Source organism: Arthrobacter sp. Edens01, assembly GCF_001307035.1.
Classification (GTDB): domain Bacteria; phylum Actinomycetota; class Actinomycetes; order Actinomycetales; family Micrococcaceae; genus Arthrobacter_B.
This window is the reverse complement of record NZ_LKIU01000005.1, coordinates 1,025,660-1,138,375: the sequence shown is the minus strand read 5'-3', so window position 1 is coordinate 1,138,375 and position 112,716 is coordinate 1,025,660. Positions and strand designations below refer to the sequence as shown.

108 protein-coding genes and 2 tRNA genes (2 of these 110 only partly in view) are annotated in these 112,716 nt (G+C 65.2%); 34 read left to right on the top strand and 76 right to left on the bottom strand.

Going from position 1 to position 112,716, the window contains the following annotated elements:
- The 3 genes in view from AO716_RS11465 to AO716_RS11455 are tightly spaced (at most 36 nt apart) and all read right to left on the bottom strand, a layout consistent with a single transcriptional unit that may run on beyond the window.
- On the bottom strand, positions 1-732 hold the 5' portion of the coding sequence (locus AO716_RS11465; protein ID WP_055240964.1) for a TIGR03842 family LLM class F420-dependent oxidoreductase. The gene continues 285 nt to the left of window position 1, outside the view; the window shows 732 of its 1,017 coding nt (coding positions 1-732); its start codon is at positions 730-732; its stop codon lies off the left edge, out of view.
- Positions 733-740: 8 nt separating this feature from the next.
- Positions 741-2,162, bottom strand: coding sequence for a dihydropyrimidinase (gene hydA / locus AO716_RS11460; RefSeq protein ID WP_055240963.1), 1,422 nt, complete (start codon positions 2,160-2,162; stop codon positions 741-743).
- A gap of 36 nt (positions 2,163-2,198) precedes the next feature.
- Positions 2,199-3,047, bottom strand: a complete 849-nt coding sequence (locus AO716_RS11455) for a nitrilase-related carbon-nitrogen hydrolase (RefSeq protein ID WP_055240962.1) — start codon at positions 3,045-3,047, stop codon at positions 2,199-2,201.
- 339 nt (positions 3,048-3,386) lie between these two features.
- Here AO716_RS11455 and AO716_RS11450 point away from each other — a divergent pair, with 339 nt between their 5' ends.
- From AO716_RS11450 to AO716_RS11440, 3 genes are read left to right on the top strand one after another with little or no spacing between them, the layout of a single operon-like run.
- Positions 3,387-4,406, top strand: coding sequence for a putative F420-0 ABC transporter substrate-binding protein (locus AO716_RS11450; RefSeq protein ID WP_055240961.1), 1,020 nt, complete (start codon positions 3,387-3,389; stop codon positions 4,404-4,406).
- Complete coding sequence (locus tag AO716_RS11445) at positions 4,399-5,457, top strand: putative F420-0 ABC transporter permease subunit (RefSeq protein WP_154579506.1); 1,059 nt, start codon at positions 4,399-4,401, stop codon at positions 5,455-5,457. The genes AO716_RS11450 and AO716_RS11445 overlap by 8 nt, the downstream gene beginning before the upstream one ends.
- Entirely contained in the window at positions 5,454-6,263 is an 810-nt protein-coding gene (locus AO716_RS11440; RefSeq protein WP_055240960.1) for an ABC transporter ATP-binding protein, read from the top strand. The genes AO716_RS11445 and AO716_RS11440 overlap by 4 nt, the downstream gene beginning before the upstream one ends.
- Before the next feature lie 160 nt (positions 6,264-6,423).
- Here the strand turns inward: AO716_RS11440 and AO716_RS11435 are convergent, their stop codons facing one another.
- The 3 genes from AO716_RS11435 to hisS form a co-directional block, all read right to left on the bottom strand.
- Positions 6,424-7,359 (bottom strand): coenzyme F420-0:L-glutamate ligase, encoded by a 936-nt coding sequence (locus AO716_RS11435; protein WP_055240959.1) that lies wholly within the window; start codon positions 7,357-7,359, stop codon positions 6,424-6,426.
- Positions 7,356-8,360, bottom strand: a complete 1,005-nt coding sequence (locus tag AO716_RS11430; protein ID WP_055240958.1) for a TIGR03557 family F420-dependent LLM class oxidoreductase — start codon at positions 8,358-8,360, stop codon at positions 7,356-7,358. Before AO716_RS11430 ends, AO716_RS11435 begins: the two co-directional genes overlap by 4 nt.
- Before the next feature lie 63 nt (positions 8,361-8,423).
- Entirely contained in the window at positions 8,424-9,767 is a 1,344-nt protein-coding gene (gene hisS / locus AO716_RS11425) for a histidine--tRNA ligase (RefSeq protein ID WP_055240957.1), read from the bottom strand.
- A gap of 212 nt (positions 9,768-9,979) precedes the next feature.
- Between hisS and AO716_RS11420 the strand changes: the two genes are divergently transcribed.
- The 3 genes from AO716_RS11420 (at position 9,980) to AO716_RS11410 (ending at position 12,639) form a co-directional block, all read left to right on the top strand.
- Positions 9,980-10,273, top strand: a complete 294-nt coding sequence (locus AO716_RS11420) for a hypothetical protein (RefSeq protein ID WP_055240956.1) — start codon at positions 9,980-9,982, stop codon at positions 10,271-10,273.
- A gap of 149 nt (positions 10,274-10,422) precedes the next feature.
- Positions 10,423-11,907 carry a DUF349 domain-containing protein gene (locus AO716_RS11415; protein ID WP_082413512.1) on the top strand — a complete coding sequence of 495 codons (1,485 nt, stop codon included), beginning with the start codon at positions 10,423-10,425 and terminating at the stop codon, positions 11,905-11,907.
- Between the two features lie 216 nt (positions 11,908-12,123).
- Positions 12,124-12,639 (top strand): hypothetical protein, encoded by a 516-nt coding sequence (locus AO716_RS11410; RefSeq protein ID WP_152969950.1) that lies wholly within the window; start codon positions 12,124-12,126, stop codon positions 12,637-12,639.
- Positions 12,640-12,653: 14 nt separating this feature from the next.
- On the opposite strand, the gene AO716_RS11405 is transcribed toward AO716_RS11410, so the two are convergent.
- From AO716_RS11405 to pdxT, 9 genes are all read right to left on the bottom strand, one after another.
- Positions 12,654-14,831, bottom strand: a complete 2,178-nt coding sequence (locus AO716_RS11405; RefSeq protein ID WP_229780446.1) for a RelA/SpoT family protein — start codon at positions 14,829-14,831, stop codon at positions 12,654-12,656.
- Positions 14,832-15,218: 387 nt separating this feature from the next.
- On the bottom strand, positions 15,219-16,241 hold the full coding sequence (gene secF, locus AO716_RS11400) for a protein translocase subunit SecF (RefSeq protein WP_055240953.1): 1,023 nt from the start codon (positions 16,239-16,241) through the stop codon (positions 15,219-15,221).
- Positions 16,241-18,109, bottom strand: a complete 1,869-nt coding sequence (secD, locus tag AO716_RS11395; protein ID WP_082413510.1) for a protein translocase subunit SecD — start codon at positions 18,107-18,109, stop codon at positions 16,241-16,243. Before secD ends, secF begins: the two co-directional genes overlap by 1 nt.
- An 81-nt stretch (positions 18,110-18,190) precedes the next feature.
- Positions 18,191-18,655, bottom strand: coding sequence for a preprotein translocase subunit YajC (gene yajC / locus AO716_RS11390; RefSeq protein ID WP_055240952.1), 465 nt, complete (start codon positions 18,653-18,655; stop codon positions 18,191-18,193).
- A 184-nt stretch (positions 18,656-18,839) separates the two neighbouring features.
- Entirely contained in the window at positions 18,840-19,901 is a 1,062-nt protein-coding gene (ruvB, locus tag AO716_RS11385; protein WP_235472109.1) for a Holliday junction branch migration DNA helicase RuvB, read from the bottom strand.
- A 19-nt stretch (positions 19,902-19,920) separates the two neighbouring features.
- The gene (ruvA, locus tag AO716_RS11380) at positions 19,921-20,550 is read right to left on the bottom strand and encodes a Holliday junction branch migration protein RuvA (protein ID WP_055240950.1); all 630 of its coding nucleotides are present in this window, start codon (positions 20,548-20,550) and stop codon (positions 19,921-19,923) included.
- A gap of 83 nt (positions 20,551-20,633) precedes the next feature.
- Positions 20,634-21,242: a crossover junction endodeoxyribonuclease RuvC gene (gene ruvC / locus AO716_RS11375; protein ID WP_055240949.1), complete on the bottom strand. Its 609-nt coding sequence runs from the start codon at positions 21,240-21,242 to the stop codon at positions 20,634-20,636.
- A 7-nt stretch (positions 21,243-21,249) separates the two neighbouring features.
- Complete coding sequence (locus tag AO716_RS11370; protein ID WP_055240948.1) at positions 21,250-22,005, bottom strand: YebC/PmpR family DNA-binding transcriptional regulator; 756 nt, start codon at positions 22,003-22,005, stop codon at positions 21,250-21,252.
- A gap of 3 nt (positions 22,006-22,008) precedes the next feature.
- Entirely contained in the window at positions 22,009-22,716 is a 708-nt protein-coding gene (gene pdxT / locus AO716_RS11365) for a pyridoxal 5'-phosphate synthase glutaminase subunit PdxT (RefSeq protein WP_055240947.1), read from the bottom strand.
- Between the two features lie 66 nt (positions 22,717-22,782).
- Between pdxT and AO716_RS11360 the strand changes: the two genes are divergently transcribed.
- Together AO716_RS11360 and AO716_RS11355 are read left to right on the top strand one after the other, a co-directional pair.
- Entirely contained in the window at positions 22,783-24,051 is a 1,269-nt protein-coding gene (locus tag AO716_RS11360) for a Mur ligase family protein (RefSeq protein WP_055240946.1), read from the top strand.
- Positions 24,048-24,788, top strand: coding sequence for a type 1 glutamine amidotransferase (locus AO716_RS11355; RefSeq protein ID WP_055240945.1), 741 nt, complete (start codon positions 24,048-24,050; stop codon positions 24,786-24,788). Before AO716_RS11360 ends, AO716_RS11355 begins: the two co-directional genes overlap by 4 nt.
- 584 nt (positions 24,789-25,372) lie before the next feature.
- Here AO716_RS11355 and AO716_RS11350 read toward each other — a convergent pair.
- The 3 genes from AO716_RS11350 to AO716_RS11340 all read right to left on the bottom strand — a co-directional run bounded on the left by AO716_RS11350 (position 25,373) and on the right by AO716_RS11340 (position 28,087).
- Positions 25,373-25,915, bottom strand: a complete 543-nt coding sequence (locus AO716_RS11350; protein ID WP_055240944.1) for a dihydrofolate reductase family protein — start codon at positions 25,913-25,915, stop codon at positions 25,373-25,375.
- Between the two features lie 59 nt (positions 25,916-25,974).
- Positions 25,975-26,511: a GNAT family protein gene (locus AO716_RS11345; RefSeq protein WP_321164369.1), complete on the bottom strand. Its 537-nt coding sequence runs from the start codon at positions 26,509-26,511 to the stop codon at positions 25,975-25,977.
- Positions 26,512-26,836: 325 nt separating this feature from the next.
- Positions 26,837-28,087: a CapA family protein gene (locus AO716_RS11340; protein WP_055240942.1), complete on the bottom strand. Its 1,251-nt coding sequence runs from the start codon at positions 28,085-28,087 to the stop codon at positions 26,837-26,839.
- Between the two features lie 115 nt (positions 28,088-28,202).
- Between AO716_RS11340 and AO716_RS11335 the strand changes: the two genes are divergently transcribed.
- Both AO716_RS11335 and AO716_RS11330 read left to right on the top strand, forming a co-directional pair.
- Positions 28,203-30,227 carry a M3 family metallopeptidase gene (locus AO716_RS11335; protein WP_055240941.1) on the top strand — a complete coding sequence of 675 codons (2,025 nt, stop codon included), beginning with the start codon at positions 28,203-28,205 and terminating at the stop codon, positions 30,225-30,227.
- Positions 30,228-30,232: 5 nt separating this feature from the next.
- Positions 30,233-30,949 (top strand): GNAT family N-acetyltransferase, encoded by a 717-nt coding sequence (locus AO716_RS11330; protein ID WP_055240940.1) that lies wholly within the window; start codon positions 30,233-30,235, stop codon positions 30,947-30,949.
- Positions 30,950-31,069: 120 nt separating this feature from the next.
- Here AO716_RS11330 and pdxS read toward each other — a convergent pair whose 3' ends face one another.
- From pdxS to AO716_RS11290, 8 genes are all read right to left on the bottom strand, one after another.
- Positions 31,070-31,981: a pyridoxal 5'-phosphate synthase lyase subunit PdxS gene (pdxS, locus tag AO716_RS11325; RefSeq protein ID WP_055240939.1), complete on the bottom strand. Its 912-nt coding sequence runs from the start codon at positions 31,979-31,981 to the stop codon at positions 31,070-31,072.
- Positions 31,982-32,050: 69 nt separating this feature from the next.
- Positions 32,051-32,701, bottom strand: coding sequence for a phosphatidylinositol phosphate synthase (gene pgsA, locus AO716_RS11320; RefSeq protein ID WP_055240938.1), 651 nt, complete (start codon positions 32,699-32,701; stop codon positions 32,051-32,053).
- A 3-nt stretch (positions 32,702-32,704) separates the two neighbouring features.
- On the bottom strand, positions 32,705-33,328 hold the full coding sequence (locus tag AO716_RS11315; protein WP_055240937.1) for an HIT family protein: 624 nt from the start codon (positions 33,326-33,328) through the stop codon (positions 32,705-32,707).
- 18 nt (positions 33,329-33,346) lie between these two features.
- Positions 33,347-35,359, bottom strand: coding sequence for a threonine--tRNA ligase (gene thrS / locus AO716_RS11310; RefSeq protein ID WP_055240936.1), 2,013 nt, complete (start codon positions 35,357-35,359; stop codon positions 33,347-33,349).
- 69 nt (positions 35,360-35,428) lie between these two features.
- Positions 35,429-38,920 carry a DNA polymerase III subunit alpha gene (locus tag AO716_RS11305; RefSeq protein ID WP_082413508.1) on the bottom strand — a complete coding sequence of 1,164 codons (3,492 nt, stop codon included), beginning with the start codon at positions 38,918-38,920 and terminating at the stop codon, positions 35,429-35,431.
- A gap of 23 nt (positions 38,921-38,943) precedes the next feature.
- Positions 38,944-39,255 carry a DUF6504 family protein gene (locus AO716_RS11300; protein WP_055240935.1) on the bottom strand — a complete coding sequence of 104 codons (312 nt, stop codon included), beginning with the start codon at positions 39,253-39,255 and terminating at the stop codon, positions 38,944-38,946.
- 192 nt (positions 39,256-39,447) lie between these two features.
- Positions 39,448-41,022, bottom strand: coding sequence for an MDR family MFS transporter (locus AO716_RS11295; protein ID WP_055240934.1), 1,575 nt, complete (start codon positions 41,020-41,022; stop codon positions 39,448-39,450).
- On the bottom strand, positions 41,022-42,692 hold the full coding sequence (locus AO716_RS11290; RefSeq protein ID WP_235472068.1) for an MDR family MFS transporter: 1,671 nt from the start codon (positions 42,690-42,692) through the stop codon (positions 41,022-41,024). Before AO716_RS11290 ends, AO716_RS11295 begins: the two co-directional genes overlap by 1 nt.
- Before the next feature lie 294 nt (positions 42,693-42,986).
- On the opposite strand from AO716_RS11290, the gene AO716_RS11285 reads away from it, so the two are divergent.
- Positions 42,987-44,015: a DUF2776 family protein gene (locus AO716_RS11285; protein ID WP_200907616.1), complete on the top strand. Its 1,029-nt coding sequence runs from the start codon at positions 42,987-42,989 to the stop codon at positions 44,013-44,015.
- A 23-nt stretch (positions 44,016-44,038) separates the two neighbouring features.
- Here the strand turns inward: AO716_RS11285 and AO716_RS11280 are convergent, their stop codons facing one another.
- The gene (locus AO716_RS11280) at positions 44,039-44,629 is read right to left on the bottom strand and encodes a DUF2087 domain-containing protein (RefSeq protein ID WP_055240932.1); all 591 of its coding nucleotides are present in this window, start codon (positions 44,627-44,629) and stop codon (positions 44,039-44,041) included.
- A gap of 108 nt (positions 44,630-44,737) precedes the next feature.
- Between AO716_RS11280 and AO716_RS11275 the strand changes: the two genes are divergently transcribed.
- On the top strand, positions 44,738-46,039 hold the full coding sequence (locus AO716_RS11275; RefSeq protein WP_055240931.1) for a CoA transferase: 1,302 nt from the start codon (positions 44,738-44,740) through the stop codon (positions 46,037-46,039).
- A gap of 13 nt (positions 46,040-46,052) precedes the next feature.
- Here AO716_RS11275 and AO716_RS11270 read toward each other — a convergent pair whose 3' ends face one another.
- Both AO716_RS11270 and AO716_RS11265 read right to left on the bottom strand, forming a co-directional pair.
- On the bottom strand, positions 46,053-46,394 hold the full coding sequence (locus tag AO716_RS11270) for a chorismate mutase (protein WP_055240930.1): 342 nt from the start codon (positions 46,392-46,394) through the stop codon (positions 46,053-46,055).
- Positions 46,395-46,404: 10 nt separating this feature from the next.
- Positions 46,405-48,675: an MMPL family transporter gene (locus AO716_RS11265; RefSeq protein WP_082413507.1), complete on the bottom strand. Its 2,271-nt coding sequence runs from the start codon at positions 48,673-48,675 to the stop codon at positions 46,405-46,407.
- A 203-nt stretch (positions 48,676-48,878) separates the two neighbouring features.
- On the opposite strand from AO716_RS11265, the gene AO716_RS11260 reads away from it, so the two are divergent.
- Positions 48,879-49,391, top strand: a complete 513-nt coding sequence (locus AO716_RS11260) for a VOC family protein (protein WP_082413506.1) — start codon at positions 48,879-48,881, stop codon at positions 49,389-49,391.
- 32 nt (positions 49,392-49,423) lie between these two features.
- Here AO716_RS11260 and AO716_RS11255 read toward each other — a convergent pair whose 3' ends face one another.
- Positions 49,424-50,218, bottom strand: coding sequence for an SOS response-associated peptidase (locus AO716_RS11255; protein WP_082413505.1), 795 nt, complete (start codon positions 50,216-50,218; stop codon positions 49,424-49,426).
- 125 nt (positions 50,219-50,343) lie between these two features.
- Between AO716_RS11255 and AO716_RS11250 the strand changes: the two genes are divergently transcribed.
- The 3 genes from AO716_RS11250 to AO716_RS11240 all read left to right on the top strand — a co-directional run bounded on the left by AO716_RS11250 (position 50,344) and on the right by AO716_RS11240 (position 52,460).
- Positions 50,344-50,616 (top strand): mycoredoxin, encoded by a 273-nt coding sequence (locus tag AO716_RS11250; RefSeq protein WP_055240928.1) that lies wholly within the window; start codon positions 50,344-50,346, stop codon positions 50,614-50,616.
- A 129-nt stretch (positions 50,617-50,745) separates the two neighbouring features.
- Positions 50,746-51,831, top strand: coding sequence for an S-(hydroxymethyl)mycothiol dehydrogenase (locus AO716_RS11245; protein WP_055240927.1), 1,086 nt, complete (start codon positions 50,746-50,748; stop codon positions 51,829-51,831).
- Entirely contained in the window at positions 51,831-52,460 is a 630-nt protein-coding gene (locus AO716_RS11240; RefSeq protein ID WP_055240926.1) for an MBL fold metallo-hydrolase, read from the top strand. Before AO716_RS11245 ends, AO716_RS11240 begins: the two co-directional genes overlap by 1 nt.
- 87 nt (positions 52,461-52,547) lie before the next feature.
- On the opposite strand, the gene AO716_RS11235 is transcribed toward AO716_RS11240, so the two are convergent.
- The 7 genes from AO716_RS11235 to AO716_RS11205 form a co-directional block, all read right to left on the bottom strand.
- Entirely contained in the window at positions 52,548-52,748 is a 201-nt protein-coding gene (locus AO716_RS11235; RefSeq protein ID WP_152969949.1) for a hypothetical protein, read from the bottom strand.
- A 76-nt stretch (positions 52,749-52,824) separates the two neighbouring features.
- Positions 52,825-53,592, bottom strand: coding sequence for a hypothetical protein (locus AO716_RS11230; RefSeq protein ID WP_055240924.1), 768 nt, complete (start codon positions 53,590-53,592; stop codon positions 52,825-52,827).
- 56 nt (positions 53,593-53,648) lie between these two features.
- Positions 53,649-54,296 (bottom strand): hypothetical protein, encoded by a 648-nt coding sequence (locus AO716_RS11225; RefSeq protein ID WP_055240923.1) that lies wholly within the window; start codon positions 54,294-54,296, stop codon positions 53,649-53,651.
- Between the two features lie 8 nt (positions 54,297-54,304).
- Positions 54,305-54,670 (bottom strand): VOC family protein, encoded by a 366-nt coding sequence (locus tag AO716_RS11220; RefSeq protein ID WP_055240922.1) that lies wholly within the window; start codon positions 54,668-54,670, stop codon positions 54,305-54,307.
- Positions 54,671-54,787: 117 nt separating this feature from the next.
- A complete protein-coding gene (locus tag AO716_RS11215; protein ID WP_055240921.1) occupies positions 54,788-55,579 on the bottom strand; it encodes a winged helix-turn-helix domain-containing protein in 792 nt (263 codons plus the stop codon).
- A gap of 63 nt (positions 55,580-55,642) precedes the next feature.
- A complete protein-coding gene (locus AO716_RS11210; protein ID WP_055240920.1) occupies positions 55,643-56,419 on the bottom strand; it encodes a biotin/lipoate A/B protein ligase family protein in 777 nt (258 codons plus the stop codon).
- Positions 56,420-56,423: 4 nt separating this feature from the next.
- A complete protein-coding gene (locus AO716_RS11205; RefSeq protein WP_055240919.1) occupies positions 56,424-57,209 on the bottom strand; it encodes a thioesterase family protein in 786 nt (261 codons plus the stop codon).
- A gap of 200 nt (positions 57,210-57,409) precedes the next feature.
- Here AO716_RS11205 and AO716_RS11200 point away from each other — a divergent pair, with 200 nt between their 5' ends.
- Positions 57,410-58,378, top strand: coding sequence for an aldo/keto reductase (locus AO716_RS11200; protein WP_055240918.1), 969 nt, complete (start codon positions 57,410-57,412; stop codon positions 58,376-58,378).
- Between the two features lie 4 nt (positions 58,379-58,382).
- On the opposite strand, the gene AO716_RS11195 is transcribed toward AO716_RS11200, so the two are convergent.
- The 5 genes from AO716_RS11195 to AO716_RS11180 form a co-directional block, all read right to left on the bottom strand.
- Positions 58,383-59,090, bottom strand: a complete 708-nt coding sequence (locus tag AO716_RS11195) for an SOS response-associated peptidase (protein WP_082413607.1) — start codon at positions 59,088-59,090, stop codon at positions 58,383-58,385.
- A gap of 661 nt (positions 59,091-59,751) precedes the next feature.
- Positions 59,752-60,144 carry a VOC family protein gene (locus AO716_RS11190; protein ID WP_055240916.1) on the bottom strand — a complete coding sequence of 131 codons (393 nt, stop codon included), beginning with the start codon at positions 60,142-60,144 and terminating at the stop codon, positions 59,752-59,754.
- Positions 60,141-60,470 (bottom strand): ArsR/SmtB family transcription factor, encoded by a 330-nt coding sequence (locus AO716_RS11185; RefSeq protein WP_055240915.1) that lies wholly within the window; start codon positions 60,468-60,470, stop codon positions 60,141-60,143. The genes AO716_RS11190 and AO716_RS11185 overlap by 4 nt, the downstream gene beginning before the upstream one ends.
- Before the next feature lie 68 nt (positions 60,471-60,538).
- Positions 60,539-60,688 carry a hypothetical protein gene (locus AO716_RS17465; RefSeq protein ID WP_154579536.1) on the bottom strand — a complete coding sequence of 50 codons (150 nt, stop codon included), beginning with the start codon at positions 60,686-60,688 and terminating at the stop codon, positions 60,539-60,541.
- A 105-nt stretch (positions 60,689-60,793) separates the two neighbouring features.
- The gene (locus AO716_RS11180) at positions 60,794-61,489 is read right to left on the bottom strand and encodes a uridine kinase (protein ID WP_235472067.1); all 696 of its coding nucleotides are present in this window, start codon (positions 61,487-61,489) and stop codon (positions 60,794-60,796) included.
- Between the two features lie 91 nt (positions 61,490-61,580).
- Here AO716_RS11180 and AO716_RS11175 point away from each other — a divergent pair, with 91 nt between their 5' ends.
- The 5 genes from AO716_RS11175 (at position 61,581) to AO716_RS11155 (ending at position 66,550) form a co-directional block, all read left to right on the top strand.
- A complete protein-coding gene (locus AO716_RS11175) occupies positions 61,581-62,003 on the top strand; it encodes a LexA family protein (protein WP_055240914.1) in 423 nt (140 codons plus the stop codon).
- Positions 61,996-63,336, top strand: a complete 1,341-nt coding sequence (locus AO716_RS11170) for a Y-family DNA polymerase (RefSeq protein ID WP_195840668.1) — start codon at positions 61,996-61,998, stop codon at positions 63,334-63,336. The genes AO716_RS11175 and AO716_RS11170 overlap by 8 nt, the downstream gene beginning before the upstream one ends.
- 78 nt (positions 63,337-63,414) lie before the next feature.
- Positions 63,415-63,786, top strand: coding sequence for a DUF6507 family protein (locus AO716_RS11165; RefSeq protein ID WP_055240913.1), 372 nt, complete (start codon positions 63,415-63,417; stop codon positions 63,784-63,786).
- On the top strand, positions 63,787-65,982 hold the full coding sequence (locus AO716_RS11160) for an alpha/beta hydrolase (protein ID WP_055240912.1): 2,196 nt from the start codon (positions 63,787-63,789) through the stop codon (positions 65,980-65,982). It abuts the gene before it with no gap.
- A 52-nt stretch (positions 65,983-66,034) separates the two neighbouring features.
- On the top strand, positions 66,035-66,550 hold the full coding sequence (locus AO716_RS11155) for a hypothetical protein (RefSeq protein ID WP_055240911.1): 516 nt from the start codon (positions 66,035-66,037) through the stop codon (positions 66,548-66,550).
- 57 nt (positions 66,551-66,607) lie between these two features.
- Here the strand turns inward: AO716_RS11155 and AO716_RS11150 are convergent, their stop codons facing one another.
- The 7 genes from AO716_RS11150 to AO716_RS11120 all read right to left on the bottom strand — a co-directional run bounded on the left by AO716_RS11150 (position 66,608) and on the right by AO716_RS11120 (position 72,820).
- Entirely contained in the window at positions 66,608-68,203 is a 1,596-nt protein-coding gene (locus AO716_RS11150) for a Na+/H+ antiporter (RefSeq protein ID WP_055240910.1), read from the bottom strand.
- A gap of 138 nt (positions 68,204-68,341) precedes the next feature.
- Positions 68,342-68,923 carry a GNAT family N-acetyltransferase gene (locus AO716_RS11145; RefSeq protein WP_055240909.1) on the bottom strand — a complete coding sequence of 194 codons (582 nt, stop codon included), beginning with the start codon at positions 68,921-68,923 and terminating at the stop codon, positions 68,342-68,344.
- Positions 68,924-69,010: 87 nt separating this feature from the next.
- A complete protein-coding gene (locus AO716_RS11140; protein ID WP_055240908.1) occupies positions 69,011-69,595 on the bottom strand; it encodes a DUF1992 domain-containing protein in 585 nt (194 codons plus the stop codon).
- Positions 69,596-69,622: 27 nt separating this feature from the next.
- Positions 69,623-70,612: an aldo/keto reductase gene (locus AO716_RS11135; RefSeq protein ID WP_055240907.1), complete on the bottom strand. Its 990-nt coding sequence runs from the start codon at positions 70,610-70,612 to the stop codon at positions 69,623-69,625.
- Positions 70,613-70,749: 137 nt separating this feature from the next.
- On the bottom strand, positions 70,750-71,229 hold the full coding sequence (locus AO716_RS11130) for a YbaK/EbsC family protein (RefSeq protein WP_055240906.1): 480 nt from the start codon (positions 71,227-71,229) through the stop codon (positions 70,750-70,752).
- Between the two features lie 77 nt (positions 71,230-71,306).
- Positions 71,307-72,182 (bottom strand): aldo/keto reductase, encoded by an 876-nt coding sequence (locus AO716_RS11125; protein WP_055240905.1) that lies wholly within the window; start codon positions 72,180-72,182, stop codon positions 71,307-71,309.
- A 104-nt stretch (positions 72,183-72,286) separates the two neighbouring features.
- Entirely contained in the window at positions 72,287-72,820 is a 534-nt protein-coding gene (locus AO716_RS11120; protein ID WP_055240904.1) for a CGNR zinc finger domain-containing protein, read from the bottom strand.
- Between the two features lie 351 nt (positions 72,821-73,171).
- Here AO716_RS11120 and AO716_RS11115 point away from each other — a divergent pair, with 351 nt between their 5' ends.
- On the top strand, positions 73,172-74,005 hold the full coding sequence (locus AO716_RS11115; protein WP_055242184.1) for an SDR family oxidoreductase: 834 nt from the start codon (positions 73,172-73,174) through the stop codon (positions 74,003-74,005).
- Between the two features lie 229 nt (positions 74,006-74,234).
- Positions 74,235-75,254 carry a GTP pyrophosphokinase family protein gene (locus AO716_RS11110; RefSeq protein WP_055240903.1) on the top strand — a complete coding sequence of 340 codons (1,020 nt, stop codon included), beginning with the start codon at positions 74,235-74,237 and terminating at the stop codon, positions 75,252-75,254.
- Positions 75,255-75,314: 60 nt separating this feature from the next.
- Here the strand turns inward: AO716_RS11110 and AO716_RS11105 are convergent, their stop codons facing one another.
- The 3 genes from AO716_RS11105 to AO716_RS11095 all read right to left on the bottom strand — a co-directional run bounded on the left by AO716_RS11105 (position 75,315) and on the right by AO716_RS11095 (position 78,040).
- Positions 75,315-76,004 carry a D-alanyl-D-alanine carboxypeptidase family protein gene (locus tag AO716_RS11105; RefSeq protein ID WP_055240902.1) on the bottom strand — a complete coding sequence of 230 codons (690 nt, stop codon included), beginning with the start codon at positions 76,002-76,004 and terminating at the stop codon, positions 75,315-75,317.
- Positions 76,005-76,087: 83 nt separating this feature from the next.
- Positions 76,088-76,576 (bottom strand): hypothetical protein, encoded by a 489-nt coding sequence (locus AO716_RS11100; protein ID WP_152969946.1) that lies wholly within the window; start codon positions 76,574-76,576, stop codon positions 76,088-76,090.
- Positions 76,577-76,666: 90 nt separating this feature from the next.
- A complete protein-coding gene (locus AO716_RS11095) occupies positions 76,667-78,040 on the bottom strand; it encodes a flavin monoamine oxidase family protein (RefSeq protein WP_321164368.1) in 1,374 nt (457 codons plus the stop codon).
- 203 nt (positions 78,041-78,243) lie between these two features.
- Here AO716_RS11095 and arfB point away from each other — a divergent pair, with 203 nt between their 5' ends.
- On the top strand, positions 78,244-78,666 hold the full coding sequence (gene arfB / locus AO716_RS11090) for an alternative ribosome rescue aminoacyl-tRNA hydrolase ArfB (RefSeq protein WP_055240900.1): 423 nt from the start codon (positions 78,244-78,246) through the stop codon (positions 78,664-78,666).
- 90 nt (positions 78,667-78,756) lie between these two features.
- On the opposite strand, the gene nrdF is transcribed toward arfB, so the two are convergent.
- The 4 genes from nrdF to nrdH all read right to left on the bottom strand — a co-directional run bounded on the left by nrdF (position 78,757) and on the right by nrdH (position 82,866).
- Positions 78,757-79,731 carry a class 1b ribonucleoside-diphosphate reductase subunit beta gene (gene nrdF / locus AO716_RS11085; RefSeq protein WP_055240899.1) on the bottom strand — a complete coding sequence of 325 codons (975 nt, stop codon included), beginning with the start codon at positions 79,729-79,731 and terminating at the stop codon, positions 78,757-78,759.
- Positions 79,732-79,770: 39 nt separating this feature from the next.
- Positions 79,771-81,909, bottom strand: coding sequence for a class 1b ribonucleoside-diphosphate reductase subunit alpha (nrdE, locus tag AO716_RS11080; protein WP_195840679.1), 2,139 nt, complete (start codon positions 81,907-81,909; stop codon positions 79,771-79,773).
- Positions 81,906-82,421, bottom strand: coding sequence for a class Ib ribonucleoside-diphosphate reductase assembly flavoprotein NrdI (nrdI, locus tag AO716_RS11075; protein WP_082413502.1), 516 nt, complete (start codon positions 82,419-82,421; stop codon positions 81,906-81,908). The genes nrdE and nrdI overlap by 4 nt, the downstream gene beginning before the upstream one ends.
- Before the next feature lie 199 nt (positions 82,422-82,620).
- A complete protein-coding gene (gene nrdH, locus AO716_RS11070) occupies positions 82,621-82,866 on the bottom strand; it encodes a glutaredoxin-like protein NrdH (protein ID WP_055240898.1) in 246 nt (81 codons plus the stop codon).
- Between the two features lie 347 nt (positions 82,867-83,213).
- Between nrdH and AO716_RS11065 the strand changes: the two genes are divergently transcribed.
- A complete protein-coding gene (locus AO716_RS11065) occupies positions 83,214-84,143 on the top strand; it encodes a LysR family transcriptional regulator (RefSeq protein WP_055240897.1) in 930 nt (309 codons plus the stop codon).
- A gap of 125 nt (positions 84,144-84,268) precedes the next feature.
- Complete coding sequence (locus AO716_RS11060; protein WP_055240896.1) at positions 84,269-85,363, top strand: FUSC family protein; 1,095 nt, start codon at positions 84,269-84,271, stop codon at positions 85,361-85,363.
- A 9-nt stretch (positions 85,364-85,372) separates the two neighbouring features.
- Here the strand turns inward: AO716_RS11060 and AO716_RS11055 are convergent, their stop codons facing one another.
- Positions 85,373-86,464, bottom strand: coding sequence for an App1 family protein (locus AO716_RS11055; RefSeq protein WP_055242176.1), 1,092 nt, complete (start codon positions 86,462-86,464; stop codon positions 85,373-85,375).
- Positions 86,465-86,638: 174 nt separating this feature from the next.
- Positions 86,639-87,709 (bottom strand): fatty acid desaturase family protein, encoded by a 1,071-nt coding sequence (locus AO716_RS11050; RefSeq protein WP_055240895.1) that lies wholly within the window; start codon positions 87,707-87,709, stop codon positions 86,639-86,641.
- A gap of 229 nt (positions 87,710-87,938) precedes the next feature.
- Between AO716_RS11050 and AO716_RS11045 the strand changes: the two genes are divergently transcribed.
- The 4 genes from AO716_RS11045 (at position 87,939) to AO716_RS11030 (ending at position 92,419) form a co-directional block, all read left to right on the top strand.
- The gene (locus tag AO716_RS11045; protein WP_055240894.1) at positions 87,939-88,895 is read left to right on the top strand and encodes a patatin-like phospholipase family protein; all 957 of its coding nucleotides are present in this window, start codon (positions 87,939-87,941) and stop codon (positions 88,893-88,895) included.
- Positions 88,896-88,929: 34 nt separating this feature from the next.
- Positions 88,930-89,718, top strand: a complete 789-nt coding sequence (locus AO716_RS11040; protein WP_055240893.1) for a MerR family transcriptional regulator — start codon at positions 88,930-88,932, stop codon at positions 89,716-89,718.
- Between the two features lie 80 nt (positions 89,719-89,798).
- The gene (locus AO716_RS11035; protein ID WP_082413500.1) at positions 89,799-91,088 is read left to right on the top strand and encodes an amino acid deaminase/aldolase; all 1,290 of its coding nucleotides are present in this window, start codon (positions 89,799-89,801) and stop codon (positions 91,086-91,088) included.
- Between the two features lie 26 nt (positions 91,089-91,114).
- Entirely contained in the window at positions 91,115-92,419 is a 1,305-nt protein-coding gene (locus tag AO716_RS11030; RefSeq protein ID WP_055242173.1) for a D-arabinono-1,4-lactone oxidase, read from the top strand.
- Between the two features lie 28 nt (positions 92,420-92,447).
- Here AO716_RS11030 and AO716_RS11025 read toward each other — a convergent pair whose 3' ends face one another.
- The gene (locus AO716_RS11025) at positions 92,448-93,950 is read right to left on the bottom strand and encodes an MDR family MFS transporter (RefSeq protein WP_055240892.1); all 1,503 of its coding nucleotides are present in this window, start codon (positions 93,948-93,950) and stop codon (positions 92,448-92,450) included.
- 246 nt (positions 93,951-94,196) lie between these two features.
- Between AO716_RS11025 and AO716_RS11020 the strand changes: the two genes are divergently transcribed.
- Positions 94,197-94,901: a lysoplasmalogenase gene (locus AO716_RS11020; protein ID WP_235472065.1), complete on the top strand. Its 705-nt coding sequence runs from the start codon at positions 94,197-94,199 to the stop codon at positions 94,899-94,901.
- On the opposite strand, the gene AO716_RS11015 is transcribed toward AO716_RS11020, so the two are convergent.
- A complete protein-coding gene (locus AO716_RS11015) occupies positions 94,898-95,809 on the bottom strand; it encodes an NUDIX domain-containing protein (protein WP_055242169.1) in 912 nt (303 codons plus the stop codon). The genes AO716_RS11020 and AO716_RS11015 overlap by 4 nt on opposite strands.
- Before the next feature lie 137 nt (positions 95,810-95,946).
- Between AO716_RS11015 and AO716_RS11010 the strand changes: the two genes are divergently transcribed.
- Positions 95,947-97,047, top strand: coding sequence for a saccharopine dehydrogenase family protein (locus AO716_RS11010; protein WP_055240891.1), 1,101 nt, complete (start codon positions 95,947-95,949; stop codon positions 97,045-97,047).
- Positions 97,048-97,101: 54 nt separating this feature from the next.
- Here the strand turns inward: AO716_RS11010 and AO716_RS11005 are convergent.
- The 12 genes from AO716_RS11005 to AO716_RS10950 form a co-directional block, all read right to left on the bottom strand.
- Positions 97,102-97,177: transfer RNA gene (locus AO716_RS11005), tRNA-Ala, on the bottom strand.
- 71 nt (positions 97,178-97,248) lie between these two features.
- A tRNA-Ala gene (locus AO716_RS11000) sits at positions 97,249-97,321 on the bottom strand.
- Between the two features lie 185 nt (positions 97,322-97,506).
- Positions 97,507-97,893, bottom strand: coding sequence for a ribosome silencing factor (gene rsfS, locus AO716_RS10995; protein ID WP_055240890.1), 387 nt, complete (start codon positions 97,891-97,893; stop codon positions 97,507-97,509).
- An 18-nt stretch (positions 97,894-97,911) separates the two neighbouring features.
- Entirely contained in the window at positions 97,912-99,258 is a 1,347-nt protein-coding gene (locus AO716_RS10990) for a hypothetical protein (RefSeq protein ID WP_055240889.1), read from the bottom strand.
- A gap of 25 nt (positions 99,259-99,283) precedes the next feature.
- Positions 99,284-99,940, bottom strand: coding sequence for a nicotinate-nucleotide adenylyltransferase (gene nadD / locus AO716_RS10985; RefSeq protein ID WP_082413499.1), 657 nt, complete (start codon positions 99,938-99,940; stop codon positions 99,284-99,286).
- Positions 99,941-99,970: 30 nt separating this feature from the next.
- Positions 99,971-100,204, bottom strand: coding sequence for a hypothetical protein (locus tag AO716_RS10980; protein ID WP_055240888.1), 234 nt, complete (start codon positions 100,202-100,204; stop codon positions 99,971-99,973).
- A 105-nt stretch (positions 100,205-100,309) separates the two neighbouring features.
- Entirely contained in the window at positions 100,310-101,632 is a 1,323-nt protein-coding gene (locus tag AO716_RS10975; RefSeq protein WP_055240887.1) for a glutamate-5-semialdehyde dehydrogenase, read from the bottom strand.
- Positions 101,629-102,873: a glutamate 5-kinase gene (gene proB, locus AO716_RS10970; RefSeq protein ID WP_055240886.1), complete on the bottom strand. Its 1,245-nt coding sequence runs from the start codon at positions 102,871-102,873 to the stop codon at positions 101,629-101,631. The genes AO716_RS10975 and proB overlap by 4 nt, the downstream gene beginning before the upstream one ends.
- Positions 102,874-102,925: 52 nt before the next feature.
- Positions 102,926-104,497 (bottom strand): GTPase ObgE, encoded by a 1,572-nt coding sequence (gene obgE / locus AO716_RS10965; protein ID WP_055240885.1) that lies wholly within the window; start codon positions 104,495-104,497, stop codon positions 102,926-102,928.
- A 106-nt stretch (positions 104,498-104,603) separates the two neighbouring features.
- On the bottom strand, positions 104,604-104,861 hold the full coding sequence (rpmA, locus tag AO716_RS10960; RefSeq protein WP_055240884.1) for a 50S ribosomal protein L27: 258 nt from the start codon (positions 104,859-104,861) through the stop codon (positions 104,604-104,606).
- Between the two features lie 93 nt (positions 104,862-104,954).
- Entirely contained in the window at positions 104,955-105,266 is a 312-nt protein-coding gene (rplU, locus tag AO716_RS10955) for a 50S ribosomal protein L21 (protein ID WP_055240883.1), read from the bottom strand.
- A gap of 333 nt (positions 105,267-105,599) precedes the next feature.
- Positions 105,600-108,923 carry an Rne/Rng family ribonuclease gene (locus tag AO716_RS10950; RefSeq protein WP_082413498.1) on the bottom strand — a complete coding sequence of 1,108 codons (3,324 nt, stop codon included), beginning with the start codon at positions 108,921-108,923 and terminating at the stop codon, positions 105,600-105,602.
- Between the two features lie 422 nt (positions 108,924-109,345).
- Between AO716_RS10950 and AO716_RS10945 the strand changes: the two genes are divergently transcribed.
- On the top strand, positions 109,346-109,996 hold the full coding sequence (locus tag AO716_RS10945) for a vitamin K epoxide reductase family protein (RefSeq protein WP_055240882.1): 651 nt from the start codon (positions 109,346-109,348) through the stop codon (positions 109,994-109,996).
- 55 nt (positions 109,997-110,051) lie between these two features.
- Here AO716_RS10945 and AO716_RS10940 read toward each other — a convergent pair whose 3' ends face one another.
- The 4 genes from AO716_RS10940 to AO716_RS10925 form a co-directional block, all read right to left on the bottom strand.
- A complete protein-coding gene (locus tag AO716_RS10940) occupies positions 110,052-110,696 on the bottom strand; it encodes a CG0192-related protein (RefSeq protein WP_055240881.1) in 645 nt (214 codons plus the stop codon).
- A 93-nt stretch (positions 110,697-110,789) separates the two neighbouring features.
- Positions 110,790-111,209, bottom strand: coding sequence for a nucleoside-diphosphate kinase (ndk, locus tag AO716_RS10935; protein WP_055240880.1), 420 nt, complete (start codon positions 111,207-111,209; stop codon positions 110,790-110,792).
- Positions 111,210-111,250: 41 nt separating this feature from the next.
- Entirely contained in the window at positions 111,251-111,703 is a 453-nt protein-coding gene (locus AO716_RS10930) for a DUF4233 domain-containing protein (protein ID WP_055240879.1), read from the bottom strand.
- Positions 111,704-111,707: 4 nt separating this feature from the next.
- Positions 111,708-112,716 carry the 3' portion of a bifunctional folylpolyglutamate synthase/dihydrofolate synthase gene (locus AO716_RS10925; protein WP_055240878.1) on the bottom strand. The gene runs 371 nt beyond the window's last position, so the window shows 1,009 of its 1,380 coding nt (coding positions 372-1,380); the start codon falls outside the window, past its right edge; its stop codon occupies positions 111,708-111,710.

Here is a 112,716-nt window from a genome sequence, read left to right as displayed (position 1 = left end):
AACGGAGGAATCCGAGCCGTACTTGGACACGATGTCCGCCACATGGTTGCCCACCATGCCGCCGAACCAGCGGCACTGGTTGCGCATGTGTTCCCGGTCCGTCCCGATGTACATCGGAGCTGCCACGCAGAAGGAAATGCTGTCCGGGTCCCGGCCGGCGTCGGCGGCTGCCTGCCGGACAGTACGGATCATCCACTCGGCAATGTCCACGTCCGCCAGCTGGAGGATGAACCCATCCCCCACCTCCCCGGTGAGCTTCAGTGCCAGCGGACCGTAGGCCGCCACCCAGACCTCCAGTTCCGAGCCCTTGCTCCAAGGGAACTGCAGGGTGGCGCCGTTGTATTCAACCGGCCGGGAGTTGGCCAGCTCGCGGATGACGTGGATCGACTCCCGCAGGGTCTTCAGCGTGGTGGGTGCCCCGTTGGTCACCCGCACCGCCGAATCCCCCCGGCCGATCCCACAGACCGTCCGGTTGCCGTACATCTGGTTCAGCGTCGCGTACGTGGACGCCGTGACCGTCCAGTCCCGGGTGGCAGGGTTGGTGACCATCGGCCCCACCTTGATAGACCGCGTTTCAGCCAGGATCTGGCTGTAGATCACGTAGGGCTCCTGCCAGAGCAGGTGTGAGTCGAAGGTCCACACGTAGTCGAACCCGTGTTCCTCGGCTTTCTTGGCCAGGGCCACCGTCCGCTGGGCGGGAGGATTGCACTGCAGTACCGCACCGAATTCCATGTTTCCCCCTAGACCAGGTACTGGCTGGTTGCGCGGCGGACATACTGCCCGTGGCCCTTGCTGCCCAGGTACTCGTTGTTGTTGATGACCACCCGGCCGCGGGACATCACCGTGTCCACGTGCCCTTCGATCTCGTAGCCCTCCCACGCCGAGTAGTCCATGTTCATGTGGTGGGTCTTCTCCAGCCCGATCGAGGTGTGCCCGTTCGGGTCGTAAATAACGACGTCGGCGTCTGCTCCCGGGGCAATCACGCCCTTGGTGCCATACATGCCAAACATGCGCGCCGGCGTCGTGCTGGTGATCTCCACCCAGCGCTCCAGGCTGATTTTTCCGTCCACGACGCCCTGGTACATCAGGTCCATGCGGTGTTCCACCGAGCCGATGCCGTTGGGAATCTTCGAGAAGTCCCCCACCCCCATGTCCTTCTGTCCCTTCATGCAGAACGGGCAGTGGTCAGTGGCGACCATCTGGATATCGTTGGTGCGCAGCGACTGCCACATGTGGTCCTGGTGGTGCTCGTGCTTGGACCGCAGCGGCGTGGAGCAGACCCATTTGGCGCCCTCGAACCCTTCCGCACCAAGCTGGTCCTCGAGCGAGAGGTAGAGGTACTGCGGGCAGGTTTCACCGAAGACGTTCTGCCCGTTGTCCCGGGCTGCCGCGAGCTGCTCAACTGCCTGTTTTGCGGAAACGTGGACGACGTAGAGCGGTGCTCCGGTCAGGTTGGCCAGCATGATGGCCCGGTGGGTGGCTTCCTCCTCCATCTGCCAGGCGCGTGCAACGCCGTGGTAGTAGGGGTCGGTTTTGCCCTGGGCCAGAAGTTCGGTGACCATCGCGTCAATCGCAGGACCGTTTTCGGCGTGCATCATGGTCATCAGTCCGGTCTCGGCGCCGACCCGCATGGCTTTGTAGATCTGCGCGTCGTCGCTGTAAAAGACGCCCGGGTAGGCCATAAAGAGCTTGTAGCTGGAGACTCCTTCGTCCGGGAGGGTTTCCATCGCCTTGAGCGAGTCGTCGTTGACGTCGCCGATGATCTGATGGAAGCCGTAGTCGACGGCGCATTGTCCTGCGGCTTTTTCATGCCAGGCTGCCAGGCCATCCATGACCCGTTCGCCGTAGCGCTGGATGGCGAAGTCAACAATGGTGGTGGTTCCGCCCCAGGCTGCTGCACGGGTTCCGGTCTCGAAGGTGTCGGAGGCTTCGGTGCCGCCGAAGGGCATCTGCATATGGGTGTGCGCGTCGATTCCGCCGGGAATCACGTACTTGCCGGTGGCGTCCAGGACAGTGTCCACGGAACCTGCCAGGTCGTGTCCCAGCAGGGTGGATCCGGGTGCCAGGACCGCGGCGATTTTCTCTCCGTCCACCAGGACATCCGCAGCGCTGCGGCCGGTGGCGGTGACGACGGTGCCACCGGAGATCAGAGTTGTTGCCATAAAGCGTTTCCTTGCCTTCCTCTGTGCTGTCCGGGCTTACGGTGCGGTGATGGGGTCGTAGGCCTCCGGACGGCGGTCCCGGTAGAACTGCCAGTTGTTCCTTGCGGTGCGGACCAGTTCCATATCGAGGTCGCGGATCATCAGTTCTTCCCCGTCCCGAGCGCCCACCTCACCGACGTAGTTGCCCTGCGGGTCGGCGATGTAGGAGGTGCCGTAGAAGTCCACTGCCTCCTCGCCGAATTCGTTGGTTTCCTCCCCTACCCGGTTCGGGACCACCACAAAGTAGCCGTTGGCCGCCGCGGCAGTCGGCTGTTCAAGTTCCCAGAGACGGTTGGAGAGTCCTGGCTTGGAAGCATTCGGGTTGAAGACCAGCTGGGCGCCGTTCAGTCCCAGCACCCGCCAGCCTTCGGGGAAATGCCGGTCGTAGCAGATAGTGACCCCGACTTTTCCGACGGCGGTGTCGAAAACCGGCCAGCCGAGGTTGCCGGGACGGAAATAGAACTTTTCCCAGAACTTCTCCACGTGGGGTAGGTGGTTCTTCCGGTATTTGCCCAGATACGTTCCGTCCGCGTCGATCACGGCTGCGGTGTTGTAGTAGACACCGGGCTGCTCCTCCTCGTAGACGGGAAGGATAATCACCATGTTGTGCTCGGCTGCCAGTTTGGAAAACCGTTCCGTCAGCGGCCCCGGGACTGCCTGCGCGTATTCGTAATACTTGCTGTCCTGGACAATTCCGAAGTACGGGCCGTGGAAGAGTTCCTGGAAGCAGATGACCTGCGCACCTTCCGCTGCCGCCCGGCGGACGAAGTCCTCATGCTTGGCAACCATGGACTCTTCATCCCCGGTCCAGGTGGTTTGGGTCAGTGCGGTTCGAACGATCGTCAAAACATCCTCCACATTCCGGCGGCTCAGCCGCCCGTTTCGCAAAAGGCCGCGAGGGCTTTTCACCATCTTTTGGGCTAAACATTTCTCCTGCGTTTCGGAGGCATTAAAGCTGCGGTGCAGCCCGGTTCTCCGTGCCCGCCATCCTTGGCTACGCGGACGAGTTCTGCAAGAGTGTAGAAATCGCCGCCGGTGCGCTTTCATCCCGGCAGGCGGGCAACCGATTTCCGGCCGGATTGGCCGGGGCTCAGCAGGCCTTGATTTGGGCCCAGCCGCACCATTTCCGCCGGCGTACCAGCCCTGCGGAACCGCCGCCCAAATCACTTCCGCCTGCGAGGTTTCATGACTCCCCCTTTTCCCGTTCCAAGCCGGTTCCTGCGGCCTGCCGCGTTGGCCGCACTTGCCGTGCTGGCGCTCACCGGATGCGCCGGCACACCTGGAGATCCGGCGCAGGCTCAGCGCCCGGAAACTCCGGGTTCCTCCCTCAATGCCGGGTTCCCGCTGGAACTGGATAACTGTGGAACCGCCGTCTCCCTGGATGCCCCGCCGGAACGGGTGGTCGCCATAAAGTCCACCTCCACCGAGCTGCTCCTGGCCCTGGGCCTGGGCGAGAAGATCGTAGGCACTGCCTTCGCTGACGGTCCGGTGCCCGAAGCGTGGGCAGACGCCCACGTTCCCCCGGTCCTTGCAGAGAAGGTGCCTTCCCGTGAAGCTGTCCTGGGCCTCGCCCCGGACCTGGTTTTTGCCGGCTGGGAATCTAACTTCTCAGCCGACGGCGCAGGGGAACGCGCCCAGCTCGATGAACTGGGCGTAGCCAGCTACGTCTCCCCCGCCGCCTGCCAGGGAGACGGATACCGGCCCAGCCCGCTGACTTTCGACGACGTCTTCGCTTCCATCGAGGAGGCCGGAGACCTGTTCGGAGCTCAGGAAGCAGCCGCTGACCTGGTTGAGGCACAGCGTGTGGAACTCGCGGGGCTCACGCCCTCTGACAAGGGACTAAGCGCCCTCTGGTACAGTTCCGGGTCCGACACCCCCTACGTAGGTGCGGGAAGCGGCGCACCGCAGCTGCTGATGGAATCCGCCGGCCTGGAAAACATTGCTGCCGGAATCGATGCGGGCTGGAGCCCCTACTCCTGGGAGGCCGTTGCCGAGGCGGACCCGGACGTCATTGTGCTCGTTGATTCTGCCTGGGGCAGCGTAGAGAAGAAGAAGTCCGTGCTCGAATCCCATCCCGTCATTTCCCGGCTCTCTGCCGTTCAGGAAGGGCGCTACCTGGTTGTGCCCTTCGCCGCATCGGAAGCGGGAGTCCGCAACGTTGAGACCGTACGTTCCCTGGCCGAGCAGCTGGCTGCCCTTGACTGAGACCATCGCCCGCCCCGGCGCACCCGCCGTCGAACAGCCCGCCCGGAGACCACGCTCCCGCCGTCCCTGGCTGGTCGGCGCGGCCCTCTGCCTGGGGCTTGCCGGTGCCGGGCTCTGGGCACTGACCGTCGGACCTGCCGGGCTCGGGGTGCGGGATGCGTGGCTGGCGCTGACGGCTCCGGGCAGCGGATCGCTGACGCCGCTGCAGGAAGCTATCGTCCGGGACCTGAGGCTGCCCCGGGTCCTGACCGCCGCGGCCGTTGGCGCGGGACTTGCCCTGAGCGGGGCCGTGATCCAGGCACTGACCCGCAATCCGCTGGCAGACCCGTACCTGCTGGGGCTAAGTTCCGGGGCCAGCCTGGGAGCTGTTTCGGTGCTGCTGCTGGGCGCCGCCGTCGTCCTTCCCGTTGCGGCGTTCGCCGGAGCCATGCTGGCGATGGCCGCCACGCTGACCCTTGCCGGCGCGTTGGGCTCCATCACTCCAACCCGCACCGTCCTAGCCGGACTGGCGGTCTCTTCGCTGGCTGCAGCCGCGGCGTCGTTTGTAGTGTTCTGGACAGCACAGGGCGACTCCTACCGCGAAGTGCTCGGCTGGCTGATGGGATCCCTTGCCGGAGCCACCTGGTCCAGTACGGCGATCGCCCTTCCGGCACTCGCCGTCGTCGGGATTCCGCTGATGTTCTGCGGCCGGCTCCTGGACGCTTTCTCCTTCGGTGACACCGCTGCCTCGGCGCTTGGCGTGCCGGTGCCGGCCGTGCGGTGGACCCTGCTGGGGGCCACTGCCCTGCTGACCGGGGCGATGGTGTCCGTGAGCGGGTCCATTGGGTTTGTGGGCCTGGTCCTGCCGCACGCCGTGCGGATGCTGGCCGGAGCGTCCCACCGATCCCTGCTCCCGCTTTCCGCCCTTGCCGGTGCCCTGTTCCTCGTGCTGGCAGACACCGCGGCCAGGACGGTATTCGATCCCCGGGAGATACCGGTGGGGATCGTGACGGCCCTGATCGGAGCCCCCTTCTTTATCCTGCTGCTGCTACGACGGCGGAGCGGGGCATGAGCGCCCGGACGCCGGGAACCGTCGTCACAGCCCGCCGGGACCTGTCAGCTGAGCGGGTGCGGGTGGTCCGGGGCGGCAGGGTGCTGGTGGATGGTGTGGACTGCACCCTTGAGCCCGGCACATTCACGGGACTGCTGGGCCCAAACGGTGCAGGAAAATCCACCCTGCTTCATCTGCTGGCCGGCGTGCTTGGGCCCGATGGCGGAACGGTACGGTTCGGGGACCGGGCGCTTTCGGCAACGCGGTCGCGGGAGCGGGCACGCAGCATCGCACTCGTGGAGCAGTCCCTGCCTGCCGAGACCGGTCAGTCCGTCCGTGAAGTCGTGGCGCTTGGCCGAACCCCGCACCGCGGCCTGCTCGCCGGTGACAGCCCGCGGGATCTGAACGTGGTGGAGCGCGCCCTGGTGGCGGCCGGCGTCGTCCATCTTGCAGACCGCGCCTATTCCACGCTTTCCGGCGGCGAACAGCAGCGCGCGCAGGTGGCGCGTGCCCTGGCCCAGGAACCCTCAGTGCTGCTGCTGGATGAACCCACTAATCATCTCGATGCGTCCGCCCAGCTGGAAACGCTGGAGCTGCTGGAGGGTCTGGCTGCCCGCGGGACGGCCGTGGGGGCAGCGCTGCACGACATCAACCATGCGGCTGCCTCCTGTTCGCACCTGATCGTGCTTCTAAGCGGGAAGGTCGTGGCGTCCGGGCCGGTCCGGTCTGTGCTGACACCTGAGCTGATCCGCCACGTCTACGGTGTGCAGGCTGTAATGCTCGAGCACCCTCTGACGGGACGGCCGCTGGTCGCCCTGGGGCGGTAGGTCCGTTTCAGTCTGCGGTCCGCTGGTTTCCCTGCACCGGAGCGAAATCGAGCAGAAGGCGCCCCACCAGCCACCCGAACAAGCGGGGCCGCCGGATCCGCCGGGTGGTTTGCCCAGCCGCCGGTCCCGCCGGTTGGCTGCGCTTTCCGTCGGCGCGGACTCAGCCCTGGGTTCCGGCGCTGCGTGCTCGACGGCGCGCTTCGGCCGCCGCAGCCGCATAGCCGGCAGCGTAGCCGTCCTCGTAGCCGGCCGCGTGACCGTCGTCGTACCCGGCGTTGTAACCGTTCCTTGTGCCTGACCTTCGGCCTTCTTCATACGCCTCAGCAGTACCCAGGCGGAACATGTCCTCCTCGGCTGGACGAAGCAGTGCCTTCGCCCCCGGGTCCTTGTCCATGCCGCCCACGGTGATCAGTGTGTCCAGGCCGCGGACCAGCGCCACCGGGAGTCCGGCCGTCTTGCCCTTGACCAGGTCGGCCGCCGCAGCGATCTCGTCGGCCACCGCGGCGACGGTGGCGGACATGGGCCGGCCGGAGGCATCCGGTGTGCCGCGCAGGTCCAGCAGGACGGTCAGCCCTGCCGTGCCGATCGCGGCGTCGGTCTGCCCCTGCCGCCAGGGGCGTCCCAGCGTGTCGGTGATGACGACGCCAATGTCCACGCCAAAGTCCTGCTTGAGCCTGCGGCAAATCGCCCGGGCCGAGGCATCCGGGTCCTCAGGGAGCAGAAGCACCGTCCCGTCCTCGGTGTTGGAGGAATCAACGCCGGCTGCAGCCGCGACGATGCCGAGCCGGTTTTCAACAATCCGGGTGGTTCCGCCGGCGTGTTCGCGGCTGGCAACCACGCGCACCGTCTCCTGCTCTACCGCCTCATCACGGGCAGAGGAAGGCATGGTCCGGCCCTCCGCCTTGGAGACCACTTTGGAGGTCACTGCCAGGATGTCTCCGCTGCGCAGGTGCTTTCCGCAGGCCCGTCCAATGAGGTCAGCCAGGTCGTCTCCGGAACGGACTTCACCGATTCCCTGAATGGGGGTGATGACCAGCCGGCTGGTTGGCGCGGACGTCCCGGCGGAGGGTTCGGTCGTGAGGTTATCCAGTGTCATCGGTGCAGCTCCGGCAGAACGGAGGCGCCAAAAACATCGATCCATTCCCGCTGGTTCCGCCCCACGTTGTGGAGGTAGACGCGGTCGAAGCCGAGATCGAGGAACTTCTGGATGTAGGCACGGTGCACGTCGGGATCCTCGGAGATCAGCAGCCTGCCTTCGAAGTCCTCCGGACGCACCAGCCGTGCCATTTGTTCCAGCTCGAAGGGCGACCGGATGTCAGCCTTGGGGAATTTCATTCCGCCGTTTGGCCATTCCGTCATGGCGTTGGCCAGTGCCTCTTCATAAGTGGGTGCCCAGCTCATATGCAGCTGCAGGACTTTCGGCATGTTCTCCGGGTCTTTCCCTGCCTCGCGGGCACCGGCGTCGAACCGTGCGAAGAGCCCTTCGATCTTTTCCAGCGGCGCGCCGACAGTGATCAGTCCGTCCGCGTGCCTGCCTGCCCGCTTGGCAGTTACCGGTCCGGCCGTTGCCACCAGGATCTCCGGCGCGACCTCCGGCATGGTCCAGAGCCGGGTGGACTCCATCTTGTAGAAGGTGCCGCTGTGCCGCACATCCTTCCCTGCCAGGGACGCTGCGAAGAGCTTGGAGATGATCTCTATGGCCTCAAACATCCGGTTGATGCGCTCGGGTGCCTCCGGCCAGTACTGGCCAGTGATGTGCTCGTTCAAGGCCTCGCCGGATCCCAGCCCGAGCCAGTGCCGTCCCGGGTACATGGCAGCCAGCGTCGCGGAAGCCTGGGCCACCATTGCCGGGTGCCAGCGGAAGGTAGGTGCGGTGACACCCGGGCCAAGGTCACCCTTAGTCCGCTCCCCCAGCGCCGAAAGAACGTTCCACACAAACGCGGACTGGCCCTGGGCCGGAACCCAGGGCTGGAAATGGTCCGCGGCCATCACGCCTGAGAACCCGCGTTCCTCCGCGTAAGCGGACAGCGCTACGGCTTCTGTGGGGTGGAACTGCTCGAGCATGGCCGCATAGCCAATCCGCAACGGGGTTTTCATGCAGCCACTATAGGCCAGCAGTATGCCCCAAACCGAGAACGGCGTGTTTCAGCCGTGCAACATTCAGCCGCGTGCGCTGACCTGCGGAAGAAGGTCCTCAGCCGGCGGGGTCCACACAGCCGGATCAGCCTGGACCTGGTCTCCGGAACGGATGTCCTTCACCTCGTGCATGCCGTCTTCGGAGGTGAACCAGACGAACGGAATGCCGCGCCGGTCCGCATACTTGATCTGCTTGCCGAACTTCTCCGCCTTGGCTGCAACCTCGACGGCGATGCCGCGCCCGCGCAGCGCCGCGGCTACGTCCTGCGCGGCGGACCACGAGTCGTCATCAGCCAGGGTCACCAGGACGGCGGTGGGAACGGAGCGGCTGGCTTCGGCGAATTCCTGGCTGAGGATCCGCATAACCAGACGGGTTACGCCAATGGAGAGCCCGACGCCGGGGAAAGTGCGGCTGCCCTTGGACGCCAGGGAATCATAGCGGCCGCCGGAGCAGATTGAACCAAGCTGTTCGTGGCCCACCAGGACCGTTTCGTAGACAGTGCCGGTGTAGTAGTCCAGCCCGCGGGCAATGGAGAGGTCTGCAATGACCTTGCCCGGTGCACGGCGGGCTGCCTCGGCGATCACCTGTTCCAGCTCATCAAGCCCGGTGTCCAGCAGTTCGTTTGAAACACCCAGGCTGCGGACCTGCTCCACGAAGGACACATCATCGGTCCGGATGGAAGCAAGCTTCAATGCAAGGGATGCCTGTTCCGGTGTAGCGCCAAGTTCTTCCTGCAGAAGCTCAGCGACCCGGTCCGCACCGATTTTCTCCAGCTTGTCGATGCTGCGCAGCACTCCGGCCGTGTCTTCAAGCCCAATACCGCGGTAAAAACCTTCAGCGAGTTTGCGGTTGTTCACCCGGATCCGGAAGTCAGGGATGGGCAGAGCACCAAGAGCCTCGGCGATCACCAGTGCCAGCTCGACGTCGTACCGGAACGGCAGGTCGCCGTCGCCCACCACGTCAATATCCGCTTGGGTGAATTCGCGGGCGCGGCCCTCCTGCGGCCGTTCCCCGCGCCATACTTTCTGGATCTGGTAACGCCGGAACGGGAAGGCAAGGTGTCCGGCGTTCTCCACGACGTACCGGGCAAACGGAACGGTGAGGTCAAAGTGGAGGGCCAGCTGATTCGGATCCTGTTTGCCGGAGGCCTCGCCTTCTTCGGCCTGGAGGCGGCTCAGGGCATAGACTTCCTTGTCGATTTCCCCCTTGCGCAGCAGCTGGCCCACAGTCTCCACGGCGCGGGTCTCAATGTTCGCGAAACCGTGCAGTTCAAAGGTGCGGCGCAGCACGTCCAGCACATGGAGTTCCACGAGGCGTTCCTGCGGCAGCCATTCGGGGAAACCGGACAGTGAGGCCTTGCGTGCCATGCGGGCAGACTCCTTCAGGATCAAGCGGCCGGAGCACGGCGCTGGGCAGCGCGCGGCGGGCCGAATACGGGGAAAACACACAGGATAAGTGCCTAAACTGTGTGCGGCACCCATTTTAGCCGCATCCGGCTTCCGGCCGTGCCGCCCGCAGTCCGGTGCCGCAGGTGCCTGTCCCCAGGAATTCAGAGAAGCGTCCGTTAAGGAGGAAGCCCGTGAAACCCTCCAACCGTGCCAGCCGCGCGGCGCGGCAGCGCCAGGCCCGGATGGCCGCCCGGCAGGAACTTGCCGCCGAGCAGAAAAGGCGCACGCTCCGTGACAATGTCTACGCCGGAGCGGCCGGAGCACTGGTCCTCGCGCTGGCGACGGCGCTGCAGGTCTTTTGGTTCTCCTCCAACCCCACCGCCGATGACCTTGAACTCCTCCGCGAACAGAGCCGCGTGCCGGCGGTGACGGAGACACCTGCCCCCGTACCGTCTGCTTCTCCCCTACCTTCCGGCACTCCGTAACAACACGGGAATCCGGCGGTACCCGATAATGGGTAAGCTAACGTCAGGGCTTGGGGTTTTTGGAGGCGATGCCGCCCGCGGGGCGGCGGACGCACCCGGGACGGCACGCCTGCAACGCCGGGAACGAGAGATTCGTTTACCCTGAAGTAATGGCTCTGCGGGATTCGCTCAGCGGCCATCCATCGAGTGAAAGACTTTTAGCGGTGACAGACAGTCAGAAATCCGACGAAACCACCGGGACTGCTCCGGAAAACCAGCGGCCCACAGCGCCGAGCCCGGCAGCATTTGCAGCCCGGCGCCCGGCTCCCGCTCCTGCGGCACCCCGGGCCGGCTCCAATGCCCCGGCTCCTGCCGTAGCCGCACCGGCTGCCCACACCACTCCGCTGGAAGAGGCCGCCAAATTCGCCCGGGTCGAGGAAGACGGACATGTCTTCCTGATTGTTGAGGGCGAGGAGTTCGCCGTTGGGCAGTACCCGGATGCCACCCGTGAAGAAGCGCTTGGCTACTTTGTGCGAAAGTACGACGACGCCGTCAGCCAGGTCATCCTGCTGGAGCAGCGCCTCGCAGCCAAGGCACCCGCCTCGGACATGTACAAGACGCTCAAGCACCTCGCTGCCCAGGTAGCGGAACGCAAGATGGTCGGAGACGTCCTGGCACTGGATGCCCGCATCGCTGCCCTCGAAGCCGGCATCAAGGAGGCCGAGGCCGCTGAGCGTGCCGAAGCTGAAGCTGTGCGCGCCCGTGAACTGGCTGCCCGGGAAGCGATCGTGGCTGAAGCCGAAGAGATCGCGGCAAAGGACCCCGCCACGGTTCAGTGGAAGACCAGCAGCAACCGGATGAACGAACTGTTCGAAGCGTGGAAAGCAGCGCAGAAGAACGGTCCGCGCCTGGGCCGCAGCAACGAAGACGCGCTCTGGAAGCGCTTCCGTTCCGCCCGCACGGTCTTCGACCGTCACCGCCGCGCCTACTTCTCACAGCTGGACAATGAGAACGCTGAAGCCAAGCGGGCCAAGGAAGCGCTGATCGCCCGGGCCGAGGCGCTTTCAACCTCCACAGACTGGGGCAACACTGCCGCTGACTACCGTCAGCTCATGGACGAGTGGAAGGCCTCCAAGCGGGCCAGCCGCAAGGACGACGACGCACTCTGGGCACGCTTCCGCGCAGCACAGGACAAATTCTTCGCCGCCAGGCAGGCAGCGAACGAGGTCATTGACGAAGAGTTCGCGGCCAACCTCGTTGTGAAGGAAGCCCTGCTGAAGGAAGCGCAGGAAATCCTGCCCGTCACCGACCTGAATGCTGCCCGCAAGGCGCTCCAGTCGATCCGCGACCGCTGGGAAGAGGCCGGCAAGGTCCCCCGGGCAGACATGGGCCGGATGGAAGCCGGGATCCGCAAGGTGGAAGAGGCCGTCAAGGCCGCTGAAGACGAGCACTGGCAGCGGAGCAATCCGGAAACCAAGGCACGCACCAACAGCGCCCTGGCCCAGCTTGAAGCTGCCATTGCCACCCTGCGCGAGGAACTCGCGGCAGCTGAGAAGGACGGCGACGCCAAAAAGATTGCCAACGCCAGGGAAGCCCTTGAGGCACGCGAGCAGTGGCTGGAAACCCTGCGCCGGTCGGCACAGGACTTCTCCTAGCAGAAGGCCCGTCGGGCCTGGGCCCGGATTCCGCTTTTCCACAGGCGGGGTCCGGGCCTTTTGCTTTGCCCGCTCGACAGGGAGTCTTGGGCCATGTCCCACCCCTTCCCAAGCCCCGGCAGCCTTCCCCAAATCACTTCCACGGGCGGCGCCATTTTTCATGCCGGGGAGGTGTTCTCGCTACCGGAGCTGCAGGGAATGTGCCGGGACGGACTGGTGAGTTGGGTTTTTGGGCAGACCTATGTCCGCTGGGACGTAACGCCGGGCCCGCTGGCCCGCGGCCTCGCGGCTCACCACAGCCTCCCGGAGCAGGTGCGCGGACGGTATGTCTTCGGGCGGCTGACGGCGGCCTGGATCTACGGCTGTGCACCGGCGCCGCAGCGTCTGGCGCTGCTCGCCGACCACCGGCGCCGCAGCACTGCCCTGCCAGCCTTCAGCGGAGCTGGACTGCATGAAGTCGCGCTGGGCCCCTCGGACCGGCTGGCACTGGGTCCGGCATGGGTGACACGGCCGCTGCGGACAGCGCTCGACGTCGCACTCCATACCCCTGTTGAGGTGGCGGCACCGGTGCTGCTGGCGATGTCGCGGGACAAGTCGCTGAACTGCCCCACTACGTACGTCCGGACCCTGCTGCAAAGCGGCCACCGGGTCCCGGGGACCCGGCGCGCCCTGCAGGCCGTGGCTTCGGCCGAGACCGCTGCCGGTCAGGCAGAACCCGCCGCTGCCGGCTAGGCAGCCCTTGCCGGCTAGACGCGGCGCTGGTCTCCGGTGGTCCGGTAAACGTCGTAGACGCCGTCGATCCGGCGCACTGCGCTGAGTATGTGGCTGAGGTACTTCGGATCGCCCATCTCGAAGACGAACTTGGACATCGCCACCCGGTCGCTGGAGGTGTTGACGCTGGCGGAGAGGATGTTCACGTGGTTCTCCGAAAGCACACGGGTGACATCGGAGAGCAGCGATTTCCGGTCAAGCGCCTCAACCTGGATTTCCACCAGGAACACGGAGGACTGGGTCGGGGCCCAGTCCACCGGGACGATCCGGTCCGGCTGGTCCCGAAGCTCCTGCACGTTGCGGCAGTCGGTCCGGTGCACGGATACACCGGATCCACGGGTCACAAAGCCCACGATCGGATCCGGCGGCACCGGGGTGCAGCAGCGGGCGAGCTTCACCCAGACGTCGCCGACGCCGCGGACCGTGACGCCGGAATCAGAGAACTTGGGCCGTTTGGCGTTCGCAGAGGAAACCGGAGTTTCCGCGAGATCCTCTTCCGCGCCCTGGTGTCCGCCCATCAGGGCCACCAGGTGCTCAATGACGTTCTGGGCCGAAGTGTGGCCGTCACCAACGGCCGCGTAGAGCGCGGAGATGTCCTGGTGGTGCAGGTCCTGCGCCACCGCGATCAGCGCGTCATGGGTCATCAGACGCTGCAGCGGCAGGTTCTGCTTCCGCATACCGCGGGTGAGCAGGTCCTTGCCCTTTTCAATCGCTTCCTCGCGGCGTTCCTTGGTGAACCACTGGCGGATCTTGTTCCGGGCCCGGGGGCTCTTGACGAAACCCTGCCAGTCCTGGCTGGGGCCTGCGCCCTCGGCCTTGGACGTGAAGATCTCCACCCAGTCACCATGCTGAAGTTCGCTGTTCAGCGGAACCAGTTTGCCGTTGACCCGGGCACCGATGGTGCGGTGCCCCACCTCGGTGTGGACGGCGTAGGCGAAGTCGACCGGGGTGGATCCTGCCGGCAGCGCCATCACCTCGCCCTTGGGTGTGAAGACGAAGACCTCGCGGGCATTGATTTCGAAGCGCAGGGAATCCAGGAACTCGTCCGGGTCCGACGTTTCCTGCTGCCAGTCGACCAGTGAACGCAGCCAGCCCATGTCCGAATTGTCCGGGGCCGCCGAACCGTTCTTCGCGCCGTCCTTGTACTTCCAGTGCGCTGCTACGCCGTATTCGGCACGGCGGTGCATGTCGTGGGTGCGGATCTGGATTTCCACCGGTTTGCCGCCCGGACCGATCACAGTGGTATGCAGCGACTGGTACATGTTGAACTTCGGCATGGCGATGTAGTCCTTGAACCGCCCGGGAAGGGGGTTCCAGCGGGCGTGCAGTGCGCCCAGGGTGGCGTAGCAGTCGCGGACCGAGTCAACCAGGACGCGCACGCCCATCAGGTCATGGATGTCGTCGAAGTCTTTGCCCCGCACGATCATCTTTTGGTAGATCGAGTAGTAGTGCTTGGGGCGGCCGGTAATAGTGGCCTTGATCTTGACGTTGTGGAGGTCTTCGGCGATCTGGCTGCGGACCGTGGAGAGGTACTTTTCCCGCTCCGGTGTCCGGTCGCCGACCATCCGGACGATCTCGTCGTATACCTTCGGGTGAAGAGCTGCGAAGGAAAGGTCTTCAAGCTCCCACTTGATGGTGTTCATGCCCAGCCGGTGGGCCAGCGGAGCGAAGATCTCCAGGGTTTCGCGCGCTTTCCTTGCGGAGGATTCCGGGGAGACGAAGCGCCAGGTTCGTGCGTTGTGAAGCCGGTCCGCCAGTTTGATGACCAGCACACGGATGTCCTTGGCCATGGCCACGACCATCTTGCGCACGGTCTCCGACTGCGCTGCGTCACCGAAAGTCACCTTGTCCAGCTTGGTGACACCATCCACCAGCATGGCCACTTCCGGGCCGAACTCGCTGCGCAGCTCATCAAGGGAGTAGGCGGTGTCCTCAACCGTGTCATGCAGCAGCGCTGCAGCGAGGGTTGTTCCGGTCATGCCCAGTTCGGCGAGGATTGTTGCGACGGCAACGGGGTGGGTGATGTACGGGTCGCCGCTCTTGCGCTTCTGCCCTTCGTGGCACCGTTCGGCAACCACGTAGGCGCGCTGGATCAGTTCAAGGTCTTCGCGCGGGTTGTTAGCGCGGACGGTGCGCAGTAGGGGTTCAAGCATGGGCGAGTAGGATGTCCCGCCGCGTCCGGCCAGCCTGGCCAGGCGTGCCCGGGTACCGTGCCGGCGCACCGGAACCGGTTTCTGGACGGGCTTCGGCGCCGGCTTGGGCGCAGGAGTGATGGCCTGCTCAGGCCCAGGCTTAACCTGGACTGAAGCTGGCTGGCTCTTCTCCGAACCCTGTGCCGGGGTGTTCACGGCACCCGGGGCAGGATTGCTGCTCCGGTCTTTTCCTGCGTTTTCGGCAGGCGTCGCACTATCGGCCAACTGCTGCCCTTTCTTTCCAGATATTTGACCAGTCTATGCCCCCCAACTGCTGGTCTTACACCACCGGTTCCGTTCTTCCCCTGCGGGAAGTAACGGAACCGGTGGATGAACGCCGTTTGGGACCTACGTCGCGGCCACCTGAGCGGCAGTACCCTTCGAGTCGTGCTCGCGGCGTTCCATCACACGCTTGGTGTGCTTGACGATCTCCGGTTCCCCCCGGCGCAGCAAGGCGTACAGCGGGGCTGCCACAAAGATGGTGCCCAGGGTGCCAAGGATGATGCCGATGAACAGGGCAAGCGAAAGATCCTTTAGCGTTCCGGCGCCCAGCAGGTAGGCACCAATGAACAGCACTGAGGCAACCGGGAGAACGGCAACCACCGACGTGTTGATCGATCGGACCAGGGTCTGGTTCACGGCAAGATTCACCTGTTCGGCGAAGGTCCGTTTGGTCTGCTTAGCCAGATTTGCCGTGTTTTCCCGGATCTTGTCAAAGACCACCACCGTGTCATAGAGCGAGTAGCTCAGCACGGTCAGGAACCCGATGATGGCCGACGGCGTCACTTCGAACCCGCTGAGCGAGTACAGGCCGGCGGTAACAATCATCACGGCCATCAGGCCGGTGATCGCTGCCAGGGACATCTTCCAGGTGCGGAAGTACAGGGCCATCAGCAGAGCTGCCAGCGCAACGAACACCACAAGCCCAATGAGGGCCTGGCGGCTGACGTCGTTACCCCAGGTCGGGCCAATAAACGTGGATGTCACCTGGTCTTCGTTGACGCCGTAGCTTTCCGCCAGGGCAGTCTTCACATCCAGGGTCTGGTCATCACTGAGTTCCTCGGTCTGAATCCGCATAGTGCCCGGGGAAATGTTGGTAACACGGGGGTCGGAGCCTGAAACAATTTCAGTGACGGCTTCCTCGCCCACGGAGACCTGGGTGTCCTCGACACCGGAAACGGTGAACTCGGAACCGCCGCGGAAATCAATGCCCAGGTTGAATCCGCCCTTGACGACGGGAATCAGGATGGAGAGCAGGATGGCAGCTGCGGCAATCAGGAACCACAGCTTGTACCGGCCCACAAAGTTGTAGGACCGCTTTCCGGTGTAGAGCTCATTGCCAAACCTGGCGAACGCGGGAAGCTTACCCATCAGTTGCCCTCCTTCTCCGCGTCGCGGCCGGAGCCTGCCATTGAGTCCTCTTTGCCCTGCCCGGATGTGCCCGGTTCAGCGGACTTGTCCTTGCCGCCGCTCCCAGCCTTACGGCGTTCGGCTTCTTCGGCTGCCCGCCGTTCGGCAATGGTCATGCGCCGCTCAGCTTCGCGGGCAGCACCCTTGTTCTTCGTCTTCGTACTCCCGGCCGGCCGTGCAGCGGTGGCCGGCGCCGTTGCTCCGGCACCATCTGCGTCATCTGCGTCGCCGGTTACGGCTGCGGGCTCCCGCAGGCGTCCTGCTCCGCGGTAGACGGGAACGGCACCGAGGCGGGTTGCATCGAGTCCGGACCATTTATGGCCCTGGCCGAAGAACTTGGTCTTGGCCAGGAGCACCATCACCGGATGGGTAAACATAAAGACGACGATGAGGTCGGCTATGGCCGTGAGGCCCAGGGTGAAGGCGAAGCCGCGGACGTTGCCCACTGCCACGAAGTAGAGCACGACGGCGGCGAGCAGGTTCACTGCCTTCGAGGCCAGGACGGTGCGCTTGGCCCGCTTCCAGCCGGTGTCCACCGCGGAGACCAGTCCCCTGCCTTCGCGGAGTTCATCGCGGATTCTTTCGAAGTACACAATGAAGGAGTCGGCGGTGAGGCCAATTGCCACAATCAAACCCGCCACGCCTGCCAGCGACAGCCGGTAGTTGTGTGACCAGCCCAGGATCGCGATGGCCAGGTATGTGAGCACACCGGCGACGAGCAGTGACGTGATGGTCACAAAGCCGAGTGCCCGGTACTGGAACAGCGAGTAGACAGCCACGAGGATGAGGCCGATTACGCCGGCGATCAGGCCCATGCGCAGCTGGTCGGCACCAAGGGTGGCGGATACCTGCTGCTCGCTCTGGATATCGAAGCTGATCGGCAGGGCACCGTACTTCAGCTGCTCAGACAGCGCCTTGGCTGATTCCTGTGTGAACTGCCCTGTGATCTGGGCGTTTCCGTCGGTAATCAGCACGTTCATCGACGGAGCCGAGATGACCTGGCCGTCCAGGACGATTGCGAACTGGTTCTGGGGTGATCCGTCGCCGAAGCCGAGCAGCCGCTCTGAAACCTCGCGGAACTTCTGGGTGCCTTCACCGTTGAAGTCCAGGTTCACGGCCCACTCGTTCAGGGACTGGCCCTGGCCGCCCTGCGCCATGCCGAAGCTGGCATCTTCGAGCATGGATCCGGGAACTTCCACCGGGCCCAGGATGTACTTGCCCGCAGTGCCGGGCTCACAGGCAACCATAGGCTCGTCTGCCGGCGCAGGCTCAATGGAGGCCTCCAGCGTTGCCGGGTCCATGCAGTTGGTCGACTCGAATTCCTTGTACAGCTCCGGGGTCACCCAGTTCATGTCGGAACCGTTCTGCGGTTCCGCCGTCGGCTGGGGCAGCGCCTCGTCCGGCGTCGGGGTTTCCACGGCAGGCGCCTGGCCCGGTCCGCCCATAATTACGGAGCGGAACTCCATGGCCGCAGAGGCCTGGATCAGTGCCCGCGTCTCCGCAGTCGGCGTGCCCGGAAGCGAAACAACAACGTTCCGGCCGGACTGCGTGGTGATCTCGGCTTCGGAGACACCGCTGCCGTCAACGCGCTGGCGGATGATCTCCACTGCCTGGTCCAGCTGTTCCTGGCTGATCTGCGAGTCACCGCCCTGCACCTTCGGGGCAAGGATCATCTGGGTGCCGCCCTCAAGGTCAAGGGCAAGCTTGGGAGTCCAGCTGGCGTTGCTCCACATGGAGCCGCCGCCGAGCAAAAGGGCCAGGGCAGCAAAAACGACGCCCAACCAAATGAGCGTCTTTTTTGCTGCCGGGCCGGAGCCGGTTCGAGGCATAAGGGTTTTCCTTTAGGGCGTGAGCGCCGGAGAAGTCCGGCAGATCTGCGGAGTCAGTCGGCCCGCAGGTCCTCGGAGAGTCTAGTTGTCTTTCTTGTTCTCGCGGTCGAGGCGCTTGAGCGTTTCGTCCGGAGTCTCATCGACCGGAGTCTCATCGGACTCGTTCGAACGGTCGCGCGGAACGTCTCCGGTGAGGGAGGAAGCGTCATCGGGAACTACGGCGTCCTCGGTTTCGGCCGGCTCCGGCGAGGTGGTAACAACCTTGGTCAGCGCCTGCAGGTGGATAGTGGCGGTGTTACCGGGAGAAAGCTCCAGAACAGCCTTGTTCTCTTCCTGATCCACGGAAACGATGGTGCCAAAGAGGCCGAACTGGGTCATGACCTCGGTACCGGGAACCATCTGGGTGCGCTGCTCCTGGACGGTCTTCTGGGTCTTCTTCTGCTTGCGGAACATCATAAAGATGAACAGGCCAAGCAGAATCGGCAGCAGGAGGCTGGAGAACGAAAAACCGCCCTGAGCTCCCGTATCGGTGGTCGTCTGGGCCAAGACATTCAAGAACACGAAGGGTCCCGTTTCTGTTGCGGTATGTATCGGTATGCCGGATTCAGCGCACCGGCGGAGCGGACGTCAAAACAGTCTAAGGGGAAAACGGTCTGACGGCCGCTTAAGTTTCCCGCCTATGTTTATTGTGCAGTCATCTGCCTGCGATTGCATCCCGGGCCCGTACCGGTCAGGATTCGCTGCTCTCCCCCGGCACGGGTGCCGCTTCGCCGGTGAACAGTGCCTCCGGGATAAGCTGCGCCGCGGCGTCGGGCATCTGCAGGCCCAGATGTTCCCAGGCTGCCCGCGTGGCGATCCGTCCCCGCGGGGTACGGCCGAGCAGTCCTTCACGGACCAGATAGGGCTCGGCAACGGTTTCCACGGTTTCGGGCTCTTCGCCGACGGCGATGGCCAGGGTGGAAAGCCCAACCGGTCCGCCGCCGAACTTGGTCACCAGGGCGTGCAGGACGGCGCGGTCCAGCCGGTCAAGTCCCCGCTCGTCCACCTCATACATATCCAGGGCGGCCCCGGCGGAGCGGGCGTCGATCTGGTCGATTCCGTGGACCAGCGCCCAGTCCCGGACCCGCCGCAGCAGGCGGTTTGCAATACGGGGAGTGCCGCGGGAGCGTCCGGCCACCTCTGCGAAGCCCGCGGAATTGACCTTCATGTCCATGAGCATGGCGGAGCGGCGGAGCACCAGTTCAAGTTCGGCGGTGGAGTAGAACTCCAGGTGCCCGGTGAAGCCGAACCGGTCACGGAGCGGTCCCGGGAGCAGCCCGGCGCGGGTGGTGGCACCCACGAGGGTGAAGGGCGGAAGGTCCAGCGGAATGGCGGTGGCGCCGGCGCCCTTGCCCACCACAATGTCCACCCGGAAGTCCTCCATGGCCATGTAGAGCATTTCCTCGGCGGGCCGGGACATCCGGTGGATTTCGTCCAGGAAGAGCACTTCGCCCTCCGTGAGGGAGGAGAGGATGGCTGCCAGGTCCCCGGCGTGCTGGATCGCCGGGCCGGAGCTGATGCGCAGCGGGGCGTTCATTTCGGCGGCGATGATCATGGACAGCGTGGTCTTGCCCAAGCCGGGAGGGCCGGAGAGCAGCACGTGGTCTGCGCTGCGGCCGCGCAGGCGGGAAGCTTCAAGGACGAGGGACAGCTGTTCGCGGACCCGTTTCTGGCCAACGAAGTCGTCGAGGTTCTTCGGCCGCAGGGCGGCTTCAATGGCCTTGTCGTCCGGATCCGGTGCAGGCGCTGTCAGCGATTCGGGGGAAGACACGTTAGCCTGCCCGCTGCGGGGACCGGGCGCGGGCGCCGTCCTGGCCCAGGCGGCGGAGGGTCAGGCGCAGGATTTCAGCTACGCTGCCCGCAGCTGCTGCTTCGGGATGCTCAGCGGCCGTGGCTTCAATGGCAGCGGCTGCGTCCTTCTCCGACCAGCCGAGCCCGGTCATCGCGGAGAGGACCTGGTCGTTCCAGGCGGGCGCTGCCGCCGGGGCCTCCTCAGTGCCCAGCGGCACCAGCTTGTCCGCCAGCTCCAGCACGATCCTCCGTGCACCCTTGGGGCCGATTCCGGGAACCTTGCTGAACGCCTTGTCATCACCGGTGGACGCTGCGATCCGGACAGCTTCCGGCGTATGTACCGCGAGGACGGCCAGGGCGATGCGCGGGCCGACACCGCTGACGCCCAGCAGCGTCTCAAACACTTCTCGCTCCCCCGGCTCGGAGAACCCGAAGAGTGTCATTGAATCCTCGCGGACGATGAGTGCCGTGTGCAGCAGGGCTTCGGCTCCGGTCCGCAGGGACATCAGCGTCTGCGGAGTTGCCTGCACGGCCATGCCGATGCCGTTGACGTCAATGACGGCGGAGGCAGTGCCGACGTAGGTTACGACGCCGCGTAGGGAGGCGATCATGGGGAAACTCCGTGCTTTGATCCGGGAACGAAATAGAACATATCTACGAACAGCCTACTGTCCCGGCCCCGGTTTGCCGGAACTTAGCGGCGCGCGCGTTTCGCTTTCGCTTCCGCTTCCGCCCACAGGCGCTGCGCCGCGGTCAGCCCCGAGGCGGCTGGTCCGCCGCCGGAGGACGCCGACCCCTGGGTCGCCGCCTGTCCGGGCCCCACCGCACCGCGCCGCCAGGCATGGGCGATGGCCAGTGCAAGGGCATCGGCGGCGTCGGCTGGACGCGGCATTTCGGTCAGCCGCAGGATCTTGGTGACCATCCGGCCCACCGCTTCCTTGTTGGCTGACCCTGAGCCGGTGACGGCGGCCTTGACCTCCGTGGGCGTATGCAGGGCCACCGGAATCCCCCGGCGCGCCGCAGCGGCGATGACCACGCCGGAGGCCTGGGCTGTGCCCATGACGGTGCTGACATTGAGCTGGCTGAATACGCGCTCCACGGCAAGGACGTCCGGAGAGTGCGTATCCAGCCAGAGCTCGATCGCCTCTGAAATAGCCAGAAGCCGCGCGTCCAGGGCTGTGCCGGCTACAGTTCCGGCAACCCCCACGGCCACCATTGTGGCGCGGCGGTTGCCTTCGACGTCGACTACGCCCAGTCCGCAGCGGGTCAGTCCCGGGTCAACCCCCAGGACCCGGAGAGGCACGCGGTGCTCAGTCTTCTTCGAGCTGCGCGAGGACGTCCGCGGAGATGTCAGCGTTGGAGTAGACGTTCTGGACGTCGTCCAGGTCTTCCACCGCGTCGACCAGCTTCATGAATTTCCGTGCGTTGTCGGCGTCGAGCTCCACGTGCATGGAGGGCAGGAACTCTGCTTCGTCGGTGTCGTATTCGATTCCGGCTTCCTCAAGTGCAGCAACAACTGCCCGCAGGTCAGCGGCTTCGGAAATGATCTCGAAGTTCTCGCCTGCTTCCTTGACCTCGTCGGCGCCGGCGTCGAGCACTGCCATCAGCAGATCGTCTTCGGTGAGATCCTTCTTCGGAAGCGTTACAACGCCCTTGCGGGTGAACATGTAGGCAACCGACCCGGGGTCGCCCATGTTCCCGCCGTTGCGGGTGACGGCCAGACGGACCTCTGAGGCGGCACGGTTCTTATTGTCCGTGAGGCACTCGATCAGCAGGGCCGTGCCCTGGGGTCCGTAGCCTTCGTACATGATCGTCTGGTAGTCGACGGCTTCGCCGAGCAGGCCGGCACCGCGCTTGACGGCGCGGTTGATGTTGTCGATGGGAACAGAAGTCTTTTTTGCCTTCTGAACAGCGAGTTCAAGGCCGGGGTTGCCGGCCATGTCCGCACCGCCGGCACGCGCTGCAACTTCAATGTTCTTGATCAGCTTGGCAAAGGATTTGGCACGCTTGGCATCAATTACGGCCTTTTTGTGCTTGGTAGTTGCCCATTTCGAGTGGCCCGACATGCTTTACGCGTCTCCTCTGATCATCTGGATAAATAGTTCGTGGATGCGGCGCTCCCCCGTTACTTCCGGATGGAACGAGGTGGCCAGCAGTTTTCCCGAACGCACTGCCACAATTCTAGCGACTGATTCCCGCCCGCCGTCGTCGGCGTCTTCCTCCGGTGTGGCCGGGAGGACCTTCGCCAGGACCTGCACGGTGGAGCCTACCTTCTCCACCCAGGGCGCGCGGATAAAAACTGCGTGCACCGGTGCGGCCTTCAGCCCCGGTTCCTGCGAGGGAAGTTCCTGCAGTCCGCCGAAATCCAGGCTCGTCTCAAAGGAATCCCGCTGCCGCCCAAAGGCGTTGCGGCGCACCAGGATATCCAGGCCGCCCAGGGTCTGCTGCGGCTCGCCTGCGGAATCCAGTGCGGGATCCGTAATCCGGTCTGCCAGCAGAATCATGCCGGCGCAGGAGCCATAGACAGGGAACCCGGCGGCAATCTTTGCGCGCAGCGGATCGGCAATGCCGTAGAGCCGCATCAGCCTATCGATGGTGGTGGATTCCCCGCCAGGGAGGACCAGCCCGTCCAGGGCATCCAGCTCGGAAGCCCGCCGGACCAGCACCGTGCGCGCGCCGGCCGCTTCCAGCGCCTGCACATGCTCGCGGACGCCGCCCTGCAGTGCAAGGACTCCCACCAGCGGTGATGCGGCGTCCTGCAGCGTGATTTCGCTCATTGGATCAGTCTAGGTTGCCGGGAGCCTCCCGGTCCGGTCCGTGACGGTGGGATATATTCGGTATCCATGAGTTCCTTCTCCATTCTGGTCGGCAAACTGGTCCGCGGCGCCTCACGGCTGCGCGGCGGAGGGTCCGCCCTCCCCGGCCTGGTTGTGGAGAAAATTGATCCTGATTTTATCCGCCGGACGCTCTCAACACTGCCCCTCGGCGTCGCCGTCGTCTCTGGAACCAACGGCAAGACAACCACCACCAAGATGGTGGTGGAGCTGCTGGAGGGCCAGGGCCTGAAGGTCTTCACGAACCGCACGGGAAGCAACTTCACCCGCGGCGTGGCTGCCGCCCTGCTCGGTGAAGTGAACCTGCGCGGCCGGCTGGATGCGGACATCGCGGTCCTGGAGCTGGACGAGGCGCACGCAGTTCACTTCGTGAAACTGATCCGGCCCCGCTATGCCCTGCTGCTCAACGTACTGCGCGACCAGCTGGACCGCTTCGGCGAAATCGACAAGACCACCCGGCTGCTGGAACAAATCGCACAGGCCACCACGGACACCGTCGTCCTGAACCGCGAGGACCCCCGCGTCGCGTCCATTGCCGATTCCCTTTCCAGCCAGAAAGTTACCTACTTCGGACTCGATGCGTCCCTGCGCAGCACGTTCCCGAACGATGACGAGATGCGCGGCTCCCGTTCCGAGGCAATCGCTGCTGCCCAGCCCGCCGACGTCGTACTGACCCGGGTCGCTGAAACGGAGGCTGATTTCCTCGTCGACGGTTCCCCCACCACCACCGGCCTGAAGCTGCGCGGCGTCTACAACGTGTTCAACGCCGCCGCGGCCCTGACATTTGCCCGGCAGATCCTGGGAACCAGGGCAGACCGCACCAAACTGTTCGAGTCCCTGGCGAATGTGGAGCCCGCTTTTGGGCGCGGCGAGTCCCTGACCGTGAACGGTGCGCCGCTGGAACTGGTTCTGGTGAAGAACCCCTCCGGCTTCCGGCTGGGACTGAAGTCTTTCGCCGCACACGGCTATGCGACCATGATCGCCATCAACGACAACTACGCAGACGGCCGGGACATGTCCTGGCTGTGGGACGTGGACTTTGAAACGCTTTCCGGAGGCGTGGACATGGTTACCGGGGTTCGCGCCTACGACATGGCGCTGCGCCTGCGGTACGACGACGTTCCCGTGCGTGAGGTGGTTCCTGATATTCCGGACGCACTGGCCAAGTTCATTTCCGGTGCCGGCACACAGCCCATGCGCATTTTCTGCACCTACACGGCCATGCTTGCCGTCCGCCGGGAACTCTCCAAGATCACGAAGGTTGAGGTGGTCTCATGAGCCGCGACATCCACATTGTTCAGCTCTATCCGCGGGACATGAACATCTACGGGGACTGGGGCAACGTCCTGGTCCTGAAGCAGCGCCTGAAGTGGCAGGGCTACAACCCGGTAGTCACCGAGTACAACCCTGGCGACGGGTTCCCCTCCGATGCTGACCTCATTGTGGGCGGCGGCGGCCAGGACAGCGGACAGGTGGTGATCCAGCAGGATCTGCAGGCCCTGGCACCTTCGCTGCGGGCCATGGCGGACGACGGCCTCCCCATGCTGGTGATCTGCGGTCTCTACCAGCTCTTTGGCCGGTTCTTCAAAACGCACGACGGCGTCCTCATTCCCGGGATCGGCGTGCTGGACATCGAAACCCACGGCGGACCGGAGCGCCTGATCGGCAATGTCCTCTCCGTGAGCGAAGAGTTCGGCGAGATCCATGGCTACGAGAACCACAGCGGCCAGACCTTCCTCGGTCCGGACGCGAACCCGCTGGCACGGGTCCGCAAGGGCGAGGGCAACAACTCCAAGGACGACACCGAAGGTGCCCGGTACAAGAACGTGGTGGCCAGCTACCTGCACGGTTCGCTGCTCCCCAAGAACCCGGCCATTGCGGACTTCCTGATCGAACAGGCTGTTACCCGGCGCTACGGTTCGTACGAGCCGGTACCTGTTGCCGATGCGGACCTGGCCGAGCTTGCCCGCCTTTCCGAGCTGGCCCGTTCCCACGCCGCCAACCGTCCCCGGTAGTTTTCTGCGCCGTTGACGCTGCCGTTTTAGCACCAACCTATGGGGGACGTAGTGAGAAACCGTGAGAATCTAGAACTGATTGGTGTCCTTTCGGCACTTGCCGCCATCCCGCTGGCAATCCTTAGTGTCCTGATCTGGGCTCCGAATCTGTGCTACGGCTAAGCCCAGCCCACGGCCGGTAGCCGCCGCGTGTGCGCCCGCTGCGGCGGCCAATCTTCGATCCGGGGCATCTCCCGCCAGCCAGCATTCCCCTGCCGTCGGCGTTTCGTTGCCGCCGTTCCGGCTCGCCCGGCGGCTGCCCGCCGGCCCGCCTGGCCCCGCCCGGCCCAGCATTCCCAGCTTCCGTTACTCCTGTGGCCGATGTGACCCCACCAGCCACCACCCGTCACAACCAGTGGGAAGCACGGGCCCCGATTCCAGCGGGACAAACAAAGGACCACAGGACGGGCAGGGTTAGGCGGCTTTAATACTCCAAAGCGAGCTTTGCGAGCGAAGGAGTTTCGTTGCCGCCGTTCCGGCTCGCCCGGCGGGCCACGGCGAGGCGGGCTGGCCGTCGGGTAGCGGGCGGGAACAGCAGACAGAATCTACCGAAGAACCCGGTACCGCAGATGCACCCCGTTGCCGAACGCCGCGTTCTCAACCAGTTCCAGGTTCACCCTCTGGTTCAGCCCCTCGAACAGCGAAATGCCGGAACCAAGCAGTATCGGCAGCACATGCAGCTGGATTTCGTCCACCAGCCCCCGTTGCAGGCATTGCCGGGAGATCCTTCCGCCGAGGAGACTGACTGCCTTGTCTCCGGCGTCGGTTTTGGCTGCTTCAACGGCCGCAACGATGTCATCGACGACGAAGGTGTATGTCACCCCATCCTTCACCAGGGGTTCCTGCGCCTCGTGCGTCATCAGGTAAACAGGGACCCCCTGCAGGCCACCATAAGGTTCCTCACCGTCCTCGACCGTCCTGGCCCGGTTCGCACCACCGACGACGGCGCCGATCTCACCGACGATCCGGTTCACCAGTTCCGTGTCTTCGCCGGTCGCATCGACGTCGAACATCCAGTCGACGCCGCCTTCCGGATCTGCCATATAACCATCCAGCGTCACCGTCGCATGTACCAGCACCTTCGCCATGACGAACTCCTTTTGCGGCAAGCCGTCGGACCAGACGGCACCTCCGTTGCAGGAAAGTTCTACAGTTTGGTGGTCGGAAGATCCAGTGCTGGAACAGGATCAGTTGCGAGCCGCGCATGTGTTTCCACATCGAAGCGCAAGCCTCCGTACTCCAGCTTTGACCGCTCTATCCCCTCCGGCAGGAAACCAGCACGCTTTGCCACGGCACAGGACGCCGGGTTGTTCACCCTGTGCCCCAGCTCAATCCGGAACAGGTTGAGCTCTTGGATCGCCCAGCCAGCCGCACCCGCAGCAGCCCTGCCGGCGAGTCCAAGTCCTCGGCTGTCACTGGCAATCCAGTATGAAAGCCAGGCAGTGCGGTGCCGGTAATCCATGTGGCTGAGCCCAGCATTTCCGGCTGCCCGTCCATCAACATCGATGGCGAAGCTGCACGTTCCGGCGTCGGGGTCCCAAGCCAGCGCCGAGTGGATATATTCCTCTGCAGCCTCCAGTCCATGAACGGCTGAGCGATTCATCTGGGTATCCAGATCAGGAGTCGCCTGAACAGCCGCAAGCAGGGAGGCAGCATCGTCCGGCCGCCAGGGTCGTAGCGTCACTCTCACCAGCCGAGGCTAACAGCAACTCTGCGTCCAGGTCCCGAAGATCCCGCCGGATCAGACCCCTGCGCACGGCGTGCCCCGGCCTATACACTCCGCGGCGGACGGGCCGGGATAGGCGCACGGCGTGCCCCGGCCTACACGCCCCGGCGGACGGGCCGGGTTAGGCGGCTTTAATACTCCGAGCGAGCTCTGCGAGCGAGAGAGAGAGAGTTTCGTTGCCGCCGTTCCGGTCCGCCCGCCGGGGACAGCCCCGCGGTCCCCAGCCCGCCCGGCACAACCCGGCGGCACCACGCCCGCGGGCACCAGCCCCGCGGGCGAAACCTCAACGCGACGAAACATCCTCCGACACCAGCCATTCGCGCGCCCCGTCCTGCCCCGCGCCCATGGCCTCCACCACCGAAATCGTCCGCTGCCGCACCTCGGCCTGCTGCGCTTCAGACGCACAAGCCCCCTGCGGCAGGTCCGCCGCTACAGAGCACCAGCGGTACGGGTCACGCACGATCACGGACGGCGCCCAGGCGAGGTCGCTGACCCGCCAGTCGGCGGCGTCATCCTCCTGCACGAACTGTGCTCGGACAATCAGGCCCTCGTTGTTCACGGCGTACCAGGGTGAAAGCTCAGTGACGGCGTTGCCCAGCCCGTAGACAATCCATGTGCCGTTGTAGTTCTCAATGGGAAGGACCGAGTGTGTGTGGTGGCCGTAGATCAGGTCGAACTGGCCGCTGTCGGCAAGGGCGTGGGCAGTTTCGATTTGCTGGCTGTTAGGCATGGAAGCGTATTCGTCCCCGGCATGCACAGCTCCCAGCACGATGTCAGCGCCCTGTTCCCGCGCGGCCTGTGCCCGGGCGATCATGTCTTCGGCGTCAATGAGGTCCACCTGCCACGGGTATTCTGCCTCAAGGCCGTTCAGCCCGTACGTGGCCTCAATGATGCCGATCCGCGCGCCGGAGGTATCCATGATGAGCGGAATCCGGGATTCGGCCTCAGTGGCATAGGAACCGGTGTGTTCCAGCCCCAGCGAGTCCAGCACAGCCAGGGTACGGTTCAGGCCCTCGGTGCCGGCGTCAACGGTGTGGTTGCTGGCAGTGGTGCACGCCTGGTAGCCGACGGCGGCAGCGCCAGTGAGGATCTGCGGCGGCACGTTGAACATCGGGTAGCCGGCATAGGGTCCGTCAGCCTCAGCGACGGGAGTTTCCATGTGGCAGACAGCCAGGTCAGAACCGTCCACATACGTGCGCATTCCCTCCAGCAGGGGAACAAAATCCAGCGGCATGTTTCCGGTGGCCGCAGCGTCTGCGCGGGCCTGGTCCCAGAGCTGGGGATGTACCAGCAGGTCACCCGCGAGCATCACGCTGGTGCACCGCAGGCCCGGACAGTCCGGTCCGGTTCCTGCGGTTACGGACGGCTCGGGTGTGGGCGAGGGTGCAGCTGCCGCGGACGACGGCGCCGCGGACGGGGATTCTCCGCCGCCTTCCTGTGTGGCGGTGCAGGCGGTCAGCACCAGCGACGTCGCCATCACAAGTGCCGCCAGCAGTCTTATGGTGCGTGGAGCAGGCCCGCTGCGTCCGTTCATGGTTCCCCCAAATGTGCAGTCAACCGGGCCCAGTGCCGGCCCGATCCGATGAGAGATGAGCATACGCGGCCCGTCGGCTGGTTGAGCAGGCTGTGCTGTGAAAGTGTTTATTCCCATGAGCACTGCCCTACTTTCGCCAAGCACACTTCCTTACGGCCTGCCGGATTTTGCAGCCATTACCGTTTCCGATCTCCTTCCCGCCTTTCAGGCAGGAATGCAGGAACAGGCAGCGGAAATCCGGGCTATTACCGAAAACCAGGATCCGGCGACCTTCGAGAACACCGTCGCTGCTATTGAAAGATCAGGGCAGGTACTGGCCCGGACCGGAGCCGTGTTCTTCAATGCCGTAATGTCCCATGCAACCCCTGAAATCCAGGAACTGGAGCAGGAGATCAGCCCCCTGCTGTCCGCCCATCAGGACAGCATCTACCAGGACTCAGCCCTCTTCGAACGGGTCAGCTCAGTCCCGGAGCAGGGACTGGACAGCGAATCGTCCCGCCTGCTGGCCGAGTACCGCCGCCGGTTTGTCCGCGCCGGTGCCGCTCTCGACGACGCCGGCAAGGCACGCATGCGGGAACTGAACACCCGTTTGTCCGAGCTGGGCACCACCTTCTCGCAGCGGCTTCTCGCAGACACCAACGACTCGGCCCTGGAGCTGGGCGACGAAGCCGAACTGGAAGGCCTGGCACCGGAGGACATCGCTGCCGCCGCCGCTGCGGCCCAGGCAGCAGGATCCAGCGCCAAGTACCTCCTGAGCCTCGTCCTCCCGACTCCGCAGCCTGCTCTGGCAAAGCTGAAGAACCGGGAAGTCCGGCGCCGGCTCTTTGAAGCCTCCGTCAACCGCGGTTACCGTGAGAACTCAAACAACACCCTGGGTATCGCCGCAGAGATCGCTGCCCTGAGGGCTGAACGTGCGGCCCTGCTCGGATACGAGAACCACGCCGCCTACGCGGTGGAGGACCAAACGGCGCCCACCACCGCAGCGGTGGAAGAGATGCTGTCCCGGCTGGTGCCACCGGCCGTCCGCAATGCCCAGGCGGAAGCCGACAAGCTCCGCGCGGCGGCCGCCCGCGACGGAATCGACGACTTCCAGCCCTGGGACTGGGCCTACTATTCCGAACAGATCCGGCGCGAAGAATATGCAGTGGACCTGGAATCCCTGCGCCCGTGGTTCGAGCTTGAAAGGGTCCTGCACGACGGCGTGTTCTACGCCGCCAACCAGCTGTACGGCATCACCTTCACCGAGCGGAAGGACCTCACCGGCTACCATCCCGATGTCCGGGTCTGGGAAGTCAAGGACGAGGACGGCACGGGTCTGGGCCTATTCCTGGGCGACTATTTCACCCGGGACACGAAAAGCGGCGGCGCCTGGATGAACGAACTGGTCTCCCAGTCCAGGCTGCTTGGCCATCAGCCGGTGGTCGTAAACAACCTGAACATCTCCAAGCCGGCCGACGGTGAGCCCGCACTGCTCACCTTCGATGAAGTGGTGACGGCCTTCCACGAGTTCGGCCACGCCCTGCACGGGCTGTTCTCCAACGTCGGTTTCCCGCGGTTCGCGGGAACAGCTGTGCCCCGTGACTTCGTGGAGTACCCCTCCCAGGTCAACGAGATGTGGATGCTCACCGACGAGGTTGCGGCAAACTTCGCCCGGCACTACCAGACCGGTGAACCGCTGCCCGCCGGCCTGTTGCAGAAGATCCGCGATGCATCCCTGTGGGGTGAGGGTTTCCGGACCACCGAGTACCTGGGCGCCACCCTTCTGGACTGGGCATGGCATGTGCTGCCCACGGGCCAGGAACCCGTTTCGGATCCCGAAGCCTTCGAGCACAAGGCGCTGCTGGATGCCGGGATCGACCCCGCGCTGGTTCCCCCGCGGTACCGCACCGGGTACTTCAAGCACATCTTCCCCGGAGGCTACTCGGCCGGGTACTACTCCTACATCTGGAGCGAAGTGCTGGACGCCGACACGGTTCAGTGGTTTACCGAGAACGGCGGACTGGTCCGAGCCAACGGTGACGCGTTCCGCAGCAAACTGCTCTCAAAGGGCTATTCAGAGGATCCGCTGCAGTCCTTCCGCAACCTGCGCGGACGGGACGCGGACATTGCTCCCCTGCTGGCCCGGCGCGGGCTGTCCTGACCGTCATGCCTACCATTGCCTCCTGCCAGCGCCTGCAGCACGCCTGGTTCACGGCCCTGGCCTCTGCCACGGGCGGGCGCTCCTTTGGGACACACGAATCGCGGTGGGTTTGGCTTCCCGCCCGCCGCCAGCTGATGCTGATGTTTCCCGAGGAGATCTCACCGGCAGGCATCCGGCCCGGCTTGGCTGAAGGCTCCAGGCTTGGAGCCTCAACGGTGACGGCCTGGCTCGGCGGGTCTGTGGATTACGCTCCGCTTGAAGCATTCGGTTTCCGCCGTGGCCCGCAAACCTGCTGGATGACTGCACCGGTACGGGCCCCGCAGGCCTGGCCGGGAGCCGGAGCATCCGTCGAGACCGAGCCGCGGGAAGTCACCGGCGCAGACGCCGAGGAGCTGCGGGTAGGCCACTCGCAGCCCCGGCAGGCATGGCATATAGCGGCCCGGGACTCCGCCCGGATGACCGGACGCGCGTACGCGTTCTATCCCAGCGGGATCGCCCTGCCGTCGAAGGTGGGCGGCATTTTCTCCCTGGCGGTTGGAACATCAAGCAGGCGACGTGGTTTCGGCACTGCGCTGCTCAGCGCCGCGGCGGCCACCGCTGAGGCTGCCGGAGCAGAGCATCTGGTTGTCAACGCGTCGGCCAACGGCGGCCAGGACCTCTGCTCGGCCCGTGGTTTCACATTGGTTGGCAGGGGACGCACGTATTCAATGGCACTCGGCTAGCCGGCAGGGTCCCGGCACTCAAAAGCGCACCTGCCCGGAAAAGCTCCGGGCAGGTGCGCTTTTTGCTGTACGGCGGTGCCGCCGGCAACAGGGTCCCGTCATCCGCGACGCGGGCGGCTGCTACCAGCCGCGCTCTGCGAGACGGTGCGGCTGCGGGATCTCATCCACGTTGATGCCAACCATGGCTTCGCCCAGCCCGCGGGAGGCCTTGGCGATCTCATCCGGATCGTCATGGAAGGTGGTGGCCTTGACGATCGCTGCGGCCCGCTGGGCCGGGTTGCCGGATTTGAAGATACCCGAGCCGACAAATACGCCGTCGGCACCGAGCTGCATCATCATCGCGGCATCGGCCGGGGTGGCGATGCCGCCGGCTGTGAACAGCACCACGGGCAGCTTCCCGGACGCAGCTACTTCCTTCACCAGCTCGTAGGGGGCCTGCAGCTCCTTGGCGGCAACGTACAGCTCGTCTTCGGGCAGGGAAGACAGGCGGGCGATCTCGGTGCGGATCTGCCGCATATGCATGGTGGCGTTGGAGACATCACCGGTTCCGGCTTCACCTTTGGAACGGATCATGGCGGCGCCCTCGTTGATACGGCGCAGCGCCTCTCCAAGGTTGGTGGCACCGCACACGAAAGGAACCGTGAACTTCCACTTGTCGATGTGGTTCGCGTAGTCCGCCGGAGTCAGGACCTCGGATTCGTCAATGTAGTCGACGCCGAGGGACTGGAGGATCTGCGCTTCAACGAAGTGGCCAATGCGGGCCTTCGCCATAACCGGGATGGAGACGGCGTCGATGATGCTGTCGATCATGTCCGGGTCGCTCATGCGCGAGACGCCTCCCTGGGCGCGGATGTCCGCTGGGACCCGTTCCAGCGCCATCACAGCGACGGCGCCGGCATCTTCGGCGATCCGGGCCTGCTCGGCGGTAACGACGTCCATGATTACGCCGCCCTTGAGCATTTCAGCCATGCCGCGCTTTACGCGGCTGCCCCCGGTGGAAGCAGCGGGCTGGGACGGAGTTTCTGTAGGCATGGCAGAGCTCTCTGGTAGTTCGGCTGGAAAGCTCATAGTAAGCCCACATACCGTTCCCCGAAGGATCTGCTACGTATCTTTACCCATATCCCGGTGCAGGTCCTCGTCGGGCACCTGAGCGGCAGCCTGCCTGCGGACCGTGGCCATGCGCTGGAAGATCGTGACGCAGCTGGCGAGGCACAGCGCCACCAGCACAACCAGCAGCACAACCTCCGGAATTCCAAGCCCCACTAGCCCGGTGGCGGTCAGCAGGAAGACGAGCCGTTCGGCGCGTTCCGCAAGCCCCACGTTGGCGTCGAACCCGAGTGACTCAGCCTTGGCCCGGATGTAGGAGACCAGCATGCCCAAGACCAGGCAGATGACTGCGGCGATGCCAACGGCGTCGTTCTCTCCCCCCGTGAAGAACCAGATGCCAACACCTGCGAACAGCGCGCCGTCGGCGAAACGGTCCAGTGTGGAGTCCAGGAAGGCCCCCCACTTGCCTTTGCGCTCCTGTTGGCGGGCCATGATCCCGTCAACGACGTCGGAGAACACAAAGAGCACGATGAAAATCGTGCCCCAGAAGAGCTCTCCCAGCGGATAGAAGACCAGGCCGCCGACCATCACGCCGAGGGTTCCGATAATGGTGACTGCATCCGGTGAGACCCGGTGCCGGATCAGCCAGGAGGCAAGGGGGGTAAACAGTGCGGTAAAGAAACCGCGGGCGTATTTGTTCAGCACGTTCTAAGCCTCGTCGTTTCCGGCGGCAGCGGACGCGCCGCCGGAAGAAGTTTCGTCAGCAGAGGCAGGCCAGGCGTCGGCAACCATTTGCCGTACTTCACCCAGGGTCTGCGTGATGGCCTTGGTATGGGCAATGATCGGCAGGAAGTTCCCGTCGCCGCTCCAGCGCGGCACAATGTGCTGGTGCAGGTGGGCGGCGATTCCGGCTCCGCCGGCCACACCCTGGTTCATACCCAGGTTGAAGCCCGCAGGAGCGGAGACCTTGCGCAGTACCCGCATTGCGGTCTGGGTCAGCGCGGCGATCTCTGCCGTCTCTTCCAGGTCAATGTCGGTGTAATCCGGGACGTGCCGGTACGGGCAGACCAGCAGGTGGCCTGCGTTGTACGGAAACAGGTTAAGGATCACGAAGGCATGCATGCCCCGGTGGACAATCAGCGCTTCTTCATCCGTGTGGGATGGAGCAGCACAGAACGGGCAGTTGTCCTTGGAGGAAACCTGGTCCTGCCCGCCCTTGATGTAAGCCAGCCGGTGGGGAGTCCAGAGCCGCTGGAAGGCATCGGGCACCCCGGCGAGTTCGAATTCGTCCGTGACATCGCCGTCGTGCGGATACTGATCCTGGCTTTCCATCTGGACTCCCCCGCGCCGCTACTTGTCCCGGTTCCGGACGGCTTCGACGATCCGCTTCACGGCTTCCTCGACCGGCACGCCGTTGTCCTGGCTGCCGTCACGGAAGCGGAAGGAGACCGCTCCTGCCTCTGCATCCTCGCCGCCGGCGATCAGGACGAAGGGGATCTTTTCCTTCGAGGCGGTGCGGATCTTCTTCGGGAAGCGGTCGGTTCCCGCGTCAACCTCGGCACGGATGCCCGCGGCCTTGAGCTTGTCGACGACGTCGTACATGTAATCGTTGAACGCCTCGGCGACGGGGATGCCCACTACCTGGACGGGAGCCAGCCAGGCAGGGAAAGCGCCGGCGTAATGCTCGGTCAGCACAGCCATGAAACGCTCAACCGAGCCGAAGAGGGCACGGTGGATCATGACCGGGCGCTGGCGGGTGCCGTCGGCAGCCTGGTATTCGAGTTCGAAACGCTCGGGCAGGTTGAAGTCCAGCTGGATCGTGGACATCTGCCAGGTGCGGCCAATGGCGTCACGTGCCTGCACGGAGATCTTCGGACCGTAGAACGCTGCTCCCCCGGGATCCGGAACGAGGTCCAGGCCGGATGCTTCGGCAACCTCGGCGAGGGTGCGGGTTGCTTCTTCCCACACCTCGTCGGAACCAACGTACTTTTCCGGATCCTTGGTGGAGAGTTCCAGGTAGAAGTCATCCAGGCCGTAGTCCTTGAGCAGGTCCAGCACGAAGTTCAGCGTGTTGGTCAGCTCGTCCTTCATCTGCTCGCGGGTGCAGTAGATGTGGGCGTCGTCCTGGGTCATGCCGCGCACGCGCGTCAGGCCGTGGATGACGCCGGACTTCTCGTAGCGGTAGACCGAACCGAATTCGAACAGCCGCAGCGGCAGTTCACGGTAGGACCGTCCGCGGGAGCGGAAGATCAGGTTGTGCATGGGGCAGTTCATCGGCTTCAGGTAGTAGTCCTGGCCGGGCTTGGTGACCTCGCCGGTCTCGGGATCAGTCACCTCATCCACGTGCATGGGAGGGAACATGCCGTCGCGGTACCAGTCCAGGTGGCCGGAAACCTCGTACAGGTGGCCCTTGGTGATGTGCGGTGTGTAGACGAACTCGTAGCCGGCTTCCGTGTGGCGCTGGCGGGAGTAGTCCTCCATGGCCTTGCGGATGATGCCGCCCTTGGGGTGGAACACCGGCAGGCCGGAGCCGAGCTCGTCCGGGAAGGAGAACAGGTCCAGTTCGGTGCCGAGCTTGCGGTGGTCGCGGCGCTCGGCCTCGGCCAGGCGCTCCTGGTACGCCTTGAGGGCGTCCTTGGTGGGCCAGGCGGTGCCGTAGATGCGCTGCAGCTGCTGGTTCGCCTGGTTGCCCAGCCAGTAGGCGGCAGCCGAACGGGTCAGTGCGAAGGCATTCGAGATCAGCTTTGTGTTCGGCAGGTGCGGGCCGCGGCACAGGTCGCACCAGATAACATCGCCGGACTTGCGGTCCACGTTGTCGTAGATGGTGATCTCGCCGGCGCCGACCTCGATGTTCGCGCCTTCACCTGCTTCGTCGGCCCCGTCCTTCTTGCCGAGCAGTTCGAGCTTGTACGGCTCATTTGCCATTGCCTCGCGGGCTTCTTCTTCGCTGACCACGCGGCGGGCAAACTTCTGGTTCGAGTTGACGATCTTCTGCATCATCTTCTCGAGGGTCTTCAGGTCCTCGGGTGTGAAGGGCTCAGCGACGTCGAAGTCGAAGTAGAAACCGTCCTTGATGTACGGGCCGATGCCCAGCTTGGCGTCCGGGCGCAGCTGCTGCACGGCCTGGGCCATCACGTGGGCGGTCGAGTGGCGGAGCACATTCAGGCCGTCTTCGGAATCGATGGTCACGGCTTCAATGCTCTGGCCGGGAGCCAGCGGGGTGTCGAGGTCCTTCAGGACTCCGTCAACCCGCATGACAACGACCTCGCGCCGCTCAAAAAAGAGCTGAGCACCGGTGGTGCCAGTATCCACCGTGGTCTCTTCGCCGTCGACGATGAGGGTGAACTGTTCCGGCACTGACACGTTGTCTCCTTGATTCGTTTGTACTGGCGCTTGAGCACGGGTTTGCCCATGCAGCTATGGTGCGCGCCCTTACGATGTTATCCGCTGTTCTTCAGCCCGACCAACCGGCCGCGCAGCCCGCGGGTGCTGCTTCTGTGAACCTTGTCCTGCACTCCGCGGCAGGGGTCGGGGCAGCGGCAGGGACGCAGTGTCCGTGAGGTCCCAGGCCTGGAGGGCCTGCAGGCTCATGCCCCGCGGGCCGGTACGCCGGGTGAGTCCGCGGATCAGCATCAGTTCGGTGCCGAAGAGCAGCGGGCCGGTTTTTTCCTGGGCTTCGGTGAAGAAGGTGCAGTCCACGCAGCCGGTTCCGTCGTCGAGGCTGATAAACACAACCCGGCGGCCGCCCCGCATTGGCGGAGTCTGTGTTGCTACCCGAATGCCGGCTACCAGCACTTCTGATCCGTTGCGTAGCTGCAGCAGTGATTCTGCTTTAGTGACGCCCAGGGTGGCGAGCAGCGGTTCATAGCTGTCCACCAGGTGTGCACTGACGTCGACGGCGAGCAGGTCCAGTTCGGTGCGGACCCGTTCGGGCAGCGTGGGTTCAGGCAGCTGGGGCACAAGGTTGGCCAGTTCCGTGTCTCCGAGCGGAAGTGCCAGCTGGCCCGGGATCGGATCGTATTTCCGGGTCCCGGTTTTGCCCGCGGCCTCAGCCAGGTGCTGCAGCAGATCGGCACGGCTGCCGCGGGAGCCGGTCTCCCTGGACAGTGAATCGAAGGCACCCAGCTGGGCCAGCCGCTGGAGCGAGGGCTTGGAGAGCCTGGCCCTGGCGCGCAGGTCAGCCAGGGAGTCAAAAGGCTGTCCGGCGGCGATGCGGCGGACTTCAGCCGCTGAGAGCCCGTAAATGCCGGCAAAGCTGAGCCGGATGCCCAGCCGCGGCGGTCGCGCCTCTTGGCCCGGACCTGCCGGAACAGCAGGGATCCGCTCCACCCGGTATTGCTCACCGCTGCGGTTGATGTCCAGCGGCAGGATGGGAATGCCCATCCTGCGGGCTTCGGCCACCAGCAGACGGCGGGGGTACATGCCGGGATCATGTTCGAAGATCCCGGCGAGGAACGCTTCGGGATGGTGTGCCTTCAGCCAGGCTGACTGGTAGGTGGGTACGGCGAAGGCAGCGCCGTGGGCCTTGCAGAAACCGAAGCTGCCGAAGGCTTTCAGCGTGCCCCAGACGTTGTCGATGGTCTGCGGGTCGTAGCCGCGCTTTTCCGCTGCCTGCCGGAAGAAGTCCTCTACTCCCTGTTCGGCAGCAGGGTTGCCCAGCAGCCGGCGCAGCTCATCGGCCTTTGCCAGCCCGCAGCCGGTGAACACGTCGAAGGTCCGCAGCACCTGCTCATGGAAGACCGTCACCCCGTGGGTCTCGGCCAGCACCGGGCGCAGCGATTCGTGCGGGTAGACCGCCGGGGCCCAGCCGTGGCGGTGTTCCAGGAAGGGCCGAACCATGTCCGATTTCATCGGCCCGGGCCGGAAGAGGGAAATATCGATGATCAGGTCGTTGAAGTCCCGCGGTGCCATCTTGCCCACCAGCTCGCGCTGCCCCGGTGACTCGATCTGGAAGCAGCCCAGCGTGTGGGTGCTGCGGATCAGCTCAAAGGTGGGTTCGTCATCCAGCGGGACGGCATCCAAGTCGATCCGCCCGTCTTCGGCTATCCACTCCGGGCGCGCTTCGGGTTCCTGGACGTGTCCGCCTGCCCGGGCGACGTCGTCGCCGCCGGAATGGACCCGGACCACCTCATTCAGGGCGAAAGCCATGGCGGACTGCATCCGCACGCCCAGCACGTCCAGCTTGAGCATGCCCATGGGATCCATGTCGTGCTTGTCGAACTGGGACATTGGCAGGCCCAGGCCGCTGGGCTGCACGGGCGTGCGGTCCAGCAGGGAGGTGTCCCCCAGGATTACCCCGCACGGATGCATCGAAATATGCCGGGGCAGCCGGTCCAGCCGTTCGGTGAGGTCCACCAGCAGGTCCAGCTGACGGTTCTGCTGCACGGCTTCGGCAACGCCGCGCAGTTCGGGTTTCTCGGCGAGCGCCTCACGGAAATGGCTCGCCGAGAAGCGCCACAGCGCCTTGGCCACGGCGCCGACCTCCTCATCGGGCAATCCCAGGGCCAGGCCGGCGTCGCGCACCGCTCCGCGCGCCCGGTAACCGTTCTGCATGCTCATGAGGGTGACCCGCTGGGCGCCGAAGCGTTCAAAGATGCGGTGGTACACGTTGTGCCGTTCGGCGCTTTCAACGTCAATGTCGATGTCCGGCAGCGTGGAGCGGTCCCGGGAGAGGAAGCGTTCAAAGATGAGGTCGTGTGCCAGTGGGTTCACGTGGCTGATGCCCAGCAGGTAGTTCACCAGCGAGGACGCCCCTGATCCACGTGCCGCCGCGCGCACTCCCATGTCCCGGATCATGGTGGAGACTTCCGCGACAGTGAGGAAGTAGGCAGCGAAGCCCAGCCGCTCGATAATCCCCAGCTCATGTTCCAGCCGGTTGCGCATTGCGGCTTCCGCTGCACCGCCCAGGTGCCCGAAGCGCCTGCCAATCCCGGCTTCGCAGCGTCCGCGCAGTTCCAGCACCGGTTCCGTGTCGATCCCTATGACCCCGGCTTCCGGGACCACTGGCTGCTTCCATCCCATGTCTGCGGCCGGGTCGATCCGGCAGGCATCGGCGAGCGCCTCGGTTCCGGCCAGCAGCTTTGCTGCCCCGGACCTCCCGTAGCCTGCTTCCCCGCTGATCTCTGCTGCAAGCGCGGCCATCTGCTTTCCCGGCTTCAGCCAGCCCTGCCCGTTGGGCTGCAGGTCCTGCAGCTGCGCCATGGACGTCAGGGCCCGGGCGGCGTCGAGCACGTCCGCGGTGGCGGCGCCGTCTTCATCCACGTAGCGCACCGCGTTGGTCAGTACGGCGGGAATGTTCATTTCGTCTGCCAGCCGGTACATCCGCACGGCATGGGCCAGGCTCAGGTTGGTGCCCGGGGCGCTGAGGTGCGTGACCACCTCCACGGCGAGCGCCGCACGCGGCATAACTCCCAGCCAGCGCCGGAACAGGGTACGGGCGACGGCGTAGCTGCGGCTGCGCATGGCGCGTCCGACGTCGGTGTGCGGGCCTACCAGCACACTCAGTACCGGCTCCCCGTCCCTGCCCGGCACCCGGGCGGCAAGCTGCTCCAGGGTGACGCCGGGCGGACGCCCTGCACGTCCCCGGGAGGGCGAGGTTCCCGCATGGGCATCTGAGATGAGCCGGCAGAGCGCGTGATAGCCCGCTCCCCCGTTATGCCCATGGGCAAGGATGACCGCGCGTCCGGTCACTTCCGCGTCTCTGCCTTCCCCGTCCAGGATTGCCAGGTCCACGCCGATAATCGGGTCTATGCCGGCGTCCATGCAGGCACGCAGGTGCTTGACCGTGCCGTACAGGCCGTCGCGGTCGGTGCAGGCGAGCGCATCGGCGCCGTCCGCTGCGGCGGCCTGGGCCAGCTCTTCGGGCCAGGAGGTGCCGTAGTGGGCGGAAAATGCCGTGGCGGCGTGGAGATGGGTAAAACTCATGGCACGGTACTCATGACACGGCACTAAGCGCTTTCCCGGAGGGCATCATGAATCCGGATCAGCCGCCAGGTGTTTGAGGCAGCCTGCCGGGAAATGTCCAGCGTGCGCAGCGGCGATCGCGGGCTCAGGCGGGCCTGGACCCGCCAGATCTCCGAATCCACCAGCCCGGGGCCGTGTCCGCGTTCTGCCCGGGGTTCTTCGTCCCACCAGCTGCGCCGTTCGTACCAGCGCACGGGATTAGCTGCGACCTTGTACGTCCTTCCCTGCCAGACAAGGCGCAGCGGTATGCCTGCGGGTGAGCACACCACCTCTACCGCTTCACTGAAAAGTCCCATGGCTGCCCCTCGCTGTGCCTGAAATTGGTATCCGGCCGGTGCCCGGAACCGATGCGTGCATCCTTTTCATGCATCCTTTTCATACATCGGTTCAGGCAAAACCTGATTCGAACATATATTCGAATCTCCAGTGTACGACTGCTCTCTGACAATCGGCACGGTGCCCCCTAGGAAGCCGGTGGGAGTTCTGGTTTACTCAGCCGCCGCCTCCACCCGGGACTGCGTCGAGAGCGGAACCTCGCGGATGAACAGGCACAGCACACCCCCTGCTGCCACCAGCGGGATGCTGAGCAGGAAGATTGGCGGCAGTGCCGTGCCAAAGGCCGCACCGATTTCCTGCTGCACCGGGCCGGGCAGGGCCTGCAGGACCGCCGGCGTGAGCGAATTGATGCCTTCCGCCGGCAGCGTCCCCGCGGTGCCGGCGGGGGCTTCGGCAAGCTGGTCGGTCAGGCGCTGGATGAAGATGGATCCGAAGGCAGCAATTCCGAAGGAAGCGCCGATCTGGCGGAAATAGTTCGCGGCGGAGATGGCGGTGCCCATGTTCTTGGGCGGCACGCTGTTCTGCACGATCAGCACCAGGTTCTGCAGCAGCGCGCCGATGCCCAGGCCCAGCACCGCCATCCCGATTGCCGTGAACCAGTACGGGGTCTCCTGGGAGATCCGGGAGAGCAGTACCAGTCCGGTAATGACCATGGCGCAGCCGGCAACGGGATAGACCTTGTACCGTCCGGTGCGGGCGATCAGCTGCCCTGTCCCTATGGAAGTCAGCAGCAGGCCGGCCATCATCGGCAGCATCATCAGACCCGATTCGGTGGCGCTGGCCCCGTTGACCATCTGCAGGAACGTGGGCAGGTAGGAAATGGTGGAGAACATCGCTATTCCGACGGCGATGCCCGCCAGCACCGGGATCAGGAAATTCCGCAGCCGGAACAGGCCCAGCGGCAGAATGGGTTCACTCGCGCGGCGTTCCGCCCAGACAAACGCCGCTCCGGCCAGGAGGGCAGCCGCGGACAGGCCGAGGATCTGCGGGCTTCCCCAGTCATAGGTGGTTCCTCCCCAGCTGGTCACCAGGATCAGGGCCGTTGAGGCAACGGCAAGCAGCCCGGCACCGGCATAGTCCAGCCGCGGCCGGGACGTGGCCACCTTGGGCAGGTGCAGGGAGGTAATGACGACGGCGAGCGCGGCAGCTCCGATGGGCACGTTGATGTAGAACACCCAGCGCCAGGACCACGAGTCAGTGATCCAGCCGCCCAGCAGCGGCCCGCCGACGGACGCCAGGCCGAAGGAAGCTCCGATCAGCCCCATGTAGCGTCCGCGTTCGCGCGGTGAGACCAGGTCACCGATGATCGCCTGCGCTCCGATCATCAGGCCGCCGCCGCCGATGCCCTGGATTGCCCGGAAGGCAATCAGCTGGCCCATACTCTGCGACAGGCCGGAGAGGACGGATCCGAGGAGGAAAACTGCAATGGCGAAGATGAAGATGTTCTTGCGGCCAAAGAGGTCTCCAAGCTTGCCGTAAATGGGCAGGCCGATGGTCGCGGCCAGGATGTAGGCGGTCACTACCCAGGACAGATGTTCCAGCCCGTTCAGGTCTCCCACGATGGTGGGCAGGGCCGTGGCGACGATGGTCTGGTCCAGCGCCGCCAGCAGGACGGAGAGGACCAGCCCGGTGAATACCAGCACCCGCCCGCGCCGCGCGCCGTCGTCCTGCGCGCTCGCTGCAGCGTCCGGGACTGCCGGGACTGCCGCATGTGCACCTGAGGCCATCAGCGCTGCGCCTCGCCTTCCAGCTGAACGTTGGCTGTCTTCGCCAGCGGTATCTCTCGAATAAAGAGCGTCAGCACGAAGGCCGCGCCCAGCGCCGGGATTCCGAGCAGGAAGATCGGGGGAAGCGCGGTGCCAAACGCGTCGGCAATGAAGTCTCGTGCCGGAGCCGGCAGCGCCTTGAGCTGGGACGGGCTAATGGAGTTCACCCCCTGGCTGGTCACCCCGCGCACGGCTTCAGGGGCATTGGCCACCTGGTCGTTGAGCCGGGAGATAAACACCGAGCCGTAGACCGCGATTCCAAGCGTTCCGCCTATTTGCCGGAAGTAGTTCGCCGAGGAGACCCCTGTGCCCATGTTTTGGGGCGGAACACTGTTCTGCACGATCAGCACGACGTTCTGCATCAGCGCCCCGATTCCCAGGCCGAGTACGAACATGCCCAGCGCCGTGAACAAGTACGGAGTTTCTGCGGAGATGCGCGAGAGCAGCAGCAGCCCCAGGATCATCACCAGCGACCCCAGGATCGGATAGATCTTGTACCTGCCGGTGCGGGAAATGAGCTGTCCGGTTCCGATGGAGCTGAGCAGCAGCCCTGCGGTCATGGGCAGCATCATCAGCCCCGAGTCGGTGGCGCTGGCACCGTTGACCATCTGCAGGAAAGTCGGCAGGTAGGAAATGCTGCCGAACATCGCCAGCCCGACGGCGAGCCCCACCAGTGAGCAGACAACAAAGTTGCGGATCCTGAACAGCCGCAGCGGAAGGATTGGTTCCGGTGCCCGCAGCTCCACGGGAATGAACACCGCGATGGCCACCAGGGCTGCCGCACCAAGCCCAAGGATGGTCGGGGACGTCCAGGCATACGTGGTTCCGCCCCAGCTGGTGATGCCCACCAGTGCTGCGCTCGCAAACGCAAGCAGGATGGCGCCGGGATAGTCCAGTTTGATTCCGGCAGCGCTGCGCTTGGGCAGGTGCAGGGAGGTGATGATCAGTGCCAGGGCAATCGCCCCGAGCGGCAGGTTGATGTAGAACACCCAGCGCCAGGACCAGTATTCAGTCAGGTAGCCGCCCAGCAGGGGTCCGCTGACGGAAGCAACTCCGAAGGCTGCGCCGATCAGCCCCATGTACTTGCCGCGGTCGCGTGCCGAAACGATGTCCCCGATGATCGCCTGCGCGCCGATGATCAGCCCGCCGCCGCCAACGCCCTGCAGCGCCCGGTAGGCAATCAGCTCGCCCATACTGTGGGCCTGGCCCGATAGCGCTGATCCCAGCAGGAAGACCGCAATCGCAAAGATGAAGATGTTCTTGCGTCCCAGCAGGTCACCGAGCTTGCCGTAAATAGGCAGCCCGATGGTGGACGTCAGCAGGTAGGCGGTAATAACCCAGGACAGGTGCTCGAGTCCGCGCAGGTCGCCCACGATCGTGGGCAGTGCAGTGGAGACGATTGTCTGGTCCAACGCTGAGATCAGCACTGCCATGATCAGTCCGCTGAAGACCAGCGCCAGCTGGCGGCGGCTATGCGGTGCCGGGGCTCCCGGCCCGTGCCCGGGCGGCGGTGCCGGGGATGCGGGCGCGGGTACCGTCTGGGAGGTCGACGCCGGTGACCCCAGGTCTGTGGCGGTCCGGGCCACCGGATGGATGGCTTCGGCTCCGTGGGCAGTGAATCGAGCGGCCAATGACGCCTCCTAGGGAAGTCATCCATGGATGGTCTGGAACCAAAACCCACTACCCATTCGACGCCCGCCGTCCGGCCAAGTCAACGGTCCGCAGCGGCCGATGGGAGCGGCCGCACCGGGAAGGGCAGGCGCCGCGGCGGCGGGTGTGAAGTTCCGTTGCCGGGATCTGCGCCCCGCCATGTGGGCATTGTTCCGCGGGTGGGCCGGGCGCAGACTTGCACTAAACCGCGGACCGGCCAGAGCGCCGGCGCACAGGATCCCTGAGTCCTTCCGGAGCACACCATGAACTGGACGATGAGCGTCATCTTTCGCGCCATACCCCTCCTGATGGGAGCGCTCTGCCTGTCCTACGGGCTGTACATCCTTGCCGGGCCCGGCGATCCCGGTCATTTTGTTGCCGGACACGTCAACGTGGGACTGACCGCCATCTGTTATGCGCTGTTCACTACGGCGGCCACCATCATCCGGCAGCTCATCGGCCGCTACGGGCGCGGCTGGAGTATCGCCCTGCCGCTCACCGGCTACGTGGCTGCTGCCGCAGCCGTCGTCTGGGGCATCATCCTGGCCAATCGGGGCAACACCCCGCAGAACCTCACCGCAGGCTTCGTGGTCATCGGCGTCGGCCTGGTCGCAGCGTGCGTAAGCACGGTGGCGGCCGCGTCCACGAAATTCACGCTGATCCAGTCGGCACAGCTTCTCGAGCCTTTGGGCGGCCCTCCGGAAGGTGCGCATTCCCGGGCTGCCGGCGCCGTGCTGATCGCAGTACCGGCTGCGGCCGCGGTCACCGGTTTCTCCCTCGCAACCGGCCTGCTGCTGCGCGGAGACGCTCCCGGGTTCGTAGCCGGTCACGTCCTGCTCGGCCTCTCAGCGATCTGCACGTCGCTCATCGCCCTGGTGGCCAGCATTGTGCGCCAGGTACGCAACGTCTTCAGCGACGGTGAGCGTTTCGCCTGGGCCTGGCTCGTCGCTGCCGCGGGCACAGCCAACCTCTTGCTCGGGATCTTCGTACTGTTCAGCTCGGACGAGTCCTACCGGCTGGCCCCGGGATGCGTGCTGCTCGGCCTGGGGCTGATCTGCTTCAGCATCCTGTCAAAAGTGCTGCTGCTCGCGCTCGTCTGGCGCCGCACGTTTGCCCTGGCCAACCGCATCCCGCTCATGCCCATCGGAACGGCTCTCACCTGCTTGTTCTTCGCCGCTTTCCTCTTTGAAGCCGCAGGCACAGATCCGGCGTTCTTTGTCGGAGCGCACGTACTGGTTGGACTCGGAGCTGTCTGCTTTACGCTCTTCTCAATCGTGTCCATCCTCGAAGAGGGAACGTCGTAGCGCCGGCACGGGAAAACTGCTCCTCAGCCGGCAAACTCCATGCCGGGGGCCGGGCGCGGCCTGCTGAGCCAGTAGCTGGAACCGTCCGGGCTGCGCTGCACGATTCCTTCATCCACCATCGCCCGCCGGAACATCGCCGGGTCCTGGGTGAAGGAAGCCAGCCGGACGGTGACCTCGGCTTCCGTCAACCGGGCAGGACTGGCGGCGGGATCCCCGGCACCGGCGTCCAGTACCCCGTGCCGGGAAAAGACCTCACCGGCCAGATAGTGCAGGACTTCAAGGCGGTCGGCCCGTTTGGATGGAAGGCTGCCGGAGCTCCCGGGACCCAGGTGCCGCAGCGGGGACTCATCCCGGGGTGCCCGGTCTGCGGCGAGCAGGCGGGAAAAGACCTCCGGAACCGGGTGCAGACCGTCCTCCCCTTCCCGGACCAGGCCGGCCTTGAGGAGCGCGGCCAGGGATTTGCTTCCGGCACGGTCCAGTTCCCGGACGGAGAGCGGTTCGCCCTGCCCGGCAGCGGCAATAACCCGTCCATACACCTCCAGCCTGCGGGAATCTGCGAGCGCGGCGGCCACCGCTTTCCAGTTGGGGCTGCCTGCCGTGCCGGGGGTGTTCAACGATCGTGCCTTTCATGCCTGGTTTTTCTGCGGCCTTGGCCCTGTCCGGGCTCCGTTCCGTGACGTAGCCTACTGCAACAGGAATCCGGACCCGAGGGGAGCTGCCGCATGGAGTCGTGCTACCCCGTGCGCTCCTTCGCGGCCGCTTCCATTGCTGCTGCGGGCAGCGCGGTTGCGGAACTTGCGTCCCGGCTCTCCGGAGCCCCGGTGCAGGCTGAAGCCGATCCGGATCTTGCCCGTGCCTGGTTTGGCGGCTCCTTCCGGCCTGCCGGCTGGGAGATTCCGCCGCCCTGGGACCCGCTTTCCCGGGACTACCCGTGTACTGACGGCTGGATACGCCTGCATACCAACGCCCCGCACCACCGCCGGGCTGCGCTCGCCGTTCTGGGCCTGCCCGCAGATACCGGCCCTGAGACAGCGGCCGTGGCAGTCAGGGCGTGGAAAGGCGGGGAGCTGGAAGAAGCTGTGGTGGACGCCGGCGGCTGTGCGGCGCAGCTGCGGACAGCGGAACAATGGCAGCTGCACCCGCAGGGACAGGCCGTCCGGGCCGAACCCCTGATTGGCTGGTCCCGGCGCGCGGCCCGGCTCCCCGCGGAAACCTCCGGGACCCCTGAACGGCCGCTGGACGGCGTCCGGGTACTGGACCTCACCCGCGTCATCGCCGGCCCGGTGGCTACCCGTTTCCTTGCCGGGTTTGGAGCAAGGGTCCTCCGCATTGATCCGCCGGGCTGGCAGGAACCGGCGCTGGAAGCTGAAATGACGGTGGGCAAGAGCTGCACCCGTCTGGACCTGCGCACGCCCGACGGCACGGCGAAGGTACGCGAACTGGTCTCCACGGCAGACCTGGTGGTACACGGCTACCGTCCCGGCGCCCTTGCCGGACTGGGACTGGACGAACACCGTCTCCAGCAGCTGCGCCCCGGCGTCGTGACTGTGGCGCTCAATGCCTGGGGATGGACCGGGCCTTGGCGCGGCCGCCGCGGGTTTGATTCGCTGGTACAGACAGCGTCGGGAATTGCCGACGCCGGTATGGCGTGGGCTGCAGCGGATGCACCGCTGCCGCTGCCTGTCCAGGCGCTGGACCACGCCACCGGATACCTGGCCGCTGCGGCCGCCGTCCGGGCCTGGACCCGCCGGCTGGACGGTGAGGTCAATGCCGCGCGGCTTTCCCTGGCCCGGACCGCGGTGGAACTGCAGCGGGCCGCGGACGCCCGCGGGCCGGTGCCTCCGCGCTGGGAGTCACCGCCCGATCCGGCGCCGCCTTCCCTGCCCCGGACTGCGGAACAGACCTGGTGGGGGCCGGGCGAGCGGCTGGTGCCTCCGCTGGGCTTTCGCTCTGACGGACCGGTTCCTTCGATGGTGTGGGACCGGCCCGCGGCACCGCTGGGATCAGCTCCCGCAGCCTGGTAGCTGGTGAGCCGGGCTAACTGCGGCTGAAAGCGTCCAGCCGTGCCTGCACTTCGTCCTCGTGCCGGGTGCGCAGTTCATAGTCGATGAACGCGTCGATCATGGCCCGGTAGGTTTTTTCCACCACTGTGGAGTCCTGCTCCTGAGCCTTGGCGGCGTCCCGCACGTGGTTGATGACTTCCTCAACCCGGTCCCGGGCGCGGACCTGGGCGTCGTCGTCCTTCAGTCCACCCGCCAGCCGGACCAGGCGTTCGCGGCGCCAGATCAGCGCAACTATTTCTTCGTCTATCTCGTCAATGGCCGTGCGTACGGCCCCAAGCTGTTCGGTGGTCGGGTCTGTTTCCACTGTTTCTCCCATGGGTTCCAGTTTACCGGGACCGTGCTTCGGACTTTTCCGGCTGGGCGGCCCGGCCCAGTTTCGAGGGCCACCAGATCCGCGGGCCAATGTCATAGGACAGCGCCGGAACCAGCAGCGAGCGCACCACCAGGGTGTCCAGCAGCACGCCAAAAGCCACGATGAACGCCAGCTGGGCCAGGAACAGCACGGGGATTACCCCCAGCGCCGCGAAGGTCGCAGCGAGCACGATTCCGGCGGAGGTGATCACGCCGCCGGTGATCATCAGTCCCCGGACGATCCCGTCCCGTGTGCCCAGGACAAGGCTCTCCTCCCGCACACGGGTCATCAGGAAGATGTTGTAGTCCACGCCCAGCGCCACCAGGAAGATGAACCCGTACAGCGGCACCGCCGGATCCGCCCCCGGGAAGTCCAGCACGTAGTTGAACAGCAGCGCGGAGATGCCCAGCGTCGCACCGAAGGACAGCATGACGGTCAGGATCAGCAGGAACGGCGCCAGCACCGCCCGCAGCAGGAGCATCAGCAGGATGAAGATCACCACCAGCACCACCGGGATGATCAGGTTGCGGTCGTGCTCCGCGGCGTCGTTGGTGTCTACCGTCGTGGCCGTTGTGCCGCCCACCAGGACCTCCGGCTTATCCGCCAGTTTCTCCCGTAGTTCGCGGACCGTGTCCTCCGCTGCCGACGAGTCTGCGTTCTCCGTCAGGGTGGCCTGCAGCAGCACCTGACCGTCCACGGTCTTGGGGGAAGCGTTCTCCGAACCGGGGATCGGGGGAACCTGCACTCCGGCGTCGGTGACGGGCAGGGAACCTGCCGGGGTGCCCTGCGCCACCACGGTGACGTCGGAGAACCCGCTGGTACCCAGCACCGTGTCCGCGACGGACTGCAGCTCCGTTTCAGGGGCCACGATCAGCACCGGGCTGCCGGACCCGGAGGGGAAATGCTCGCCCAGGGCCGCCTGGCCTTCCTTGGCTTCGGTCTGGCCCAGCACAAAATCACTCTGCGGCACGCCGGAAGCACGGAAGTCCACCACGGCCACCGCGGCGGCGGCCAGCACGACGGCGCAGATCAGCCAGGTGCGCCGGGAGTGGTTCCGCACGGTGCGGGCCACCGCGGGCCAAAAACCCCGCGCCTGGTGGTCGCGGTCCGGGTGCGGGGAGCCGAACGCCGGGCGGCGGGGCCAGAACGCGGCACGGCCAAAGACGAAGAGCAGCGACGGCAGCAGCGTCATGGCGGCCAGATAGGAACAGACAATCCCCAGGGAGGCCACCGGTGCAAGGGCCTTGTTTGAGTTCAGGTCACTGAGCAGCAGGCACAGCAGCCCCGCCACCACGGTGCCGGCGGAGGCGGTCACGGGTTCCAGCGTGCCCCGCAGCGCAGCCCGCGTTGCCCCCCAGCGGTCCGCATGGTCCCGCAGCGCTTCGCGGTAACGGGAGACATAGAGCAGGGAGTAGTCCGTGGCTGCGCCGATGCCGAGGATGAAAAGGATCCCCTGCACCTGCCCGTTCAGCGTTACTGCACCGGCTTTGGCCAGCCAGTACACGGCCAGGATCGCGGCGGAGAGCGCCAGGATGGAGGTGAGCAGCACCAGGATGGGCAGCAGCGGAGAGCGGTAGACAATCACCAGGATCACCAGCACGGCGATCACGGCAACGATCAGCAGGGCCCCGTCAATGCCGCCGAACGCCTGGGAGATATCCGCCAGCTGTCCGGCCGGTCCGGTCACATACGCGCTGAGCCCGTCCGGCAGTCCGTCCTTGGCCACGGTGCTGAGGTTCTCCACGTTGTCGGCAGCGGCGTCGTCATCCGTCACCGGCACAAAGATCTCCGCAGCCTTTCCGTCTTCTGAGAACTGGGCCGGGGACACGCCGCCGCTGACCCCCGGGGCGTCCGCGAAGGCCTTCTCCCGGTCCTGGATGAAGGTGCGGTCCGCGTCCGTCAGCCCGGCGTCGTTGACGTAAAGCACGACCGCGGGAATCGACTCGCTGTCCGTGAACTCGGACTGGAGTTCACTGACCTTCGTGGACGCGGAGCTGGCCGGGAGGTAGGAGGCCTGGTCATTCTGCTGCACTTCGCTGATCTTGCCGAAGTACGGTCCGCCGACCCCGCCCAGGCCGAACCAAACGACGATCAGCAGCACCGGGATCACGATCCGCAGCCAGGCCGGCGGCCCTGCATTGCGCCCGGTTTCCCGCGGCGGTCCGCTTCCGTCCGGAGGAGCAGGGGTTGCGCTGGCCGCGGAGGGCCTCGAAGGACCGGAGTCCGGGGGGATTGCTGTGCTCATGGGCCTCGTCGCATTCTCGCGAGAGCGCGGGCTGACCCTGACCGGCCTTCACCCCGCCCGTGGACGTGCACTGCCGCCTTCCATGAGAGCCCTCCGCGGCAGGCCGCGTCAACGGCGTTCGGGAAAGACCGGTCCGGCACGGCGCGAAAATCCTGTAGGTTCACGTTCTGGGTTTGCCGGGTGTTCGGTGGCAAGATTCATTTATGCAGCCCCAGTTGAGCGTCGTCACCCTAGGCGTGCGCGATGTCGAAGTGTCCCATGCCTTCTACCGCCGGCTGGGCTGGGAGCCGCTGCAGTATGTGCCCGGCGAAGTCGTGTTTTTCCAGGTAGGCCACGGCCTGCTGCTCTCGTTCTTCCGCAATGACCACCTCGCTGCCGAGTCCGGCGCCACCGGTGCAGCCAGCCTGGCCCCGTTTACCCTCGCCCACAACGTCGCCACCCCGCCGGAGGTCGATGCGATCCTCCACGACGCAGCTGCCGCCGGCGGTTCCATCGCCGCGCCGGGGATGCAGATGAGCTGGGGCGGATACTCCGGCTACTTCACCGATCCCGACGGGTTCCGCTGGGAGGTCTGCCATAATCCGGGCCTGCACGTGGCGGAAGACGGGACCGTGACCCTGGAGGTGCTGGATCCGGGAAACCCCGGCGGCGCTGCACCGGCCCCCGCCGCAGAAGAATCCCCGGCTCCGCTTGAGCAGCAGCCTGCAGGTTCCTAGGCAAATATTCCCTTTAGGCGAAACCGCACGGGTCAGAACAGCGCCGGCACTACCCCCGGCGCGGCTGTGCCGCCCGGCCCGGTTTCCGGGTCCAGCAGCCAGGGACCGTCGCAGCGGACATTGCCGACGGCTGGATTCGCCGGTTCAACCCTGAGTCCTTCAGCGGTTTTCCAGGCATTCCCGAGCACCCTGCCCAAAAGCGCCAGTGCCTCTGTGGCCCCCAGGTTCCCCGGTGCTAGCCACTGCTCCAGATCCGGTCCCGCCAGGGGAAGCGGCATCCGGTGGTGCAGCTCCGCCAGCGGGCGCAGTGCCGGCTCACTGGTCTCCGGATCCGGGGCGGCAAGCGTAATGACGGAGGCGGAGAGCAGCCAGCGGCCCGGCTCACCCGCCTGCACAGCCGGGTCCGCCCACCACTCGTAAAGTCCGGCAAACCAGCTGAGCTTTTTATCTGAGCGACTCACGAAGTACGGTTCGCGGGTATTTCCGGGACCGGTTTTCCATTCGTAGTACCCGTCCATGGGAACGGCGCAGCGACGGGCCAGGACGGCCTCACGGAACGTGGGCTTCTCCAGGAGTGTCTCGCTGCGGGCATTAAAGGCACGCACGCCGGACGCAATGTCCCTGGCCCAGGAAGGGACCAGTCCCCACCTGGCCACATGCACCTGCCGGACCGGTTTGCCGTCAATCAGCCGTTCCAGGGCCACCGGTACATCCGCGGTGGGAGCTATGTTCCAGGACTGCCTGAGTTCCAGGTTCGCGTCCGCCTCCGCCTCCGCTTCGGCCACCAGGTCTCCTACTGCCCGCGCCATAACGTATCTGCCGCACATGCCATCAGTCTGCCTGACCAGTTGCCGGAGCGGTGAATCTCCGGACGGGCCCGGGGAATGAAACCGGCCCGGGACGGTGTTCTCCTGACAGCAGAAGCCCAAGCAACCCATGTGAAGGAACTCCCATGACCGCCACTGCCGAATCGTTTACTCCCGATGCCGGGACCATCACCATGTTCTCCACAAGCTGGTGCGGCTACTGCCGCCGGCTGAAGTCCCAGCTGGATTCTGCCGGAATCGGCTACACCGAGGTGAACATAGAGAACACTGAGGGCACCGCCGAGCTGGTGGAGTCCCTCAACGGCGGCAACCAGACCGTGCCCACCGTGATCTTCCCGGACGGTTCCACCGCCACCAATCCCTCGGCAGCCGAGGTGAAGGCCCGCCTGGGCCTCTGACCGGGAGTCCTGCGGGGCAGCGGCCGGCAGCGCAAAAGTGACTCCCCGCCTGCTGCTTCATAGGATGGAGGGGTGCCTCCGGTTTGCGGAGGTGCCCCTGAGAAATCTCCCGAGAGGCAGCCCTCCCCCATGGTTCACAAGGTCCAAGCTGTAGTAGTCAAGGAAAAGAATGCACCGGTGTCCCTGGAAACGATCCTGGTTCCGGATCCCGGGCCGGGCGAAGCCCTGGTAGACATCCTCACCTGCGGCGTCTGCCACACCGACCTGCACTACAAGCAGGGCGGGATCAGCGACGACTACCCGTTCCTGCTCGGCCACGAAGCAACCGGCGTGGTTTCCGCCGTCGGACCGGACGTCACTGAAGTAGCGCCCGGAGACCGCGTGATCCTGAACTGGCGTGCCGTGTGCGGCGAGTGCCGTGCCTGCCGCAAGGGCCAGCCGCAGTACTGCTTCAACACCCACAACGCCACCCAGAAGATGACGCTGGAAGACGGCACGGAGCTCTCCCCCGCACTGGGCATCGGCGCGTTCGCCGAGAAGACGCTCGTTGCCGCCGGGCAGTGCACCAAGGTAGACGACGACGTCGATCCCGCCGCGGTGGGCCTGCTCGGCTGCGGCGTAATGGCCGGCATCGGCGCCGCAATCAACACCGGCGAAGTCAAGCGCGGGGAATCCGTAGCCGTGATCGGCTGCGGCGGCGTGGGCATCGCTGCCATCGCCGGTGCCAAGCTGGCCGGGGCCACCACGATCATCGCGGTGGACATCGACCAGGCGAAGGTTGACCTGGCCCTGGCCAACGGCGCTACGCACGGCATCAACTCCCGCGAAGAGGATCCGGTGGAAGCCATCCGCGCCCTCACCGGGGGCAATGGCGCCGACGTCGTCATTGAAGCCGTGGGACGCCCGGAAACCTACAAGCAGGCCTTCTACGCCCGCGACCTCGCCGGCCGTGTGGTGCTGGTGGGCGTTCCGACGCCGGAGATGCAGATTGAGCTGCCGCTGGCTGATGTCTTTGGCCGCGGCGGGTCGCTGAAGTCCTCCTGGTACGGCGACTGCCTGCCCTCCCGCGACTTCCCGATGCTGGTGGAGCAGTACAAGCTCGGCCGGCTGGACCTGGATGCCTTCGTCTCCGAGCGGATCGGCCTGGGCGACATAGAGGAAGCCTTCACCAAGATGCATGACGGCAAGGTCCTGCGCTCGGTGGTGGAACTCTGATGGCAGCACGCATCGACAAGGTAGTCACCTCGGGAACGTTCAGCCTGGACGGCGGCACCTGGGACGTGGACAACAACGTGTGGATCGTCGGCGACGACGCGCAGGTCATCATCATTGACCCTGCCCACGACGTGGATGCCATTGAGGAAGCCGTAGGCGACCGCGAGGTCATGGGCATCCTTCTGACGCACGGCCACGACGACCATATCCGGGCCGTAACCGCTGCACAGGACCGTTTCAGTGCACCGGTATTCCTGCACGCTGCGGACCGGATGCTCTGGGACGCCGTCTTCCCCGATGAGGAACCGGATGACGTCATCGAGGACGGGGATACCTTCGAAATCGCAGGCGTGACGCTGGAAACCCTGCACACCCCGGGCCACTCCCCCGGATCGGTGTGCTTCTACGCTCCTGAGCTGGGAACGCTCTTCTCCGGGGACACCCTCTTCAGCGGCGGCCCCGGAGCCACGGGACGTTCCTACAGCGACTTCGGCACCATCATCGACTCCATCCGCGAACGGCTGCTCACGCTGCCGGCGGAGACGGTGGTGAACACCGGCCACGGGGATTCGACGTCGATCGGCGCTGAAGCTCCGCACCTCCAGGAGTGGATCGACCGGGGCCACTAACCACGCTCCTTCACCGCCCGCCTCATCGAGACAACAGAAACTGCCCGTTTCACGCCTGATTCGGGCAGTTTCTGCTATCTCGATGAGCTACGGAACAGCCGTTGCCTGGACCTGCCAGCCGTGGCGGCCGGGAACGGCTGTCCACGTGGCGGGTTCACCTGCCGGTGCCAGGACATCATTCAGCCACCAGGTCTCGGCCGGAGCCCAGCCGGCAAGCATCGTTTTCATCCCGGCAGCGTCCAGCACACTGCCGGCTGTCAGCAGGTACCCGGCCACACTGAGGTGCACGCCGTCATAATCCCTTGCCACCGCCTGCCAGTCCGGGATTGCCCAGAGCCAGGTGTCGGCCTGCGGATCCCCGGAGCTAACCGCCCAGCTGCCCGCGTGAGCGCGTGACTTCCAGCGGATAGGCCGTGACCAGGTCCTGCCAGCTGCGCGGATCCCGAATCTCATAGATCCGGGCGCCTTTGGCCGCCTGCAGCGGGTAGGTCCGGGCCGTGGTCCATTCCAGCGGGTTCTCTACCATGACCAGTCCGGCCGGTCCGTTGCCGGGGATCGCCGGCGTAGTCGCCGGCACATCCGAGAGCGCCGGGATGGACCACCACCGGCCGGTCCAGTTGGCGACCAGGGGTGTATGGCCCTCCTCGGCAGCAATCGATTCACGCCAGCGCCGCAGTCCGGCAGCGCTGCCGGTCAGGATGGGAGGCCCGGTGCCGGGAACAGTGGTACTGGCAATCCACTGGACGTAGTACTGGGTAACTGCACCGGGGTCCCGCCACCATCCCGGGCCGGAACGTACAACGGCGACGGCCACCGGCAGGAGCAGGTCCCGGGGCACGGGCTCAGCCAGCAGGCGGGCGGTGTCCGACGGCGGCTGCCAGTAGGCGGCACCTTTCACGACGCGGTCCAGGCTTTGGAGCACCTGGGCCACCGTTACCTCGGGCCGGTGCGGCAGGGCTTCAAGCAGCTGCAGGACCCTGCTGGATTCCTGCGACATCCCCGGGGGCAGCATTGCGCTGCTCCCACAGGAGAACACCTGTCCTTCGGCAACCAGGGACCGGGCAAGGTCAAGGCAGAGTTCCCGTCCACGGGGCCCGGCCAGCAGCTGCTGGGCGGCCGGAAGATCTTCCATCCATCCAACGTACCAGCGGACCCGCTGCCCAGGGCCCGGGTCCTGCAGAGATAGCCCTAGCGCTTCCCCAGACGGGTGGCTGAGCGGATGACTGCCCGGTCACGGACGGCCACCATGGCCCGCCGCACCGATGCCAGGTCAACGGCGTCGAGCGGCACGGCAGCGAGGGCGCCGGGATGGCGCAGCCCGTACTGAAACCGTGCCCGTACCACCAGACGGGTCTGGTTGTGGCGCACCGGCTGCAGCAGCCACAGCCACGTGGAGCGTCCGTCGCCGCCGGCCCAGAGCATCCACTCACTGGGCTGGACCTCCTTGATCCGCAGCCGGTGTCCGGTCGCGGTGGTCAGCAGGTCGCCGATGTCCAGTTCGCGCAGCTGCGGCGCTGCCCGGTCGGCCTGTTGCTGGTCCGGCAGGCCAACCCGGTCAAAGACGTACCAGCCGGCGCGTCCGTGCCCGATCCGGTTCAGGAAGGACCACACATCTGCGGCCGGCGCAGGGATGAGGACGCTGCGTGTGACCTGCAGCGCCGGTCCGGTAAGGACGGCGTCACCGGGGAGCCGGTGCACCGGTCCGTTATCAAGCTGGCGGAGCAGGCGCACAAGCCGGAGATATACACCGGCTGCCGACCCGGCAGCGGCAGCAGCGGCAAGCGCACGGAGATAGGGCCTGCCCGCCGGACCAAAGGAACCGCGCCGTCCTGCCACGAAACGCGCTAGTCCTGTTCCAGGATCGAGAGAATGTTCCCGGACGGGTCCCGGAACCAGGCCATGGCCGTATCCCCGCGCCGGAAGATCCCGTCACCGCCGGCGTCATCCAGGGGCTCGAAGACCACTCCCCTGCCGCTGAGTTCGTGTACTGCTGCCTGGACGTCCCGGACCGGGAAATTCAGCACGGTGTACGCAGCCGGCGCGTGGTCTGCCTTCTCATAGACCAGCACATGGGTGTGCGGCGCGAGTTCGAGCCGCAGCTGTCCCGGGGCCTGTGTGCAGGGAAGCTGGAGGGTGGTGCCGTAGAACCGGCGGGCGGAAGCCACGTCATCCACCGCAAATCCGCTGAACGCATTGCCGTACTCAAACATGGGCACTCCTTCGCGTTGCCGTGCCCTCGATAATAGTCCCAGGGAAGGGCCTGCGGCACCGGTAGCGGGGTGCCGGAGGGCCCGGAAACCGAGCCTGGCGGTTCCGGTGCCGTGGCCTCAGAAACCGTCGGGCTTGGTAATCACTGTGTGCGTTGCATGGTCGTAGAGGAAAGTCACGGACCCGCCGGAGTGCTCCAGCCGGTAGTTCGCGCCGTCAAAGTGGGCGTTCTGTCCGTAGTTCTCAGCCCAGGTGCGGTTCAGCGCCGCCTTGTACTCGTAGTTCCCCGCCGGCAGGTCGACGGTGAGTTTCCAAAGTTCGTCGCTGCGGTCGAATCCCAGCTGAACGGTGTCCGCTGCAGGATCCCAGTCCGCACCGCCAAGCGCTGCGGCAAATGTACCGGCAACCGCGACGGCGTCGGGCTGGGGGAAGGACGGCCCGGCGTAGCGCTCCTCCGCGTGGGAGCCGTGGACCTGGGCTTCCGGTTCGGCCGCGGCACCGGATTCCACCAGCGCTGCTTCGAGCACGGCTTCACTCTGTGTTTCCGCACTGGTCAGCGCGGTGACCGAGTGCTTGCTCCCGCTCAGCGCTTCATTCAGGTGATGCACGTCAGGGAACTCGGTCAGTGCCGAGCGCCCCTCGGGGGTGATGCTCCAGCCTGCCCGCCCTTCCTTCAGGATCCAGCCGGCCTTGACGAGCTTGGTGCTGGCAGTGATCAGTGCCCGCTCTCCGCGGGCGACGCCGCTGGCCAGCAGTTCGGCCTCGGTGCCTTCCAGCGGCACCTGTTCCAGTGCCTGCCGCAGCACCTCGGCCCTGCCGGTCCCTGCACCGGCTGAGGGGTCCTGGGCTGCCAGGACTTCAAGGATGGCTTTGAGCCGGAGGGCAGTGTTTTCGAGGGTCTTCCTGGGCAATGTGCGGATCCTTTGCTTGAGGGTTCCAAGGCGAAGCCAAACGCCTGCTTCCGCTGCCCGAGCCTAACGGGATTGGGCTGTGGTTGGAAGGACCGTGCCCGGACCGTCGGCAACTATCTGCAGCAGCCGGGAGGGATCGCCGTGCTCCAGGGGCGCATACCTGCCGTAGGCCGCAAGCAGGGCATCTTCCGCCTCAGACACCCGAAGCCCGGGGCGCAGGTCCTCTGCCGCTCCGGCCGTGGAAGGGTCCCAGTCCAGCCCCAGCGCCTTGTAGACCGCGGAGAGCACTTCCCGCAGCGGTGCGGAATCCTCGATGACCACAACTGACGAGAAGAGCCAGGCGCCGGAGACTACCCGCTGCGCTGTTCCCACGAGCTTGATCCGGGCACCGGTGCCGCCGTGCACGCTGTATTCACCCGGGCAGTACTCCCCCGGGATCTCCCCGACGCCTGCCGGAACTCCGGCGTCCTGCAGTGCGCCGGCCAGCAGCTCCGCGAAGCCGGCAAAGCGTGCCAGGGAATGGGCGACGGCGTTGGGCTCGGGTTCAATATGGTCCAGGATCAAACAGCCCCCGTGATAGGCAGCTGCCCGCCCTCCGGCTTTGCGGACCAGGGGTTCGAACCCTAAATCACGGCAGGCGGCTGCCGCGTCCGGGAAACCGGGAAGGCGCGCGTCGCGCTGTCCGAAGGCAACCGTGGGCTGCGGGCGGTAAACCCGCAGGCTGGGACCCAGCGTTCCGCGGCGCGCAGCGTCCAGCAGATCCAGGGCATGCTGCAGGTCCTCGGCGGCGCCGAAGGACTCCTGCTGGCGGTAGACCTGAAGGGCACGTGCAGCATCCACTGGATCAGTTCCTGCCCAGCGGGCGGACGGTGAGAATCTGCTCGCTGCGGCCAAACGGACCGGACTCGTCGTGGAGCACAGAAGAGGTGAGCCCGATTCCGTCCGTGCCGAAGCTCACCCGTGTGTCCAGGCCCAGCCAGCGTCCCTCGGGGCGGCGGTGGAGATGGATCTGCAGGTCCACGTTGGGGAACATCCAGCTGTCCCCGCCCGGGGGTACCCGGGCGGCAATTCCGTTGGCGGCGTCGACCAGGCCCAGCAGGCCCACTGTCGGGGACGTCGCGGCGCCGTCGAGCATTTCAAACGGCGAGCGCACCCACACCTGGCCGCGGCCGGGACGCAGGCCGGGAACCGCCCGGAATTCCAGGGTGTTGATGAAGTCACCGGGCCAGGCAGTCATACCGTCAAATCCCTCTGCGTCCTCCGGGCCCGGCATGCGCTCGTCCTCCACTGCAGCGACTTCGCTGGTGTCCCCGGTGGCCAGCCGCCAGGCGGTGGCACGCACCGCCGTGCGGCCGGCTGCGGTGAGCTCGGCTTCGAGGAGTTCGATGGTGCGTCCGGCGCGGATGACCTTCGTGGTGACGTCAAAGACTCCCTGCGGGATGACGCCCAGGATTTCATAGCTGACCCGGGCCAGCCGCATTCCGGGACGGGGTTCTGCCTCTTCCAGGCAGTGGACCAGCAGGCCGGCGACGGGCGCCATGTGCTGTTCGTCCTCGTTCCAGGCTCCCTGCGTATGGCGGGTTGATTCAAAAGTCCCCTCACCCAGTGAGCGGTAGTACGACTCGGCCACTTATCCTCCTGGCACGTCCCAACAATGCGGTCTCAGGCTATCCTGCTTTGCCGGCTCCGCGGGGTCCGTTTCCCCTTCCCCGGGCTGCTGCTGCGGTGTTGAATGGCCGGGGCGGCCGTGTGGCTGCAGCGGCTGCGTGCACCGGCCGCCTGGATTCACCCGCCCCACAGCGGACTCTCACAGAAGAAACCGAGGACAGCATGAAGTACACCCATCTGGGCCGCGCCGGCCTGCAGGTCTCCCGGCTTTGCCTGGGCACCATGAATTTCGGCCCCAAGACACCCGAAGGCGACGCCCACGCGATCATGGACTCTGCCCGGGAATCAGGAATCAACTTCTTCGACACGGCAAACGTGTACGGGTGGGAGAACAAAGGCCTGACCGAGGAGATCATTGGCCGGTGGTTCGCCCAGGGCGGCGGACGGCGCGAATCCACCGTGATTGCCACGAAGCTCTACGGTTCCATGGGGCCCGGACCGAACCAGACCTATCTCTCGGCGCTCAACATCCGCCAGGCACTCGATGCCAGCCTCAAACGGCTGCAGACGGATTATGTGGACCTTTACCAGTTCCACCACATTGACCGGAACACGCCGTGGGACGAGATCTGGCAGGCCATGGAAACTGCCGTAGCCCAGGGAAAAGTTATCTATAACGGGTCCAGCAACTTTGCCGGCTGGCACATTGCCGAAGCCCAGGAGAGCGCGCGGAGGCGGCAGTACGCCGGTCTCATCTCCGAACAGAGCATTTACAATCTGGTCAACCGCTCCGTGGAACTGGAAGTAATCCCTGCTGCACAGAAGTACGGGCTGGGACTCATTCCGTGGTCCCCGCTCCAGGGCGGACTGCTGGGCGGCATCCTGAAAGCGCAGGACGACGGCGGGCGCCGGGCGGAGGGACGGGTCCAGGATCTGCTCTCCAGGCACCGTGACCAGATCCAGGCGTATGAGGACCTGGCGGCGGAAATCGAGGTTGAACCGGGAATCCTTGCGCTGGCCTGGCTGCTGCACCAGCCTGCGGTGAGCGCACCGATAGTTGGCCCGAGGGTTCAGGGGCAGCTGGATGACGCGCTCGCGGCGCTCGAGGTTGAGCTCGACAAAGCCACGCTGGAGAAACTGGACGGCATATTCCCGGGCCACCGCCCGGCGCCGGAAGACTACGCCTGGTAACGGACTACCTGTCCTGGGCCGGTTCGATCAGCTGCGGGCCGTTGTTGCGCACGGAGTTGACCTCGCTGGAAACCACGCGGGGGCTCAGGACCGGCTCCGGGATGGAGTCCAGGAGGGAAGCAATGGCCTCGGCATCGGTCAGGCCCGGGTCCAGCCACTCTGAGTAAAGGTCCGGCGGAACCACCAGCGGCGTGCGGTCATGGATGTGCCCCAGTTCATCGGTGGCCTCGGTGGTGATGATGGTGACGCTCAGCAGCCACTTGTGCTCGTGGTCCTCCGGGAGGTTCGGGTCCGGCCAGAACTCATACAGCCCGGCGAAGGCGATGGGGTCCGGGACGGTTGGATGCAGGTAGGTGGGAATCTTTCCCTCCTCGGTTTTCTCCCACTCGTAGTAACCGTCTGCCGGAACCAGGGCCCGCCGCTTCACAGCTGCTTTCCGGAAGGCGGGCTTCTCCAGGATGGTCTCCCGGCGGGCATTGATCAGCCGCGCGCCGATCTTCGTGTCCTTGGCCCACACCGGCACGAGTCCCCACTTCGCTGTGGCCAGGCGCCGCACGTTCCCGTCGGGGCCTTTCCGTTCCGTGATGATGCGCACGTCATCGGTGGGAGCAACATTCCACGACGGTTCAACGTCCTCGCCCACCACCTGGTCCGCCGAGAAAGCAGAAACCAGGTCTGACGTCGCCCTGGCCATGACATATCGTCCGCACATGGACAGCATTGTGCCCTAAGCACGTCCGGGATCACAGTGCCGAAAGAGCCGGGACCCTTCCGATGGTCATTCGAACATATGTTCTACTTAAGTCATGGATCCTCAGGCGGCGGCGCGGCTGGCGGCCAGGTATGCCAGGCGCGCGGAACCCATCGGGTTAACCCCCGAAGAACTTGATTTTGACCACTTTCCGGCAACGACCTCCATGCCTGCCATTCCCATCTGGGCCTGGATCCGTTTCCCAGGCAGCGCCGAACACGTGGCGGCCGAGACCTGCACCTGGTCAGCGAAAGCAGTGCAGATTCTATGGGAAGACGCAGGTATTCGCCGCTCAACCTGGGTCTGGGCATCCGCCGTTTCCCGGCGTTCGTCCGGCCGGACCCGCACCACCCTCGGCGAGAGGACACCCGCGCAGCGGAGTAAAAATGGAAGAACCAGCTAAGTCCGGTTTTCCAGCAGAAAGGTCCCGCGCACGTGAACGCACCGTGCACCTGCATCCGCTGTACCGATCCCGCAACCGGCCGGATCGGCGTCGCCGTCTATGACCCCTTTTGCCGCCAGCGCATGCACCGCATCAGCGGCTCCACCCTGCGCGAACCCAGTTACGGTTCCCAGCGTTAGCCCCGGCATCCGGGACCCGGCACAAGCAGCTCGAGCGCGTTCAGCCCTGGTTCATCGCCGCGATCTGCAGGAGGTTTCCGCAGGTGTCGGAGAAGACTGCGGTTGTCACCGGCCCCATCGACGCGGGCGGCTGGGAGAATTCGACGCCGAGCGCCAGCATCCGCTCATACTCCTTCTGGACATCGTCAACACCGAATGAGTTGTACGGAATCCCGTCACGCACCAGTGCTTCCTTGAAGGGCGCCACGGCAGGGTGAGAGCTGGGTTCCAGCAGCAGTTCGACGCCGCCTTCCTCGCCCGGATTTCCCACCGTCAGCCAGCGCGCGCCGCCCGCCGGCTGGTCCTGCCGTTTCTCGAACCCTAGAACCCGGGTATAAAAATCCAGGGCTTTCTCCTGGTCATCGACGAAGATACTCGCTGTCACAATCTTCATGGCTCTTGTCCTTCCGCTTCATTCTGTCCGGGTGGTTGCGGCGGCAGCCCATCGGCCAGTCCGGCAATCCAGCCGGCTACGCCTGACGTCAGTGGTTCCAGGCAAAGGTGGTGGCGACGGAAGCGCCCGTCTGCCTCCACCCTGATCAGCCCGGCTTCTTCCAGAACCGACAGATGCTTTGAAACTCCCTGCCGCGAAATGCCAACTGCGTGGTTCGTGATCAGGCGGACACACAACTCGTACAGTGTCTGGCCGCCCTGGGACGCGAGTTCATCGAGCAGGATTCGGCGGACCGGATCTGCCATTGCCCGAAAGACTGCGTCCATGCGGCCACAATAGGCAACCGACGGGTTGCATGGAAGGGTGCGGAGGAAAAACCCCGGCGATGCCTCAGCTAGGACTGGACATGGTTGCGGCGGTTGCGGTGCTCAAGCAGCAGCCGGGCTCCGTTGAGGATCAAAGTCTCCACCGGAACTTCCTGTTCCGCGGCCAGCTCTTCCAACTCCCGGCCCAGCTTGGGCGGGATGTGCACCTCAACGTTCATGCGGTTAACGGTATCGCCGCAGCACGCTCCGTCCGAACTGTCCCGCTCCCCTGACCCCGTCCGGTCATTGCGCGCAGGCCCGGAAGCCGAACGGAAACCGGGCCATTAACCGGCCGGAGGCATTTCATCCGCGCTGCCCCAGAGGACCCGCGGGGCCTGGTAATCATTGTTGTCCACCACTATTTCCGCGGCAGAGCGCGGATCACAGGTCGAGAGGTAGATCTTCTGGCCCAGGACATACCGGCGGTTTGACCGCGCCTGCGGATCAGGATCGGAGCCGTCGCGCAGCGCCATCCGCCCGCAGGATGTCTCCAACGACACATCCAGGAAAACTGAGCAGTCCCACACCCCGGCCAGCTCCGGACGATGCAGGAAGAGCCCGTCCACCAGCACCGTAGCCAGTTCGGGGGCCGTAAACTTCGGACCTGCCAGCGGAAGGTCTGAGTCCAGGTCATGGCTGGAGCAGCTGTAGGCGCCCGTGCCGCCCGGACGCAGCGGTTCCACCACCAGCCGGAGGAAAGCTCCGTAGTCATAGGAGTCTTCCCAGAAACCGCGCGGCGAATCCCGCCCCTGCCGGTAGCGCTCGCGGCGAGGCAGGTGGAATCCGTCGATCGAAACGCGGACTACGGGGCCCTGGAGGCTGGCCGCGAGCGCATCGGCAAACGTGGTTTTGCCCGAGCCGTCAACGCCGTCGATCCCGACGAACACGCGCCTTCCGGCCGCCGCCGGACTGGGCAGCATGGCGGCCACCCTGCGCAATGTGTCGCCCGCCCCGGGCGCCGGTCCATTTTCGGCTTCCACAGCAGCGCACTCTACCCTCCCCGCGGACGCGGAGTGCTAGTCTTAGTCAATCGAAAGTATGTTCTAAAACCCGTGCGGAGGAGGCAGGCCAGTGCCCGTATTTTCGGGGAATGTTCCCGGCACTTCTTCCCGGTCCCAGGCCCAGCCGGACCCGGATGCCGCCTCCGGCTTTCCCAGCCCGTCCCGCGATTATTTCGACGGGCGGATCGACCTCAACCGGCACCTCATTAGGGACGTCACTTCCACCTACGTTGTTCGGGTCTCCGGGGACTCCATGTCCGGCACCGGAATCAGCGACGGAGACGAACTGATTGTGGACCGCTCCCTCACTCCACGTGACGGGTCAGTGGTTGTCGCCGTCCTCGACGGAGAGTTAACCGTGCGCCGGCTCCGGCTCACCGGCCGCGGAATCGTTCTGTCCGCTGAGAACCCCGGCTATGCGGACGTGAACGTTCCGGACCCGGCGGCGCTGACCATCTGGGGCGTCGTAACCCGCTGCCTCCACCATGTCTGAAGGTCCGGTGCCCCCGTCTGGTACCACCGCCGGGGCCCGCTCCCCCGCAGGAGGACTGCACCGGATCGCGCTGGTGGACGTCAACAGTTTCTATGTCTCCTGCGAGCGCGCTTTCGACCCGCGGCTGGAAGGCGTGCCCGTCGTCGTGCTTTCCAACAATGACGGTTGTGTGGTGGCGCGCTCTGATGAGGCGAAAGCCCTCGGCATCAAGACCGGGGAACCCTGGTTCAAGCTGGCTGAAGCCGCGCCGCACCTCGGCCTGATCCAGCGTTCAAGCAACTACGAACTCTATGGCGACCTGAGTTCCCGGGTCATGGAGCTGCTGGGCCGGTACGCCCTGTGGCAGGAGGTCTACTCCATTGACGAGTCGTTCCTGGGCCTGACCGGTACGGCACAGGAACTGGATACGCAGGGCACACGGATCCGCGCCGCAGTGGCCCGCCATACCGGGCTGCCGGTATGCGTGGGGATCGGCACCACCAAGACGCTGGCCAAGTTCGCCAACCGGATCGCCAAGCAGAACGGGCACCTGGGCGGGGTCTGCAACCTGGACACCATGGACCCCGGTGCCGTGGCGACGATTATGTCCCGGGTACCGGTCACCGGGCTCTGGGGCGTAGGAGCCAAACTGGGCAAGCGGCTCGAGGCCTTGGGTATCCGGACCGTCGCCGACCTCAAGGCAGCCGATCCTGCAGTAATTCGCAGCCGCTTCTCCGTGACCCTGCAGCGGACTGTCCTGGAACTCAACGGCACACCGTGCCTGCCGCTGGAAGAAGAACGTGCTGACCGGCAGCAGCTGATCTTCTCCCGCAGTTTCTCGGTGCCGGTAACGACGGCGGCCGAGATGAGGCAGGTGATGAGCATCTACGCCCAGCAGGCGGCTTCCCGCCTGCAGCGGGAACACCAGCAGGCACGCGTGCTCACCGCGTATGCCGGGACTTCGCACTTCAGCCACAAAGCGGCGTCGTTTCCTTCCATCACGGTCAAGCTCCAGAGCCCCACGTCCGATCCGGTGGTGCTGACCCGCGCTGCGGTGGGGGCGCTCGAAGACCAGATTGTGGAAGGCATCCCCTACACCAAGGCGGGGGTAATGCTCAGCGGCCTCTCCGACGCGGGGGCCCAGCCGGTCTTTGACGCCTTCGTCCCGGACCAGGAACACCGCAACCTCGGGGAGCTGCTGGGCAAAGTGGCTGACAAATACGGATCGGCCAGCATTGGGCTGGGCGTGGCCGGGATGCCCAGCGCCCGCCCTGAATGGACCATGTCCCGCAAGTTCTCCTCGCCGCGTTACACCACCGTTTGGGACGAGCTTCCGGTGGTAAAAGCGCGCTGAGTCCAGGAGCCGCCGGTTTGTCCACATGGGCAGTTCTCCCCATGGACACTCCTTGACCGCTGCCCTAGGTTTTCGCTTATGGGGGCAAACCAGTGGGACATCCAAGTGCAGGGAGTACTTTCCCTGCTGCACGACGCCGAAAACCTGATCCTGGAATGCGAACCTGCCAAAGACTCTGCGCTGGAAGCACTCAACGCCCTGGAAACGGCGCTGGCGGACTGCCCTGAACTCGCCGACGCCGTCGACCGGCTGCGCTTCGAGGTAATCGCCAATGACATGACGGACATCATGGTTCGCTGCAACAACGCCGTTGAGGGCACCCGGGAGAGTGTGCAGGCCTACGTAGACGGCGACCGGGAAATGGCAGACACGGCAGGCAAGGCCGCCTCACTGTCCTACCCGGCAGCATCCGGCTTCAGCGGCGGGACCCGGCGCTGGATGGTGCAGTAGATGGGATACCTCAACGTTGACCTCTCGGCTCTCGAGAAGCTGCCCCCGCCGGGAACCCTGCGGGTCCAAGCCTCGCTGCTGGCTGCGGCCGGAATGGGCTTCGCTGAATCCGTCAAGGATACGGCCGGGAAATGGCAGGCCCTCGAGGGACTCTACGAAACTCCCCACAAGCACCTAGTCCTCAATGCCCTCGCGGCACCGGCGCACCAGGCCACCGGGCTGGCCGAGAGCACGGACTCCGTCGCCGCGGCCATCCGGAGCTTCGCGGATGCAGTGGACACCATACGGGCCGCAACGAATTCGCTGCGCAGCGACATAGCGGCCGCGGACCGTCAGCTGGGCGCCATCTTGGAGGAGCCGGTGCCGGGGATCGGCGATGATTTCTCGAATTCCCTGATCCGCTACCAGTGGGATTTCGAGGACCGTGCAAGCAAGCTGGCCTCCGATTACCAAGAGGCACGGGACGTATGCCTGAAGGCCCTGTCTGCGGTGGGAAGAGCCAGCACGGACGTGAATTCCTACTATGGCTCGAACCGGCTCGACCTGCTCAGCCACGAAGCCGAGCGCCTGCACCGGCTGGCGCTGTCCCCGGATGCGGCGCCGGAGGACGTCCAGGCGTACTACAACCAGCTGGCCGGCATGGACGCCGGCCGGTACCGGGAGTTCGCCGCGGATTATCCGGAAGCGGCGGTTCTTCCGCCCCGGGTGGGTCTGGCCGCAGAGCACCAGGCCGCCTTCTGGCATTCCCTGAGTCCTGAGCAGCAGGCTGCGCTCGCAGAATCCCTGCCCGCCGTCGCAGGCAATACCGAGGGAGTGCCCTACACCGTGCGGGCTGCAGCCAACACTGCCGTCCTGGCACTGGTGATGAAACCCGCCTGGCGGGCGACCGAAGAGCAGCGGCGGTCATATGCGGCGATCGAAGAGTCCCTTGAGAAGACAGGCTCCAAGGCTGCGGACCGCAGCCTGATTTCCTTCGACCCGGCCGAGCCTCCCCTGGCCGCCGTCGCCATCGGAAATATGGATACGGCCACCAGCATCACCGCCAACATCTCCGGCATGGGCAGCTCCACCCAGGACATGGGGGGCGCCGTACGGGTAGCTGAAAACCTCTACAACGAACAGCGGCGGCTGGGAGCCGATCCCGCGGTCCTAGCCTGGATTGGCTATGACGCTCCGGACATGCCCCCGTCCACCGAAGTGCTGTTCTCCGACAAGGCGCGGACCGGCGGCGCGAAACTGGCCACCGTCATTGACGGCTTCTACTACACCCGGGGCGCGGAGAACCCTCCGTTCATCAGCGTGACCGCCCATTCCTACGGCACCACAACCGCTGCCTACGCTCTCAGCCAGACCGAAAACACCATCGATTCGCTGGTTTTCTATGGTTCGGCCGGTATTGACCCTGAGGCAGCAGAAAGCGCCGCTGACCTGAAGGTGCGCAGCGGCGAGGTCTACGCCACCCTGGGCCGCGCAGACAAAGTGGCTCCGGCCGGGCAACTCGGGTCCAACTTCGGCGACCCGCGGGTCACCCCCACATCAGAGACCTGGGGCGCAAAGGTGTTCAGTTCGGAGCCGGCCGTTGTTGACGGTAGGGAACTCCTCGGCAACGGAGGCCACGGCGGGGAAGGATCCACGGTCGGAGCAGGTATTACGGAGACCGAGAAAGGCCGGGGATACCTGGATCCGGACACGGCGAGCCTTCGCCACATTGCGGCGGCTTCTTCCGGCAGCGGGGAGCGCATCGGCCTGATCCCGGAAGCAGAAACCGATGCAGCCCTTGGCCGGCTCGCCGACCGGGGCAGCGCCGTCTATTACGCTCCGGGACGGGCCGTGGACTCCGTGCAGGACGGAGCAGCGGCGTTCGCCGACGCCGCCCAGGCGTCAGTGAACAGGGCCGCAGACGCTGTCCAGGGGGGTCTGATGTTCGCCACGGACACGCTGCAGGAACAGCACCTGAGGGACGTCAGTCCCTTCCGGAACCCGCTGAACCCGCTGGTCGACGGTTTGCAGGGAATAGCCCTCGAGAAAACGGATGCGCTGCAGGAACAGTTCAATAACGCAATGGACGGGGCCCAGAGTACCGTTGACACAATTATCGATGCCCACCAGAAAGCAGCAGATGAATACTTCAAGAGGAAGTGGCGCGCGTTTGAGTTCGTGGCGGGGAAGCTCGTTGCGCTTCAGGGCTCTGACTAGTGCCGGGCTGTTTGCTGTCCTAACCCTGACTTCGTGCGCCCAAGGAGCTTCTGTGCCGGATAACTCTGCCGCCTCGCCCACCGAAAGTACCGGGAACCCTTCCTCAGCGTCCGGCCGTCCCGCTCCGGAGGTTTTCGCCGGGTTTATGGCCATGGCCAGCGGGGCCGTGGATGCCACGAAGACCGGCGGCTGGATTCATGAAGACGGATCCCCCTGGGATCCTGAGGCGCCTGACCTGGTTTTCTATCCGCATCGCTGCCCGGAATCCAAGGGAGGGCCGAACGCCCGCGACCTTCAGCTTGCGCTTGAGGGACCGGCACCTGCCGATCCCCGTGCAGCACGGGACCAGATGCGCGACTATCTTGTGGCCAGCGGATTCACCCTCACGTCAATGATTGATCCTTCGGAAGGTGATGAATCCGATATGCCGTACAGTGTGGGAGCCAAGGGGCAGGAAGGCGAGCTAATCGTGTACTCGGCCAGCCCGGTGCTGGCATTCCTGACCCTCGAGAGCGAGTGTTCAGACCATCCCTCGCTCGAGCATGAGGTCAGCGCCGCGACGCGTTAGCAGCAGGGCATCGTTCCGCACTGAAGGCCGTGGAGTGCGCCGGCGCCCCGGGGTTCCTCACTCATCGCGGTCCGGCTGCGTGAGGCGCAGTTCCTCCACATCAAGCCGGGTTTCGAGCAGCCGGAGCACACGGTCATCAATGGTGCGTTCGTCGCGCAGCGCCAGGATCACCGTGCGCTTGCGGTCCAGGAGCGCCAGCCGCAGCTCGGTCTCCTGCTGCCAGCGCTCCAGCGCCGGTGCCGGCTCGCCCGCTGACTGGACTTCGCCGTCGGCCCGCAGCACCTCCAGGTGATGCCGGTACTCATGGACCAGCCGTTCCACCACCCGGCCGTCCGTTCCAAGTCGCGCTCCGAGTTCCGGCAGGGAAGACAGTCCGTCCTCGGCGGAGCGTATCTCCGCCAGGCGGCGCTCCTCCTCCAGCCGGTTGTCCTCCGGCAGCTTCGCCCAGCGGACGATTACCGGAAGCAGCGGCCCCTGGACGGTCAGCGTCACCAGTATCACCCCCGCCGTGACGAAGATGATCTGACCCCGGTCCGGGAAGGGCGTACCGGCCGCTGTCAGGGCCGGGACACCCAGCGCTGCTGCGAGGGACACCGCACCGCGGAAGCCTGCCATGCCGCTGAGGATGCGGGAGCGGTTGCTGACCCGGCGCAGCTTCTGTGACGGCCGCCGGTCGATCAGCCGGATCAGGTAGGTCGTGGAGAACAGGAAGGCGATGCGCACCAGCACCAGGACCACGGACACTGCGGCCACCGCCACCAGCCCGACGGTGATCTGCGGTCCGTCGAGCAACCGCACTGCAACGTGCAGTTCAATCCCAATCAGCACGAACAGGGCGGCATTGAGCATATACGTGGAGAAGGACCAGAAAGCCTGCGACTGGCGGCGGGCCAGTGCCGCCGTCACGCGCGGACCGGCCTGGCTCATGATCAGGCCCACGACGACGACGGCGAGCACACCCGATCCGCCGGTTTCTTCCGCGAGCAGGAAAGCCGCGAATGGCGTGATGAAGGTGGCGACGTTGCTCAGCATGGGGTCCTGGATCCGTTTGCGCACCCAGATGCCTGCCCATGCCAGAAGAAGACCGGCAACTATTCCTCCGCCGTAGGACAGCGCGAGGATCCCTGTGATGGACAGCGGCGTGTACCCGCCGTCTCCGGCTACGATGCCCACCGCCACGGCATAGATCACCAGCGCTGTGCCGTCGTTAATAAGGCTTTCAGCACGCAGCACGGTGACGTTCCGGTGGGGCAGGCTGCGGGCCAGCGCCGCCACCGCAGTGGCATCTGTTGGTGCCAGTGCGGCGCCGAGGACCCAGGCCGGGCCCCAGGGCATCCCCAGCGCGTGGGCCGTGAACGCAACAGCGGCAGCGGTGACAACAACCAGCCCCGTCCCGGTCAGGACGATTCCGCGCAGGTTGCTGCGGATTTCACGGAGGGACGTAGTGAGGCTTTCCCAGTAAAGCAGGGCCGGCAGGAAGAGCAGAAGGACCACCTCAGAGGGCAGTTCAACTTTTCGGAAGGCCGGTACGAATCCCAGAAGCACACCGCTGACCAGCAGCAGCAGCGGAGCAGCAATCCGCAGCCGCTCCGCACCCAGCGAGGCCGCCAGTATCGCCACGCCCAGGGCCACCACCAGTTCCAAACCAAGCACGGGCAACCTTCCGTCGGGCACCCTCCGGTCGGGCGGCCTACTTAAGTGTGCCGAGCCTGGCCAGCGCCGTCGAGGGTCGGGACGGGATGTCCGCCCTGCCGTTCCCGGCGCTGCAGCGGGCTCTCCGACGCTGCCTGTCTACCCGCCTGGCCCGCGCAGCATGGACCACACCAGCGGACCGCCGTCGGGCATTTCAGACACCGCCCAGACACCGAACCCAAACCGGCGGTAGAACGCCACGTTGGATTCTGCGGACGTTTCCAGGGCAATGGCCCGGTCCGGGCAGGCTGCCAGGATGGCCTCCATGAGCTGTGTGCCCAGCCCGTTTCCCTGTGCCGCCGGGGCGACGCCGATGGTCGCCAGTGTCCAGGCTCCTGCCGGTGCCTGGGGAAGCGGGTAGTGCAGGTTCCGGGCGGAATCTCCGTGCAGGGACGCCAGTTTGTCCTGCAGCCCTGCGGTCAGGGGCGCCGGATCCAGTACTGCCAGGTGCGGCGGAAGCAGGACCGCGACGGCGGTCCTCACCTCGTCGGCCCATACCTCCCCGTGCGGCAGGCCGAGGTGTTCCAGGTAGAGGCGCTGGATGGCGCTGATCCGCGCTTCCCGGCGCTCGCTGTCCACTGTCCAGCGGGTCCAGGCGTAGTCCGCGAAGGCTTCCCCCAGGACTGCCGACAGGCGTGCAATGTCGGCGGGCGAAGCGTGTTCCAGCCGTGTGATCCCCATGTTGCGGTGCCCTTTCTGCCGGTCTGTTCCCGTGGCGGAACCAGTCTGCCGGAATCCCGGGCCCGGTCCCCCTCGTACGCGGCTCCCCTACTGGGGGCGTTTCCAGACCCGCCTCCACCAGGGGCGCGGCGGCTGTGGAGCGGGTTCCTCCGGCGTCCGGTCTGACCTGCGGTTCCGCCAGCGCTGGATCTCCGCGTCGACGTCGCGCAGTTTGGTGATCACCGGTGGTCCACCCAGCAGCTGCCGTCGGGCTTCAATAATGCGCCGGTTGAAGTCCTCCACGGTCTCGCGGACCAGCGCTTCGGACGGTTTGCTGTCCAGGAGGGCGTCGAGCTGCTCATCCTCTACTCTCAGCAGCAGTGCCGGAGGCCCCAGGCCGCTGATGTTCTCCCGCTGCAGCAGCCCCTTCACCCACCAGTCGGGATCGTTGGCCTCGCCCAGATTGGGAATGGGCTTGCCGGCATACTTCAGGTTGTCGAACTCCCCGCGCATCATTGCATCCCGGATCAGATATTCAGCTTTATCTGCCGGATCAACCTGTTCCTTCCGCCGGCGCAGTTCGGCTTCCTCAGCAGACTCCTCCGGCTCGGCGTTCTCGAGAGTTCCGGCCGCGCGGAGCCTCGCCGCGCGTTCCATCCGACGCCGGTAAGCATCGGCACCGCGGTTCCCCATTGCTGCATTTCCTCCCGGCCCCGCCGGCTAGCGGTCGATCGTCTTCTCCAGTTCTTCAGGGTAACGGGCGCCTTCAATCGGAATGCGGGCGACGGCGTCGTCCAGGTTCGCGAGGTCCTCAGGTGTCAGGGTTACACCGGCAGCGCCGAGATTCTCCTCCAGCCGCTCCAGTTTCCGAGTTCCCGGGATGGGCACAATCCACGGCTTCTGTGCCAGCAGCCAGGCCAGGGCGATCTGGGCCGGCGTCGCGTCCTTGGTCCGGCCCAGCGTATCCAGGAGGTCGACCACTGCCTGGTTGGCTTTTCGTGCTTCCGGGGTGAAGCGTGGCAGCCGCCCGCGCATGTCTCCCGGGGCGAACTCTGTCCCGGCGGAGATTTTTCCGGTCAGGAAGCCCCGCCCCAGCGGGCTGAAGGGAACAAAACCGATACCCAGTTCTCCGCAGGCAGGCAGCACCTTCTTTTCGGGTTCGCGCCACCAGAGGGAGTATTCACTCTGCACAGCGGTTACCGGCTGGACGGCGTTGGCGGCGCGGATGGTTCCGGCCGAGGCCTCCGACAGGCCAAAATGCTTCACCTTGCCCTCGGTAATCAGGTCCCGAACCGTGCCTGCCACATCTTCAATGGGTACTTCGGGATCCACACGGTGCTGGTACAGCAGGTCTATATGTCCCGTTCCAAGCCGCCGCAGTGACCCGTCTACCGCTTCCCGGATGTGCTCCGGACGGCTGTCCAGTCCAATCTGGCGGCCGTCACGGTTGATTTTGAAGCCAAATTTGGTGGCGACAACCACCCTGTCCCGAAATGGCGCCACCGCTTCACCAACCAGCTCCTCATTGGTGAACGGTCCGTAGACTTCCGCAGTGTCAAAGAGCCGGATGCCCCGGTCAAAGGCGGTCCGGATCAGGCTGATGGCGTCTTCCCTGGTTCCCGCCGGCCCGTAACCCTGGCTGAACCCCATACAGCCAAGCCCCAGCTCGGACACCTTCAGGCCCGCCGTCCCCAACTCACGCGTCTTCATCCGTCTACTCCCCTCTTCAGTGCCGGCCCACAGGCACGACGCCGGGTGGCGGGCTGAGCTGCCGCCGCTTCAGTTTGCCTTCCACCCTGCGCCCGGTCGCCGGCGCCGTCAACAGGTGCCCGGGCGCTGCCGGAGGCTCAGTCCACCTGTTCCACCGTGCCGGCGGTGATTCGGACCAGCTCCGCCAAATCGGTGCGAAAGACCGTGTACGGGGTTCCGGCTGCGACCCACACATCCGAATAGGCACCAAGATCCCGGTCTACAACGGTTTCCACGGGTGCCGGGTGGCCGACGGGAGCCACTCCTCCAATCACCTGTCCGGTTGCCTGCCGGACCTCTTCCGGCGAAGCCCGCTTGATTTTCTGCTTGCCGAGCCGTCCGGCGAGCGCTGCCGTATCAACGCGGTGCGCGCCGCTGGTAATGACCAGCAGCGCCGCGCCGTCGGCCATAAATACCAGGCTGTTCCCAATCGCACCGACCTCGCAGCCAAGGGTCTGCGCTGCTTCGACGGCCGTACGCGCCGAGCCATCCGTCACGATGACCTGCGCCGCTGACCCCCGCTCTGCCAGTTCCTGCTGGACGCGGGCTGCCGCCGGTGCCAACTGTGTGTTCTCCATGCCCGCGACACTAACAAAGCCGCGCCCCGCGGTGTCGTCATATTGCGGCACGGACGCGGGGTTCAGCTCAGCCCAGCTCAGCTGCGCGCGATCGTGTCCGGATCCGGTCCGGAACGGATTCCTGTATCCAGGGCACTAATGTCCGAAAGCTCGGCGGCACTGAGGGAGAAGTCGAACAGGTCAATGTTCTCCGCGATCCGTTTGGGCGTCACCGATTTGGGAATCACGCAGATACCCAGCTGGATCTCCCACCGCAGAATCACCTGGGCAGGGGTCTTGTGATGCGCGGCAGCAATCGCGACGATTGCCGGGTCGTGAAGCGGATCCTTCGGTCCTGCTCCGGGACCATGGTCCCAGTACCGGGTGACGCCGCCAATGGGAGACCAGGCCTCGGTCAGGATGCCGTTCTGGAGGTTGAAGGCGCGCAGGGCGGGTTCGCTGAAATAGGGGTGCACCTGGATCTGGTTCACGGCAGGGACGACGTCGGTGCCCGCCATCAGTTCGCTTAACTCCCGGACGCTGAAGTTGCTGACGCCGATGGCCCTGACCCGCCCCTGCTCGTACAGGGTCTGCAGCGCCTGGTAGGAAGCAATCGTCGCCTCGAAGTCCGACGGCAGGGGCTGGTGCAGCAGGTACAGGTCCAGCACGTCCAGTCCCAGCCGGGCCATGCTGGCGTCGAAGGCCCGCAGTGCCGAGTCGTAGCCGTAGTCGTCAACCCAGAGTTTGGTGGTGATGAAGAGTTCTGCGCGGTCGACGCCGGACTGGGCCAGGGCCGCCCCCACTTCGGTTTCATTGCGGTAGGCCGCGGCCGTATCGATGAGCCGGTAGCCGTTGGCCAGCGCGGTCTCCACTGCAACGGTGGTTTGGGCAGGCGGGTTCCGGTACACCCCGAAGCCCACGGCATCCAGGACTACACCGTTGTTCAAGGTCAGCTTCGGCATGATGGCATTCATCGCAGCTCCTAGCGTGCAACAGCTCGTAGCTTCCAGAATCCCGCACTCTGCCTTCCGAGCACAGACTGCAGTGCCGGCGCGGGGACCTGCTGCCCCATGCAGGGCTAGCTGTGTGCTGCCCGGTGGCGGCGGACCGCTGCCCGGTTGCCGCACCGGACGGAGCAGAAACGCTGGCGGCCGTTGCGGGTGATGTCCACAACCACGTTCCGGCACGGATCACCCGGGGCAACACCTGCTTCACAGCGCCGCAGCCGGGTCATGCCGCGTGTGGTCAGGTGCAGCGCCGTCCCGACGCTGAAGACCGCCAGCAGGACTTCGGCCAGCGACTGTCCGCCGTCGCGGTAGTGCAGATGCCAGCCTTCCTGGTCATGGTCGGTCAGCCGCGGGTACGCCGCGGCGTCCTTCATCATCTCGTTCAGCAGTTCGGCCCGCCGGGCCGGGTCCGTCGCGTCGACTACCGCCAGCCACCGGTCAACCACCGTCCGCACCTCGGTATGGTCACCGGGCGCCTGGGGAAAGGCCATCGTCATGCCGTGCTCGCGGGCCCTGGCGACTATGCCGCCGCGTGAGTCCGGCCAGTCATTGGCCAGCGAGGCGGCAAACAGGACGGCGTACTCGCCGTAAGGGTTGAGATGCATAACGGCATTACAGCATGCTCGTGACATGAACACATATCCGAACCGGCAACTGATACAGGCACCGGCGCACTTCGGCTGCGAGCACGGGTGGGCAGTCACCTCCAGGCACCGGACCTCCCAAGGCCACGTGGTGTACGTGGAGTGTGTCCGTTGTCCGGCCAGGCGCGTGGAACTCGAGGAGGCCGGCACGCTGATGCCGGCACGTCCACTCAGCAGGGTTTATCCGGGCCCACCTTTATCTCCAGAACCTTCCCCATATCCCGCGAAGCGGCCGGACGCGCCTCCGAGCCGTTGCCGCCCGTCCCCGGCCGGAGAACACTGGAAAGGAACCCAACGGGAATGGAGCAGGCCATGTCAACGGATGTACTCGTAATAATCGGAACCGGGGGTATGGGGCTGGCAGTCCTGCGCCGGAGCGGGGCCGGACGAAAGGTCCTGCTCGCCGACTTCAACGAAACCCTGTTGGAACACGCGGTGGATACCGCGGTGTCGGAGGGATACGACGTCGCTTCGCAGGGAGTGGACGTCTCGTCACGGAATTCGGTTGCGGCGCTCGCGGCCACTGCCCGGGAGCTGGGCCGGGTCACCGGCGTCGTCCACACCGCAGGCCTCTCCCCTGCCCAGGCACCGGCAGAGGCGATCTGGAAGGTGGACCTCTATGGCGTTGCACTGGTGCTGGAAGAGTTCGAGAAGGTGATTGCTCCCGGAGGCTCCGGAGTGGTGGTCTCTTCCATGTCCGCCTACATGGCAGGGGGCAACATCCCGGCTGATGCGCTCGCCGAGCTGGCTGCCAAACCGGCGGACGATCTGCTGGGGCTGCCGTTTGTCACAGGAATCGACCATCCGGGTTTCGCCTACAGCGCTGCCAAGCGCGCGAACCAGGTCCGGGTCCAGGCGGCCAGCCTGCGCTGGGGTGCCCGGGGCGCCCGGGTGAACAGCATCAGCCCGGGGGTGATTTCGACGCCGATGGGCCAGCAGGAGCTGTCGAGCGAGTCGGGCGCGCAAATGCGGGCAATGATCGAGGGATCGGGAACCGGGCGGGTAGGCACTCCCGGGGATATCGCCAACGCGGCGGCGTTCCTGCTCAGCGCCGATGCATCCTTTGTGACCGGAGTGGATCTGCTGGTCGACGGAGGCGTGGTGGCGGCACTGGATACAGGGCAGCGGGCCAAGTCTGCCGGTTAAACCCCGGTTAAACACTGCATCGCCGAACCGGTGCCGTTGCTCTGGGCAGGCGGGCACTGGGGCGGGGCGGAACGCCGGAACGGCGGCAACGAAAATCGGGCGCCCGCAGGGCTCGCTTGAATCTTTTCGGCTCTTTTTGCCGGTTCCGTGTGTCCATGGCGTAGCAGGAATGGATCCCTCGTTCTATTCTCGAACTTTCCGCAAAGGCCATCGGTTGAGAGGAAGTTCAATGATGAATTCCGGCACTAATACCATGGTTGACCTTGCCGTTGCGGATCTGACGGCTTGCCAAGGCGAGCTGGAAGCGGCCCGACGAGCGATCGAGCTGGCGATTGGTGCCCGGATTTCAGACGACGGCCTGAATTACCACCTGATAAAAAGCCGGGTGAAATCGGTGGAATCAGTCCGCGGAAAACTGGGAAAACTCAAACCGAATGGCCTCCCCAAGTACTCGAACGGGCTCTCCGACCTGGACGACCTCATTGGGATGCGAGTCATCACCCATATCAAACCCGACGTATCGCGTGTGGTGACAGCCCTGACAGGGCAGTTCAACGTGATTAAGGATGAGGACAAATCAGAGGTACATCTCCGTGAAGGAACCATCGGCTACGCCGCCCACCACCTCATCCTCGAGGTAGGTGATGATTACCCTGCCGGGTGCGGCCAGCACATTGGACAGCGATTCGAGGTTCAGGTGAAAACCGTCCTGCAGCATGCCTGGGCGGAATTCGAGCACGACATCAGGTACAAATCCTCAGGCGACGTGAATCCTGCAATTAATCGTGCCTTTACGCTGGCGTCCGGGCTGATTGAATTGGCAGACGATCAGTTTGTGACGATTCATACCGAAATGAGCCGGGAGAGCCAGTCGACGGCCCCGGTGAACACCCTGGTGCATGGAAGCGAAGAACTCACGGCGAAGGAACTCACCAGTATGCTCGTCACCGAACTTCCTGAAAATCCCCGAAGCCGCCGTGAGCACTACCAGTGGCTGGTGGAGTTGATGGCCGCAGTGGGGATCACAACAGTGGATGAGGCAAACAGGCTGCTCACCGAAGCCGATTGGGACGCCCTCACAGAGCGAATGGGATACCGGTTCATTGCTGGTCACGTCCGTATCCTGGACGATCTGCTGCTCAGCAAATTCGGCCAGGACTATATAGACAAGACAGCTTCCCTCAGCGATGCGAGCCGCGAAGGAAAGCTGAAGTACCGGCTCAACAAGCTCTGTCCCGCAGACGGGTAGTTTCCAGGGCAAGGGAAAGACCAGTCCCGTGGGCTTGAGGCCCGGCACTGCCCGTGAGGCTCAGTAGGAGGGAGCCGGAGGAAACCCGGCGAATTCTTCCAGGGTTTGGCCGGTCTCGTGAAGCTCGGCAGCAAGTTCCGTACCAACGAAACGCAGGTGCCACGGCTCGTAGGCGAATCCGGTGATCGTAGTGGCACCGGCCGGATACCTGATCACAAAGCCGTACCTGTGGGCGTTGGCGGCAGCCCAGGCACCGGCCGGCGTAGTTTCAAAGCAGGGCTCCAGCGCACAGGATCCGTCCGCGTTGCCAATGTCTACGGCCAACCCGGTCTGGTGTTCACTGTGTCCGGCCCGGGCCGAGATGCCGTCCGCAGTTGGGGCACCGTAGCTGGCGGAGTACGACTCATGGATGTGCGCCTGGTCCGCAGCGGTTCGGTAACCGCTGACAGCCGTTATCCCAACACCGGCAGCAGCGGCCTCAGCGCTTAACTGACCGAAGGCGCCAGCTGCCTCGGGGCGCAAAAGCACACCGCCGGCGTCGTGCAGTTCCGCTGGAATATACGCAGGATCCGCCAGCGGCCGGGTTTTGTTGACGACGACGGCGAGGCTGTCCGGGGAATCAAAGTCCAGCCGCGCCGTTTGTGCGGATGCCTGCTGCGCCTGTGACTCGAACCAGGAGAGATATCCCAGCAGGCAAAGGCAGACACAGCCTATGAGGGCAATGTGTGTCTTGACGAGCTGGCGCGGCATTTGTTCCTCCCCTGCAACTTTCCCACAGTCCCGCAGCGCACAGCAGTACCGACGCGAAACGTGCAGTATGCAGGAGAGGCCGCCTACGAGTCCGTTCCGCCGATCTGCACCCAGACTCCGCCAAGCTCCTCGGCCAGGGACTGGACGTCGGCCGGGTCAGCCGCTTCTGGACGGGGCAGCTCGAAAGCGTGCCAGTTCTCTCCTTCAGCGAATCCGTCGGGGGAATTCTCCCCACCCTGCACTATTCGTTCGTGGACTTTCTCGCGGTCGGTCCAGCTTTGGTACAGCACTAGCTGAAGCGAGTCGGTGCACATCGCGTACTCAGGGGTATAGATGTCGAACGTGAATTCAACCGATTCGGCGGTTATCCCCTCCCCGCAGCCGACGGCGGCGTCTGCGGCGTCGTACAGGTCCCCGATTGAGCTGAACTCCGACAGTTCAATGATGGAAGCAAAGTTCGTGACGCCTTCACTTTCGTCCGCCGGATCCCCGGAGTAACCGCAGGCCGCAGTCAGAGCGGCGGCTGCCGCAACTCCGGCGGCCAGCATTCGTGTTTGCCACTGCGTTCGCATTTGTCCCCCCGTCGGAGGGCACTCATGTGCCCGTCCGCCCCATCCTTACATACCGCAGCGGTGCCGGCCCGGAGCGGTCATCGGCAGTCCCTAAAGGACACCCTCCGTCGAGAGCGATGAGTACGGAATCTCCGCACCGAGAATCCGTTCTGCGGCACGGTGCCCCGAGCAGAGGGCAGCGTTGACGGTGGCAGGATCATCCTCCCAGGTCACTTCCCCGGCGAGATGCAGCACCCCGTCGATGGGCGTAGCAATCCGGCTGTGGTCCTCACCGGTGCATCCCTTCATCATGTACGCGTATGCCCCGCCCGCCCAAACATCACCCTGCCAGTCGGTGATCCTCGCATGAACCGGATCGAGCGTCCGGGAACCGTAGATGTCCCGGAGCGATGCCATGACCGAGTCCACCACGCGTTCATCAGACCACTCCCGTATTTCCTGCGCGCACTCCCCTGCCGCGAAAGTCAGCAGCGTCGGCTCCCCGTGAAGGTCCGTGAGGTCATACCAGGAATGCCACCACTTCGCGGCTTCTCCCTGGCGGCGGATCGCATACACGTCTGCGTCCCAGAAGCGCTCGGCAAAGCGCAGGAAGACCTTTTCGAAGGCGTTCATCCGAAAACGGGAAATCGCGCCGGTGACCAGCTCTGGCAGCGGCGGATCAAACGTGATCAGGTCCGACTGCAGGACACCGATCGGGACGGTGACTACTGCCTGGGCCGCGGTGAATACGCCCTGATCCGTCTCCACGACGACGCCGCGCTCCACTCCGGCGGCCCCGATCCGGTTGACGCGGGTCACCGCGTGTTCAAGCCGCACATCGATCCCCGCTGCCAGTTTGGATGCCAGCTCGTCATAGCCCCGGGGAAAGACCACCTCATCCCCGCTGATCACTTCATCCTCGAGTCCGTGTGCGTCGAGCAGGCGGGAATCGGCACCGTACTGCTCCTCGCTGCGGTGGTCGAGGTACTCCACAACGCGTTCGGCGCGTTCGGCGTCCCAGCCTTCCGCTGCCGCCACCTCTCCGACCGCGGTCCGCGCCGCTTCCGCATAGCTGGCACCTGGTGCCATGGCCTCAATGACCTTGACCAGCCGCACCTCTACCAGTGCTGCGTCGGCGACAAAGCGCTCCACAGCGCCGTCGGGCAGGCGTGTTCCATCCGGACCGTAGTAGGCGATGGGCCGTCCGCCGGCCTGGTAGCTTCCCACGGTGAACTCAACATCCGGCATGTCAAAGGAACGGGTCAGCGAGTGCAGCGGTCCGCCGTCGACCCCGTGGATCCAGGAGGCACCGAGGTCTGTGACCCGGCCGTCGAGGCGCTCGGTATGAAGGCGCCCGCCGATGCGGTCGCGTGCTTCCAGCACCACGACCCGCTGACCGCTGGCTGCCAGCGCCCGGGCGGCACTGAGGCCCGACACTCCTGCGCCCACCACAATGGTGTCGAAATCCTCCGTGAAGATATCCACTGTCCTAGCTCCCCTTTTCAGATCGCGGAAAACCTTTTCGATTCACAGTAATGGGACGCCCTTGAACCCCTTGTCTTACCGAGTAATCTCGGGAACATTCGTCTTCACACAGCACTTCCACCATGTCTATAAGGGCCTGGAAGCCAACGGAGGGAGCACATAGTCATGACCGACCTGCAGCACATTCGTGCGACGCTGGATCCATGGACTTACTGGTATCGCCTGCACTGACGATCCCCGCAGCCGAACTTGAGTGGCGGTTCTCCCGTTCGTCCGGCCCGGGTGGCCAGCACGTCAACACCACGGACAGCCGTGTAGCCCTGACCTGGAACGTTGCCGACTCGGCGGCGCTGTCCGAAGAGCAGCGGGCGAGACTCATGCACCGGTTGAAACACCGCCTGATTGCCGGAGCACTTGTTGTCACGGCTTCCGAACAGCGTTCCCAGCTGCGCAACCGGGAGACAGCCCTGGCCAAGCTCGCCGAGATGGTGGCCGACGGACTCGCACCCGGCCCTGCGACACGCCGCCGGACCAAACCCACCCGCGGTTCGAACTATCGGCGCCTTGATGCAAAAAAGCAGCGATCAGCAACAAAACAGCAGCGGCAGAAGCCCCCGAGGGACTAATGTCCTCTGGCCCACCGCAGGTTAAACAAGAGACGCCGCAGCAGGCTCCCAAGCCTGCTGCGGCGTCTCTTGAAAGAACGAGTCCGGGTACTAGAAGTCCCAGTCCTCGTCTTCGGTGTTCACGGCCTTGCCGATCACGTAGCTCGAGCCCGAGCCGGAGAAGAAGTCGTGGTTCTCATCCGCGTTCGGGGACAGCGCCGAAAGGATGGCCGGGTTCACGTCCGTCAGGGTGGACGGGAACATGGCCTCGTAGCCCAGGTTCATCAGGGCCTTGTTGGCGTTGTAGTGCAGGAACTTCTTGACGTCCTCAGCCAGCCCGACGCCGTCGTACAGGTCGTGCGTGTACTGGACTTCGTTTTCGTACAGCTCGTACATGAGCTCGTACGTGTAGTCCTTCAGCTCCTGGCGGCGCTCCTCGGAAACAGTTTCCAGCCCGCGCTGGAACTTGTAGCCGATGTAGTAGCCGTGCACAGCCTCATCACGGATGATCAGGCGGATCAGGTCGGCCGTGTTTGTGAGCTTGGCCCGGGAAGACCAGTACATCGGCAGGTAGAAACCGGAGTAGAAGAGGAAGGACTCCAGCAGTGTGGAGGCTACCTTGCGCTTCAGGGGATCATCGCCGCGGTAGTAGTCCGTGACGATGTGGGCCTTGCGCTGGAGGTTCTCGTTCTCCGTGGACCAGCGGAACGCCTCGTCAATCTCCTTGGTGGAAGCCAGGGTGGAGAAGATCGATGAGTAGCTCTTGGCGTGCACGGACTCCATGAACGCAATGTTCGTGTAGACCGCTTCCTCGTGCGGGGTGAGCGCATCGGGGATCAGGGAGACGGCACCAACGGTAGCCTGCACGGTGTCCAGCAGGGTCAGGCCCGTGAACACGCGCATGGTCAGCTGCTGCTCTTCGGGAGTCAGCGTGTTCCACGACTGGACGTCGTTGGACAGGGGCACCTTCTCAGGCAGCCAGAAGTTGTTCACCAGGCGGTTCCAGACTTCTACGTCCTTGTCGTCCTGGATGCGGTTCCAGTTGATCGCCTGCACTTGGTCGATCAGCTTAAGCTTCTCGGTCATTGTTTTCCTTGTCTTGAAGAAGTTGAAGATGGACGGCGGCTACAGCATGCAGCTGACGCAGCCCTCAACTTCGGTGCCTTCCAGGGCGAGCTGGCGCAGGCGGATGTAGTAGATGGTCTTGATGCCCTTGCGCCATGCGTAGATCTGCGCCTTGTTGATGTCACGCGTGGTGGCGGTGTCCTTGAAGAACAGGGTCAGGGACAGGCCCTGGTCCACGTGCTGCGTGGCAGCGGCGTAGGTGTCGATGATCTTCTCGTAGCCGATTTCGTACGCATCCTGGTAGTACTCCAGGTTGTCGTTGGTCAGGTACGGAGCCGGGTAGTAGACGCGCCCCAGCTTGCCTTCCTTTCGGATCTCAATCTTCGACGCCACCGGGTGAATGGAGGAGGTGGAGTTGTTGATGTAAGAGATCGAGCCGGTCGGCGGCACAGCCTGCAGGTTCTGGTTGTAGATGCCGTGCTCCATGACGGAGGCACGCAGCGCAGCCCAGTCTGCCTGGGTGGGGATGTGCACGTTCTCGAACAGTTCCCGCACACGCTCGGTCTGCGGAACCCATTCGCCGTTCACGTACTTCTCGAAGAACTCGCCCGAGGCGTACTTGGACTTCTCGAAGCCGGCGAACGTACGGCCCGTTTCAATAGCCAGCAGGTTCGAGGCACGCACGGCGTGGTAAACGACCGTGTAGAAGTAGATGTTCGTGAAGTCAATGCCCTCAACGGATCCGTAGTGGACCCGCTCACGGGCCAGGTAACCGTGCAGGTTCATCTGGCCCAGGCCAATGGCGTGCGACTGGTCGTTGCCCTTGGCGATGGACGGAACCGAGCCGATGTGGCTCATGTCCGAGACAGCGGTCAGGGCGCGGATTGCGGTTTCGATGGTGCGGCCGAAGTCCGGGGAATCCATGGTCTTCGCAATGTTCAGCGAACCCAGGTTGCAGGAGATGTCCTTGCCGGTCTGGTCGTAGGAAAGGTCATCGTTGTACGTGGTGGGCTGGGAAACCTGGAGGATCTCCGAGCACAGGTTGGACATGATGATCTTGCCGTCGATCGGGTTTTCCCGGTTCACCGTGTCTTCGAACATGATGTACGGGTAGCCGGATTCGAACTGAATCTCGGCGAGGGTCTGGAAGAACTCGCGGGCCTTGATCTTGGTCTTCTTGATCCGGGAATCATCGACCATCTCGTAGTACTTCTCGGTGACCGAGACATCGGAGAACGGCATGCCGTAGACCTTTTCGACGTCGTACGGGGAGAAAAGGTACATGTCCTCATCCCGCTTGGCCAGCTCGAACGTGATGTCCGGGATGACGACGCCGAGGGAGAGGGTCTTGATACGGATCTTTTCGTCCGCGTTCTCGCGCTTGGTGTCCAGGAACCGGTTGATGTCCGGGTGGTGGGCGTGCAGGTACACGGCACCTGCGCCCTGGCGGGCACCGAGCTGGTTGGCGTAGGAGAAGGAATCTTCAAGAAGCTTCATCACGGGGATGACGCCGGAGGACTGGTTCTCGATCTGCTTGATCGGGGCACCGACCTCGCGGATGTTGGTCAGCGCGAAGGCGACGCCGCCGCCGCGCTTGGAGAGCTGCAGTGCGGAGTTGATGGAACGGCCGATCGACTCCATGTTGTCTTCGATGCGCAGCAGGAAGCAGGAGACCAGCTCGCCGCGCTGCTTCTTGCCGGCGTTCAGGAAGGTGGGGGTCGCCGGCTGGAAGCGGCCCTCGATGATTTCGTCCACCATCTGCTCTGCCAGCTGCTCGTTGCCGCGGGCCAGGTGCAGGGCAACCATGCACACACGGTCCTCGTAGCGCTCCAGGTAACGCTTGCCGTCGAAGGTCTTCAGCGTGTAGGAGGTGTAGAACTTGAAGGCGCCAAGGAAGGTCTCGAAGCGGAACTTCTTCTTGTACGCACGCTGGTACAGCTCACGGATGAAGTTCATGGAGTACTGGTCGAGGGTTTCCCGCTCGTAGTACTCGTTCTTGACCAGGTATTCCAGCTTCTCTTCCAGGTCGTGGAAGAACACGGTGTTGTTGTTAACGTGCTGAAGGAAGTACTGGCGTGCAGCCGCACGGTCGGCGTCGAACTGGATCTCACCGTTCTTGCCGTAGAGGTTCAGCATGGCGTTGAGCTCGTGATAGCCCAGGCCCTTGTAGGCTTCCGGCAGCTCCTTGGAGTCCGTCATGCCGGCTTCTGCGACTGATGTGTCCAAAACTCTTCCAATCCTTGGTTTACCTTGGCAACGTCCTCCGACGTGCCCATGAGTTCAAATCTGTAGAGAACGGGGACCTTGCATTTGACGGCAATAATGTCTGCCGCCAGGCAGTAGTTCTCCCCGAAGTTTGTATTGCCCGCTCCGATGACGCCGCGGATCAATGCCCGGTTGGCCTCAACGTTCAGGAACTTGATGACCTGCTTGGGTACTGCACCCTTCGCTGCCGCACCGGGCTGGGCCGCTGTCCCTCCGTAAGTCGGGAGCAGCAGCACGTAAGGCCGCTGCGCCAGGAGGGTGGGAGCGGAGGTCAGCAGGGGAATCCGGCTGGCCGGCCGTTCAAGTTTGTCAGCGAATTTTCCGGTGTATCCGGATGCGGAGGTGAAGTACACCAGGTCGTCATTCGTGACAGGGTTGCCGGGAGTCTGCAGTGCGCCGGTGCCTGTAGCGGCTCCGGCTTCTGTAATCACGGATCCCAATGTCATGGCGTCCTGCTTCTTTGACAGCGGTTCTGGCTGTGTCTTCGTTTTACTGCGTCTTCTTTGCTGCGTTTGGTTCTGGTGGACGCACCTGCGTTTGGTGCGCCGTTCTGCTATAGGTCCCGGGTCCCGTTAAGAGAAGCGGCGGAACCGGATCTGTGGGTCCAGCCGGGAAGCCCGGCCGGCCCTTCCAGCTTTATTCAGGCTAGGCGACGGAGGTGACGCTGGCCTGTGCGAGTTCCTCGATCTTGTCCGGGCGGAAGCCGGACCAGGAGTCCTGCTCGGTGATGACTACGGGAGCCTGCATGTAGCCCAGCGCGCGGACCCGCTCAAGGGCCTCAGGGTCCTGGGACATGTCCACGCTCTGGTAGGCGATGCCCTTCTTGTCGAGCGCGCGGTAGGTGGCGTTGCACTGAACGCACGAAGGCTTGGTGTAAACCGTAACGGTCATGGTGGTCTCCCCTAGGTAATGCTGAAGTCTGTCCATTGATACTACATCCAGCCACTACATCTAGTGCGACACCGGATGCCCTACCCCAAGATGATGTATTACAAGTATGTCATTCGACACGTGCGTCGTCCACAGTTTCTGCACAGGCAGAGCCGTGTATTTTCGTGGATTTCCGCAGGGAAGAGCCCGGTTCTCCACAGCCTGTGGAGGCGGGATGCACAGCCTGTGGGGCTGGCTGAATGATCGCGTGTCGCACCCATTGGGCGTGTCGCGCGTAGTACCTGGCACCACTAGATATTGTGGTCGACGTCGATTCAGGGCACCAAGGATGGGAAAGGGGCGCCGCGATGGTCAATCCGATCCACCTCAAAACCCTGCTGGAAGTAATCCGCTGCGGCTCCTTTGCGGCGGCCGCCGTGCACCTGGGGTACACGGCCTCCGCCGTCTCACAGCAGATGTCCGCCCTTGAACGGGAAACCGGCACAACCCTCTTCGAGCGGTCGGCGCGTGCCGCCGTACCCACGGAAGCCGCCGTCGTGATGTCCCGCCATGCCGCCAAGGTACTAACGGACATGGATGCCCTGCTGGCAGCAGCGGCCCGCGCCGAGGCGGGCACCGGCCACGAGCTGCGGCTCGGCATCTTCCCCAGCCTTGCAACGTTCGCGCTGCCCCGGCTGGTGAACTCGCCGGACTGGAAAGACCTGGGCATCGACCTGAAGATTTTCGTGGCCGAACCCGGACAGACCATTCAGGGCCTGCGCGCCGGCGGGGAGCTCGACGTCGCGCTGGTGTTCCAGGTGGGGCAGGGAGGTCTGGCGTGGCCGGCCACGGTCAGCAGGCAGTGGCTCGGCGATGACAACTTCCGCGTCGTCCTGCCCGAGCGCTGGGGAATCCGCCCCGGCGCCAAAGTAAGCGCCGAACAGCTCTCGGACATGCCCTGGATCATGCACCACCCCGGCACACCGGACGCACTGGTGATTGAGCGGCTCTTCGCCAGCTGCAGCCTGCATCCGCGGGTCGCGGCCTACTGCGACGACTTCAACGCCAGCCTGGAGATGGCCTCGGCAGGCATTGGCGCCGCACTGGTCCCGGAACTGGCGATGCTGAACCACAGCCAGGGAGTCGTTGTACTGGACGTCCCTGAAATCCGGCTCGCCCGCAGTATCTTCGCCCTGCTGATCAACGAGCGGCAGGGCCCGCGGACGCGGGTCTTCCTGGACAGGCTGGCCGAGGTGCTGGAGGGCATCAGCATCTCCCCTGGTTCCTCCCGCCGCTGATCCACCGACGGGGCCCCGTCTCCCCTTTGGGCAGCCTTGTCACTATTGAGACCCGCAAGACCCTTCAGAGTGGCCCAGCCCGCAGAAATCGACGCCCCCGCCGGCCAGCAGGCATACTTGCGAGCATGGCTCTCCGAGGCAAGTCCCTGCCCAAACCGTCCATGGCGGCGGTCTCCAACCGGCTCACCGGCATGCTGCGCTACACCCGGTTCCAGCTGGCGGTGAAAGCGGCTGTAGCTGTCGGTATCGCCTGGACTCTCGCCCCGCTGGTGCCCGGGGTTGCCGCGGAGTACCCCTACTATGCTCCGCTGGGTGCCCTGGTCTGCATGTATCCCACGGTGGCTGGAACTGCGCGCGCCGGAATCCAGACCCTGATCGGTCTGGCCATCGGAATCGGGCTGGCGCTGATTGCGCTGCTCTTCGGCGGGCCAACCGTGTGGACGATTGCCCTAATCGTGGGGTTGGGCGTCCTGCTGGCAGGTATCCCCAATCTTGGTGCCGGCCGTGACTACCTCCCGGTGGCTGCACTGTTCGTGCTGGTCCTGGGCGGGGATGACGCTGACGGCTACTCCTACGGCTATGCCGTGCAGATGCTCGTCGGTGTGGTGGTGGGCCTGACGGTGAACGCTGTGCTCTATCCCCCGCTGCACCTCAACGGCGCCGTGGACGGGCTCGCCTCGCTGCGACTGACCCTTGCCCGGCAGCTGAGGGAAATGGGAATGGCGGTTGGCGAATCCTGGCCGCCGGAGCACGAGGACTGGTCCAACCGGCGAACAGAGCTGATTTCCTTCAGCCGAGAGGTCCGGGAGGCAGTACAGCTGGCAGACTCCAGCCGGCACGGGAACCTGCGCCGCAGGCGGCACCAGCGTGATCTCAACGCTGATTTCCGGGCGCTCCGCGCCATGGAACGCGTCACCCTTTATGTGGAGGACATGACCGAGGTGCTGGCCACTGCCATCTGGACTTCTCCAGAGGAGACCCCCGTGCCCGGGACCGTGTCCGAGGCCCTGGAACGGGCCATGCTTGCTTCGGCCGAGGCAGTGGAAACCTGGGATGCGGACACTGAGGAATACGCCGAAGCGGTCCAGGCAGTGCAGGAACTGGTGACCACCATGAACGGGAACGCTTCCCCGGACACTCCGATGGATGCCACGGCTTCGCTCGCCATGAGCCTGCGGCGGATCATGCGCACCATCCGCACGGAAGAAGACCAGCCCTAGCGGACGCCGCTATCCGGCGTCGGGCAGCAGACCCCTGTCCGTCAGCTGCCGTGCCATACCGGCGCCGTCGGGAGCATAGATCCAGGGAATATCCTGCGGTGTGGTTCCGCGCCCCGCGGACCGGCCGCCAGCCAGCACCGCCTCGCTTGGGGAGAGTTCACGGATGGCCACAGCCCTGACATTCTGCGGGTGTTTGCGGCTGAAATCGGAATAGATCGCTTCATCGTGCTGCCCGTTGTCCCCGATCAGCAGCCAGCTGATGTCCGGAAACTCCTTCGCCAGGCGTTCCAGCTGGGTGCGCTTGTGCTCGGGGCCGCTGCGGAACCAGCGGTCGCGGGTAGGGCCCCAGTCCGTGAGCAGCAGCGGACCAGCCGGATACAGGTTCCGGGTGATGAACCGGGTGAGCGTCGCGGCGACGTTCCACGCCCCGGTGGACAGGTAGAAGACTGGAGAGCCTTCGTTCTCCCGCACCAGGCGGTCCATCAGCACAGCCATGCCCGGGGTGGGTGTCCGGGCATGCTCGTCGAGCACAAACGTATTCCAGGCGGCCAGCAGCGGACGCGGCAGGGCGGTAACCATGATGGTGTCGTCAATATCCGAAATGACGCCGGTTCGTGCTGCCGGATCCACGATGTAGACAGGTGACAGCACCGGCTCAGCGTCGGGTTCAGCTTCCGGAAGCAGGCTCACCGTCTGCCACCCCGGTGCCAGCGAGGCAGGAAGTACGACGTCGACGACTCCCCCGCGGTCCGCGGTCACCAGGTGTTTCTCGGAGCCGATCCGGACGCACACCACGGCATCATTGACCGGCGGGCTGATGAAGTTGCGCCATCCGCGCACACCGTCGCGCAGTGCCTGGACGGATCCGCTTGCGGGTGCTGACAGTTTTCCCGGCTTGGCCAGAACCACGCGGCCCAGGACACGTACCCAGGAATCGGATCCGTAGCCGGTAAACGGGAGAACTGTCTGCACTCCCCCGCGCTTGCTCGCAGCATTCATGCGGTACGAGTGGAACCGGTCCTCCAGCCGGGCGCCAATATGAATCGCCTGGTCCTTGGTCCGTTTCATTGCGGGCAGTCCGGGTACGGGTGTCGAAGGCATGCCCCCAGTCTCGCAGACACGGAGGAACTTGTGATCCACCCCTCTTTCCCGGCTTCCGGACGCAGCAGCAGACACGGCCGGCCCGGGCGGCAAAGGCGAAGGACGGCTCCCTGTCCAGGGAGCCGTCCTTCGATCGTGCTGCAGTCTTAGCTGTACTGGCCTGCCTGTACTGGTCTACCTGTACTGAGCGCGGACGGGGCAATCAAACGGATCGCGGGCCGAGAGACCAACGCGGTTGAGGTAACGCACCACAATCGCGTAGGACTCGGTCAGGGAAGCCTCGGTGTACGGAATCTTGTGCTTGGCACAGTGTTCCTTGACGATCTCGCTGGCACGGGCCAGGTGGGGACGCGGCATGCTGGGGAACAGGTGGTGTTCAACCTGGTAGTTCAGGCCACCCATAAAGGTGTTCATGCCCCGGCCGCGGATGTTGCGCGAGGTCAGGACCTGGCGGCTGAGGAAATCAATCTTCGAGTCCCGCGGAATCAGCGGCATGCCCTTGTGGTTGGGTGCGAAGGAGGCACCCATGTACACACCAAAGACGCCGAGCTGGACGCCAAGGAACGCGAAGGCCATGCCAACTGGCAGGAAGAAGAACACCGCGGCCACGTAGAGACCCAGCCGGAGGAAGACCATGGTGATCTCCGTGTAGCGGCCCTTGACCTTGTTCTTGGAGAACAGGTGCCTAATGGACGTGGCATGCAGGTTGATGCCTTCGAGTAGCAGCAGGGGGAAGAACAGCCAGCCCTGGCGGCGGGTCAGCCATGCCATGAGGCCCTTGCGGGTCTCGGCCTGTTCAACCTGGAAAGAGATGGTATCCATCTCGATGTCCGGGTCTTTGCCCACAGTATTGGGGTTGGCGTGGTGCCTGCTGTGCTTGTTCATCCACCACTGGTAGCTAATGCCAACAACGGCGTTGGCGAGGAAACGGCCGGCCCGGTCATTCGCGGGACCGGATTCGAAAACCTGGCGGTGGGAAGCTTCGTGGGAAATAAAGGCAAGCTGCGTGAACAGGATGCCCAGTGCGGCGGCGATCAGGAGCTGGAACCAGCTCTCACCGATCAGGAAGAAGCCGGTGCCGGCAGCGATAAGGCCGGCACAGAGGAACACAAAGGTAGTGATGTAGAAAGCACGGCGCCGCTTGAGCAGCCCTTCGTCGCGGATGATCTTCAGCAGCGTTGAATAACTGCTGGTAACGGCATTCTCGCGGTTCCTGGTGGTACGTGGTTGTGCAGCAATGCTCATAAGCGCCTCTGGCCGGTCTATTCGACTTCCCAGCCGCGAAGGTAGAGCAAATGCTCAGTAGATGTGACAATCCTAACCCGATTTTCTGGCAATACGCCGTGACCTTGCCGTAACAATGGGTTCTGCCCATCTCCGGACCGGTTCATCCGCCCCTGGTTGACCCGCTCTGCACCGCCAACGAGCATTGCACCAGGTACCGGTCCAATCCGCCGAGCAAACGGGAGCCGCAGTGATCAAAGTCCTGTCAATTGACGGCGGAGGCATCCGCGGGATCCTTCCCGCTACCTGGCTCATGAAGCTTGAGGAACTCACCGGCCGGCCCGCTGCCGAACTCTTCGATGTGGTGGTCGGGACTTCCACCGGCGGCATCCTGGCGCTCGGTCTGACGTGCCCCGCCGCCGGCGGAAAGGGCTACAGCGCAGAGGAGCTCCGAAACCTCTATGTGGACCACGGATCGGAAATATTCTCCGGCTCGCCCTCAGCAGACGCCGGGTCCAGGGCGAGGTACTCCTCGGAGCCGCTGCGTGGATACCTTCAGCAGTACTTCGGCGACCGGGCGCTCTCCGCGGCACTGAAACCGGTGGCGGTGGTTACCGTGGACCTGGCGCATTTCACCGGTCTGCTCTTCAGCGGCGGCGGTCTGGACCAGGATCCCCTTGGCGACGCCCCGATGGCACTTGCTGCCCTGGCGACGTCGTCCGCTCCCACTTATTTCGAGCCGGTTCCCTACACGGAACCGGACGGGACCCGGCGGACACTGGTGGACGGCGGACTGGCAGCCAACGATCCCGCTTTCGTCGGGTTGACCATTGCCCTGGTGCAGCAGCGGACCATCAGGCAGGGGGAAGAGATCCTGCTGGTCTCTTTGGGTACGGGGGAACAGTCCGGCGGAGGCTCGCTGGAGCCAAGCGCCCTGTCCCAGCTCGCCCATCCCGACCAGCTGGCCGTTCTTGAACCGGTGATCGAATCGCTTTACGGCGCGCCGGGCAGGCTCGCCCGCCAGCTGCTCAGCCTTAGTCTGGGCGAGAGGTACCAGCGCCTGCAAACGGAACTGCTTCCCGGAGTGGACCACGCCCTGGACAACGCCACGCCGGCGAACATCGCCGGCCTGCTCCGGACTGCTGAAGCGTTCCTTGCAGCTGAGAGCGGCCGGCTGGAGGATCTGGCAGCCAAACTCACCAGTTGACATTGACGCAGCGTCAACCCGTAGCGTGAAAGACATGAGAAGCACTGAGTCCCGGGAACAGCACCGGGAATTCTCTGTCCAGGACGTTGCCCGGCTCGCCGGCGTCTCCAGCAGGACCCTGCGCCACTATGACGCAATCGGCCTGCTGAAGCCATCCCGCACCGGCGCCAACGGCTACCGCTATTACGGCAGCCGTTCCCTGGTTCGGCTGCAGCGCATCCTGCTCCTGCGGCAGCTGGGCCTGGGACTGCCGGAGATCGCGGAGGTCCTGGAGCGCGGGGACAACCCGGCCGAAGCGCTGCGGACCCATTTGGTCTGGCTGGAAAAGGAACAGGACCGCCTGGGCCGGCAGCTCGCCTCGGTGCGGCGCACAATTACTGCTTTGGAGAAAGGGCAGGACATCATGGCTGAGAACACCTTCGACGGATTCGACCACACCCAATACCGGGAAGAGGTTGAGCAGAAGTGGGGCAAAGAGGCATACACACGTTCAGATGAATGGTGGAAGGGCATGGACGACGGCGAGCGCGCTGCCTGGCAGAAGGAAACAGCCGAGCTGGGCCGGGCCTGGGCGGAAGCTGCAGCCCAGGGCACGGATCCCACCGGCCCCGCTGCCCAGGGGCTTGCTGCCCGGCACGTGGACTGGCTGCGGAGCGTGCCCGGCGCGCCGACCGGCCCGGAGAGCCTGCCAGGGTACGTGAAGAGCCTGGCCGAAATGTACGTGGCTGATCCGCGTTTCGCTGCCAACTACGGCGGGGCGGACGGTGCGGCCTTTGTACGTGAGGCACTGCTGGCCTATGCGGACGGAAAGCTGGCCGGCTAGTTCCCGCCCACGAAAGCCACACCCCGCTCTCCTCCGCCGGGTAACGGCTGCAGCCCGAGGTCTGTGGCTAGTATCCATGCATGAGGCATACCGACCGTTCCCGTGAAGAGTCCGGCAGTCCGGGAGATCGCGCTGTTGTCCTGGATCTTGGAGTGCCTGCCCGTGGCACGGCATGGCGGAGCCCCGGGGAGTACTGGGAAGGGCTGGGGCGCGCAGCCGCCCAGCTGCCGGCTCCCGCCGCGGTGCTGGACCTGGACGCGCTGCGGTGGAATACACAGGACATGGTGCGCAGGGCCGGGGGTGTTCCGCTGCGTGTCGCGAGCAAATCCATCCGGGTGCGGGCCGTACTGGAGGCTCTCCTGCGGGTTCCCGGCTTTGCCGGGGTCTTTGCGTTCACGCTTCCGGAGGCGCTTTGGCTCGCAGACCGCTGCAGCGACGTCGTGGTGGGATACCCAAGTGTTGACCGGCGCGCCCTGGCGCGGCTGCTGAACGACGACGCCCTGGCCGCCAGGATCACCCTCATGATCGACGACGCGTCACAGCTGGACCTGATCGACTCGATTGTCCCGGCGGACCGCCGTCTACCGTTGCGCGTCTGCCTGGACGCCGACGCTTCCTGGCAGGCGCCGCTGCTGGGATTCATCGGAACGCGCCGTTCTCCCCTGCACAGCCTCCAAGACGCACTCATGCTGGGCCGGCACATAGCTGCCCGTCCGGGATTCCGGCTGGTAGGCCTGATGATGTACGAAGGCCAGGTTGCCGGTGTTGGAGACAACGTTCCCGGCGCAGGGCCGATGAACCGGGTCATGCGCTGGGTACAGCGCCGCTCCATGGCCGAACTCACCGAACGCCGCGGTGCCATTGTGCATGGTCTGCGCGAAGCAACAGACCTGGAATTCGTCAATGGCGGCGGGACCGGTTCAATTGAGGCAACAGCAGCTGACCCCGCGGTCACCGAGATTACGGCAGGCTCCGGTTTGTTTGCCGGGCACCTCTTCGATAACTACCGGGCCTTCTCCCCCGCTCCGGCGGCTGCCGTCGCACTGGATGTTGTCCGCCGGCCGGCGCCTGGAATTGCAACTGCTCTGGGAGGGGGCTGGATTGCCTCCGGCCCGCCCGGGCATAGCCGGGAGCCGCAGGTGGCATGGCCGCCCGGGCTCCGCCTGCTGCCCAGGGAAGGGGCCGGTGAGGTCCAGACCCCGCTGGCGGGAGCAGCCGCAGCAGCACTGCGTCCCGGAGACAGAGTCTGGCTTCGCCATGCCAAGAGCGGGGAGCTCTCCGAGAGAGTCAACGAATTCCACGTGGTGAACGGCGGCGCTGTGACCGCCACGGTGCCGACCTACCGCGGTGAGGGAAAGGCATTCCTGTGAAGGCCCAGCCGGCACGCCAGGCGTCCATCGACCGGCACGGCTGGCAGAACTGGGCGCGGACAGTCCGCGTCCGTCCCTTTCAGGTCCACGCCCCGGCGTCCGTTGCCGACCTGCAGCGCGCTGTGGCCGACGCCGCTGCGGCGGGTCTGCGGGTCAAGGCCGTGGGTGCAGGGCACTCATTCACTGCCATAGCCGAAGCCCCGGAAGTGCTTTTGGACCTCAGCCGGCTGCAGGGCCTGCTGCGGGCGGATCCGGCCACGGGGCAGGCCACGTTTCTGGCCGGCACCCGCCTCCATGCGGTTCCCGGCCTGCTCGCGCCGTACGGGCTTGCGATGGCAAACCTGGGCGACATTGACCGCCAATCCATTGCCGGCGCCATCTCCACCGGCACCCACGGCACCGGTGCAGGCTACGGCGGCCTCTCGGCGCAGGTTGCCGGGCTGGTGCTTATCCAGCCCGACGGCGGCAGGCTCACGCTGGACAGCGGGGATCCGCTGCTTGCCGCTGCTGCCCTTGGACTGGGCGCACTCGGCGTCATCGCGGAGGTCACGCTCCAATGCGTACCGGCCTTCCTGCTGCGGGCCGAGGAACGTTCCGAACCGCTGGAAACCGTACTCGCGGACCTGGCTGACCGGGTAAAGGCTGCCGACCACTTTGAGTTCTACTGGTTTCCCCACACCGGGCGGGCAGCGACAAAGACCAACACCAGACTTCCGTGGACCTCGACTAGAGCACCGTTGCCGCCGCTGCGGCGATGGGTCGATGAGTCCCTGCTCTCCAACACGGTGTTCCGGGCAACCTGCGCGGCGGGTACTGTCATTCCGGCTCTGGTCCCGGCAGTGAACCGCGCCGCCGCAGCTGCCCTGGGCGGCCGCGAATACACGGATGAATCCCCGCGGGTCTTTACCCAGCGGCGCACGGTGCGCTTCCGGGAAATGGAATATTCAGTACCCGCCGGCTCACTCGAGCGCGCTTTCGGCGCCCTGCAGGAGGTCTTGGCAGAAAACCCGGGCTGGCGTGTGTCTTTCCCCGTGGAAGTCCGCTGGGCACCGGCAGACGACCGTTGGCTCTCCACTGCCTACGGCCGTGACTGCGCCTACATAGCGGTCCACCGCTACTACCGCGAAGACCCGGCAGACTATTTCGCCGCCGTCGAGCAGGTGATGCTGGCGCACGGCGGGCGCCCCCACTGGGGCAAGGAACACAGTCTGGAGGCAGACACCCTGGCCGAACGTTATCCGCGTTTTGCCGATTTCCAGGCCGTGCGCAACCAACTGGACCCGGACCGGGTCTTTACCAACGCTTACCTGGACCGGGTGCTCGGAGCCTGAACCCTGAGCGGACGAGCACTGCAGTTCCTTAGTGCGGTGCCGGTGATTCCGCGGGCGCCCCGGCTGCATCCAGTGCGGGACGGCGGACCAGGAAGGACACTGCAAGCGCGCCCAGGGATACTACCGCTCCCCAGAAGAAGGCCGTGTGCACTCCCGCCGCAGCCGCAGGCACCGCCGCCGCACCTTCACTGAGCGCCGAAGCAGTTCCAGTGGTCATGAGCGTGATGAACACTGCCGTTCCGGCAGCTCCGGCGAGCTGCTGCAGGGTGTTGAGGATCGCACTTCCGTGGGAGTACAGGGAACGGTGCAGGGATCCAAGGGAAGAGGTGAACAGCGGCGTGAAGATGAAGCCGAGTCCGGCATTGAGCAGGCAGTGCAGGGCAATCACGAGGGCCACCGGTGTGTCCTGGTCCAGCAGGGTCATGCCCCAGAGGGCGGTGCTGAGCACCAGTGCGCCTGGAACCACCAGGGGACGCGGGCCCACACGGTCGTAGAGCCTTCCCACGATCGGAGAGAGAATGGCCATCACGACGCCGCCGGGCAGCAGCAGCAGACCCGTATTCAGCGCGCTGAGTCCCAGGACGTTCTGCAGGTACAGCGGCAGCACAATGAGGCAGCCGAACAGTGCCATCATGCTGATCAGCACCATGATGATCGCTACGACAAAGGGCCTGCTGGCAAAGGTCCGCAGATCCATCAGCGCCCGGTCGGTTCGCTGCAGGAACAGCTGCCGGGCCACAAACGCCGCCAGGGCTGCTGCACCAACGGCCAGCGGGATCCATACCGGCATGGGCGCCTCGCCTGCGGCGGCCTCGCCAATGCTGCTGAGTCCGAAGATCAGGCCGCCGAAAGCAAGCGTGGACAGCAGGATGGAAAGGATGTCGAAGGGCGTCCGCCGGGTCTCAGTGAGGTTCTGCACCTTCAGCGCTCCCAGAACCAGCGCGAGCAGTGCGATGGGCAGGACCAGCCAGAACATCCACCGCCAGTCCAGCACGCTGAGGATCAGCCCGGACACGGTGGGCCCAATCGCCGGCGCCACGGCAATGACAATCGAGATGGTGCCCATGATGCTGCCGCGCCGGTGTGCCGGGACCGTGTTCAGCACCGTCGTCATCAGCAGCGGAATCATGATCGCTGTTCCGCTGGCCTGGATGATGCGGCCGGCGAGAAGAGGCTCAAAGCCGGGAGCGAGTGCAGCGACGAGCGTGCCGGTGCTGAACAGGGACATGGCGGCGAGGAACAGTGCGCGCATGCTGAACCGCTGGAGCAGGAATCCGGTAGCCGGAATGACCACAGCCATCGTCAGCATAAAGCCGGTGGTGAGCCACTGGGCGGTGGCTGCGCTGATATCCAGGTCCGCCATCAGGCGCGGCAGGGCCACACTCATAATGGTCTCGTTCAGGATCACCACGAAGGAAGAGACCAGCAAAAGCCCGATCACTGTCTTGGTCCGTGCATCCAGGCGGTCCGGGGCGGGCCTGTCCGCCGCCGGCGTGAGCGGCGTCGGTACAGGGCGGGCTTCAGTACTCAAGGTGGGGAATTCCTCTTCAAGGGTCGTCGTCGCTGGCGGGCGCTGCCCGGGGCAGCGTCAGGAAGGTGGAGCGCAGAAGCCGGCAGTCGCCGGACCGTTCTGGTCGATGCTCCTCATCGGTAACGCCCGTACCACCGTGTTTCATTCCTGACCCACCCCGTACCTGCAAATGCGGGTTTGTGCGGGTCGGCGCAGGTGGGAGCTGCATTAGCCATAGGATGCTCAGAAACCGACCAAGGAGAAGCTGTGTCCACTGCGCCTGCCCATCACCGGGTTTCGATCCTTCCACGCGACTGGTGGTGGGGTTTCGTCCCGTTTACTGCGCTGTCCGTGGTGCACGTGGCAGCGCGGGCGGTGGAGGCAGACTGGCTTGCCGCGCCCACGAAGCTGACGCTCATGCCGCTGCTGGCGGTGGCTGCCCTCTGGGGAATGCGGAAACTCCGGTTCGGTGCCCCCGCAGCACTGATCCTGGCGGCACTCTTCTTCTCCTGGATCGGCGACGGCGCTGCGACGTTCCTGCCGCAGCTGCCGGAGCTGCCGGTGATGCTGGGAAGCTTCGGCATTGCACATCTGTGCTACATCCGGCTGTTCTGGAAATACGCCGCGCTGGGCCGTTTCCCGCGCTGGGCGCTCGTCTTCCCGGTCTGGTGGGTACTTATGCTGGTGCTCCTGTGGCCTGCGCTGGGCAGCCTGGCAATCGCCGTCGCGCTGTACGGCCTGGTCCTCGGCGGGACCGCCGCCACCGCGGCACGCTGCAACCCGGTGATCGCTGCCGGAGGTGTCTTGTTCCTGGCTTCGGACACCATCCTGGCGTTCCGTATTTTCATGCCCGAATCGATGCCGGATATCACCAGCGCCCTGGTTATGCTGACCTACTGCGCCGGACAGGGGCTGATCATCGCCGGATATTTGCGCGGGAGCGTCCCGGGGAAGCCCGTGTCCAGGGGCTAGTTCTCCAGCAGGGCGCGGAACGTCCCGGAGCCGAGCACCGACGCTCCGGCCCGCAGGCAGCGGTTGGTGAGTTCCTGGTCGCTGGTCGCGACCGTTACCCGGCGGCCCCGGCCCAGGAGCTCCTGCGCTTCGGCCAGGACGGCGTCGTCGCCCGAACCGTCGGCACGGATGATCCGCAGCGAAGCCGGATGCTCCCCCGGATCAGCCGAACGTGCCTGGCCTTCCAGGACCGCGGCAATCTCCGGATACCAGCAGTCCGCAGGCAAGCCCAGGACCCCGGCGGGAACCCCGGTAAGGCTGAGCCGTCCCATGGCAGCGAGCAGGCGGCCGGCAGCACCGGCCCGGTCTTTCCACCAGCCGTCGGGGACGACTCCCAGGACATTGGCGGTATCAACCACCAGCGCAGGGCGCGTATCCAGCAGCGGCCGCAGGCGCTGCCAGGCATCCGCAAACGCCGGGTGCAGCGGCAGCCGTTCCACCTCAGCCGGCGCCACCCAAGCGAGTTCGTTGCTTTCCTCGTCGCTGATCACGGGGGTGAAGGGTGCCGTGACATCTGCGATGACCGTCGCGTAAGACCAGATCTCCAGGTCAAGGATGCTTATAAACCGTGGCCGGACTGACTTCGGCGGGACGCCTGCTTCCTCAGCAGATTCGCGGAGCGCTGCACTCATGGCCGACTCACCCTCGTGGCGGGCCCCGCCCGGCAGGGCCCAGGTGCCCCCGTGGTGGCTCCACGAAACGCGGTGCTGGAGCAGGATCCCGCGCCCTGGATCATAGGCGAGCAGGCCTGCGGCGCCGAAACGGCCCCAGTACCGCTGGCCGTCCGGTGCAACCACCCAGGCGTCACCGGGATCGCGCGGTCCATGCGGGCGTCGTGGCTCTCCGGGAGCCGGCGGTTCAATCCTCACGTCCCCTACCATGCCATATCCACTCGCAGGCCCCGGGAACCAGTGCCGTCCCGGCGCCTGGCTGCAGCCGCCGGGCTAGACTGCGCGGAAGCGGCTTTGCCCTCCAAACCGGGTGCCCGCAGAAAAAGGAGGCAGCGATGACGTCCAGAATCGTAGTGTTTGGTGCTACCGGGTATACCGGCAGACTCGTCGTCGAGTCCCTGCTGGCAAAAGGCCAGCGCCCCCTGCTTGCCGGCCGCAGCCACACCGGCCTGCAGGCCCTGGCTGACCCGCACGGCCTCCCGTTCCAGACTGCCGACGTCACGGACCCGTCCACCGTACGGGCGCTGGTGGACCCCGGCGACGTGCTGGTGTCCACGGTGGGTCCGTTCAGCCGCTTTGGCCATGCCGCGGCCGCAGCTGCCGCTGAGGTTGGGGCGCACTACCTGGATTCCACGGGTGAAGTCGACTTTGTCCAGGAGGTGCGCCGGCGTTATTCGGCACAGGCTGCCGGCAATGGTGCCACCATGGTCCCCGCCTTCGGATACGACTACGTTCCCGGCACCCTGGCGGGGGCCGTCGCTGCCGAGCGTGCCGGTACTGCGGCCGGGAGGCTGAGCATCGGCTATTTCACGGTTGGTTCCCTGCGCCGGGGCATTAGCGGCGGAACGCGGGCGACGCTCGCTGAAGGCCTGGCACTGCCGGCGGCTGTCTGGCGCGCCGGTTCCCTCCAGTACACAAGGATGGCCAGCCGGACACATGCCTTCCGTATCCACGGCCGGGTGAGGCGGGCCTTCCTCGCAACCGGCACCGAAGTGCTGTTCCTGCCCGAGGCCTTCGCGGATCTTGGGGCCGTCGAGGTATATAACGGCTGGTTCCCCGCCCTGAGCCGCATTGCCGGTCCCCTCACCTGGGTGACCCAGAAGCTGGAACGTGTGCCTGCTGGAAAGAGAATCCTCGCCGCTGCTGCCAAACAGGCAGGCGGCTCAGGCGGCGGACCGGACGCGCAGGAACGTTCCAAATCCCTGAGCCACGCGGTAGCAGAGCTCGACGGACAGGACGGCAGGCCTGCCGTTGAGGTTCATGTCCAGGGGCCGAACGTCTATACGCTGACCGGTGAACTGCTGGCAGAGGGGGCAATGGCGCTGCAGCAGGGGAAGGCAGTCGGCAGCGGTGTCCTGGGCCCGGTCCAGGCCTTCGGGCTCGAAGGCCTCACGACTCTCTGTGCCTCAGCCGGACTCACGCTGGCCAGCGACTAGAGGTGGCCATTAACAAGAAATACCCCGGTCTGCAGACCGGGGTATTTCTGGAATTGGTGGAGCTGAGGGGACTCGAACCCCTGACCCCCTGCATGCCATGCAGGTGCGCTACCAGCTGCGCCACAGCCCCAATTCAGTTTGATTTCCACCGGGGAACAAAATCCCGGCCCTGGACACCGGCTGCCCGGTAAAGTCCATCGGTGGAGCTGAGGGGACTCGAACCCCTGACCCCCTGCATGCCATGCAGGTGCGCTACCAGCTGCGCCACAGCCCCGAATTGCCCGCAATAAAGTACATCACAGGAAGTAAATCGGATGTGTTCTTCGTTCCGGTTTTTCCCTCCGGGGCGAAGCAACTCCTCTACTTTAGTACAGATGCCGCACAGTGCAAAATCAAACTACAGCAGTGGAATTCAGGCGGTGCGGAGCAGTTCCAGGGCGCTGCCCCGCACCTCAGGAGCTAGTCCTGCCCGGCTGCAGCTTCCCCTTCGGGGAGCTGGAGATCCACCGCGGGGCAGTCCTTCCAGAGCCGTTCCAGGGCGTAGAAGACACGGTCTTCCTCGTGCTGGACGTGCACCACAACGTTGGCGTAGTCCAGCAGCACCCAGCGGCCTTCGCTGCGGCCTTCCCGGCGGACCGGCTTCAGCCCTTCCTTGGCCAGTTCTTCCTCCACGCCGTCCACAATGGCGTTGACCTGGCGTTCGTTGGAGGCAGACGCGATGAGGAAAACGTCCGTGATCGCCAGCCGCTCGCTCACGTCGATGGCGACGATGTCATCCGCCAGCTTGGCCGACGCCGCTTTGGCAGCGGTCCGGGCGATATTCATGGATGATTCGGTGGCGCTCACATGTCTCCTTGTTTGGTATCAGCTGCCAAGGCCGCCGACGATCATTAATACTCCGAGGGTGAGGGCCAGAAGGCCCACGCCCACAATTCCCAAGGATACAAACCGTATCCGCCGGGTGCGGCCGAGGCCTGCAGTCATAACATCCAGGGGATCCAGTCCGAAGGCGCTGCGCGCGCCCACCGGCTTGGCCCCCTGATCCGCTTCAAGCGGTGCGTTTACCAGGGCATCAGCCCTGGCCAGAATCTTTGAGTGGCGCACTTCAGCGGCCGCGGCGGGTGCCTTCTCCGGTGTCCATCCGGGGCGACGATCAGCCCCGGACTGGCGGACCGAGGGCATCCGTCCCGTTGCCGGTGCCTTGCGGGCAGCCGGGTTCGACGACGTTACCACCGGCACGTGGGAAGTGGGCGGGGGCTTCATGACCGGGCGGTCGAGCCCGGGTACTTCCACGAACTCCAGCGGCGTGACCATCGCCAGGTTGTGGGCGGCGGTGGGATCCGACTGAGTGGACGACCTGCGCTGTTCGTTCTCCTGTGCCAGTCGCTGGATGTTCTGGGTGCGCCGGTTGAGCACTGCAGCGCGCTCGGCCAGCGCCCGCTGCTGCGCCAGCAGCTCCAGATCCACGGCGTTTGGGTCAGTCTGCTGAAGCGCCTCCATGGCGGCCACCTGGTTGCGTGCCTGGTGTTTCAGAGCTTCACGGGCTGCCAGGGCCTGTTCAACCGTCATGTTCGCTACATCGGCGTTCGGCTCAGCCGGCGCCTGCTTAGCTGCATCCGGCGAAGGTGCGGATGCTGTCTGCTTCTGCACCCCTGGATCCTGAGCCACGGGCTTGTTCCCGGATGCAGGCTTCTCCTGGATGGAGGGAGCGTGCCCGGGTGCAGGTGTAACAGGACTGACGACCTGTCCCGCTGCTGCCCGTGCCTGCCCCGGAGCTGCTTCCGGGCCTGCCTCTTCGGCCGCCCTGCGGCGGCGTTCGCGGCGGGTAGCCGGAGCTGCGGGGACCGGAGGGGCCGACTGCGCGGGAGCCGCAGCAGTGCTCCGCACGTTGGCCGCGTGCGCACCGCCGTGAACCGCATCCGCCGCTTCCGGCGCTGCCGCCGCTGCGGGACTGGCAGGTGCAGTGTCGCGCTGCTGCGCAGCCTGCTGTGCGGCCTGCTGCGCGAGCCGAAGCTGCCGCCGGGTAGGCGGATTGGCATCCGAAGTTTCGCGGCGGGGCTGGTTGTCGGTCAGTGCCTTGTAGGCCCTGAGCGCCTCGCGGTCCCTGGCCCGCTGCTGGGACTCCCGTTCCTGCGCTCCGGCAGCTGCCCCTGATTCAGCCGCACGGCGGCTGCGTCGGGGTGCGTCTGCGGACTCTGGACCGTTCGTCATTTCCTACCCATCCGGTGTTGATCGCTCAGGCTACTGGCTCAGTAGTGGCGGGTCTCGCCTGCTGCTGAACCGGGGTGTACAGATTGTGCTTGGCGATGTACTGCACCACGCCGTCCGGCACCAGGTACCAGACCGGCTCCGATGCCGCGACGCGCGCGCGGCAATCCGTTGAAGAGATGGCCATCGCCGGGACCTCCAGGAGACTGACGTCATCCCTGCCCATGTTCTGCAGTTCGTGGCCGGGCCTGGTCACTCCGACGAAGTGCGCCAGTGACCACAGCTCCTGGACGTCCTTCCAGGAAAGGATCTGCGCCATCGCGTCCGCGCCCGTAATGAAGAACAATTCAGCATCCGGACGCGCACTGCGAAGGTCGCGGAGCGTATCGATCGTATACGTCGGGCCGGGCCGGTCGATGTCCACGCGGCTGACCTTGAAGCGTGGATTCGAAGCCGTGGCGATTACCGTCATCAAATAACGGTGCTCCGCCGGAGTAACCTCCTGGGCGGACTTGTGCCACGGTTCACCGGTGGGCACAAAGACCACTTCGTCGAGGTCGAAAACAGAGGCCACTTCGCTTGCGGCCACGAGGTGGCCGTGGTGGATGGGATCAAACGTCCCGCCCATCACGCCCAGCCGGTAGGGACGGCTGGTTTCAGCCGTGTCCTTCTGTGCACTATTCATGGTCCCAACCGGTCCGCCCGCAGGGCTGTCCTATTCGGGGATGCCCTGGCCGTGGTCGTGCTTGTTCGGGAACTGACGCTGCGGATCCACGTGCTCCGGCACGGCCTCGTGGCGGTGGCCAAGGCTGGTGAAAGCCATGGTGGCGAACATAAGCACCATGAAAATTCCGAAGATGACCCCGCCGTATACGAACGGTGACGTTCCTGCGTGTTCTTCGGCAACTTCGGCCGCCATCAGCGCAGCACTTGAAAGCTGGATCAGCATGAATCTCCCTAAATCAACCGCCGGGCGTCCCGGCAGAGCATCGTTTCTAGATCAATGGTACGCGTCCGCGGCGAGAACGCCGCAGTCCGCATCCGGTCCGGGCTCCTAGCCGCGTACCTGGCCGTCGCCCTGGATGATCCACTTGGTGGTGGTCAGTTCCTTGAGACCCATGGGCCCGCGGGCATGCATCTTCTGGGTGGAGATGCCAACTTCCGCGCCAAGGCCCAGTTCGCCGCCGTCGGTGAAGCGGGTGGAAGCGTTGACGATCACCGCGGCGGAATCGATCTCGGCGATGAAACGCTCGGCATTGGCCAGGTCATTGGTAATGATGGCTTCGGTGTGCCCGGTGGACCAGGTCCGGATGTGCAAAAGGGCTTCATCCATGGAGTCGACCATGGCAACCGCCAGGTCAAGGTCCATGTACTCACGTCCCCAGTCTTCTTCCGTGGCCTCGCTGGCAGTGGCGCCTTCGGGCAGGATCGAGCGGATCCGGTCGTCGGCGTGCAGCCGGACACCGGCAGACGCCAGCACAGCCAGCACTTCCCGGGCGGCAGCGGAGTTGCTGTGCACCAGGAGGGTTTCCACGGTGTTGCAGACGCTGGGCCTCTGGGTCTTTGCGTTGAGGAGGATGTCCACTGCCATTTCTTCCGGGGCGGATTCATCCAGGTAGATGTGGACGTTGCCTTCACCCGTTTCGATCACGGGAACAGCGGCGTTGGTGACCACGTTCTGGATCAGTTCCCGGCCGCCGCGCGGAATCAGGACGTCCACCCGTCCGCGCGCCTTCATCAGGAAGTTCGCGCCGGGGCGTCCGTACTGATCGATCGTCTGCACTGCGTCCGAGGGCAGTCCCACGGTATCGAGTGCATCGCGGATGAGGTTGACCAGCACGGTGTTGGTCTCCGCAGCGGCACTGCCGCCGCGCAGGATCACTGCGTTGCCGCTCTTCAGCGCCAGCCCTGCGATGTCCAGCGTGACATTCGGCCGGGCCTCGTAAATCGCCCCGACAACACCCAGGGGCACATGGACCTGGCGCATCCGCAGGCCGTTGGGCAGGGTCTGGCCCCGCGCCACCGATCCCACGGGATCAGGCAGGCCGGCCAGGTTCCGCAGGGCGGCTGCCAGGCCGTCAATGCGTTCGACGGTGAGGGTCAGCCGGTCCAGGAGTGCTTCGGAGGTGCCGTTCTCCCGGCCGCGTTCCACGTCCCTGGCATTGGCAGCCAGAACGACGTCGCGGCGCGCCACTACATCCTGGGCAATCTGCTCGAGTGCCAGATCCTTCCAGGCGCGGTTAGCCCGGGCCATGCGGCGCGAGGCGGCACGTGCCCGGTCCGCGATCCGGTGGACTCCGGCTTCCACTTCCTCCGGCGAGGGCGCGGCGGAAGCAGTGCGGTTCTCGGGCACGGAAGAGGTGTCTTGGACGGTCATGATCCCAGTGTAGCGGCGGTGCCGTCGGCCTGCGGGGTCCGTGACGCGGCTGCCTGGACCGCCGAGGACCCGTGCGGCTGGAGGATCACCAGGTCATTAACGTGCACGACGGAACGCTCGTAGCCCCTGCCCAGTTCCTTCGCCAGTTCCCGGGTTGAACGGCCAAGCATCCGCGGGAGCTCGTCCGAGGCGTAGTTCGTCAGGCCATGGGCCAGCACCCGTCCCGAGGTATCGCGCAGTGCCACCGGGTCGCCGGGTTCGAAATGGCCCTCGACGGCGACGATTCCGGCGGGCAGGAGCGAACGGCGCCGCTCCCCCACAGCCCGGGCAGCGCCGTCGTCCAGCACCAGTGTTCCCTGGATGCGGGCCAGGTGGGCCAGCCACAGAAGGCGGATGGGCTGGCGGACACCGCGTGTGGTGAACCAGGTGCCAACATCTTCCCCGGCCAGCGCCGCTGCGGCGTTGTCGGTGGACGTAACCAGCGCCGGAATCCCGGACTGTGCCGCGATGGTGGCGGCTTCGACCTTTGTGACCATGCCGCCGGTTCCCACGCCGGCTTTGCCGACCTTGCCGATCCGGACGTCTTCGAGGTCTTTCAGGCCTGTGACCTCCGGAATGCGGCGGGCGCCTGCGGACGGCGGGCCGTCGTAGAGCGCGTCGACGTCGGAGAGCAGGATCAGGGCATCGGCCTTCACCAGGTGGGCTACCAGGGCAGCCAGGCGGTCGTTGTCGCCGAAGCGGATCTCGTGGCTCGCCACGGTGTCGTTCTCATTGACGATAGGCACGACGCCGAAGTTCAGCAGCCGCTCCAGCGCCCGGTGGGCGTTGGCGTGATGGGTGCGCCGCATGAGGTCTTCGATGGTGAGCAGCACCTGGCTCACGGTGACGCCATGGCGCCCAAACGCTTCGGTGTAACGCGCCATCAGCAGGCCCTGGCCGACGCTTGCTGCAGCCTGCTGGGTGGAGAGCTGGGACGGGCGCTTGGACAGGCCCAGCGGGGCCAGGCCTGCCGAAATCGCACCGGAGGACACCAGGATGATCTCAGTGCCCTGCCCCCGCCGGGCCGCGAGGACGTCCGCAAGGGACGTCAGCGCTTCGTCGGAAATACCGCCGGCGACCGAGGTCAGGGAGGACGAACCTACCTTGACGACGATCCGGCGGGCACGGGCGAGCCCTGCCCTTGATTTGAGCGGGCGCCTGGGTGTGGCAATGGTCTTTGCTTCAGCTGTTTCTTCAGTCATGACCGAACCAGCCTATGCCCAAGCCCGCCCGGGCTCCGTGTCTGTGAAGCGATTAGTCGTCATCGCCTGCCGTGGGACGGGAGTGCTTGTAGTTCACCGACTCGGTCCAGATTCCAGCCTTGCGCTCGGCTTCCAGCTCGGCACGGGCTGCCGCGCGGGCATCCTTGCGCTGCTGGTGGTCCTCGCGCTTTTCATTGCGGGTGGGGCGGGAGAAATCTTCGATGCGGATGTCCGAGCCGCGCGGGGATGCAGCCAGGAGCTCGGCCCCGCCGATCATGGTCGGCTCCCAGTCGAAGACGACGCCGTCGCCCTCGCCGATGACCACAGCATCGCCGGGCTTGGCGCCTGCCTTGAAGAGCTGGTCTTCGATGCCCAGCTTCGCCAGGCGGTCGGCGAGGTAACCCACAGCTTCGTCGTTGGTGAAGTCGGTCTGCTGGACCCAGCGGACCGGCTTTTCGCCCAGGACGCGGAACAGCGGCTCCAGGTTCCGCTCTTCGCGCCGGATGGTGAATCCGCCCTTGGCGTTGACGGAACGCGGGCGGACAACGGGCGCTGCGATGCGCGGCGGAGCCGTCTCAACGGTCTTGCGGGCCTCGGCAACGATGGCAGCCATCGCGAAGCCAAGTTCGCGCAGGCCTTCGTGGCTGGCAGCGGAGACTTCGAACACGCGGTAGCCGCGCTTTTCGAGTTCAGGGCGGACAAACTCGGCCATGTCCCGTCCATCGGGGACATCCACCTTGTTCAGCGCCACCAGACGGGGACGCTGGTTCAGGGGAACGACGTCGCCGTCTGCCCCTGCGTAGCTCATATCGACTTCGTACTTCTCGAGTTCGGCCTCGATGACGTCCAGGTCGCTGAGCGGATCACGGTCAGCTTCGAGGGCAGCGCAGTCCAGCACATGGACCAGCGCAGCGCAGCGCTCTACGTGGCGCAGGAAGTGGTGTCCCAGGCCCTTGCCTTCCGAGGCGCCTTCAATCAGGCCCGGAACGTCGGCAACGGTGAAACGGACGTCGCCGGCCTGGACCACGCCCAGGTTCGGGATGAGGGTGGTGAACGGGTAGTCCGCAATCTTGGGCCGTGCAGCGGACATCGCTGCGATGAGCGAGGACTTGCCCGCGGACGGGAAACCAACCAGGGCAATGTCGGCGATCGACTTGAGTTCCAGGACGATGTCCCGTTCATCACCCGGGGTACCAAGCAGGGCAAAGCCGGGGGCCTTGCGCTTCTGTGAGGAAAGCGAGGAGTTGCCCAGGCCGCCCTGGCCGCCGGCAGCTGCGATGTACTCGGCACCCATGCCCACCAGGTCGGCGAGGACCTTGCCGTCCTTGGACTTAACGACGGTGCCTTCGGGAACCGAGAGCACCAGGGTCTCCCCCGTCTTGCCGGCCCGCCAGTCACCCATGCCAGGTCCGCCGTTGCCGGCGTGGCGGTGCGGTGCGTGGTGGTAGTCCAGCAGCGTGGTGGTCTGGCCGTCAACGCGCAGGATGACGTCGCCGCCGTCGCCGCCGTTTCCGCCGTCGGGCCCGCCCAGAGGCTTGAACTTCTCTCGCTTTACGGACACGCAACCATGGCCGCCGGCACCGCCTGAAACATGCAGTACAACACGGTCTACAAAGCTGGCCATGGTTCTCCTTGTTGAAAATTTTTGGATCAAGCCAAGTCTACTCGGCTTAAAAAAGAAGTGGGGCGGGCCATCTGGCCCGCCCCACCGGAAAAGCTATGTGCCGAAATTACTCGGCTGCTGCGACGATGTTCACGACGCGGCGGCCACGACGGCTGCCGAACTCAACAGCGCCTGCCTCCAGGGCGAACAGCGTGTCGTCTCCACCGCGGCCAACGCCTGCGCCGGGGTGGAAGTGGGTGCCACGCTGGCGAACGATGATCTCGCCGGCCTTGACGACCTGGCCGCCGAAGCGCTTCACGCCCAGGAACTGAGCGTTGGAGTCGCGGCCGTTGCGAGTAGAGCTCGCACCTTTCTTATGTGCCATTTTCTAATCCTGCCTTTGCTATGACTGACTTTGATGCCTAGGTGCGGGCACAACTCCCGCGATCCGGAACCACGTGGTCCCGGACGTTAGGAATCAGGAGTTGATGGAGGTGACCTTGACCTTGGTCAGCGAGGAGCGGTAGCCCTGACGCTTCTTGTAACCGGTCTTGTTCTTGAACTTCTGGATAACAATCTTCGGACCCCGGAAGTTTTCGATAACTTCTGCCGTAACCGTAACCTTGGCCAGGTCCTTGGCGGCAGAGGTGACCTTGTCGCCATCAACCAAAAGCAGGGCAGGCAGCTCAAAAGTGCTACCGGCTCCACCGGGGACGCGGTCCAGGGTTACGAGGTCTCCGACGGAAACCTTTTCTTGGCGGCCGCCAGCGCGGACAATCGCGTACACCACTTGGGAACTCACTTCTCTCGACGTTTAATACTTGGATGCGCACTTCCCCGGACCTTCAAATGTGTCCGGTTTGCGCCATGCAGTCACGCCCTGTACCGAATAACGGCTTAGAAGGCGTTCGCACCGAAGTTCAAGGCTACGCTAAGGGACCTATATGCCGCAAATGCACGGCTGACCCCGGCGTGCCATCCTCCGGCCGTACTGGGGACGTCACTGCGCTTACTACCATTCTATAGCACTGGCGGACCGGCCCCAACCGCAGAGGATCAGCACACAGCACAGCTCCCGCCCGGAGTCCGGACGGGAGCTGTGCTGTGTGCTGCTGAGGGACGCTTAGAGGTCCGAGGCGGGAACCCCGACCCCAAGGATTACCGGTGCGGCAGCCTCGGCCCGCGGAGCAGCCGGCGCGGCGGCGACCGCAGTTGTGCTGCTGCCTTGGGCGCCGGAGGCATCCCGCTCCTGAATGATCTGTGCGTCAGCAGATCCCTGCGGGCTGCGTGCTGCACGGCGGCGGCGAGGGCGGCGGGCAGGCTCAGCAGCTTCCGGAGCCGCTTCACGCACGGGCTCGCCGGTTCCCCGGCCGTTGCCCTTTTCCGTGCCGGCCGAAGCCTGCTCATCCTTCGCCGGCTGCGGTTCCCGGCCGGAGACCGGAGAAACCTCATTGAACGCCTCGGTAAGGCTTTCCAGCGTCAGCTGGACGTCCTGGCGTACCGGCCGGCGCCGTTCCCTGCGGGGAACCACCACAGTTTCTCCCTGGATCCGCAGGATAGCCCCGGCTTCTGCCGGAACGTCGTCGTGCGGTTCCTTGATCAGCGGCTTCTCACCGGCCTCCGCAGCTGCATCCGTCCGGGACGCATTCTCCTCGGCGGGAGCCTCGGTACCGGCGTCGTGCGCCGCTGCCGTGGCGGCAGCGATCGTAGCCAGGGCAGCGCGGGCCGCCTCGGCCTTTGCGGCGCGCTCGGCGTCGTCGGTCTGCGGTTCTTCCACCTTGGGCTGCTCAACCGGCGCTGCGGGCTGCTGCTGGTTCTGGTTCTGTCCGCCCCGGCTGCGGCGCTTGCGCTCTCCGCGGGTCTGCTTTTCCTGCTTCAGGTGCGCGGAGTGGTTGTCCTCGGACACTGCGTGGCTGGTGTGGCTGGTGCTGCGCCGGTGTTCCACGGGGATGTCGTGCGTGATGACACCGCGGCCTGCGCAGTGCTGGCATTCTTCGCCGAAGACTTCCAGCAGGCCGGTGCCCATCCGCTTGCGCGTCATCTGTACCAGGCCCAGCGAGGTGACCTCGGCAACCTGGTGCTTGGTCCGGTCACGGCCCAGGCACTCGACCAGACGGCGCAGCACAAGGTCACGGTTGGCTTCCAGGACCATGTCGATGAAGTCAATGACGATGATGCCGCCAATGTCCCGCAGCCGCAGCTGGCGGACAACTTCCTCGGCCGCTTCCAGGTTGTTCTTGGTGACTGTCTCTTCGAGGTTGCCCCCGCTGCCGGTGAACTTGCCGGTGTTGACGTCCACTACGGTCATGGCTTCGGTGCGGTCGATTACCAGCGACCCGCCCGAAGGCAGGAACACCTTGCGGTCCAGGGCCTTCGCGATCTGCTCATCGATGCGGCTGGCCGCGAAGATGTCTTCGTCCTTGGTCCACTTTTCCAGCCGTCCCACCAGATCCGGGGCTACGTAGGTCACGTAGGCCTCGATGGTGTCCCAGGCTTCCTCACCGGAAACGATCAGCTTGGAGAAGTCCTCGTTGAAGACGTCACGGACAACCTTGATGGTCAGGTCCGGTTCGCCGTAGAGCAGCTCCGGGGGAAGGGTCTTGGTGGACTTTGCCTTCGCCTCGATGTTCTCCCACTGTGCACGCAGGCGGTTGATGTCATTCATCAGCTCCTCTTCGGAAGCACCTTCGGCCGCCGTGCGGACAATGACGCCGGCGTTCTGCGGAAGGTGGTCCTTGAGGATCTTCTTGAGCCGGTTGCGCTCGACGTCGGGCAGCTTGCGGGAGATGCCGGTCATGGAGCCGCCCGGGACGTATACCAGGTAGCGGCCGGGCAGGGAGATCTGGCTGGTCAGGCGGGCACCCTTGTGGCCCACCGGGTCCTTGGTGACCTGGACCAGGACGGAATCCCCGGACTTCAGTGCAAGTTCAATGCGGCGCGGCTGGCCGTCCAGGCCTGCGGCATCCCAGTTGACCTCACCGGCATAGAGCACGGCGTTGCGGCCGCGGCCAATGTCGACGAAGGCAGCTTCCATGCTGGGCAGCACGTTCTGGACCTTGCCGACGTAGACGTTGCCGATCAGGGAATCCTGCTGCGTGTTGGAAACGAAGTGCTCAGCCAGGACGCCGTCTTCGAGGACGCCAATCTGGATCCTGTCGTCGCGCTGCCGGACGATCATCTGCCGGTCCACGGATTCGCGGCGCGCCAGGAACTCAGCCTCGGTGATGACGTGGCGGCGGCGGCCGGACTCACGGGATTCGCGCCGGCGCTGCTTCTTGGCTTCCAGGCGGGTGGAACCCTTTACGGACGTGACGCGGTCGCTCACCGGAGCGTCCGCGTGGGCCCGGGGCGCACGCACGCGGGTCACCGTGTTGGGCGGATCGTCGTCGGATCCTCCGGTCAGTTCCAGGTCCGCGTCACCGCGGCGGCGGCGACGGCGGCGCCGTGAGGTGACGCCCTCGGCGTTTTCCTCGGCGGGAGCTGCATCGCTGCCGTCAGCGCCTTCGCTGTCGGTACCTGCCTCGCCCTCAGTGCGTGACCGGCCCCGGCTGCGGCGGCGGCTGCGGCGTGAACGGTTGGACTCCCGGGATTCTTCATCGGATTCGTCCTCGTCGCTGCCCTCGGCTGAGGCAGCGGCAGCGGCCAGGGCCTGGACCGCGGTGAGGTCGGGAGCGTGGAAAAGGACGGAAGTCGGTGATTCCGGGATGGCGAAGGGATCAAGGACCGCAGCGGCAGCCGCAGGCTTGCTCTCTTCTTCCTTGGCGCCCTTGGCCTTCGGCGCTTCTTCAGCCGGCGTTACGGCATCAGCAGGAGCTGCGTCGGCGGGAGCTTCGACCTGTTCCTTGTCTGCGGGGGCCTCGTCTGCAGGAACCTTGTCCGAGGGAGCCGCGGCCTCGGCGGCAGGACCTGCCTTGGCGGTTGCGCGGCGCCTGGTACGTGTCCGGGGTGCCGGTGCCGTTTCGACGGGCGCTTCGGGCTCCCCGGCACCGCTGACAGCCTGTTCTGCATCATCGGGAACTGCCTCGGCGGCTTTCTTGGCCGGGGCACGGCGACGGCGAACGGTCTTGGCGGGTGCTTCGGCGGCGGGTGCGGGGGCTTCGGTATCTGCGGTAGCCGGCTCTTCGCCAGCACCCGGGGCGGCGGGGGTTTCCTCTGCCGCCGCAGCCGGCTTGCGGCGCGGGGCTCGGGTCCGCTTTGGCTTCGCGGCGGGCTCGGCCTCGTCCACGGCAGGCGCCGCAGAGGCCTGCTCGGCGGGGGATTCAGTCAGTGCGGGTTCCTCCCGCTCCGCTGCCGGCGCAGCGGCCGTCTTGCGGCGTGCCCGCGGGGCTCGCTTAGCCGGTGTTTTGACAGCTTCGTCAGCCGGCGAATCCGTTTCCGTCATCGGGGGAACGGCCGGGGCCGTCTCAGCGGGTTCAACTGCTTCTTCTGTTGTGCGGTCAATATTCATATAAAGCTATGCTCCGGCCCCCGCGGCACTGGCCACATTCCAATGCCCGGAGGGCAATGTATCGGCTGTGCGGGGGCATCAAAGCCAGCGCCAGCCGGAAGTCGTCTAAATGTCATCCGAGGTCGCACCATCGTGAGGGCGCGGCATCACTCGCAAGACCAGCGGCGCTTTTCCTGCTACCTGCTCGGAACGGCTAGGCGTTTGGGCTGGGTAGGGCTGTTCGGCGGATTCCCCTGCCCCATCCGGATTGATGGGCATTCTTGCCTTGGGAAGCATCGCCGACAGCACCGGAAGCCTGTCGCTGGACCGATAACGGAATGTGGTTCCGCTATCAGCCACAGCCATTATCTCACACGGAGGTCAAATAGGCTCTAGCAACCACATAGAATCGGACCACCGACACCCGGCTAAAGGAGCAGCACGTGCCTTCCCGTTCCATCAGCACCACCCCCGCCGCGGCCCCGGACGGGAGCGCCGGCGAAGCCGGGATCGTCCGCTCCGTGCAGCAAAAACCGTTCGCGTGGCTGGTCCTCATCACCTCGGTTATCGGCTGGCTGGGTTCCGGAATCCTGGTTATCGAGCGCCTCCGCGTCTACGCGGATTCCACCTACATTACGAGCTGCGACATCAGCCCCTGGGTCTCCTGCGGAACGGTCTTCCAGACCTGGCAGGCAGCACTGTTCGGCTTCCCGAACCCGCTGATCGGCATAGTGGCATTCGCGGTGATGATCACGGTCGCCATGTCCATGCTGGCAGGCGGCCGGTTTGCCCGCTGGTACTGGGCTGCCGTCCAGGCCGGCGTGACGCTCGGCATGGTCTTCGTCGTGTGGCTCTGGAGCCAGGCCCTCTTCGACATCTATGTCCTGTGCATCTACTGCATTGTTGTCTGGACCGCCATGATTCCGCTGTTCGTCTTCACTACTGTCCGCAACCTCGCCCACGGTGTAATTCCGGCACCGGCCGCGCTGGTTCGTTTTGTGTCGGAATGGGCCTGGGTCATCACCGCACTGCTGTGGGTGGCAACAGCTGCCTCAATCTTCTTCCGCTTTATGAACTCGTTCCTGGGCAGCTGATCCACTGGCAGGGCACTGCCGGTCCCGGCGGGACCGGCAGTGCCGCACCGGGCTCCTAGCCGAGCGGGAAGGCCCATCCGAGTACAGCGGGCTCGCGCTGGCCGTCCCACACTCCCACGAGCGACGGCGGCGGTGCAGCCCGCCCGCCCAGGTCAAGAAGCCGGACCAGGGAGAGCTCCCAGTGCTCTTTCTGCATTCTGGTCACGGTCCACCCCGCAGGTTCCCGCTCCGGTGCCTCCACCAGTTCCTCGCCGTCGGGCATGCCGCTGGTTTCAAGCGTCATGGTCTGCGGGAGTTCGCGGCGGACGCCGTTTTCCTCGGTGTAAAGCGAAGCCTGGCCAACGCCGTCGATCACTGCCGCGGCGAAGGCGTCCACATATACCGGGTCCCCGCACGCGTCGTACACCCAGCGCCGGCCCAGCACCGAGTGCTCCATTGTTCCCACCAAAAAAGCTTCGGCGCCCTGCAGCGGTCCTGGCCGATAGGTCAGCGGAACCTGGACGGTCTGCGTGCCGGCACGCACAATGTGCGTCTCCATGCCCACTTCGCCCTTCGGGTCATCGAAACGGTAGGCGGCAAGGGGCTCGGCCTGGATCCCGGATCCGGCCTCCTCCGGCGGGAACCACGGCGCCGTGGGGAGCCAGCCGGAGATCAATTCCATTTTCGTAGGGTGCAGGTCAGCCTGGTAGATGATTGCCATGCGCCCCAGCCTAGCCATGGCTGCCCTGAATATGCAGCAGGCCGGCACCCCGTAACGGGGGCCGGCCTGCTGCCAGTCAATCCGGAAAAGCTGTTACTTGCCGAACCAGATGCCGATCTCGCGTTCTGCGGACTCAACAGAATCCGAGCCGTGGACCAGGTTCTGCTGCACCTTGGTTCCCCAGTCCCGGCCAAAGTCGCCGCGGATTGTTCCCGGCGCAGCCGTGGTCGGTTCGGTGGTGCCCGCCAGTGAACGGAAGCCTTCGATGACGCGCTGGCCTTCGAAGACAGCCGCCACGATCGGACCGCTGAGCATGAATTCGACCAGCGGCTCGAAGAACGGCTTGCCAACGTGCTCGGCGTAGTGCTCCTCGAGCAGTTCCCGGGTAGCGTCCATCTTCTTGAGTTCGACCATGGTGTAACCCTTGGCTTCAATGCGGGCCAGAATGGCGCCGGTCAGGTTCCGCTTGACGCCGTCGGGCTTGATCAGGACGAGTGTGCGCTCGGTGCTCACGCTTGGTATCTCCTTGGAGGTTGGGGTAGCTGGTTCTAAGCCTAACTGCTGGCTTCGCCGGTTTCCGTCGAATGGGTGGCTTCCCACTGCGCCTGTTCCGCATCCCGCTGCCGGTTTTCCCGGTCAAGGCGGGCGCCGGCACGCAGCGCATACCACCAGGTCCCCGCGAAGAGAGCACCTACCAGGAACATCATGGGTTCCAGGAAACCCGTGGCGATGATGCACAGCTGCAGGATCCAGCCGATCCAGGGACCTGCGGGCTTGGAGAGGAACGCGCAGGCGACGATCAGCGCGACCGCGAGAAGAATTCCCCCGGCAAGGATCACCAGCGGTTCCACCCGGTCCCGCTGCAGTCCAAAAATGGCCAGGGTTCCGAACAGCACCACGAACGCTTCCAGGCTCAGGACAGTGGATGCAAACATCACCCGGATGGAGCGGCGCTTTTTGGGCATGCCCGGGCGCCATTCGCGCTGGGCCTTGGTCATACGTGCCATGTGCTTACTTTCCGAGAAGGGTGCGCGCTTCCGCGACCACCGTGATGGAACCGATGACGAGCACTCCCCCGGCGAGGTCGTTGTTTTCCTCCGCCTTGGCCACAGCCCACTCGATCGCATTGTCCAGGCCCTGTTCAACCTGGATGTCCTCGTCGGCAAATCCGGCGTCCACGGCGTCCTGAACAAGTTCATCCGCCGGGATGGCCCGCGGCGAGCTGGACTGGGTGAGGCAGATGCCGGTGACGATGTCCCCGAGTACCTCATGCAGTTCGGCAAGGATCCCGACGGCGTCCTTTTCTGCCAGGATGCCCACCACCAGTACCAGCGAAGACAGGTTGAAGGACTCAAGCACTGCCTGGGCACTCACCTTGGCGCCGGCCGGGTTGTGCGCAGCATCCACAATGATCGTCGGTGCTGTGCGGACAACCTCCAGCCGGCCCGGAGATGTCACCGTCTGGAAACCGGTACGCAGCAGTTCGACGTCGAGTTCCTTGTTCCCGCCGCCAATGAACGCCTCCAGCGCGGCGACGGCAACTGCGGCGTTCTGCGCCTGGTGCTCGCCATGCAGCGGCACCAGCAGGTCCTCGTAGCGTCCGGCCAGCCCGTTGACTGTCACCATCTGGCCGCCAACGGCCATGGTGCGGGACTCAACGCCGAACTCGATTCCTTCGAACCGGAACGGGACTCCTGCCTCAGTGGCCTTCTCCAACAGGACCTGCGCAGCTTCAACCGGCTGGGCGGCACTGACCAGGAAGCCGTTTTCCTTGATGATCCCGGCCTTCTCCAGGGCGATGTCCGCGACGTCGTCACCGAGCAGCTCGGTGTGGTCCAGCGAAATAGGGGTCACCACGGAAACGGCGCCGTCGCCCACGTTCGTGGCATCGGTGATGCCGCCCAGGCCAACCTCGATCACGGCCACGTCCACCGGTTCGTCCGCGAAGACCGCGAACGCCAGGATCGTGACGCACTCGAAATAGGTGAGCCGGGGTTCCCCCGCGGCGTCCAGTTCGGCG

Bases quoted from the DNA above. Each gene is read 5' to 3' on its own strand.
- AO716_RS10940 (WP_055240881.1), bottom strand. From the start codon at position 110,696: ATGGCAATCATCTACCAGGCTGACCTGCACCCTACGAAAATGGAATTG.
- AO716_RS11405 (WP_229780446.1), bottom strand. From the start codon at position 14,831: ATGCTTGAACCCCTACTGCGCACCGTCCGCGCTAACAACCCGCGCGAA.
- AO716_RS11270 (WP_055240930.1), bottom strand. From the start codon at position 46,394: ATGGGAGAAACAGTGGAAACAGACCCGACCACCGAACAGCTTGGGGCC.
- AO716_RS11125 (WP_055240905.1), bottom strand. From the start codon at position 72,182: ATGAATGCCATCATGCCGAAGCTGACCTTGAACAACGGTGTAGTCCTG.
- AO716_RS11130 (WP_055240906.1), bottom strand. From the start codon at position 71,229: ATGGAGAACACACAGTTGGCACCGGCGGCAGCCCGCGTCCAGCAGGAA.
- pdxS (WP_055240939.1), bottom strand. From the start codon at position 31,981: ATGCCTACAGAAACTCCGTCCCAGCCCGCTGCTTCCACCGGGGGCAGC.
- AO716_RS11360 (WP_055240946.1), top strand. From the start codon at position 22,783: ATGAGTTCCTTCTCCATTCTGGTCGGCAAACTGGTCCGCGGCGCCTCA.
- AO716_RS11285 (WP_200907616.1), top strand. From the start codon at position 42,987: ATGAGCGTCATCTTTCGCGCCATACCCCTCCTGATGGGAGCGCTCTGC.
- secF (WP_055240953.1), bottom strand. From the start codon at position 16,241: ATGGGTAAGCTTCCCGCGTTCGCCAGGTTTGGCAATGAGCTCTACACC.
- AO716_RS11105 (WP_055240902.1), bottom strand. From the start codon at position 76,004: ATGCCGCGCCAGCTCGTCAAGACACACATTGCCCTCATAGGCTGTGTC.
- pdxT (WP_055240947.1), bottom strand. From the start codon at position 22,716: ATGAGCGAAATCACGCTGCAGGACGCCGCATCACCGCTGGTGGGAGTC.
- AO716_RS11065 (WP_055240897.1), top strand. From the start codon at position 83,214: ATGGTCAATCCGATCCACCTCAAAACCCTGCTGGAAGTAATCCGCTGC.
- AO716_RS11200 (WP_055240918.1), top strand. From the start codon at position 57,410: ATGAAGTACACCCATCTGGGCCGCGCCGGCCTGCAGGTCTCCCGGCTT.
- nrdE (WP_195840679.1), bottom strand. From the start codon at position 81,909: ATGACGGACTCCAAGGAGCTGCCGGAAGCCTACAAGGGCCTGGGCTAT.
- obgE (WP_055240885.1), bottom strand. From the start codon at position 104,497: ATGGCCAGCTTTGTAGACCGTGTTGTACTGCATGTTTCAGGCGGTGCC.
- AO716_RS10980 (WP_055240888.1), bottom strand. From the start codon at position 100,204: ATGCTGATCCAGCTTTCAAGTGCTGCGCTGATGGCGGCCGAAGTTGCC.
- arfB (WP_055240900.1), top strand. From the start codon at position 78,244: ATGGACTTACTGGTATCGCCTGCACTGACGATCCCCGCAGCCGAACTT.
- AO716_RS11435 (WP_055240959.1), bottom strand. From the start codon at position 7,359: ATGACACTGGATAACCTCACGACCGAACCCTCCGCCGGGACGTCCGCG.
- AO716_RS11115 (WP_055242184.1), top strand. From the start codon at position 73,172: ATGTCAACGGATGTACTCGTAATAATCGGAACCGGGGGTATGGGGCTG.
- ruvA (WP_055240950.1), bottom strand. From the start codon at position 20,550: ATGATCGCCTCCCTACGCGGCGTCGTAACCTACGTCGGCACTGCCTCC.
- AO716_RS11190 (WP_055240916.1), bottom strand. From the start codon at position 60,144: ATGAAGATTGTGACAGCGAGTATCTTCGTCGATGACCAGGAGAAAGCC.
- AO716_RS11120 (WP_055240904.1), bottom strand. From the start codon at position 72,820: ATGCATCTCAACCCTTACGGCGAGTACGCCGTCCTGTTTGCCGCCTCG.
- AO716_RS11450 (WP_055240961.1), top strand. From the start codon at position 3,387: ATGACTCCCCCTTTTCCCGTTCCAAGCCGGTTCCTGCGGCCTGCCGCG.
- AO716_RS11305 (WP_082413508.1), bottom strand. From the start codon at position 38,920: ATGAGTTTTACCCATCTCCACGCCGCCACGGCATTTTCCGCCCACTAC.
- AO716_RS10950 (WP_082413498.1), bottom strand. From the start codon at position 108,923: ATGAATATTGACCGCACAACAGAAGAAGCAGTTGAACCCGCTGAGACG.
- nadD (WP_082413499.1), bottom strand. From the start codon at position 99,940: ATGAATAGTGCACAGAAGGACACGGCTGAAACCAGCCGTCCCTACCGG.
- AO716_RS11040 (WP_055240893.1), top strand. From the start codon at position 88,930: ATGAGAAGCACTGAGTCCCGGGAACAGCACCGGGAATTCTCTGTCCAG.
- hydA (WP_055240963.1), bottom strand. From the start codon at position 2,162: ATGGCAACAACTCTGATCTCCGGTGGCACCGTCGTCACCGCCACCGGC.
- nrdH (WP_055240898.1), bottom strand. From the start codon at position 82,866: ATGACCGTTACGGTTTACACCAAGCCTTCGTGCGTTCAGTGCAACGCC.
- AO716_RS11350 (WP_055240944.1), bottom strand. From the start codon at position 25,915: ATGGCGAAGGTGCTGGTACATGCGACGGTGACGCTGGATGGTTATATG.
- AO716_RS11185 (WP_055240915.1), bottom strand. From the start codon at position 60,470: ATGGACGCAGTCTTTCGGGCAATGGCAGATCCGGTCCGCCGAATCCTG.
- proB (WP_055240886.1), bottom strand. From the start codon at position 102,873: ATGACTGAAGAAACAGCTGAAGCAAAGACCATTGCCACACCCAGGCGC.
- AO716_RS11240 (WP_055240926.1), top strand. From the start codon at position 51,831: ATGGCAGCACGCATCGACAAGGTAGTCACCTCGGGAACGTTCAGCCTG.
- AO716_RS11010 (WP_055240891.1), top strand. From the start codon at position 95,947: ATGACGTCCAGAATCGTAGTGTTTGGTGCTACCGGGTATACCGGCAGA.
- AO716_RS11315 (WP_055240937.1), bottom strand. From the start codon at position 33,328: ATGGAAAGCCAGGATCAGTATCCGCACGACGGCGATGTCACGGACGAA.
- AO716_RS11110 (WP_055240903.1), top strand. From the start codon at position 74,235: ATGATGAATTCCGGCACTAATACCATGGTTGACCTTGCCGTTGCGGAT.
- AO716_RS11055 (WP_055242176.1), bottom strand. From the start codon at position 86,464: ATGCCTTCGACACCCGTACCCGGACTGCCCGCAATGAAACGGACCAAG.
- AO716_RS11265 (WP_082413507.1), bottom strand. From the start codon at position 48,675: ATGAGCACAGCAATCCCCCCGGACTCCGGTCCTTCGAGGCCCTCCGCG.
- nrdF (WP_055240899.1), bottom strand. From the start codon at position 79,731: ATGACCGAGAAGCTTAAGCTGATCGACCAAGTGCAGGCGATCAACTGG.
- AO716_RS11100 (WP_152969946.1), bottom strand. From the start codon at position 76,576: ATGCGAACGCAGTGGCAAACACGAATGCTGGCCGCCGGAGTTGCGGCA.
- AO716_RS10975 (WP_055240887.1), bottom strand. From the start codon at position 101,632: ATGACCGTCCAAGACACCTCTTCCGTGCCCGAGAACCGCACTGCTTCC.
- AO716_RS11195 (WP_082413607.1), bottom strand. From the start codon at position 59,090: ATGTGCGGACGATATGTCATGGCCAGGGCGACGTCAGACCTGGTTTCT.
- AO716_RS11295 (WP_055240934.1), bottom strand. From the start codon at position 41,022: ATGGCCTCAGGTGCACATGCGGCAGTCCCGGCAGTCCCGGACGCTGCA.
- hisS (WP_055240957.1), bottom strand. From the start codon at position 9,767: ATGGCACGCAAGGCCTCACTGTCCGGTTTCCCCGAATGGCTGCCGCAG.
- AO716_RS11160 (WP_055240912.1), top strand. From the start codon at position 63,787: ATGGGATACCTCAACGTTGACCTCTCGGCTCTCGAGAAGCTGCCCCCG.
- AO716_RS11355 (WP_055240945.1), top strand. From the start codon at position 24,048: ATGAGCCGCGACATCCACATTGTTCAGCTCTATCCGCGGGACATGAAC.
- AO716_RS11440 (WP_055240960.1), top strand. From the start codon at position 5,454: ATGAGCGCCCGGACGCCGGGAACCGTCGTCACAGCCCGCCGGGACCTG.
- AO716_RS11370 (WP_055240948.1), bottom strand. From the start codon at position 22,005: ATGTCGGGCCACTCGAAATGGGCAACTACCAAGCACAAAAAGGCCGTA.
- AO716_RS11335 (WP_055240941.1), top strand. From the start codon at position 28,203: ATGAGCACTGCCCTACTTTCGCCAAGCACACTTCCTTACGGCCTGCCG.
- AO716_RS11140 (WP_055240908.1), bottom strand. From the start codon at position 69,595: ATGGGGAACCGCGGTGCCGATGCTTACCGGCGTCGGATGGAACGCGCG.
- AO716_RS11060 (WP_055240896.1), top strand. From the start codon at position 84,269: ATGGCTCTCCGAGGCAAGTCCCTGCCCAAACCGTCCATGGCGGCGGTC.
- AO716_RS10930 (WP_055240879.1), bottom strand. From the start codon at position 111,703: ATGGCACGTATGACCAAGGCCCAGCGCGAATGGCGCCCGGGCATGCCC.
- AO716_RS11340 (WP_055240942.1), bottom strand. From the start codon at position 28,087: ATGAACGGACGCAGCGGGCCTGCTCCACGCACCATAAGACTGCTGGCG.
- AO716_RS11035 (WP_082413500.1), top strand. From the start codon at position 89,799: ATGAGGCATACCGACCGTTCCCGTGAAGAGTCCGGCAGTCCGGGAGAT.
- nrdI (WP_082413502.1), bottom strand. From the start codon at position 82,421: ATGACATTGGGATCCGTGATTACAGAAGCCGGAGCCGCTACAGGCACC.
- rpmA (WP_055240884.1), bottom strand. From the start codon at position 104,861: ATGGCACATAAGAAAGGTGCGAGCTCTACTCGCAACGGCCGCGACTCC.
- AO716_RS11220 (WP_055240922.1), bottom strand. From the start codon at position 54,670: ATGTTTGAGTACGGCAATGCGTTCAGCGGATTTGCGGTGGATGACGTG.
- AO716_RS11255 (WP_082413505.1), bottom strand. From the start codon at position 50,218: ATGTGCGGCAGATACGTTATGGCGCGGGCAGTAGGAGACCTGGTGGCC.
- AO716_RS11275 (WP_055240931.1), top strand. From the start codon at position 44,738: ATGGAGTCGTGCTACCCCGTGCGCTCCTTCGCGGCCGCTTCCATTGCT.
- AO716_RS11170 (WP_195840668.1), top strand. From the start codon at position 61,996: ATGTCTGAAGGTCCGGTGCCCCCGTCTGGTACCACCGCCGGGGCCCGC.
- secD (WP_082413510.1), bottom strand. From the start codon at position 18,109: ATGCCTCGAACCGGCTCCGGCCCGGCAGCAAAAAAGACGCTCATTTGG.
- AO716_RS11050 (WP_055240895.1), bottom strand. From the start codon at position 87,709: ATGAGCATTGCTGCACAACCACGTACCACCAGGAACCGCGAGAATGCC.
- AO716_RS11165 (WP_055240913.1), top strand. From the start codon at position 63,415: ATGGGGGCAAACCAGTGGGACATCCAAGTGCAGGGAGTACTTTCCCTG.
- AO716_RS11145 (WP_055240909.1), bottom strand. From the start codon at position 68,923: ATGGGGATCACACGGCTGGAACACGCTTCGCCCGCCGACATTGCACGC.
- AO716_RS11230 (WP_055240924.1), bottom strand. From the start codon at position 53,592: ATGGAAGATCTTCCGGCCGCCCAGCAGCTGCTGGCCGGGCCCCGTGGA.
- AO716_RS11135 (WP_055240907.1), bottom strand. From the start codon at position 70,612: ATGAAGACGCGTGAGTTGGGGACGGCGGGCCTGAAGGTGTCCGAGCTG.
- AO716_RS11250 (WP_055240928.1), top strand. From the start codon at position 50,344: ATGACCGCCACTGCCGAATCGTTTACTCCCGATGCCGGGACCATCACC.
- AO716_RS17465 (WP_154579536.1), bottom strand. From the start codon at position 60,688: ATGAACGTTGAGGTGCACATCCCGCCCAAGCTGGGCCGGGAGTTGGAA.
- AO716_RS11430 (WP_055240958.1), bottom strand. From the start codon at position 8,360: ATGAAAACCCCGTTGCGGATTGGCTATGCGGCCATGCTCGAGCAGTTC.
- AO716_RS11415 (WP_082413512.1), top strand. From the start codon at position 10,423: ATGGCTCTGCGGGATTCGCTCAGCGGCCATCCATCGAGTGAAAGACTT.
- AO716_RS11245 (WP_055240927.1), top strand. From the start codon at position 50,746: ATGGTTCACAAGGTCCAAGCTGTAGTAGTCAAGGAAAAGAATGCACCG.
- AO716_RS10990 (WP_055240889.1), bottom strand. From the start codon at position 99,258: ATGACGAACGGTCCAGAGTCCGCAGACGCACCCCGACGCAGCCGCCGT.
- AO716_RS11260 (WP_082413506.1), top strand. From the start codon at position 48,879: ATGCAGCCCCAGTTGAGCGTCGTCACCCTAGGCGTGCGCGATGTCGAA.
- AO716_RS11300 (WP_055240935.1), bottom strand. From the start codon at position 39,255: ATGGGACTTTTCAGTGAAGCGGTAGAGGTGGTGTGCTCACCCGCAGGC.
- AO716_RS11330 (WP_055240940.1), top strand. From the start codon at position 30,233: ATGCCTACCATTGCCTCCTGCCAGCGCCTGCAGCACGCCTGGTTCACG.